This window comes from Nonomuraea ceibae, assembly GCF_019396325.1.
GTDB classification, from domain to species: Bacteria; Actinomycetota; Actinomycetes; order Streptosporangiales; family Streptosporangiaceae; genus Nonomuraea; species Nonomuraea ceibae.
Genome location: NZ_JAHKRO010000019.1, coordinates 1 through 108,161 on the forward strand (window position 1 = coordinate 1; position 108,161 = coordinate 108,161).

106 protein-coding genes and 1 pseudogene are annotated in these 108,161 nt (G+C 73.0%); 40 read left to right on the top strand and 67 right to left on the bottom strand.

Annotation, left to right across the window (positions count from 1 at the left end; translation table 11 throughout):
- From rfaE2 (KME80_RS15250) to KME80_RS15265, 4 genes are all read left to right on the top strand, one after another.
- The coding region (gene rfaE2, locus KME80_RS15250; RefSeq protein ID WP_219505568.1) for a D-glycero-beta-D-manno-heptose 1-phosphate adenylyltransferase at positions 1-733 on the top strand (733 nt) is incomplete at its 5' end.
- Positions 730-1,404 carry an SDR family oxidoreductase gene (locus tag KME80_RS15255; RefSeq protein ID WP_219505570.1) on the top strand — a complete coding sequence of 225 codons (675 nt, stop codon included), beginning with the start codon at positions 730-732 and terminating at the stop codon, positions 1,402-1,404. The genes rfaE2 (KME80_RS15250) and KME80_RS15255, both read left to right, overlap by 4 nt.
- Entirely contained in the window at positions 1,395-2,267 is an 873-nt protein-coding gene (locus tag KME80_RS15260) for a glycosyltransferase family 9 protein (RefSeq protein ID WP_219505572.1), read from the top strand. Before KME80_RS15255 ends, KME80_RS15260 begins: the two co-directional genes overlap by 10 nt.
- Positions 2,264-3,238 (top strand): UDP-glucuronic acid decarboxylase family protein, encoded by a 975-nt coding sequence (locus KME80_RS15265; RefSeq protein ID WP_219505574.1) that lies wholly within the window; start codon positions 2,264-2,266, stop codon positions 3,236-3,238. The genes KME80_RS15260 and KME80_RS15265 overlap by 4 nt, the downstream gene beginning before the upstream one ends.
- A 31-nt stretch (positions 3,239-3,269) precedes the next feature.
- Here KME80_RS15265 and mshC read toward each other — a convergent pair whose 3' ends face one another.
- From mshC to KME80_RS15290, 5 genes are read right to left on the bottom strand one after another with little or no spacing between them, the layout of a single operon-like run.
- Positions 3,270-4,493, bottom strand: a complete 1,224-nt coding sequence (gene mshC, locus KME80_RS15270; protein ID WP_219505576.1) for a cysteine--1-D-myo-inosityl 2-amino-2-deoxy-alpha-D-glucopyranoside ligase — start codon at positions 4,491-4,493, stop codon at positions 3,270-3,272.
- A 10-nt stretch (positions 4,494-4,503) separates the two neighbouring features.
- Positions 4,504-5,154: an NRDE family protein gene (locus KME80_RS15275; RefSeq protein WP_219505578.1), complete on the bottom strand. Its 651-nt coding sequence runs from the start codon at positions 5,152-5,154 to the stop codon at positions 4,504-4,506.
- 23 nt (positions 5,155-5,177) lie between these two features.
- A complete protein-coding gene (locus tag KME80_RS15280) occupies positions 5,178-5,942 on the bottom strand; it encodes an SCO1664 family protein (protein WP_219505580.1) in 765 nt (254 codons plus the stop codon).
- Positions 5,939-6,487 (bottom strand): DUF3090 domain-containing protein, encoded by a 549-nt coding sequence (locus tag KME80_RS15285; RefSeq protein ID WP_219505583.1) that lies wholly within the window; start codon positions 6,485-6,487, stop codon positions 5,939-5,941. Before KME80_RS15285 ends, KME80_RS15280 begins: the two co-directional genes overlap by 4 nt.
- A 9-nt stretch (positions 6,488-6,496) precedes the next feature.
- Complete coding sequence (locus KME80_RS15290; protein WP_219505584.1) at positions 6,497-7,183, bottom strand: MSMEG_4193 family putative phosphomutase; 687 nt, start codon at positions 7,181-7,183, stop codon at positions 6,497-6,499.
- A 64-nt stretch (positions 7,184-7,247) separates the two neighbouring features.
- On the opposite strand from KME80_RS15290, the gene KME80_RS15295 reads away from it, so the two are divergent.
- Positions 7,248-8,195 carry an aldo/keto reductase gene (locus tag KME80_RS15295; protein ID WP_219505586.1) on the top strand — a complete coding sequence of 316 codons (948 nt, stop codon included), beginning with the start codon at positions 7,248-7,250 and terminating at the stop codon, positions 8,193-8,195.
- Between the two features lie 127 nt (positions 8,196-8,322).
- Positions 8,323-9,225 (top strand): hypothetical protein, encoded by a 903-nt coding sequence (locus KME80_RS15300; protein ID WP_219505588.1) that lies wholly within the window; start codon positions 8,323-8,325, stop codon positions 9,223-9,225.
- 78 nt (positions 9,226-9,303) lie between these two features.
- Here the strand turns inward: KME80_RS15300 and fabI are convergent, their stop codons facing one another.
- Positions 9,304-10,068 (bottom strand): enoyl-ACP reductase FabI, encoded by a 765-nt coding sequence (gene fabI, locus KME80_RS15305; RefSeq protein ID WP_219505590.1) that lies wholly within the window; start codon positions 10,066-10,068, stop codon positions 9,304-9,306.
- 1 nt (position 10,069) lies between these two features.
- Complete coding sequence (gene fabG, locus KME80_RS15310; protein ID WP_219505592.1) at positions 10,070-10,765, bottom strand: 3-oxoacyl-ACP reductase FabG; 696 nt, start codon at positions 10,763-10,765, stop codon at positions 10,070-10,072.
- Positions 10,766-10,842: 77 nt separating this feature from the next.
- Between fabG and KME80_RS15315 the strand changes: the two genes are divergently transcribed.
- The gene (locus tag KME80_RS15315; RefSeq protein WP_219505594.1) at positions 10,843-12,336 is read left to right on the top strand and encodes a TldD/PmbA family protein; all 1,494 of its coding nucleotides are present in this window, start codon (positions 10,843-10,845) and stop codon (positions 12,334-12,336) included.
- Positions 12,333-13,703 carry a metallopeptidase TldD-related protein gene (locus KME80_RS15320; RefSeq protein ID WP_308125772.1) on the top strand — a complete coding sequence of 457 codons (1,371 nt, stop codon included), beginning with the start codon at positions 12,333-12,335 and terminating at the stop codon, positions 13,701-13,703. Before KME80_RS15315 ends, KME80_RS15320 begins: the two co-directional genes overlap by 4 nt.
- Here the strand turns inward: KME80_RS15320 and KME80_RS15325 are convergent.
- Positions 13,687-14,757: a carcinine hydrolase/isopenicillin-N N-acyltransferase family protein gene (locus KME80_RS15325; protein WP_219505596.1), complete on the bottom strand. Its 1,071-nt coding sequence runs from the start codon at positions 14,755-14,757 to the stop codon at positions 13,687-13,689. The genes KME80_RS15320 and KME80_RS15325 overlap by 17 nt on opposite strands.
- 148 nt (positions 14,758-14,905) lie before the next feature.
- Positions 14,906-15,118 carry a dodecin gene (locus KME80_RS15330; RefSeq protein WP_049573305.1) on the bottom strand — a complete coding sequence of 71 codons (213 nt, stop codon included), beginning with the start codon at positions 15,116-15,118 and terminating at the stop codon, positions 14,906-14,908.
- Positions 15,119-15,217: 99 nt separating this feature from the next.
- Here KME80_RS15330 and KME80_RS15335 point away from each other — a divergent pair, with 99 nt between their 5' ends.
- Positions 15,218-15,532, top strand: coding sequence for a DUF3099 domain-containing protein (locus KME80_RS15335; RefSeq protein ID WP_219505599.1), 315 nt, complete (start codon positions 15,218-15,220; stop codon positions 15,530-15,532).
- A gap of 317 nt (positions 15,533-15,849) precedes the next feature.
- On the opposite strand, the gene KME80_RS15340 is transcribed toward KME80_RS15335, so the two are convergent.
- The 5 genes and pseudogenes from KME80_RS15340 to KME80_RS15360 all read right to left on the bottom strand — a co-directional run bounded on the left by KME80_RS15340 (position 15,850) and on the right by KME80_RS15360 (position 19,870).
- The gene (locus tag KME80_RS15340) at positions 15,850-16,107 is read right to left on the bottom strand and encodes a DUF6457 domain-containing protein (protein ID WP_219505728.1); all 258 of its coding nucleotides are present in this window, start codon (positions 16,105-16,107) and stop codon (positions 15,850-15,852) included.
- Between the two features lie 531 nt (positions 16,108-16,638).
- Positions 16,639-16,965, bottom strand: a pseudogene (gene mobA / locus KME80_RS15345) (molybdenum cofactor guanylyltransferase); the annotation flags it as partial.
- On the bottom strand, positions 16,962-18,065 hold the full coding sequence (locus tag KME80_RS15350; protein WP_219505601.1) for a P1 family peptidase: 1,104 nt from the start codon (positions 18,063-18,065) through the stop codon (positions 16,962-16,964). The gene KME80_RS15350 and the pseudogene mobA, both read right to left, overlap by 4 nt.
- Complete coding sequence (gene moaA / locus KME80_RS15355) at positions 18,066-19,055, bottom strand: GTP 3',8-cyclase MoaA (protein WP_219505602.1); 990 nt, start codon at positions 19,053-19,055, stop codon at positions 18,066-18,068.
- Positions 19,056-19,114: 59 nt separating this feature from the next.
- Entirely contained in the window at positions 19,115-19,870 is a 756-nt protein-coding gene (locus tag KME80_RS15360; protein ID WP_308125773.1) for a phosphotransferase, read from the bottom strand.
- Between the two features lie 94 nt (positions 19,871-19,964).
- On the opposite strand from KME80_RS15360, the gene KME80_RS15365 reads away from it, so the two are divergent.
- Both KME80_RS15365 and aroQ read left to right on the top strand, forming a co-directional pair.
- On the top strand, positions 19,965-21,119 hold the full coding sequence (locus KME80_RS15365) for an RtcB family protein (RefSeq protein WP_219505604.1): 1,155 nt from the start codon (positions 19,965-19,967) through the stop codon (positions 21,117-21,119).
- Positions 21,120-21,123: 4 nt separating this feature from the next.
- Positions 21,124-21,579: a type II 3-dehydroquinate dehydratase gene (gene aroQ / locus KME80_RS15370; RefSeq protein WP_219505606.1), complete on the top strand. Its 456-nt coding sequence runs from the start codon at positions 21,124-21,126 to the stop codon at positions 21,577-21,579.
- Here the strand turns inward: aroQ and KME80_RS15375 are convergent.
- Genes KME80_RS15375 through KME80_RS15390 form a run of 4 tightly spaced genes read right to left on the bottom strand, consistent with a single transcriptional unit; the run spans position 21,554 to position 25,487 of the window.
- Positions 21,554-22,765, bottom strand: coding sequence for an RNA polymerase sigma factor (locus KME80_RS15375; RefSeq protein WP_219505608.1), 1,212 nt, complete (start codon positions 22,763-22,765; stop codon positions 21,554-21,556). The genes aroQ and KME80_RS15375 overlap by 26 nt on opposite strands.
- Positions 22,762-23,106: a YciI family protein gene (locus tag KME80_RS15380; RefSeq protein ID WP_308125774.1), complete on the bottom strand. Its 345-nt coding sequence runs from the start codon at positions 23,104-23,106 to the stop codon at positions 22,762-22,764. Before KME80_RS15380 ends, KME80_RS15375 begins: the two co-directional genes overlap by 4 nt.
- A 52-nt stretch (positions 23,107-23,158) precedes the next feature.
- Positions 23,159-24,355: an IucA/IucC family C-terminal-domain containing protein gene (locus KME80_RS15385; RefSeq protein WP_219505610.1), complete on the bottom strand. Its 1,197-nt coding sequence runs from the start codon at positions 24,353-24,355 to the stop codon at positions 23,159-23,161.
- Positions 24,342-25,487: an alanine racemase gene (locus KME80_RS15390; RefSeq protein ID WP_308125775.1), complete on the bottom strand. Its 1,146-nt coding sequence runs from the start codon at positions 25,485-25,487 to the stop codon at positions 24,342-24,344. Before KME80_RS15390 ends, KME80_RS15385 begins: the two co-directional genes overlap by 14 nt.
- 168 nt (positions 25,488-25,655) lie before the next feature.
- On the opposite strand from KME80_RS15390, the gene KME80_RS15395 reads away from it, so the two are divergent.
- Genes KME80_RS15395 through KME80_RS15410 form a run of 4 tightly spaced genes read left to right on the top strand, consistent with a single transcriptional unit; the run spans position 25,656 to position 29,539 of the window.
- On the top strand, positions 25,656-26,570 hold the full coding sequence (locus KME80_RS15395) for an ABC transporter ATP-binding protein (protein WP_219505613.1): 915 nt from the start codon (positions 25,656-25,658) through the stop codon (positions 26,568-26,570).
- Positions 26,567-27,349, top strand: coding sequence for an ABC transporter permease (locus KME80_RS15400; protein ID WP_219505615.1), 783 nt, complete (start codon positions 26,567-26,569; stop codon positions 27,347-27,349). Before KME80_RS15395 ends, KME80_RS15400 begins: the two co-directional genes overlap by 4 nt.
- A 55-nt stretch (positions 27,350-27,404) precedes the next feature.
- Positions 27,405-28,097 carry a response regulator transcription factor gene (locus KME80_RS15405; protein WP_219505737.1) on the top strand — a complete coding sequence of 231 codons (693 nt, stop codon included), beginning with the start codon at positions 27,405-27,407 and terminating at the stop codon, positions 28,095-28,097.
- Positions 28,094-29,539, top strand: coding sequence for a sensor histidine kinase (locus tag KME80_RS15410; RefSeq protein ID WP_219505617.1), 1,446 nt, complete (start codon positions 28,094-28,096; stop codon positions 29,537-29,539). The genes KME80_RS15405 and KME80_RS15410 overlap by 4 nt, the downstream gene beginning before the upstream one ends.
- A 129-nt stretch (positions 29,540-29,668) precedes the next feature.
- Here KME80_RS15410 and KME80_RS15415 read toward each other — a convergent pair whose 3' ends face one another.
- The 5 genes from KME80_RS15415 to KME80_RS15435 form a co-directional block, all read right to left on the bottom strand.
- A complete protein-coding gene (locus KME80_RS15415) occupies positions 29,669-31,360 on the bottom strand; it encodes an endo-1,4-beta-xylanase (RefSeq protein ID WP_308125776.1) in 1,692 nt (563 codons plus the stop codon).
- A gap of 283 nt (positions 31,361-31,643) precedes the next feature.
- Entirely contained in the window at positions 31,644-31,847 is a 204-nt protein-coding gene (locus KME80_RS15420; RefSeq protein WP_219505619.1) for a hypothetical protein, read from the bottom strand.
- Entirely contained in the window at positions 31,844-32,443 is a 600-nt protein-coding gene (locus KME80_RS15425; RefSeq protein WP_308125777.1) for a TIGR00645 family protein, read from the bottom strand. The genes KME80_RS15420 and KME80_RS15425 overlap by 4 nt, the downstream gene beginning before the upstream one ends.
- 24 nt (positions 32,444-32,467) lie before the next feature.
- Positions 32,468-32,605, bottom strand: coding sequence for a hypothetical protein (locus KME80_RS15430; RefSeq protein ID WP_219505623.1), 138 nt, complete (start codon positions 32,603-32,605; stop codon positions 32,468-32,470).
- Positions 32,606-32,678: 73 nt separating this feature from the next.
- Entirely contained in the window at positions 32,679-32,888 is a 210-nt protein-coding gene (locus KME80_RS15435; RefSeq protein WP_219505625.1) for a hypothetical protein, read from the bottom strand.
- 172 nt (positions 32,889-33,060) lie between these two features.
- Between KME80_RS15435 and KME80_RS15440 the strand changes: the two genes are divergently transcribed.
- The 9 genes from KME80_RS15440 (at position 33,061) to nrfD (ending at position 44,007) form a co-directional block, all read left to right on the top strand.
- A complete protein-coding gene (locus KME80_RS15440) occupies positions 33,061-34,122 on the top strand; it encodes an ABC transporter ATP-binding protein (protein WP_219505627.1) in 1,062 nt (353 codons plus the stop codon).
- Positions 34,119-35,216 carry an ABC transporter ATP-binding protein gene (locus KME80_RS15445; RefSeq protein WP_219505629.1) on the top strand — a complete coding sequence of 366 codons (1,098 nt, stop codon included), beginning with the start codon at positions 34,119-34,121 and terminating at the stop codon, positions 35,214-35,216. The genes KME80_RS15440 and KME80_RS15445 overlap by 4 nt, the downstream gene beginning before the upstream one ends.
- Positions 35,213-36,100 carry a carbohydrate ABC transporter permease gene (locus KME80_RS15450; RefSeq protein ID WP_219505631.1) on the top strand — a complete coding sequence of 296 codons (888 nt, stop codon included), beginning with the start codon at positions 35,213-35,215 and terminating at the stop codon, positions 36,098-36,100. The genes KME80_RS15445 and KME80_RS15450 overlap by 4 nt, the downstream gene beginning before the upstream one ends.
- Positions 36,097-36,918, top strand: a complete 822-nt coding sequence (locus tag KME80_RS15455) for a carbohydrate ABC transporter permease (protein WP_219505634.1) — start codon at positions 36,097-36,099, stop codon at positions 36,916-36,918. The genes KME80_RS15450 and KME80_RS15455 overlap by 4 nt, the downstream gene beginning before the upstream one ends.
- Positions 36,919-36,921: 3 nt before the next feature.
- The gene (locus KME80_RS15460; protein ID WP_219505636.1) at positions 36,922-37,197 is read left to right on the top strand and encodes a DUF2160 domain-containing protein; all 276 of its coding nucleotides are present in this window, start codon (positions 36,922-36,924) and stop codon (positions 37,195-37,197) included.
- 23 nt (positions 37,198-37,220) lie between these two features.
- Entirely contained in the window at positions 37,221-38,978 is a 1,758-nt protein-coding gene (locus tag KME80_RS15465; RefSeq protein ID WP_219505638.1) for an ABC transporter substrate-binding protein, read from the top strand.
- A 70-nt stretch (positions 38,979-39,048) separates the two neighbouring features.
- The gene (gene fdh / locus KME80_RS15470; protein WP_219505639.1) at positions 39,049-42,243 is read left to right on the top strand and encodes a formate dehydrogenase; all 3,195 of its coding nucleotides are present in this window, start codon (positions 39,049-39,051) and stop codon (positions 42,241-42,243) included.
- 1 nt (position 42,244) lies between these two features.
- Complete coding sequence (locus KME80_RS15475; RefSeq protein WP_219505640.1) at positions 42,245-43,000, top strand: 4Fe-4S dicluster domain-containing protein; 756 nt, start codon at positions 42,245-42,247, stop codon at positions 42,998-43,000.
- Positions 42,997-44,007, top strand: a complete 1,011-nt coding sequence (nrfD, locus tag KME80_RS15480) for an NrfD/PsrC family molybdoenzyme membrane anchor subunit (RefSeq protein ID WP_219505641.1) — start codon at positions 42,997-42,999, stop codon at positions 44,005-44,007. The genes KME80_RS15475 and nrfD overlap by 4 nt, the downstream gene beginning before the upstream one ends.
- A gap of 75 nt (positions 44,008-44,082) precedes the next feature.
- On the opposite strand, the gene KME80_RS15485 is transcribed toward nrfD, so the two are convergent.
- On the bottom strand, positions 44,083-45,633 hold the full coding sequence (locus KME80_RS15485; RefSeq protein WP_504739711.1) for an MDR family MFS transporter: 1,551 nt from the start codon (positions 45,631-45,633) through the stop codon (positions 44,083-44,085).
- A 118-nt stretch (positions 45,634-45,751) separates the two neighbouring features.
- Between KME80_RS15485 and KME80_RS15490 the strand changes: the two genes are divergently transcribed.
- Positions 45,752-46,333 (top strand): TetR family transcriptional regulator, encoded by a 582-nt coding sequence (locus KME80_RS15490; RefSeq protein ID WP_219505642.1) that lies wholly within the window; start codon positions 45,752-45,754, stop codon positions 46,331-46,333.
- A gap of 56 nt (positions 46,334-46,389) precedes the next feature.
- Here KME80_RS15490 and KME80_RS15495 read toward each other — a convergent pair whose 3' ends face one another.
- Positions 46,390-46,731 (bottom strand): YciI family protein, encoded by a 342-nt coding sequence (locus KME80_RS15495; protein WP_219505643.1) that lies wholly within the window; start codon positions 46,729-46,731, stop codon positions 46,390-46,392.
- A gap of 154 nt (positions 46,732-46,885) precedes the next feature.
- Here KME80_RS15495 and rfaE2 (KME80_RS15500) point away from each other — a divergent pair, with 154 nt between their 5' ends.
- Both rfaE2 (KME80_RS15500) and KME80_RS15505 read left to right on the top strand, forming a co-directional pair.
- Positions 46,886-48,316 carry a D-glycero-beta-D-manno-heptose 1-phosphate adenylyltransferase gene (gene rfaE2 / locus KME80_RS15500; RefSeq protein WP_219505644.1) on the top strand — a complete coding sequence of 477 codons (1,431 nt, stop codon included), beginning with the start codon at positions 46,886-46,888 and terminating at the stop codon, positions 48,314-48,316.
- A 34-nt stretch (positions 48,317-48,350) separates the two neighbouring features.
- Positions 48,351-49,385 carry a glycosyltransferase family 9 protein gene (locus KME80_RS15505; protein WP_308125778.1) on the top strand — a complete coding sequence of 345 codons (1,035 nt, stop codon included), beginning with the start codon at positions 48,351-48,353 and terminating at the stop codon, positions 49,383-49,385.
- Positions 49,386-49,465: 80 nt separating this feature from the next.
- Here KME80_RS15505 and KME80_RS15510 read toward each other — a convergent pair whose 3' ends face one another.
- The 3 genes from KME80_RS15510 to xylB all read right to left on the bottom strand — a co-directional run bounded on the left by KME80_RS15510 (position 49,466) and on the right by xylB (position 52,972).
- Positions 49,466-49,669, bottom strand: a complete 204-nt coding sequence (locus KME80_RS15510) for a cold-shock protein (RefSeq protein ID WP_049575752.1) — start codon at positions 49,667-49,669, stop codon at positions 49,466-49,468.
- A 234-nt stretch (positions 49,670-49,903) separates the two neighbouring features.
- Positions 49,904-51,085 (bottom strand): ROK family transcriptional regulator, encoded by a 1,182-nt coding sequence (locus KME80_RS15515; protein WP_246645012.1) that lies wholly within the window; start codon positions 51,083-51,085, stop codon positions 49,904-49,906.
- Between the two features lie 474 nt (positions 51,086-51,559).
- On the bottom strand, positions 51,560-52,972 hold the full coding sequence (gene xylB, locus KME80_RS15520) for a xylulokinase (protein ID WP_219505645.1): 1,413 nt from the start codon (positions 52,970-52,972) through the stop codon (positions 51,560-51,562).
- A gap of 85 nt (positions 52,973-53,057) precedes the next feature.
- Here xylB and xylA point away from each other — a divergent pair, with 85 nt between their 5' ends.
- Positions 53,058-54,233, top strand: a complete 1,176-nt coding sequence (xylA, locus tag KME80_RS15525; protein WP_308125779.1) for a xylose isomerase — start codon at positions 53,058-53,060, stop codon at positions 54,231-54,233.
- 165 nt (positions 54,234-54,398) lie between these two features.
- Entirely contained in the window at positions 54,399-55,259 is an 861-nt protein-coding gene (locus KME80_RS15530; RefSeq protein WP_246645013.1) for a CAP domain-containing protein, read from the top strand.
- A 36-nt stretch (positions 55,260-55,295) separates the two neighbouring features.
- Here the strand turns inward: KME80_RS15530 and KME80_RS15535 are convergent, their stop codons facing one another.
- The 3 genes from KME80_RS15535 to KME80_RS15545 all read right to left on the bottom strand — a co-directional run bounded on the left by KME80_RS15535 (position 55,296) and on the right by KME80_RS15545 (position 58,149).
- Positions 55,296-56,063, bottom strand: a complete 768-nt coding sequence (locus KME80_RS15535; RefSeq protein WP_219505646.1) for a hypothetical protein — start codon at positions 56,061-56,063, stop codon at positions 55,296-55,298.
- A gap of 142 nt (positions 56,064-56,205) precedes the next feature.
- Positions 56,206-57,021, bottom strand: a complete 816-nt coding sequence (locus tag KME80_RS15540) for an SAM-dependent methyltransferase (protein ID WP_219505649.1) — start codon at positions 57,019-57,021, stop codon at positions 56,206-56,208.
- Positions 57,022-57,126: 105 nt separating this feature from the next.
- The gene (locus KME80_RS15545; protein ID WP_219505650.1) at positions 57,127-58,149 is read right to left on the bottom strand and encodes a LacI family DNA-binding transcriptional regulator; all 1,023 of its coding nucleotides are present in this window, start codon (positions 58,147-58,149) and stop codon (positions 57,127-57,129) included.
- An 84-nt stretch (positions 58,150-58,233) separates the two neighbouring features.
- Here KME80_RS15545 and KME80_RS52720 point away from each other — a divergent pair, with 84 nt between their 5' ends.
- Positions 58,234-59,790, top strand: a complete 1,557-nt coding sequence (locus KME80_RS52720; protein ID WP_219505652.1) for an OmpA family protein — start codon at positions 58,234-58,236, stop codon at positions 59,788-59,790.
- Between the two features lie 80 nt (positions 59,791-59,870).
- Here the strand turns inward: KME80_RS52720 and KME80_RS15555 are convergent, their stop codons facing one another.
- The 3 genes from KME80_RS15555 to KME80_RS15565 all read right to left on the bottom strand — a co-directional run bounded on the left by KME80_RS15555 (position 59,871) and on the right by KME80_RS15565 (position 63,550).
- Positions 59,871-60,353 carry a hypothetical protein gene (locus KME80_RS15555; RefSeq protein ID WP_219505654.1) on the bottom strand — a complete coding sequence of 161 codons (483 nt, stop codon included), beginning with the start codon at positions 60,351-60,353 and terminating at the stop codon, positions 59,871-59,873.
- A 154-nt stretch (positions 60,354-60,507) separates the two neighbouring features.
- Positions 60,508-61,629, bottom strand: a complete 1,122-nt coding sequence (locus tag KME80_RS15560) for a hypothetical protein (RefSeq protein ID WP_219505656.1) — start codon at positions 61,627-61,629, stop codon at positions 60,508-60,510.
- A 76-nt stretch (positions 61,630-61,705) separates the two neighbouring features.
- Positions 61,706-63,550, bottom strand: coding sequence for an AMP-dependent synthetase/ligase (locus tag KME80_RS15565; protein ID WP_219505658.1), 1,845 nt, complete (start codon positions 63,548-63,550; stop codon positions 61,706-61,708).
- 137 nt (positions 63,551-63,687) lie between these two features.
- On the opposite strand from KME80_RS15565, the gene KME80_RS15570 reads away from it, so the two are divergent.
- Complete coding sequence (locus KME80_RS15570; RefSeq protein WP_219505660.1) at positions 63,688-65,178, top strand: peptide MFS transporter; 1,491 nt, start codon at positions 63,688-63,690, stop codon at positions 65,176-65,178.
- A gap of 33 nt (positions 65,179-65,211) precedes the next feature.
- Positions 65,212-65,820: a trimeric intracellular cation channel family protein gene (locus KME80_RS15575; protein ID WP_219505662.1), complete on the top strand. Its 609-nt coding sequence runs from the start codon at positions 65,212-65,214 to the stop codon at positions 65,818-65,820.
- A 6-nt stretch (positions 65,821-65,826) separates the two neighbouring features.
- Here the strand turns inward: KME80_RS15575 and yczR are convergent, their stop codons facing one another.
- Positions 65,827-67,257 (bottom strand): MocR-like transcription factor YczR, encoded by a 1,431-nt coding sequence (yczR, locus tag KME80_RS15580; protein ID WP_219505665.1) that lies wholly within the window; start codon positions 67,255-67,257, stop codon positions 65,827-65,829.
- 63 nt (positions 67,258-67,320) lie between these two features.
- Here yczR and yczE point away from each other — a divergent pair, with 63 nt between their 5' ends.
- Together yczE and KME80_RS15590 are read left to right on the top strand one after the other, a co-directional pair.
- Positions 67,321-67,929 (top strand): membrane protein YczE, encoded by a 609-nt coding sequence (gene yczE, locus KME80_RS15585; RefSeq protein ID WP_219505667.1) that lies wholly within the window; start codon positions 67,321-67,323, stop codon positions 67,927-67,929.
- A 61-nt stretch (positions 67,930-67,990) separates the two neighbouring features.
- Positions 67,991-69,796 (top strand): glycoside hydrolase family 15 protein, encoded by a 1,806-nt coding sequence (locus KME80_RS15590; protein WP_219505669.1) that lies wholly within the window; start codon positions 67,991-67,993, stop codon positions 69,794-69,796.
- Here KME80_RS15590 and KME80_RS15595 read toward each other — a convergent pair.
- The 8 genes from KME80_RS15595 to KME80_RS15630 form a co-directional block, all read right to left on the bottom strand.
- Complete coding sequence (locus tag KME80_RS15595) at positions 69,793-70,662, bottom strand: hypothetical protein (RefSeq protein ID WP_219505671.1); 870 nt, start codon at positions 70,660-70,662, stop codon at positions 69,793-69,795. The two genes, KME80_RS15590 and KME80_RS15595, sit on opposite strands and share 4 nt — an antisense overlap.
- Positions 70,663-70,705: 43 nt before the next feature.
- Positions 70,706-71,620 (bottom strand): S66 peptidase family protein, encoded by a 915-nt coding sequence (locus KME80_RS15600; RefSeq protein ID WP_219505673.1) that lies wholly within the window; start codon positions 71,618-71,620, stop codon positions 70,706-70,708.
- A gap of 49 nt (positions 71,621-71,669) precedes the next feature.
- Positions 71,670-73,550: an ABC transporter ATP-binding protein gene (locus KME80_RS15605; protein WP_219505675.1), complete on the bottom strand. Its 1,881-nt coding sequence runs from the start codon at positions 73,548-73,550 to the stop codon at positions 71,670-71,672.
- Between the two features lie 327 nt (positions 73,551-73,877).
- On the bottom strand, positions 73,878-74,714 hold the full coding sequence (locus tag KME80_RS15610; protein WP_219505677.1) for an enoyl-CoA hydratase/isomerase family protein: 837 nt from the start codon (positions 74,712-74,714) through the stop codon (positions 73,878-73,880).
- Positions 74,715-74,832: 118 nt separating this feature from the next.
- Entirely contained in the window at positions 74,833-75,048 is a 216-nt protein-coding gene (locus tag KME80_RS15615) for a helix-turn-helix domain-containing protein (protein WP_020547488.1), read from the bottom strand.
- Between the two features lie 113 nt (positions 75,049-75,161).
- Complete coding sequence (locus KME80_RS15620; protein WP_219505678.1) at positions 75,162-76,760, bottom strand: ABC-F family ATP-binding cassette domain-containing protein; 1,599 nt, start codon at positions 76,758-76,760, stop codon at positions 75,162-75,164.
- Between the two features lie 204 nt (positions 76,761-76,964).
- The gene (locus KME80_RS15625; protein ID WP_219505680.1) at positions 76,965-77,984 is read right to left on the bottom strand and encodes a LacI family DNA-binding transcriptional regulator; all 1,020 of its coding nucleotides are present in this window, start codon (positions 77,982-77,984) and stop codon (positions 76,965-76,967) included.
- An 82-nt stretch (positions 77,985-78,066) separates the two neighbouring features.
- Positions 78,067-78,645, bottom strand: a complete 579-nt coding sequence (locus KME80_RS15630; RefSeq protein ID WP_246645014.1) for a TetR/AcrR family transcriptional regulator — start codon at positions 78,643-78,645, stop codon at positions 78,067-78,069.
- A 67-nt stretch (positions 78,646-78,712) separates the two neighbouring features.
- Between KME80_RS15630 and KME80_RS15635 the strand changes: the two genes are divergently transcribed.
- Positions 78,713-79,528, top strand: a complete 816-nt coding sequence (locus KME80_RS15635) for an NAD(P)H-binding protein (protein ID WP_219505682.1) — start codon at positions 78,713-78,715, stop codon at positions 79,526-79,528.
- Positions 79,529-79,578: 50 nt separating this feature from the next.
- Here KME80_RS15635 and KME80_RS52725 read toward each other — a convergent pair whose 3' ends face one another.
- Together KME80_RS52725 and KME80_RS52730 are read right to left on the bottom strand one after the other, a co-directional pair.
- The gene (locus KME80_RS52725) at positions 79,579-80,232 is read right to left on the bottom strand and encodes an acVLRF1 family peptidyl-tRNA hydrolase (RefSeq protein WP_219505684.1); all 654 of its coding nucleotides are present in this window, start codon (positions 80,230-80,232) and stop codon (positions 79,579-79,581) included.
- The gene (locus KME80_RS52730) at positions 80,229-80,642 is read right to left on the bottom strand and encodes a DUF4260 family protein (protein ID WP_219505687.1); all 414 of its coding nucleotides are present in this window, start codon (positions 80,640-80,642) and stop codon (positions 80,229-80,231) included. Before KME80_RS52730 ends, KME80_RS52725 begins: the two co-directional genes overlap by 4 nt.
- A 121-nt stretch (positions 80,643-80,763) precedes the next feature.
- On the opposite strand from KME80_RS52730, the gene KME80_RS15650 reads away from it, so the two are divergent.
- Both KME80_RS15650 and KME80_RS15655 read left to right on the top strand, forming a co-directional pair.
- Entirely contained in the window at positions 80,764-81,789 is a 1,026-nt protein-coding gene (locus tag KME80_RS15650) for an EAL domain-containing protein (RefSeq protein ID WP_308125780.1), read from the top strand.
- A 52-nt stretch (positions 81,790-81,841) separates the two neighbouring features.
- A complete protein-coding gene (locus KME80_RS15655; protein WP_219505689.1) occupies positions 81,842-83,182 on the top strand; it encodes an aminotransferase class V-fold PLP-dependent enzyme in 1,341 nt (446 codons plus the stop codon).
- Positions 83,183-83,196: 14 nt separating this feature from the next.
- On the opposite strand, the gene KME80_RS15660 is transcribed toward KME80_RS15655, so the two are convergent.
- The 15 genes from KME80_RS15660 to KME80_RS15730 form a co-directional block, all read right to left on the bottom strand.
- Positions 83,197-84,843, bottom strand: a complete 1,647-nt coding sequence (locus KME80_RS15660) for a glycoside hydrolase family 27 protein (protein WP_219505690.1) — start codon at positions 84,841-84,843, stop codon at positions 83,197-83,199.
- A 50-nt stretch (positions 84,844-84,893) separates the two neighbouring features.
- Entirely contained in the window at positions 84,894-86,705 is a 1,812-nt protein-coding gene (locus KME80_RS15665; RefSeq protein ID WP_308125781.1) for a family 43 glycosylhydrolase, read from the bottom strand.
- A gap of 207 nt (positions 86,706-86,912) precedes the next feature.
- Positions 86,913-87,512: a carbonic anhydrase gene (locus KME80_RS15670; RefSeq protein ID WP_219505692.1), complete on the bottom strand. Its 600-nt coding sequence runs from the start codon at positions 87,510-87,512 to the stop codon at positions 86,913-86,915.
- Between the two features lie 54 nt (positions 87,513-87,566).
- Positions 87,567-88,412, bottom strand: a complete 846-nt coding sequence (gene hisG, locus KME80_RS15675) for an ATP phosphoribosyltransferase (RefSeq protein ID WP_219505693.1) — start codon at positions 88,410-88,412, stop codon at positions 87,567-87,569.
- A gap of 59 nt (positions 88,413-88,471) precedes the next feature.
- A complete protein-coding gene (locus tag KME80_RS15680) occupies positions 88,472-88,735 on the bottom strand; it encodes a phosphoribosyl-ATP diphosphatase (RefSeq protein ID WP_219505694.1) in 264 nt (87 codons plus the stop codon).
- 314 nt (positions 88,736-89,049) lie between these two features.
- Positions 89,050-91,038: a DEAD/DEAH box helicase gene (locus tag KME80_RS15685; protein ID WP_219505695.1), complete on the bottom strand. Its 1,989-nt coding sequence runs from the start codon at positions 91,036-91,038 to the stop codon at positions 89,050-89,052.
- 299 nt (positions 91,039-91,337) lie between these two features.
- Positions 91,338-91,700: a metal-sulfur cluster assembly factor gene (locus KME80_RS15690; protein WP_219505697.1), complete on the bottom strand. Its 363-nt coding sequence runs from the start codon at positions 91,698-91,700 to the stop codon at positions 91,338-91,340.
- Positions 91,697-92,137: a Fe-S cluster assembly sulfur transfer protein SufU gene (gene sufU / locus KME80_RS15695; protein WP_219505699.1), complete on the bottom strand. Its 441-nt coding sequence runs from the start codon at positions 92,135-92,137 to the stop codon at positions 91,697-91,699. The genes KME80_RS15690 and sufU overlap by 4 nt, the downstream gene beginning before the upstream one ends.
- A 2-nt stretch (positions 92,138-92,139) precedes the next feature.
- On the bottom strand, positions 92,140-93,396 hold the full coding sequence (locus tag KME80_RS15700) for a cysteine desulfurase (protein ID WP_281427012.1): 1,257 nt from the start codon (positions 93,394-93,396) through the stop codon (positions 92,140-92,142).
- Positions 93,393-94,139 (bottom strand): Fe-S cluster assembly ATPase SufC, encoded by a 747-nt coding sequence (sufC, locus tag KME80_RS15705; RefSeq protein ID WP_219505701.1) that lies wholly within the window; start codon positions 94,137-94,139, stop codon positions 93,393-93,395. Before sufC ends, KME80_RS15700 begins: the two co-directional genes overlap by 4 nt.
- A gap of 4 nt (positions 94,140-94,143) precedes the next feature.
- Positions 94,144-94,464 (bottom strand): non-heme iron oxygenase ferredoxin subunit, encoded by a 321-nt coding sequence (locus tag KME80_RS15710; protein WP_219505703.1) that lies wholly within the window; start codon positions 94,462-94,464, stop codon positions 94,144-94,146.
- Positions 94,461-95,585, bottom strand: a complete 1,125-nt coding sequence (gene sufD / locus KME80_RS15715; RefSeq protein WP_219505705.1) for a Fe-S cluster assembly protein SufD — start codon at positions 95,583-95,585, stop codon at positions 94,461-94,463. The genes KME80_RS15710 and sufD overlap by 4 nt, the downstream gene beginning before the upstream one ends.
- Positions 95,585-96,997, bottom strand: coding sequence for a Fe-S cluster assembly protein SufB (gene sufB, locus KME80_RS15720; RefSeq protein WP_219505706.1), 1,413 nt, complete (start codon positions 96,995-96,997; stop codon positions 95,585-95,587). The genes sufD and sufB overlap by 1 nt, the downstream gene beginning before the upstream one ends.
- Positions 96,994-97,695 carry a helix-turn-helix transcriptional regulator gene (locus KME80_RS15725; RefSeq protein ID WP_219505750.1) on the bottom strand — a complete coding sequence of 234 codons (702 nt, stop codon included), beginning with the start codon at positions 97,693-97,695 and terminating at the stop codon, positions 96,994-96,996. Before KME80_RS15725 ends, sufB begins: the two co-directional genes overlap by 4 nt.
- Positions 97,696-97,790: 95 nt before the next feature.
- The gene (locus KME80_RS15730) at positions 97,791-99,011 is read right to left on the bottom strand and encodes a multidrug effflux MFS transporter (protein ID WP_219505708.1); all 1,221 of its coding nucleotides are present in this window, start codon (positions 99,009-99,011) and stop codon (positions 97,791-97,793) included.
- Between the two features lie 149 nt (positions 99,012-99,160).
- On the opposite strand from KME80_RS15730, the gene KME80_RS15735 reads away from it, so the two are divergent.
- A complete protein-coding gene (locus KME80_RS15735; protein WP_219505709.1) occupies positions 99,161-100,069 on the top strand; it encodes an ABC transporter ATP-binding protein in 909 nt (302 codons plus the stop codon).
- Entirely contained in the window at positions 100,066-100,836 is a 771-nt protein-coding gene (locus KME80_RS15740; protein ID WP_219505711.1) for an ABC transporter permease, read from the top strand. Before KME80_RS15735 ends, KME80_RS15740 begins: the two co-directional genes overlap by 4 nt.
- A 37-nt stretch (positions 100,837-100,873) precedes the next feature.
- Here KME80_RS15740 and KME80_RS15745 read toward each other — a convergent pair whose 3' ends face one another.
- Entirely contained in the window at positions 100,874-102,049 is a 1,176-nt protein-coding gene (locus KME80_RS15745; protein WP_219505712.1) for an MFS transporter, read from the bottom strand.
- A gap of 110 nt (positions 102,050-102,159) precedes the next feature.
- On the opposite strand from KME80_RS15745, the gene KME80_RS15750 reads away from it, so the two are divergent.
- Positions 102,160-103,074 (top strand): EamA family transporter, encoded by a 915-nt coding sequence (locus KME80_RS15750; RefSeq protein ID WP_219505714.1) that lies wholly within the window; start codon positions 102,160-102,162, stop codon positions 103,072-103,074.
- Between the two features lie 38 nt (positions 103,075-103,112).
- Here the strand turns inward: KME80_RS15750 and KME80_RS15755 are convergent, their stop codons facing one another.
- The 6 genes from KME80_RS15755 to KME80_RS15780 form a co-directional block, all read right to left on the bottom strand.
- Positions 103,113-103,784, bottom strand: a complete 672-nt coding sequence (locus tag KME80_RS15755) for a GntR family transcriptional regulator (protein ID WP_219505715.1) — start codon at positions 103,782-103,784, stop codon at positions 103,113-103,115.
- 15 nt (positions 103,785-103,799) lie between these two features.
- Positions 103,800-104,810, bottom strand: coding sequence for an ornithine cyclodeaminase family protein (locus tag KME80_RS15760; protein WP_219505717.1), 1,011 nt, complete (start codon positions 104,808-104,810; stop codon positions 103,800-103,802).
- Entirely contained in the window at positions 104,807-105,784 is a 978-nt protein-coding gene (locus tag KME80_RS15765) for a proline racemase family protein (RefSeq protein ID WP_308125782.1), read from the bottom strand. The genes KME80_RS15760 and KME80_RS15765 overlap by 4 nt, the downstream gene beginning before the upstream one ends.
- Positions 105,781-106,782: a proline racemase family protein gene (locus KME80_RS15770; protein ID WP_219505719.1), complete on the bottom strand. Its 1,002-nt coding sequence runs from the start codon at positions 106,780-106,782 to the stop codon at positions 105,781-105,783. The genes KME80_RS15765 and KME80_RS15770 overlap by 4 nt, the downstream gene beginning before the upstream one ends.
- Positions 106,779-107,672, bottom strand: a complete 894-nt coding sequence (locus tag KME80_RS15775; RefSeq protein WP_219505721.1) for a dihydrodipicolinate synthase family protein — start codon at positions 107,670-107,672, stop codon at positions 106,779-106,781. Before KME80_RS15775 ends, KME80_RS15770 begins: the two co-directional genes overlap by 4 nt.
- On the bottom strand, positions 107,669-108,161 hold a 493-nt coding region (locus KME80_RS15780; protein ID WP_219505724.1), incomplete at its 5' end, for a bacterioferritin-associated ferredoxin. The genes KME80_RS15775 and KME80_RS15780, both read right to left, overlap by 4 nt.

Here is a 108,161-nt window from a genome sequence, read left to right on the forward strand (position 1 = left end):
GCTGCGCGAGCTGGACGCCCGGGCGGTCGCCGTGACGGCCGGGACGCGCGGCGCCTCGCTGGCGCGGCGCGACGGCTCCCTCACCAGGATTCCGGCGCCCGTGCTGGCCACCGGCCAGGACGTGTGCGGCGCCGGTGACCGGCTCGCGAGCGCCGCCGCGCTCGCCCTGCGGGCCGGCGCGGACGTGGAGGAGGCGGTGACGATCGGCGTCGGCGAGGCTTCGCGCTTCGTCGCGCGCGGCGGCGCCGCCGCGGTCCGCGTCCAGGAGCAGGAGCTGGGCGACCGGCCGCGCACCGCGGTCGAGGTGGCCGAGCTCACCCGGGCCTCCGGCGGGCGGCTGATCGCCACCGGGGGCTGCTTCGACCTGCTGCACGCCGGGCACGTGAGCCTGCTGCGGCGGGCCAGGGCGCTGGGCGACGCGCTCGTCGTCTGCGTCAACTCCGACGCGTCGGTGCGCAGGCTCAAGGGCCCCGCCCGGCCGGTCGTGGACGTCCGCGACCGGGTCGAGGTGCTGCGCGCGCTGAGCTGCGTGGACGCGGTGCTGGTGTTCGACGAGGACACCCCCGTGGACGCGATCGAGCTGCTCCGCCCCGACGTGTGGGTGAAGGGCGGCGACTACGAGTGCGGGAACCTGCCCGAATCCGAGGTCCTGGCAGGACTCGGCGCGGAAACGGTCGTGCTGAGCCTGCTGCCGGGACGGTCGACCACGAATCTGATCAGGGAGATCCGATGAACGTATTGATCACGGGAGGCGCGTCCGGGCTCGGCCTGGCCACGGCGGAAGCGGTGGAGAAGGAGGGCTGGCGTCCGCTGGTCGTCGACGTGCGCGACCCCGACCAGCGCTTCGAGCACGTGACCGCAGACCTGGCCGACCGGGGCGAGGCCGAGCGGGCGGTGCGGGAGCTGGCCGAGCGGGCCGGCGGCCTGGACGCCGTCGTCACCGCCGCGGGCATCGACGCGTGCGGGCGGCTGGAGGACGTGCCCGCCGACGACTGGGAGCGGGTGATCCGGGTGAACCTGCTCGGCACGGCCGCGGTCGTCCGAGCGGCGCTGCCGCACCTGAAGGCGTCGCGGGGCCGGGTCGTCACCTGCGCCTCGACGCTGGGGCTGCGGCCGCTCAGCGACGCCTCGGCCTACAGCGCGTCGAAGTTCGGCGTCGTCGGCTTCACCCGGGCGCTGGCGCTGGAGATGCGCGGCGAGATCGGCGTGACGCTGCTGGTGCCGGGCGGCATGCGGACGAGCTTCTTCGACGGCCGCCCCGAACAGTACAAGCCGGGCCCCGAGGCCGGGCTGAACGACCCGGCGGACGTCGCCAGGACGGTGGTGTTCGCGCTGTCGCAACCGGCCGGCTGCGAGATCAGGGAGCTCGTCATCTGCCCCGGCACGGAGACGTCATGGCCCTAGAACTGCTGGTGCTGCGCGGGCTGGGACTGGGCGACCTGCTGACGGCCGTCCCCCCGCTGCGTGCGCTGCGCCAGGCCTTCCCGGAGCACCGGATCACGCTCGCCGCGCCCGCCGTGCTGGGCCCGCTGCTGCCGTTCATCGGGGCGGTGGACGCGCACCTCGACGTGTCGGGGCCGGGGCCGGTGCCGTTCGAGCGGCCCGACATCGCGGTCAACCTGCACGGCAAGGGCCCGCAGAGCATCGAGGCGCTGCGCCGTACCGGCCCGGGCAGGCTGATCAGCTACGGGACGGGCCCCGCCTGGCGCGACGACCTGCACGAGGTGCGGCGCTGGTGCGAGCTGCTGGAATGGCACGGCATCCCCGCCGACCCGGACGACCTGACGCTCGGCGTCTCCGACCGGACCGGCCCGGCGATCGTGCACCCGGGCGCCGCCTACCCGGCGCGCCGGTGGCCGCCGGAGCGGTTCGCCCGGGTGGCGGCGGCGCTGGACGACGTGGTCGTCACCGGCAGCGCCGCCGAGGTCGGCATCGCCCGGCGGGTCGCCGAGCTGGCCGGGCTGCCGCCGGAACGGATGCTGGCCGGCCGCACCGACCTGGCCGACCTGATCGACCTCGTCGGCCGGGCCCGGCTGGTCGTGTGCGGCGACACCGGCGTCGCCCACCTGGCGACCGCGTTCTGCGTGCCGTCGGTGGTGCTGTTCGGGCCGGTGTCGCCCGCGCTGTGGGGGCCGCCGCCCGGCTGGCGGCACGTCGCGCTCTGGGCGGGCCGCGACGGGGACCCGCACGGGGAACGGCCCGACCCGGGGCTGCTGAAGATCGAAGTATCCGAAGTCGTCGACGCCGCAATGGAGGTCACGTCATGAGGGCGCTGGTCACCGGAGGAGCCGGGTTCCTCGGCTCCTACCTGTGCGAGCGGCTGCTGGACGAGGGGGCGGACGTGGTCTGCATGGACAGCTTCCTCACCGGCGGCCCACGCAACGTGGAACACCTGATCGACCGGCCGTCGTTCCGCATCATCGAATGCGACCTGACCGGCTACGTGCACGTGCCCGACCGGCTGGACCTGGTCCTGCACTTCGCCTCGGCCGCCTCTCCGGCCGACTACCTGCGCTACCCGATCGAGACGCTGCGCGTCGGCAGCGTCGGCACCCTGCACGCGCTCGGGCTGGCCCGGGAGAAGGGCGCGCGGTTCGTGCTCGCCTCCACCAGCGAGGTGTACGGCGACCCGCTGGAGCACCCGCAGCGCGAGACGTACTGGGGCAACGTCAACCCGGTCGGCCCGCGCAGCGTCTACGACGAGGCCAAGCGCTTCGCCGAGTCGCTGACCACGGCCTACCGGCACGCCCGAGGCACCGACACGGGCATCGTGCGGATCTTCAACACGTACGGGCCCCGGATGCGGCCGTTCGACGGCCGGGCGATCCCGACGTTCATCCGGCAGGCGCTCATGGGCGAGCCGATCACGATCACCGGTGACGGCTCGCAGACCCGGTCGATCTGCTATGTGGACGACACGGTGTCGGGCATCCTGGCGATGGCGGCCAGCGACTTCGCCGGGCCGGTGAACATCGGCAACCCGGACGAGCTGACCATGCTGGAGCTGGCCACGATGGTCAGGGACCTGAGCGGGTCGTCGTCGCCGATCGAGTTCATCGACCGGCCGGCCGACGACCCCCGGGTGCGCCGGCCGGACACGTCGCTGGCGGCCGAGCGGCTCGGCTGGAAGGCCCAGGTGCCCGCCGAGGAGGGGCTGCGGCGGACCATCGAGTGGTTCTCGGCCGAGCTCGCCGGCTTCACCCCGGCGGCCCCCATGGCCGCCGAGGCGGGCGCCTGACCGGCCGCCCCGCCGCCACGGGGCGCGCCCGTCAGAGAGCGATGCCGAGGAGGGCGTCGGTGAGGTCGCGGACCAGGGCCGGGGCGCCGGGGTCGGTGCCCCGGCCCGCCAGCGCCTCCTCCGCCCAGGCGTCGACGGCGGCGAGCGCGCCGGGGGCGTCCAGGTCGTCGGCGAGCCGCTCGCGCACGGCCGCGAGCACGTCGCCGGCGGGCGGGGCGGCGGCGAGCGCCACGGCCGAGCGCCAGCGCTCCAGCCGCGCCTCGGCCTCGGCGAGCATCGCCGGCACGTATCCCCAGTCGGCCCGGTAGTGGTGGGCGAGCAGCACGAGCCGGATCGCCATCGGGTCGTGGGCGGCCCGCAGCTTGGACACGAACACCAGGTTGCCCTTGGACTTCGACATCTTCTCGCCGTCGAGCCCCACCATGCCGGCGTGGGTGTAGAAGCGGGCGAAGGGCCACTCCCCCGTGGCCGCGTGGCCCTCGGAGGCGCCGCACTCGTGATGCGGGAAGATCAGGTCGGAGCCGCCCCCGGCGACGTCGTAGCCGGCGCCCAGGTGGTCGAGGGCGATGGAGGTGCACTCGACGTGCCAGCCGGGCCGCCCCCGCCCCAGCGGTGAGTCCCAGGCGGGCTCGCCGGGCCGCTCGGCGCGCCACAGCAGCCAGTCGAGCGGGTGGCGCTTGCCGGGCCGCTCGGGGTCGCCGCCGCGCTCGGCGAACAGCGTGAGCATCTCGGCCTCGCCGTAGCCGGACACCTGCCCGAACTTGGGGGCGTCGGCGACGCTGAAGTAGACGTCGCCGTCGAGGTCGTAGGTGACGCCCTTGGCGCCGAGGCCGGCGATGAGATCGGCGACCCGGTCGACGACCTCGGTGACGCCCACGTACTCGCGCGGCGGCAGGATGCGCAGCGCCTCCATGTCGGTGCGGAACAGCTCGATCTCGCGCTCGGCCAGACTCTGCCAGGCGACGCCGGTGCTCTCGGCCCGCTCCAGCAGCGGGTCGTCCACGTCGGTGGCGTTCTGCGTGTAGTGCACCTCGTGTCCGGCGTCGCGCCAGAGGCGGCCGACGAGGTCGAAGGCGAGGTAGGTGTTGGCGTGCCCCAGGTGCGTGGCGTCATAGGGGGTGATGCCGCACACGTACATCCGGGCGGTGGGGCCCGGGTCGGTCTGCCGCACCTGCTTGGCCGCGGTGTCGTAGAGCCGCAGCGGGACGCTCTCACCGGGCAGCTTGGGGATGTTGGGGGCGGACCACGATCTCATGTCTTCGAGCCTATCCGTCCCGATCAGCTGTCATGTCGGTGAAGTCGTACGTCACTCCGCCGGTGTCGAGCGTGAGCAGGGTGACACTGAGCGTGGTGAAGCGGCGGCCGTCGGGCAGCGTGTGGTCGACGATGAGCGCGGCGGGGTCGGCGGAGGGCGGATCGGTGATCAGCTCGTGCCAGTCGGCGGTGCTCGCGAACCGGGGCAGGAACGCGGTGACGCGCTCGCTGGCGGGGTCGAGGCCGCTGTTGACGATCATGCTGGTGCCGTCGGGCAGGACGGTGGTGGTGAGCCGTACGCCGTCCCAGGTGAACAGGCGGGCCCGGCCGGGGTCGGCGAGCACCAGGTGGAAGGGGTCGTAGCGGGTCAGGTCGAGGTCGGGCAGGTCGCCGGCGGCGACGGCGCGCAGCGGCAGGTCGCCGCGGGAGACCTTGACGGCGTCGGGGGCCTCGCGGCCGCGGCCGTTGAGGAGCGCGGCGGCGCGCCGGGCGGACGGGTCGACCGCCAGCCAGGTGCCGCCGGCCTTGAGGTCACGTCCGCCGACCACGCCGGGGTAGTCGGGCCAGTGCTCGCCGGGGCCCTCCCAGGGGCGGTCGGCGAACTCGTCGCGCACCCCCATGAGGGTGAGGGGCAGGCCCGTTCTCACGATCACCGTGCACATGCGGCAAAGCGTAGTAAACGGGATTAGATGGGCGGCCAGGGGATGGCAGGCCAGCCCTCGGAGGGCGAGGGGTGCACGCCGGTGTCGAGGAGCTTTCGCACCCGCTTCCACGTCGCCTCCACCTCCGCGAGCGTCAGCAGCTCGCGCAGCCGGCGGCCGAGCGAGCCGGACTCCAGGTCGCGCTCCAGCTTGGCGAGCACCGCCACCGCCTCGCGGGCCAGCGGCTTGCCGCGCCACTGCCACAGCACGGTGCGCAGTTTGTCCTCCACGGCGAAGCAGACGCCGTGGTCGACGCCGTAGACGTGGCCGGTGGGCATCGGCAGCAGGTGACCGCCCTTGCGGTCGGCGTTGTTGACGATCGCGTCGAACACCGCCATCCGCCGCACCACCGGGTTGCGGCTGCGCACCAGCCGCATCAGGTCGACCTCGCGCTCGGTGTCGATCCAGAGCTGGCACATGCCGGGACCGAACGGCCCGTCGCGGTAGACCGTGGGCGGCACGACGTGCCAGCCGGTCGCCTGGGAGACCTCGAAGGCCGCGACCTCGCGGGCGGCCAGGGTGCCGTCGGGGAAGTCCCACAGCGGCCGCTCGCCGCGCACCGGCTTGTAGACGCAGGCGACACTGCGCGAGCCGAGCGTGACCGAGCAGTAGAGGGTCATGTTGGTGGCTTCGACGAGGCGGCCGGCCACCTCCAGGCGGCCGTCGCGGAGCAGCTTGAGCGTCTCCTCCTCGTTCATGGCCGTGGGAGGGGTGGGCCTGACGGCCGGCTCGCTCTCCGGAGCGGTCATGAAGCCGCCTCACCTCCGCGGTAGCCGTTGAGACGTACGCACACGTGACCCGTGGCGTCGAGCGGCTGCCCGCAGAGCGGGCACGGCGGGCGTCCCGCCGACACGATCTTGAGCGCCCGCTGGGTGAAGGCGCGGGCGGCCCCGGCGCTGATGCGCACCCGCAGCACCGCGGGCTCGGGCGCGTCGAGGTCGTCCTCGTCGACGACCTCCTGGGCCTCGATGACGACCTGGGAGCTCTCCTCGTCCCAGGACAGCGCCATCGTGCCGACCCTGAACTCCTCCGACACCGGGACGTCGAGGGGGCCGTCGTCGGCCAGGTCGGCGGGGGCGATGGCCGGCACCCGGGCGGTGCCGCCGCTGAGCCGCAGGACCTCGTCGAGCATCTCGTCGAGCCTGTCGGCGAGCGCGGCGACCTGCAGCTTCTCCAGCGCCACGGTGGTCAGTCTGCCCTCGGCCCTGGCCTGCAGAAAGAAGGCTCGTGCGCCCGGCCGCCCGAGGGCGCCAGCCACGAACCTCTCCGGTGGGTCGTAGTCGAAGACCGGCATAGCCTGACCTTACGTGGTCCCGGGCCCGCCGCCGACGGCGGCATCGCTCCCGGTGGAGTTTTCTCCCCCGTCTTTCTCCTCCGAATCCTCGGGCAACCGCAATTCCCCCATATCGTTAACTCTGAGAACAAAGGGACGCAAGGGGGCATAGCGAATCACGGTGAGAGCCGCCGGATCAGCAGTTATCCGCTGAAAGTGATCGAGGTGGAGCCCCAGAGCGTCGGCCACGATCGCCTTGATCACGTCTCCGTGGCTGCACGCCAGGTAGACAGCCTTCTCCCCCAGGCGTCTATTCCACTCCCGGACCGCCGCCACGGCCCGCGCCTGCATCGCCGCGAGCGACTCGCCGCCGGGGAACTCGGCGGCGCTCGGGTGGGCCTGGACGACCGGCCAGAGCGGCTCCCGCGCCAGCTCCTTGAGCGCGCGCCCGGTCCAGGCACCGTAGTCGCACTCGATCAGCCGCTCGTCGGTCAGCACCGTCAGGCCGCGGCCCCCGGCCACCGCCTCGGCCGTCTCCACGCAGCGCTCCAGCGGGCTGGAGACGATCGCGTCGAGCCGTACGGAGGCGACGCGCCCGGCCAGCGCGGCGGCCTGCGCCCGGCCCGCGTCACTGAGGTGCACCCCCGGGGTGCGGCCCGCCAGGATCGGCCCCGTCAGGTCGGTGAGCCCGTGGCGGGCCAGAAGCAGCGTCGTCACGACCCAAGTGTCGCAGGCGTCTATCACGGCGTTTCACCCACCCGAGCGGTAACCTGGCGGGATCATGGAGCAGCGCTATGTCGGCCGCAGCGGCCTGTCGGTGTCCCGGATGGGCCTCGGCACGATGACGTGGGGGCGTGACACCGACGCGGACGACGCCGTGGCCCAGCTGCGCACGTTCATGGACGCGGGCGGCACACTGGTCGACACCGCCGACGTCTACACCGGCGGCGACGCCGAGCGGCTGCTGGGCCGGATGCTGCGCGACTCGGTGCCGCGGGCCGAGCTGGTGATCTCGACCAAGGCCGTGGTGACCCCGCTGGGGCGCCGGCCGCGCGACGCCTCCCGGCGTCACCTGATCGCCGCCGTCGACGACTCGCTCGGCCGGCTCGGGCTCGACTACGTGGACCTGTGGCAGCTGCACACCTACGACGCCGAGGTGCCGCTGGAGGAGACGCTGGCCGCGGTCGACGCGATCGTCTCCTCGGGGCGGGCCGTCTACGCGGGCGTGTGCGACTACACCGGCTGGCAGCTCGCCGCGGCGGCCGTGACGCAGCGCGCGACCCCGGGGCGGGTGCCGATCACCGCCGTGCAGGCCGAATACTCGCTGCTGGCCCGCGACCCCGAGCGCGAGCTGCTGCCCGCCGCCCAGCACTGCGGGGTCGGCGTGCTGGCCTGGTCGCCGCTCGGCCGGGGCGTGCTGACGGGCAAGTACCGGACGGGCATCCCGGCCGATTCCCGGGCCGCCACGCCGCATTTCGCGGATTTCGTCCGCCCGTATCTCGACGAACGCAGCCGCCGGGTGGTGGAATCGGTCATGACCGCGGCCGACGGGCTGGGGGTCTCGCCCTTGGCCGTCGCGCTGTCCTGGGTGCGCGACCAGCCCGGGGTGGCCTCGGCGATCGTCGGCGCCCGCACGCTGGCGCAGCTCAGGAGCACCCTCCCGGCCGAGGACGTGGTGCTGCCGATCGAGATCCGAGAGGCCCTGGATGACGTGTCGTCACCCGATTGACGGCGAACGAGAGCTCAACTCGCGTATCACTAGTCGATACCGAATCGCAACATTAACGGGAAAACACCTGCGTCTGATGGCCGATGTCCATAAAGATTTCCTCCGGGAGCGATTCGGGAGGGGACGAATGGGGAGCAGGAGCGCCATCTCGGCCGGGGTGCTGGCGATGGCGCTGGCGGCCGTGCCGGTCGCGGCGCCACCCGCCCAGGCCGCCGACTGCGAGCGCGGCGGCGGACTGCTCTCCGGGGTGACCGACAGCCTGTGCGGCGTCGTCGAGGCGGTCACCGGCACCGTCGACCAGCTCACCGGCGGGCTCACCGATCCGGTGACCGACGGGCTCGACAAGACCACCGACACGGTGCTCGGCACGGTCGGCGAGGCGGTCCCCACCGGCCGGCCGCGCGCCTCCGGCAAACCGTCCGGCAAACCCGCCGCCACGCCCGACCCCCCGGGCCCCGTCGAGCCGCCCGAGCCGCCCGACCCGAAGGTCACCGAGCTGCTGCCGGAGCCGCTCGACGAGGTGTGCCTGCCGGTGGTGGGCTGCGACGAGGACGGCGTGCTCGGCGGCCTCACCACGCCGACGCCGACGACGACCGGCCCTGACGACGGCGAGGACGACCGGCCCGCCGACGAGCGCGGGCGGCGCGAGGACACCACGGCCGTGCCCGCCGAGGTCGTCACCACTCCGCCGGGCGACACGGTCGTGCCGCCGGACAACCAGCCGCACCTGATCGACTCCCGGCAGGAGCCGGTGGGCGACAAGCCGTCGGCCGACCCGGAGGACTTCCGGATCGACCTGCTGTGGCCCAACCCGTTCGCCGAGGAGTTAGGCCTGCCCGCCGACGAGCGGCCCGTCGTACGGCCCTCCACCCGCGCCTCCGACGTGGTCGGCACGGCGCTGACGATCATCCTGCTCGCCACGGCCGTGGCCGCCACCCGCATCGTGCAGCAGCGGCGTCACCGCCGCGAGCAGAGCGAGACCATCCCCTTCGAGCCGGCGCGCGGCAACGGCCTCCACCGGCTCGCCTGACCCGCCTGCCCGCCTGACCCGCCCGCCGGGCGCGCCCGCCCGGCGTCAGGCCGGCTCTGCGGGCCGGATCTCCGGCGGTCAGGCGCCGATCGCGTGGACGCCGCCGTCGACGTGCACGATCTCGCCCGTCGTGGCCGGGAACCAGTCGGACATCAGCGCCACGCACGCGCGGGCCGCCGGCATCGTGTCGGCCAGGTCCCAGCCGAGCGGGGCCTTCTCCGGCCAGCTGTCCTCGAACTCCTTGAAGCCCGGGATCGACTTGGCGGCCATCGTGCGCAGCGGCCCGGCGGCCACCAGGTTGGCCCGGATGCCCTGCTTGCCCAGGTCACGGGCCAGGTAGCGGTTGCACGACTCCAGGCCGGCCTTGGCCACGCCCATCCAGTCGTAGACCGGCCACGCCTTGGTCGCGTCGAAGTCGAGGCCGACGACCGCGCCGCCCTCCTTCATCAGCGGCAGGCAGGCCACGGCCAGCGCCTTGTAGGAGTAGGTCGACACGTGCACGGCGGTGGCGACGTCCTCCCAGGTGGTGTTGAGGAAGTTGCCGCCGAGCGCCGTCTGCGGGGCGAAGCCGATGGAGTGGACGACGCCGTCGAGGCCGTCGACGTGCTCGCCCACCCGGGCCGCCAGCGACTCGAGGTGCTCGGTGTTCTGCACGTCGAGCTCCAGCACCGGCGCCGGGGCGGGCAGCCGCTTGGCGATCCGCTCGACCAGGCTGAGCCGGCCGAACCCGGTGAGCACCACGGTGGCGCCCTCCTGCTGCGCCAGCTTGGCGACCGAGAAGGCGATCGAGGCGTCGGTGAGCACGCCGGTCACCAAGATGCGCTTGCCTTCGAGAAGTCCCATGTCAGTGCCCCATTCCGAGTCCGCCGTCGACGGGGATCACGGCCCCGGTGATGTAGGAGGCGTCGTCGCTCGCCAGGAAGCGCACGACGCGGGCGACCTCGGAGGGGGTCGCCTGCCTGCCGAGCGGGATGTTCTTGACGATCGCGTCGGTGTCGAGCTCGGCCGTCATGTCGGTGGCCACGAAGCCGGGCGAGACGACGTTGACGGTGATGCCGCGCGAGCCGTACTCGCGGGCCATGGAGCGGGCGAAGCCGATCAGCCCGGCCTTGGAGGCGGCGTAGTTGGTCTGGCCAGCCTGGCCGAGCATGGCGATGACGGAGGAGACGAGGATGACGCGGCCGCGCTTGAGCTTCATCATCGGGCGGATGGCCCGCTTGGCGACGCGGAAGGCGCCGGTCAGGTTGGCGTCGACGACGTCGGTGAAGGTCTCCTCCTTCATCATCGCCAGCAGCGTGTCCTTGGTGATGCCGGCGTTGGAGACGAGCACCTCGACGGGGCCGTGCTCGGCCTCGACCTTGTCGAAGGCGGCCTCGACGTCGGCCATGCTGGTGACGTCGCAGCGGACGCCGAACAGCCCTTCAGGCGGCTCCCCCGATCGGTAGGTGACGGCGACGGCGTCGCCGGCCGCGGCCAGTTCGCGGGCGATCGCGAGGCCGATGCCGCGATTGCCTCCTGTGACGAGTACAGAGCGTGCCATGAGAACTGACGCTATCTCCTACCGGCCGGTACCGGCTTGTCCGGGGGATACAAGATCACAGCGTTAGGATCGTGGACATGCGCCAGATCGATGACGATTTCCTCGCGCTGCCGCTCAGACGGCTCGCGGACGCCGCCCTGCAACGCGCACGCGAGCTGGGCGCGGAGCACGCCGACTTCCGGCTCGAACGCATCAGAGCCGAGACCCTGAGCCTCTACGACGCGCGCCTGGAGGGCGCCGCCGACGCCGACGACCTCGGCTACGCCGTGCGCGTGGTCAAGGGCGGCACCTGGGGGTTCGCCGCCGGGATCGACCTGACCCCCGAGGCCGCCGCGCGGGTGGCCGAGCAGGCGGTGCGGGTCGCGGAGGTGAGCGCCCCGATCAACCGTGAGCCGATCGAGCTCGCGCCCGAGCCGGTGCACGGCGAGGTCACCTGGGTGTCGTCCTACGACGTCGACCCGTTCGACGTGCCGTCGGCCGACAAGGTGGCGCTGCTGGCCGACTGGTCGGCGGGCCTGCTCAAGGGCGCCGACCACGTGTCGGCGCGGCTGCTGCAGGTCAAGGAGCAGAAGTTCTACGCCGACACGGCCGGCACCGTGACGACGCAGCAGCGCGTGCGAGTGCATCCCGTGCTCAACGCCATGAAGGCGTCGGAGACCGGCTTCGACGACATGTCCACGATCGCGCCGCCGGTCGGCCGGGGCTACGAATACCTGACCGGCACGGGCTGGGACTGGGCGGCCGAGCTGGCCGCGCTGCCGGAGCTGCTGGCCGAGAAGCTGGCCGCGCCGTCGGTCGAGGCGGGCGACTACGACCTGGTGATCCACCCGTCCAACCTGTGGCTGACCATCCACGAGTCGATCGGCCACGCGACCGAGCTCGACCGGGCGCTCGGCTACGAGGCCGCCTACGCCGGCACCAGCTTCGCCACCTTCGACCAGCTCGGCGAGCTGGTCTACGGTTCGCCGCTGATGAACGTGACCGGCGACCGCACCGTCGAGCACGGCCTGGCCACCATCGGCTACGACGACGAGGGCGTGCAGGGGCAGAGCTTCGACATCGTCAAGGACGGCGTCCTGGTCGGCTACCAGCTCGACCGGCGGATGGCGCTGATGAAGGGCCTGGGCCGCTCCAACGGCTGCGCCTTCGCCGACTCGCCCGGCCACATGCCGATCCAGCGCATGGCCAACGTGTCGCTGGCCGCCGCGCCCGGTGGCCCGTCGACGGAGGAGCTCATCTCCGGCGTGGAGCGCGGCATCTACATCGTCGGCGACAAGAGCTGGTCGATCGACATGCAGCGCTACAATTTCCAGTTCACCGGTCAGCGCGCGTACCGGATCTCCCACGGCGAGCTCGCCGGGCAGGTCCGCGACTTCGCCTACCAGGCCACCACCACCGACTTCTGGCAGTCGATGGAACGCGTCGGCGGCCCGCAGACGTACGTGCTCGGCGGGGCCTTCAACTGCGGCAAGGGCCAGCCGGGGCAGGTGGCGCCGGTCAGCCACGGCTGCCCGTCGGCCCTGTTCAGGAACGTACGGATACTCAACACCGTTCAGGAGGGCGGAAAGTGACTCCCCAGGAGATGGTGGAGCGGGCCCTGGAGCTCTCCACGGCCGACGGCTGCGTGGTGCTGGTGGACGAGGAGTCCACCGCCAACCTGCGCTTCGCCGGCAACACGCTGACGACCAACGGCGTGGCGCGCTCCAGCCGGCTGACCGTGATCTCGATCGCCGGGCGGGGCGTGGGCGTCGTGTCGCGCGCCGCGGTGCGGCCCGAGCAGCTCGCCGCCGTGGTGGCCGCCGCCGACGCGACCGCGCGCGACGCGCAGCCGGCCGAGGACGCGGGCGAGCTCGTCGCGGGCGGCCCGGCGAGCGCGTCGTGGGACGGCCCGGTGACGCCGACCGACATCGAGGTGTTCCGCGGGTTCGCGCCGGCGCTCGGCGAGGCGTTCGCCTCCGCCGAGGCGGGCGGCAGGAGGCTGTACGGGTTCGCCGAGCACACGCTGACCACGACGTTCCTCGGCAGCTCGACCGGGCTGCGGCTGCGCCACGACCAGCCGTCGGGGCGGCTGGAGCTCAACGCCAAGTCCGCCGACCTCAAGCGCTCGGCGTGGGCCGGGGTGGCCACGCGCGACTTCACCGACGTGGACGTGGCCGCCCTCGACGCGGGGCTGGCGCAGCGGCTCGACTGGGCCAAGACGCGCGTCGACCTCCCGGCGGGCCGCTACGAGACGCTGCTGCCCCCGACGGCGGTCGCCGACCTGATGGTCTACCTGTTCTGGTCCGCCGGCGCCAGGGACGCGCTGGACGGCCGCTCGGTGTTCTCCAAGCCGGGCGGCGGCACCCGGGTCGGCGAGCGGATCGCCACGCTGCCCGTGACGCTGTCGAGCGACCCGGCGGCGCCCGGGATCGGCTGCGCGCCGTTCGTGACGGCACGCTCGTCCAGCAGGGAGAGCTCGGTCTTCGACAACGGGCTGCCGTTGTCGGCCACCGACTGGATCGCCGACGGCCGGCTGGAGGCGCTGCTGCAGACGCGCTACTCGGCCGGGCTGAGCGGCCTGCCGGTGACGCCCTCCGTCGACAACCTGATCATGAAGGGGCCGGAGGGCGGCCGCTCCCTGGAGGAGATGATCGCCTCCACCGAGCGCGGCCTGCTGCTGACCTGCCTGTGGTACATCCGCCAGGTCGACCCGCAGACGCTGCTGCTGACCGGGCTCACCCGCGACGGCGTCTACCTGGTCGAGCACGGCGAGGTCGTGGGCGAGGTGAACAACTTCCGGTTCAACGAGAGCCCGGTCGACCTGCTGGGCCGCCTCACGGAGGTGGGCGCGCCGGAGCAGACGCTGCCGCGCGAGTGGGGCGACTACTTCACGCGGGCGGTCATGCCGCCGGTGCGGGTGCCCGACTTCAACATGTCGACGGTCAGCCAGGCGAGCTGATCGCCAGCTCGTGCACGCGGCCCCAGCGCTGCCCGGTGACCAGCCGGGCGGTGCCGGCCGTCAGGTCGTACACGACCGACCAGCGCGTGTGCGGCTGCGCCACCCGGCGCAGCAGGGCCAGGGGGTCGGCGCCGGCCCCCTGGCTGAGCGCGCGGTAGCGGGGATCGGCCAGGCGGGAGGCGCGGCTCGTGCCGGTCATGGTGATGTTGGTCAGCACGCGGTCCTCGATGACGTTGAGCCTGCCGTCGCCGTACTCGACGACCGCCGAGCGGCCCGAGCGGTCGCCGATCAGGTAGTGCACCTGCGGGCCGCCGGAGAAGTCGACGTCGTAGCGGCGCATGAGGGCGACCGCCTCGTCCACGGTGGCGGCCCGGTCCAGGAGCAGCCGCATGACGCGGGCGCTGCCGACCGTCGTGCGTCCCGGCGCGCGGGCGGGCAGCAGCGCGTCGGGCACCTGGGCGAGGCCGACGGCCAGGCCCTTCTCGTTCATGCCGTCGAACGGCGCCAGCACCGCGTGCGCCAGCCGCCGCCGGTCGGCCGGGTCACCGAGGTCCGGGGCGCCGCCGTGGCCGAGCACGTACGAGACGTCCGAGATCGACAGTGAGGCGTAGCCTCCCGGCGGGCGGGCGTGCACCACCATCGCCGGGTGCGGGTCCCAGTCGAAGTTGCGGCCGAACACCGGGCCGGCCTCGCCGGGCTGCAGGAACAGCGAGCAGGCCCACGCGTCGTCGCGGCGGGCGAGCTCCTGCTCGGTGAGGGGCGCCTCGGCGTCGTAGCCGCCGTGGAAGGTCATCTCGTACAGCGGCAGGTCGTCCAGCCGGCGCAGGCTCGCCGCCGTACGGGCCGCCTCGGCGGCGCTCTGGCGCAGGACAGGGGCCGGGGCAGGCTCCTGTGACCGCGGCGGGGTCTGCCCGGCGACCTCCCGCGGCGTGGCGGTCGTCCCGCAGGCGGCGAGGGCGCAGGCGAGCACGACGGCGAGCACAGCGCTGAGCACAGCGCCGGGCACAGCGGCCAGGGCAGGCGGGGCGGGCGGGAGCGCGGGGCGGCGGCGCATGACCGCAGTGTGAACGGCCCGCGCCGCCCCTGTCACGTCCCGCACGGAACCGTGACAGAGACGGCGTTTCCCGCGTGTCCCCGGAGTTCCCGGGCGTGTCCGGGTGTTCACCGGCGTGTCCAGGTGTTCCCGGGCTGTCAGGGCGTGCTCAGGCGTCTTCCAGCCTGAAGCCGACCTTCATCCCGACCTGGAAGTGCGCCACCTCTCCCCCCTCGATGTGGCCGCGCACCTCCGTCACTTCGAACCAGTCGAGGTGGCGCAGGGTCTGCGAGGCGCGCCGGATGCCGTTGCGGATGGCCTCGTCGACGCTCTCCCCCGAAGTGCCGACGATCTCGGTCACCCGGTACGTTCGGTCCGTCATGTCCACATCCTCCTTACTAGAAGGCCATGATCGCATGACCTGTGCTCCCAGGGGGGTGCGCCTTCGCGAGCGCCCCGTCCGAGGTCTACGGTGGGAAACATGAGGGGTTGGCGCAGGAAAGAGGCGGTTCACCAGGTGACGGACGCCCGTCCGTCGCTCACCGCCGACGTCCATCGGCGCGAGATCAGCTACCTGGTCAAGATGGGCATCCGGACGATCTGCCTGATCCTGGCGGTCGTGGTGCCGGTGCCGTGGCCCTACCGGCTGCTGTTCATCGCCGGGGCCGTCTTTTTGCCATACATAGCGGTAATCGGGGCCAATGAGAGGGGGAGGGATGCCCCACCTCCCACCTTTCACACACCCGAAGCTAACCAAAGCGAGATACCGCTGCACCGACGCGAGATCGGGTCGTGACTAAGTCTTGACGCATCCCATGGGTTGTAGGTGTACGCTTTAGGCAAGCGCTCCGGTCCCCCGTCGGAGTGCTGGTGCCGGCGTTCCGGGCCCCCGTCGGAACGCCGATGAAGCGACGCCGGGTGGTTTGCCCCCGTAACCACCCGGCGTCGCCCTTTTTCCAGGTAAAGCGTCGCATTAGATGATCTGTTCGACGCGCGCCCCCCCTATTGGATAGGGCTGCTTTCCCGAAATCGTTTACACCCCGCCCTGGCCGTATTTCACAGGAAATCTTCAGGTTCGGGCGGGGCGCTTGACAGCGGTAGTTCGTTCCAGTGTCAGCTGTCCGTCAGCGTCTCGGCCGTCGCCTCGCCCCAATTGCGGGCCAGCGTCGTCAGCCGCGCCACGGCCTCCTCCGGCGCCGTGCCGGCCCCCTCGGCCAGCCCCAGCAGGTACGCCGTCAGCGGCGCCGCCGGCCTCGCGACCCCGTGCGCCACCTCCTTGGTCAGCTCCAGGATCTGGTCCCGGTCCACCCGCGCCGGGTCGATGCCCAGCTCCTTGCAGGCCAGCGCGGTCCATTCGGCCAGTACGTTCATCCGTGCCTCCTCGAGGTCGTCCACAGTGTCGCAGTCGAACCATGCCCGGCGCGGCAACGCCACCCGGGCCCGTGCCAGCGGCGCCAGCAGCCCGCGCAGCGACCGCCCCTCATAGCGGTCCAGCGCCTCCCGCAGCCCCGCCACGTCCCACACGCCCAGCAGCCACTGCTCCCGCCCCTCCCCATCCACGGCCACCACCCCACCGCCCGGCCCAACCCCGGAACCGCCCCCAGCCGGTACGGGCGGACCGGCGTTGCCTGACTCCGCCCGTACCAAGGAACCGCCCCCCACCCGGGGAGGCCCGGACGCCCCTGACGGCCCGGACACCGCCCCAGACGGACCCGCCCCCGCCCCGGGCGGACCGGAGGCACCTGGTGGGGCGTGAGGCTTCGGCCCTTCGGAGTGAGCGTCCGCCGTCCCGGGAGGGCCGGACGGGCGGGCCTGGCTGGTGGAAGCGTCCGTCTCCGCCGGGTGTGCGGGCCGGTCTGGCGCGGTCGCGAGGTGGGGTTCAGGGGTGGGCGGCAGGGAGTGGGCTGCGGTGAGGAGGGTGGTGACGTGGCGGGCGTTCAGGAAGGGGAGGTCGGCGGCGAGGAGGATGACCCAGGGGGCCGTGACGTGGGCGAGGCCGGCGCGCAGGGCGGGGATCGGGCCCGCGCCCGGCGGGTCCTCGCGGGTGAACAGGACGCCGGGCAGGTCACGGGGCGGGCCGACGACGATGACGCGCCCGGCGGCGGGGACGGCCGCGACGACGTTCTCCACCAGCGAGCGGCGGCCGACGTCCAGGCCGGGTTTGTCGAGGCCGCCGAGGCGGCGGGCCTGGCCGCCGGCGAGGATCACCGCGTCGTGCCCGGGCCTCATGGCGCCGCGCCCGGGAGGGGGACGGCGTGGGCGGTGCGGCCGTGCACGCCGGTGGTCGTCGTGGCGGTGAACAGGGAGTTGAGCACGGCCTCCTCGACGGCGTCGAGCGTCGCCTCGAACAGCGGGCTCAGCGAGGCGTCCGGCACGGGGGCGCCGCCGGGGCGGACGCTGAAGGCGATGCCGTAGTCGCCGCTGCCGTGGGTGTAGGCCGCGCCGACCCGGGCCAGGGCGAAGACGGCGCGCCGTGCCACCCGGGTGAGCTGCCGCGCGTCCAGCGGCGCGTCGGTGGCGACCACCACCATGCACGACCCGGCCTCCCCGTCGTCACCGGCCGCCACGGGGGCGGGAGGGCCCGGGAAAGGCGCTTGAGCGGCGCCCGGTGCCGGGGAGCCGGTCGACGGCCGGTCCGTCTCCAGGGGGCCGGCGGGCGACGGCAGGGGCCGGCCCGGGGGTGACGTGATCGCCGGGGATCGGCCCGGCTGCCCAGGGGTGGCCGGGGGGAGGCGGAGGGTGCCGGCGAAGTTGGCCTGGACGAGGGCGCCCACCGTGTAAGGGCCGGCGAGGCGGGAGGAGGTGCCGATGCCAGCCTTGTGGCCGAGCGCCACGGTGCCGGTGCCCGCGCCGACGCAGCCTTCTGGGACGGCACCGCCGGTCGCGGTGTCGACGGCCTCCAGCACGTGCGCCTCGGTGATGGGCCGGGCGCGGATGTCCGACAGGTGGCCGTCGTTGCACTCCCCCACGACCGGGTTGAAGGTGCGTACGCCGGCGCAGTCGGGCCGGGCGAGCATCCAGGTGACGAGCGCGTCGGCGGCGCGGAAGGCGGACAGCGTGGAGGTCAGGACGACGGGTGATTCCAGCAGGCCGAGCTCGGCGAGCTGGGTGGCGCCGACGAGCTTGCCGTGGCCGTTGCCGGTGAACACGCCGGCGGGCAGCGGGCTGACCGGGGTGGCGCCGGGGACGACGGCGGTGACGCCGGTGCGGATGCCGGGGTCGCGGACGACGGTGCGGTGGCCGACGCGGACGCCGGGCACGTCGGTGATGGCGTTGTGCGCGCCGGGCCGGCCGGCTAGCGGGAGGCCGAGGTCGCGCGCTCTGGGCACCTAGCCGCCGATCGCCGACATGGGCCGGGCGGGCTGGAGGAAGGACGGGTCGTCGATGCCGTGGCCGGGGCGTTTGCGGGCGACGGCGGCGAGCCAGCGCTGGGCGAGGTCGTCGTCGGTGGCTCCGGCGCGCATGGCGGACTTGAGGTCGGACTCCTCGGTGGCGAACAGGCAGTTGCGGATCTGCCCGTCGGCGGTGAGCCGGACGCGGTCGCAGGCGCCGCAGAACGGCCGGGTGACGGAGCCGATGACGCCGACGCGGCCGGGGCCGCCGTCGACGAGGAAGCGTTCGGCGGGGGCGCTGCCGCGGTCCTCGCTCTCGTCGGGGGTGAGGGTGAACGCGGCCGACAGCAGGTCGAGGATCTCGTCGGCGGTGACCATGGTGTCGCGGCTCCAGCCGTGCTGGGCGTCGAGCGGCATCTGCTCGATGAAGCGCAGCTCGTAGCCCTGTTGCAGGCAGTAGCGCAGCAGCGGGACGGCCTCGTGCTGGTTGACGTCGCGCATGAGCACGGCGTTGACCTTGACGGGGCGCAGACCGGCGTCGTGGGCGGCGGCCATGCCGGCGATCACGTCGGTGAACCGGTCGCGGTGGGCGAGTTTCTTGAACGTGTCGCGGTCGAGGGTGTCGAGCGAGACATTGACGCGGCCGAGGCCGGCGGCGGCGAGGGGGGCGGCCAGGCGGGCCAGGCCGATGCCGTTGGTGGTGAGCGACACCTGGGGGCGCGGGGTGAGCGCGGTGGTGCGGGCGACGATGTCGGGCAGTTCGCGGCGCAGCAGCGGCTCGCCGCCGGTGTAGCGGACCTCGCGGATGCCGAGGCGTTCGACGCCGATGGTGACGAGCCGGACGATCTCGTCGGCCGTGAGGAGCTGGGAGTTGGGCAGCCAGTCGAGACCCTCGGGCGGCATGCAGTAGGAGCAGCGCAGATTGCACTTGTCCGTGAGCGACACCCGCAGATCCGTCGCCACCCGTCCGAACGAGTCTCGCAACATGGGGCGTCACCTCCTGTCGTTCGCCAGAGGCCCAGCCTACGTCGGCGTCATGCGCTGTCTCAAAACGCATACCGCTGTACGTGCCGGGCGTCGGCGAGGTACAGCTCGGGGTGGCCGTCGGCGAGGTGGGCGGCGAAGGCGGCGTCGCCGGCGGCGGCCCGTTCGCGGATGTGGCGGGCGAGCCCGTGCAGGACGCGGACGAGGGTGCCGGGCAGCGCCCGCCGGTCGGACTCGGGCAGGCCGTAGGCGTCGCAGAACAGCCGCAGCCGCCGGATCTGCTCGGCGACGGGCAGCGGCTCCTCGCCGTGGCCGCCGAGGGTGATGGGGACGAAGCGGTAGGCGGCGTGGGCGACGTCCCACAGACGGGGCGCGGGGTGCGCGGTGTCGAAGTCGATGAACGCGACGGGCACGCCGTCGCGGAAGACGCAGTTGTACGGGGCGACGTCGCCGTGGCAGACGACCTCGGCGGGCTCCTTGGGCGCGAACTGCCAGCGGGCGCCGGCGGGCGGGACATAGCCGATGGTGGCGTCGTGGTAGTCGCGCAGCAGCGCGGCCACGGCGGTCAGCGTGGCGTCGCTCCAGGTGGAGGGGGGCGCCGGGTAGTGGGCGACGGCGCCGGGCACGTAGTCGAGGATCTCGCGCCCGCGCTCGTCGAGGCCGTGGGCGCGGGGCGCGCCGGTGAAGCCGCGGGCGGCCAGGTGGGTGAGCAGGCCGTGCACGGCGGGGGTCCACGGCGCGGCGGGGCGGCGGACGGTGTCGCCGGCCCGGACGACCTCGTTGACCCCGCCTCCGGCCAGCGGTTCTTCGGCGATCACGGCGGGGATCGTAACAAGCTGGCGGGTAAAATGAGTGGGTTTTCACCTGCGCCCCCGGCAGACTGGATCAAGAACGAACCGAGGAGATCCACTCATGCCGCACCAGCCCGCACCGAACCTGCTGTCCTGGGCCAGCGAGATCGACGAGGGAACGATCACGCAGGCCGCTCGCGCCGCCCGCCTGCCGTTCGTCTCCGGGCACGTCGCTCTCATGCCCGACGCGCACGTCGGCATCGGCGCGACGGTCGGCTCGGTCATCCCCACCGAGGGCGCGATCATCCCGGCCGCCGTCGGGGTCGACATCGGCTGCGGCATGGTCGCGACCGAGACCACGCTCACGGCCGCGGACCTGCCGGCCACGCTCGACGCGCTGATGCCGCTGGTGGAGCGCCGCATCCCGGCGGGCGTCGGCAAGGGCCACGAGGACCCGTCGGTCGACCGGGCGCTGAGCGAGCTCGGCCGTCCGCGCACGGAGCTGACGGGCAAGCAGGAGGCGACGGTGTCGCGCCAGTTCGGCACGCTCGGCTCGGGCAACCACTTCGTCGAGGTGTGCCTGGACGAGCGCGACCGGGTGTGGACGGTGCTGCACTCGGGTTCGCGCGGCATCGGCAACCAGCTCGCGACCAAGCACATCGCCGGGGCCAAGAACCTGATGCGCCGCCAGGCGATCGGGCTGGAGGACCCGGACCTGGCGTACCTGGTGCAGGGCTCGCCGGAGTTCGACGCCTACATCGAGGACATGCTGTGGGCGCAGCGCTACGCGATGGCCTCGCGGGCCCGGATGGACCGGGTCCTGGTCGACGCCCTGTTCCGCGTCGTGGGCACGGGGCGCAGGGTGCGGACCATCAACTGCCACCACAACTTCACCCAGCTGGAGGAGCACCACGGCAAGAGGCTGTGGATCACCAGGAAGGGCGCGATCAAGGCCGACACCGGTGACGAGGGCGTCATCCCGGGCTCGATGGGGACGCGCTCGTACATCGTGAGCGGGCGCGGCAACGCGGAGTCGTACCACTCGTGCGCGCACGGGGCGGGGCGGCGGATGTCGCGCACCAGGGCCAAGCGGGAGCTGTCGGCCTCGTCGCTGAAGGCGGCGATGCGGGGCCGCACCTGGAACGAGGACCGCGCGGCGGCGCTGGTGGACGAGCACCCGGAGGCGTACAAGCCGATCGACCAGGTGATGGAGGACCAGAAGGACCTGGTGACGGTGCGGCACACGCTGCGGCAGGTGTTCAACTACAAGGGCTGACACAATGGCGGGCGTGACGACCGTGTACGTGTTCAACGGCCCCAATCTCAACCTGCTCGGCACCCGCAGGCCGGAGGTCTACGGGACGGCCACGCTGGCCGACGTGGAGGCGCTGTGCCGCGAGGAGTGCGCGGCGGCCGGCGTGGAGCTCGACTTCCGGCAGTCCAACCACGAGGGCGACCTCGTCGACTGGATCCAGGAGGCGGGCGCGGCGGTGAAGGCGGGCCGGGCGGTGGGCGCGGTGGTCAACGCGGGCGCCTACACGCACACGTCGGTGGCGCTGCACGACGCGATCGAGGGGGCGGAGCTGCCGGTGGTGGAGGTGCACATCTCCAACGTGCACCGGCGTGAGCCGTTCCGGCACCGCTCGTACCTGTCGCCGGTGGCGGCGGGGATCGTGGTGGGGTTCGGGGTGCGCGGCTACGCGCTGGCGATCAGGGGGCTGTGCCCGACCAGCTGATGCGCTCCTCCAGCAGGGCCTGCTGGGCGGGGTTGGCGGTCAGGCGCAGGGCGCGCTCGTCGGCCTCGCGGGCCTCGCCTGGCCGGCCGAGGTCGCGCAGCAGCTCGGCATGGGTGGCGTGATAGAGCGGATAGCGGTCGAGCGCGGCCCGCAGGTCCTTCAGCTCGCCGAGCGCGGCCTCGGGGCCGTCGGCGTGACGCACGGCGACGGCGCGGTGCAGCCGGGTGACGGGTGAGGGCGCGAGCCGCAGCAGCATGTCGTAGAGGACGACGATCTGCCGCCAGTCGGTGTCGTCCCAGCGGGCGGCCTCCGCGTGGCAGGCCGCGATGGCGGCCTGGAGCTGGTACGGGCCGGGCGCGCGGTGGCGGCGGGCGGTGCGGGTCAGCAGGGCGGTGGCCGCGGCGATGGCGTCGTGGTCCCAGCGGGACCGGTCCTGGTCGCGCAGCAGCACGAGGCCGCCGGAGTCGTCGAAGCGGGCGGCGTCGCGGGCCCGGTGCAGGCGGATGAGCGCGAGCAGCCCGGCGGCCTCGGGTTCGGCGGGCATCAGCCCGGTCAGCAGGGAGGCGAGCCATTCGGCGTCGTCGACCAGGTCGCGCGAGTGGGCGCGCTCGGCGGTGCTGGACAGGTAGCCCTCGTTGAACAGCAGGTAGATGACGGCCAGCACCTCGCGCACGCGGGCGGGCAGCTCGCCGGCGGCGGGCACCCGGTACGGGATCCCGGCCTCGGCGATCTTCTTCTTGGCGCGGGTGATGCGCTGGGCGACGGTCGTCTCGGGGGCGAGGAAGGCGGCGGCGATCTGGCCGGTGGTGAGCCCGCACACCACGCGCAGGGTGAGCGCGATCTGCGCGGCCCTGGGCAGCGCCGGGTGGCAGCAGGTGAACATGAGCCGCAGCCGCCCGTCGGGCTCGGCCGGGGCGGGGTCGCGCAGCAGTTCCAGCTTGGCCCGGTAGACGGACTCGCGGCGCAGGACGTCGAGGCCGCGGCGGCGGGCCACCGTGTGGAGCCAGGCGTCGGGGCGGTCCGGGATGCCCTCGTCCGGCCAGCGGCGCAGCGCGGCCTCGACCGCGTCCTGGACCAGGTCCTCGGCGGCGGAGAAGTCGCCGAGGAGCGACACCAGCGAGGCGGCGAGCCGGCCCGCGTGCTCGCGCACCACGCGGGCCAGCTCGTCGGCGGGCGCGCCTGTCACCGTTCGACGGGCCTGATCTCGACCGTCGGGCAGGCGGGCCAGGTGCGGACCATGGCCAGGGCCTCGTCGAGGTCGGCCACGTCGATCTCGGCGAAGCCGCTGACGACCTCCTTGCCCTCCATGAACGGCCCGTCGGTGATGACGGGCTCGCCGCCGCCCTCCAGGCGGACGGTGGTGGCGGTGTGCGGCGGCGCGAGCTTGCTGCCGCCGGTGATCCGGCCGGCGTGGTCGGCGAACCACTGCTCGACCTTCCGTACGGCCTCGGCGCGCTCGTCGCCGGTCATGGCCTCCAGGTCCTTGGTGAACTGCTCGGTGTCCATGAACATCAGCACGTATTTCACGACATTCCCCTTCCCGTGGGTCTCACCTGTAAGACGAACGGGAGAGCGCCCGTCACGACACCGGCCGCCAGGCGGGCGGCTCGCCGGTGTCGGTCAGGTCCCAGGCGCCGTTCGCGCGCAGGCGGTCCTCGTAGTAGTGGACGGTGGCGGGCATGGGCACGCCGGCGGCGAAGGCGTCGCGGGCGGCCCGCCTGAGCCGTTCCGGCGGCACGCCGAGCGCGGCCTCGGCGACGGCGGCGAGGCGTTCGAGCGCGTGGTGGCCGAGGAAGCTGTCGTAGGCGAGGCTGAAGACGCTCTCGCGCGGCTGCCGGACGTCGCGGGAGATCACGTTGACGGGCGGCAGCTCGCGGGTGAGGCCGAGGTCGTGGCGGGTGCGGGGGTCGACGTAGACGCCGCAGTCGCGGTAGAGGACGGCCGTGCGCCCGCCGCCGTCGAAGGCGAACAGCGTGTTCTGGCCGTGCGGCTCCAGGACGCATCCCGTACGGGTCAGCGCCCGGCACCACAGCTCGACCATCGGGGTGACGACGCGGCGGGCCAGCCAGTCGCCGGGGTCCTCGCCGCTGCGGGCCACGAGCTGCTCCATCAGCGTCGGGTCGCCGGGCCGCCGCACGTCGTGGCCGTACAGCGCGAACAGCGGCACGGTGAACGGCAGGCCGCCGGAGCGGGGGCGGGCCTCGCGCAGCAGGAAGCCCCACGCCTCGCGCGGGTCGTCGCCGAGCACGCCGCCCGCCACCTCGGGCAGCACGGGCAGCCCGGCGGCCAGCAGCTCCTCGGCGGCCCAGAGCTGCACGGTGATGATCGGGCGGCGCAGCCGCCGGGTGAACCGCGACAGCCTGCGCGGGTAGTGCAGCTTGACGAAGTGCGGCTCGACGGGCTCGGCGCCGATCCGCTCGACGAACACGGTGCGGGCGTTGGCCGAGGGCACCACGGTCAGGTCGGGGCCGCGTTCGACCAGCGCGTCGCGGCCGGGCAGGGCGGGGTGGGCGAGCGTCTCGGGGTGGACGGGCAGCAGGAAGCCGTCGCCGCGCCGGTAGAGCTTGGTGAGCGTGGACTCGACGGCGTTCGTCAGGAACGTCCCGGTGACGCGGAAGGTCGGCACGGGGAAGCGGGGGCGGCCGAGCTGCGGGTGGTAGGGCTCGGAGATCTCCAGGTCGGCGGAGAAGCTGCTGTAGGCGCGGGTGCCCCCGCCCAGGTAGCGCTCGGCGTGCTGCCAGGTGTGGAGGGGGTCTGCCGCGTCATCGAGGATCATCGCGTCCGTCCAGGTAGTGCAGGCCGGGGTGGGGGTGCATGAGGAAGTCGTGGTGGGACAGGTTCCACGCGTAGGCGCCGGCCAGGCCGAAGGCGATCAGGTCGCCGGGGCGCAGGCCGGTGACGGGGGCGTCGCGGTGCAGCACGTCCTTGGGGGTGCACAGCTGGCCGACGAGGGTGGCGCGGCCGGTCAGGGCGGGGCCCGCGCTCTCGCGGTGGATCACGGTGAAGGGCTGGTCGTGGCCGCGGGCGACGGGGGTGCGCAGGTGGTGGGTGCCGCCGCGCAGGACGGCGTAGTCGCGGCCGTGGTTGCGCTTGACGTCGAGGACGTCGGTGACGTACCAGCCGTCGTAGGCGGTCAGCGCGCGGCCGGGCTCGATCCGCAGCCGCGCCCCGCCGAGGCGGGACAGCGCGCCGGCGTAGGCGGCCCAGCCGAACCGCTCGTCCGGGGCGGCGTAGTCGACGCCCATGCCGCCGCCCAGGTCGAGCTCGGGGGCGGTGAGGTGCGGCAGGTGCGCGCCGATCCAGCCGAGCGCCCAGCGGGCGACCTCGGCGGCGAGCCGGGCCAGGCCGGCCGCGTCCTCTCGGGCCCAGGTGAGGTGGGTGTGCAGGCCGTGCACGCGGATCCGCGGCGCGTCCGCGAGCAGCGGCAGGCAGGCGGCCAGCCCGGCGGGGTCCATGCCGAACGGGGTGGCGGCGCCCTCGCCGGGCAGGCCGGGGTTGGCGCGCAGCAGCACGTCGGCTCCGCGCGGGCCGGCCAGCTCGATCAGGCGGGCCAGCTCGCGGGGGCTCTCGACGTGCAGCCGCTCGACGCCCGCCTCCAGGGCGAGGGCCAGCTCGGCCGGGGTCTTGCCGGGGCCGCTGAAGGCGATCCGGGCGTCCGGCGCGACCTCGCGCACGTGCGCCAGCTCGCCGCCGGAGGCGACCTCGAAGCCGTCCACGTACGGGCGCAGCGTCCGCAGGATCTCGGCGGCCGGGTTGGCCTTGACGGCGTAGAAGACCTCGGCCGTGCCGCCCATCGCGGCGCGCACGTCGGCGGCGTGCGCGGCCAGGCCGGGCAGGTCGTACACGTAGGCGGGCAGGCCGCCGGCGCCCGCCAGCCGCAGCGCCGCGGCGCGCACCCGCTGCCTCACGGGCCGTCGCCCCGTTCGCGTCTCCTCATCGGCTCATTGTTCCGCATGGGCGGGTCCTTCGGGTTTCCTGAGAGTGAACGGCACGGCGGCGGGCCGGCCGGGCGGGTTCCCAGAGTTCTCCCAGAAGGTCACAGAAGGCGGTCGGCCGGACCCGCCAGGATCTCGGCCATGACGACGATCGACGTAAGAGGGCTGACCAAGCGGTACGGGCCGGACACGGTGGTGGACGACCTGTCGTTCACCGTCTCCCCCGGGCAGGTGACCGGCTTCCTCGGCCCGAACGGCGCGGGCAAGTCCACCACGATGAAAATGATCATGGGGTTGGCGGCTCCCACGAGCGGGTCCGCCACCGTCGGCGGACGCCGCTACCGGGACCTGCCCGTGCCCCTGACCGAGGTGGGCGCGCTGCTCGACGCCGGGGCGGTGCACGGCGGCCGGACGGCGTACGACCACCTGCTGGCGCTCGCGGTGAGCAACGGCCTGCCCCGGCGCCGCGCCGACGAGGTGCTCGCCAGGACCGGGCTGGAGTTCGTGGCCGGCAAGCGGGCCGGCGGGTTCTCGCTCGGGATGCGGCAGCGGCTCGGCATCGCGGCGGCGCTGCTCGGCGACCCGGCTGTGCTGATCTTCGACGAGCCGGTGAACGGGCTCGACCCCGAGGGCATCCGCTGGATCCGCGGCTTCATGCGCTCCCTCGCCCGTGAGGGCCGGGCCGTGCTGGTCTCCAGCCATCTCATGAGCGAGATGGCGCTGACCGCCGACCACCTGGTGGTCATCGGCCGGGGCCGGCTCATCGCCGACACCGGGATGGGCGAGTTCGTGCGCGGCGCCGGCGAGGGCGCCGTGCTCGTCCGCGCGTCCGGGGCGGACTCCTTCGCGCGCCGGCTGACCGCCGCCGGGGCCGCCGTGCGCGGCGGGCCGGAGTCGTCCCTCGTCGTCTCCGGCATGACGAGCGCGGAGATCGGCAAGCTCGCCGCCTACCACGGCGTCGAGCTGAGCGAGCTCACCCCGCAGCGGCCCTCGCTGGAGGACGCCTTCATGGAGCTGACCAGGGACAGCGTCGAGTACCAGGGGGCCCGGGCATGAGCTCCGTGCGCTTCACCCGCCTCCTGCACGCCGAATGGATCAAGCTGCGCGGCCTGCGTTCCACCTGGTACACGCTGGCCTGCCTGTTCGTGGTCGGGCTCGGCATCACGGGCCTGTCGATGAGCACGGCCGGGGCCGACCACGCGGCCCTGACCGAGGCGGAACGGCAGGCGTGGGACCCGACGAACCTCAGCCTGACGTCGTACATCGTCGCCCAGCTGATCATCGGCGTGGTGGGCATCCTGGTCGTCACCTCCGAGTACGCGACCGGGCTGATGGCGACGACGCTGACCGCCGCGCCCCGCAGGCACCGGCTGCTGGCGGCCAAGGTGGTGGTGGCGACCGCGATCGCCGTGGTGGCGGGGCAGGCGCTGATGCTCGCCTCCTTCCTCCTCGGCCAGGCCCTCCTCGCCGGTCAGGGCGTGCCGTACGCGCGGCTCGGCGACCCGGGGGTGTTCTCCGCGGTGGCGGGCGGCGGGGTCTACCTGGCGGCGATCGCGCTGCTGTCGGCCGGGCTCGGCACGATCATGCGGGCCACGGCGGGGGCGCTCGCCACACTGGTGGGGATCGTCTTCCTGGTGCCCGCCCTCGCGGGCCTGTTCCCGTCGTGGCTGCAGGGCCTCGTCGCCGTCTGGCCGACCAGGGGCGCCGCCTCGGTGCTCACGACGGTCCCCGACCCGGCCCACCCGCACCCGTGGCTGAACCTGGGCGGGATGTGCCTCGGGGTGGCCGCCGTGCTGGCCGCCGCGTTCGTGCTGTTCCGGCGCCGCGACGTGTGATGGGCGGGCACCGGGCTTCCGTATCCTGGCCGGCGTGGACGGATCAGGCCGGGCGATGACGCCCGAGGAGGACGCCGAGCGGCTGCTGGTGGTGGACGACGAGGCCACCGTCCGCGAGCTGCTCGCGGCGACGCTGCGCTTCGCCGGGTTCCGGGTGACCTCGGTGGCGACCGGGACCGAGGCGGTCGCCGCGGCCGGCGCCGAACCGCCCGACCTGGTGCTGCTCGACGTGATGCTGCCGGACATGGACGGCTTCGAGGTGGTCCGGCGGCTGCGTGAGCGGCGGCCGGTGCCCGTCCTGTTCCTCACCGCCCGCGACCGCCAGGCGGACAAGGTCACCGGGCTCTCCCTCGGCGCCGACGACTACGTGACCAAGCCGTTCGACCTGGAGGAGCTGATCGCCAGGATCCGCGCGATCCTCCGCCGCACCTCCGGCCACCACGCCGGGGTGCTGAAGGTGGGCGCGCTCACGCTTGACGCCGACGGGCACCAGGTGACGCGGGAGGGGCGGCCGGTCCGGGTCTCCCCCACCGAGTTCCGGCTGCTGCGCTACCTGATGGAGAACGCCGGGCGCGTGGTGTCCAAGGCGCAGATCCTCGACCGGGTGTGGCGCTACGACTTCGGCGGCGACGCCAGCATCGTCGACACCTACATCTCCTACCTGCGGCGCAAGGTCGACGCCGGGGAGCCCAAGCTCATCCACACCGTGCACGGCGTGGGCTACGTGATGCGCGAGCCCCGGCGGTGAGGCGGCTGTCGCTGCGGGCCAGGCTGCTGCTGTTCACCGCGGGGCTGCTGCTGGCCGGGCTGAGCCTGGCCGGCGCGGTCGTCGCCGACCAGCTGGAGCGCTACCAGCTCGGCCGGCTCGACGGCCAGCTGCGCTCGCTCACCGCGCTCGTCTCCAGCGTGCCGGCCCCCGGGCCGCCCGACCTCGCGGACGCCGCCGCCCGCCCCGGCCTCCTCGCGCAGGGACTCGACGTGTTCGGCAGCCCGTACCTGGTCTATCTGGACGCGGGCGGCGCGGTGGCGGCGAGCGTGCACTCGCCCAGGATGGCCGCCGCGACGCTGCCGCGCCTGGAGGACCTGCGCGCGGTGCCCGCGGACGCGTCGGCCGCCGACCTGCCCGCCGCCGACGGCTCGGGCCGGTGGCGGGCCGTCGCCCGGCCGGCCACCGGGCGGGGCGGGACGGTGATCGCGGCGGCGCCGCTGGCCGAGGCCGACGCGACCATCGCCCGGGTCCGGGCCAGCAGCGTGATCAGCGGCGCGGTGCTGCTCGTCCTGCTGACGGGGGCCGGCTGGTTCGCCCTCGGCCGGGGGCTGCGGCCGCTGCGCCGGATCGAGCACACCGCGGCCGCGATCGCCGGCGGCGACCTCAGCCGGCGGGTGCCCGTGCTGGCGCCGCCCGGCACCGAGATCGGGCACCTGGCGGCGTCGCTCAACACCATGCTCGGCCAGCTCGAACGCGCCTTCGCCGACCGGGCCGCGTCCGAGGCGCGGATGCGCGCGTTCGTCTCGGACGTCAGCCACGAGCTGCGCACGCCGCTGTTCGTCATCAAGGGCTCGGCCGAGCTGCACCGGATGGGCGCGCTGGCCTCCCCCGCCGACGTCGACGAGGCGATGCGGCGCATCGACCGCGAGGCCACCCGGCTCACCGCGCTCACCGAGGACCTGCTGCTGCTCGCCCAGCTCGACGAGGGCGCCGACGAGCAGCTCGACCTGGCCCCGATGGACCTGCGCACGCTCGCCAACGACGCCCGGCACGACCTGCGCGCCCTCGACCCGGCGCGTCCCGTCGAGGTCACCGGGCCCGACGGCGGGCCGCCCGGCCCGGCGCCGGTCCACGCCGACGAGGCGCGGCTGCGTCAGGTGGTCGCCAACCTGGTGGGCAACGCCGCCGCCCACACCCCGCCGGGCACCCCCGTGCGGATCGGCGTCGGCACGGCGGACGGCCGGGCGGTGCTCGACGTGGCGGACGAGGGGCCGGGGATGACGGCCGAGCAGGCGGGCCGCGTCTTCGACCGCTTCTACCGGACCGACCGCTCCCGCGACCGCTCGGTCGGCGCCGGCGCGGGGCTCGGGCTGGCCATCGCCCGCTCCCTCGCCCGCGCGCACGGTGGCGACGTCGAGCTGCGGACCGCCCTCGGCGAAGGCGCCCGCTTCCGCCTGACCCTCCCCCTCCTGAACCCCTGACGCCCCCGTGCAGACCGTAAGGGGCGGGCGCGCCCCCGCGTGGGGGGCGCGCCCGTGGGAAGCCGCGCGGGCCGTACGGCTCCCGGTGCCGCTCCTCCCTCGGCCCGCGCGGAGATCAGGGGTACGCGGTCACGGCGAGGCGCAGGTGTAGCCCGAGGGCGTCTGCGTGTTGCCGCTGGGGCGGTTGACCTGGAAGCCGAAGCTGGTGGCGGCGTTGGGGGCCAGGGTGCCGTTGTAGGAGACGCTCTTGGCCGTCACCGTCTGCCCGCTGGTGGTCAGGGTGGCGTTCCAGGAGCCCGCGAGGGTGTGGCCGGCGGGCAGGGTGAAGGTGACGGTCCACCCGTTGAGCGTGGCCGAGCCGGTGTTGGTGACGGTGACGGGCTGCACGACGTAGCCGTTGTTCCACTGGGTCTGGATGGTGCCCGTCGCGGTGCAGGGGCCGCCGGGGCCGCCGCCCGCGCTGGTCTCGAAGGTCACCGTCGCCGAGGGGGTGGACAGGTTGCCGGCGCCGTCGCGGGCGCGCACGTACACCTGGTACTCGGTGTCGGCCGTCAGGCCGGTGAGGGTGGTGGAGTTGGTGGCCGACTGGCCGAGCAGCGTGTCGGTGGCGCCCTGCTCGCGGTAGACGTTGTAGCCGGCCAGGCCGCTGCCGCCGGAGTCGGTGGAGGCCGCCCAGGACAGGCTCGCCGAGCTGCTCGTGACGCCGGAGGCCGCCGGGGTGCCCGGGGTGGTCGGCGGGGTGGTGTCGTTGCCGGTGCCGCCGGCGAGCGCGTCGTGCACGGCGGTGTAGGCCGGCTTGGTCTGGTAGTTCTCGTTGTAGATGAGCGCGGCGCCCTCGCCGGGGAACGTGTCGGGCACCCAGGAGTGCCTGTCGGTGATGCCCCAGATGGTGACGCCGGCGCAGGCGGTCACGGCGAGGCAGGCGTTGACGACGTTGCGGTAGTAGGTGGCCTGGGTGGCGTCCTTGGAGGCGTCGCGCGGCATCTGCATGCGCACGTCGAGCTCGGTGATGCGCACCTGGACGCCGAGGTCGGCGAAGCGCTGCAGGTTCTGCTGCAGGTCGTTGGGGAAGCCGTACTGGATGGCCAGGTGGCTCTGGAAGCCGACGCAGTCGACGGGCACGTTCTGCTGGCGCAGCGACCGGACCAGGTTGTACATGGCGGTGCTCTTGGCGTTGATGCCTTCGACGTTGTAGTCGTTGATGCACAGCCGGGCGTCGGGGTCGGCGGCGCGGGCGTAGCGGAAGGCGTCGGCGATGTAGCTCTGGCCGAGCGTGTTGTACCAGAACGAGGTGCGCAGGCTGCCGTTCTCCTCGAAGACCTCGTTGACCACGTCCCAGGAGACCAGGGCGGGGTTGTCGGCGTAGCGGCCGGCGACCGTGTCGATGTGGTTGCGCATGGCCTCGCGCATGGCGGTGGCGGGCAGGTTCTGCACCCAGGTGGGGGTCTGGCTGTGCCAGACGAGCGTGTGGCCGTGGACCTGCTGGTCGTTCTGCTGGGCGAAGTTCATGATGGCGTCGGCGCCGGAGAAGTTGAACTGGCCCTGGCTGGGCTCGGTGGCGTCCCACTTCATCGCGTTCTCGGCGGTGATCTGGTTGAACTCGCCGGCCGCGAGGGTGCGGTACTGGGTCTCGTTCGACAGCGGCCCGGTGGCGAGGGCGGCGCCGATGAACTTGCCGCGTGCGGCGGCGTGCTGGCGCAGCGGCGCCGAGGCGTCGGCGGGGGCGGCCGGCGCCAGGAACACGGTGAGCAGGGCGAGGGCCGCCGCCGCCGTGAGGGTTCTGATCCGGGCTCCGGATCTGTTGAGCGTTGTCGAGAGCACGAGCACCTACCTCCGCGAAGTTCCGATCCCGAAAGTTTCATCAGCCCGGGACCCTTGCGGGGAAGGTATTGACATGCGAGAGCGTGGTCAATGCCGGGAACGGCGTCCCGTCATCGGCGCAGGTGGTGAGCAGAAATTATCGGACGCTATATGAAACTTTCACGGGCGGAGGGCGCCGCGTGCCCGCCCCGCAGGGGGAGCTGGGGGCGGGCACGGGGTCCCGGTAGGTGGGTGGCCTGCCGGGAGCATGGCGGTCAGGCGCCGGTCCTGCGCCTCGTGCCGGTCATGCGTCGTCGTCGGAGACGCGCGAGGCGTCCGTGCACGTGCTGGATCCGGAGCTGAGCACGGGGAACAGCGCGCCGCAGGTGCTGACCGGCGCCGACACCGGCTCGACGATCTCGTCGTTGAAGATGATGATGTCGCCGATGAGCGGTGGAGCCGGCTTGGCCGCCGCCGGGGACACCTGCGCGAGCAAGCCGACGATCACGCCGCCGATACCCGTTGCTGCGGCGAGGCGGAAGCCGGGTCGCCCGGCCGGTGCCGGCTCGGCCGGCTGTTCAGCATGATGCGGTCGATGAGGGCCAGCGCGACAGCCGAGACGATGAAGGTCAGATGAATCAACGTTTTCCATAGCAGTTCCCTGTCGGTGACGGCCGGGCGGGCCGCGTTGATGAATATCTGCAGCAGGTGGATGGAGGAGATGCCGATGATGGCCATGGCGAGCTTGACCTTGAGCACGTTGGCGTTCACGTGGGAGAGCCATTGGGGCTGGTCGGGATGCCCCTCGATGCGCAGGCGCGACACGAACGTCTCGTAGCCGCCCACTATCACCATGATCAGCAGGTTGGAGATCATCACCACGTCCACCAGGCCGAGGACGATGAGCATGACGGTGGTCTCCGGAGGGTGGCCACCGAACCCGAGCTCCACGAGGTGGATCAGCTCGGCCATGAACCGCCACACGTACACGACCTGCGCGGCGATGAGGCCCAGGTAGAGGGGTGCCTGGATCCAGCGGCTGAGGAACATGACGTAGCCGAGGCGCTTGAGCGGGCTGCGCCGCTCCCGGGGGGCGCCGGCCACGTGCAGAGGCAGGGGCGGGTGCATCTAGGACGTGAGGAGGTTGACGTGCTGGATGACGGTCTCCAGGCCGATCAGCGGCTCGCCGCCGGCGTCCGCCGCCAGGGGCGGCAGGACGATCGCGGCCGCCGTGAGGACGGCGACGTACAGGGTCCGCAGGTACAACGCTGCTCCTTGGGGTTGCTGGGCGGAACGGAAACCTGCGGCCGGGACGGGGGCCGCCCCGGCCTGCCGAGAGTCAGGGCGCGGTCAGGCAGTTGACGGCGGGCACCTCGGCCGGGAGTCCCGGGGCCGAGGGGTCGACAAGGGTGGTGACCTCGCCGGCGCTGGCAGTGAGGCACTCGAGGGCCCCGACCGGGTCGACGATGGCGTGGGCGGGCGCGGTGGCGGCGAGCAGGCCGCCGGCCACGAGGGCGGCGACGCCGGTCAGGCGAAGCGTGCGGTGCATGAGACCTCCTGGGTCCGGTAGGGGAACACCCCTGAACTGCTACCCACAGTAGTTTTTCAGTAACTCTCAGTACAGGAATTGACCGCGATTCTCATGTGCGCCGCCGCGAAAAAGACCCTTTGCACGCCTTTGTGGATCATGTTAACTGGAGGAGAAAAGGTGGCGATCTATCATGCTGCTCATCGACGGCGTCCGCGTACGGCAGCGCGGCGAGGTCTGGCTCGACGACATCAACCTGGAGTTACCGAGGGGGATGACCACCCTCCTGGGGCCGATGACGGCAGGCAAGACGACGCTCATGCGGGTCGTCGCCGGGCTGCATCCACCGGACGCGGGGCGGGTGCTCGTCGGCGGGCGTGACGTCACCTCGGTCTCGGTGCGCCGCAGGTCGGTCGCCTTCGTCTACCAGCGTTTCATCAACTACCCGACGCTGACGGTGTACGAGAACATCGCCTCCCCGCTGCGCCTGGACCGGGCCTTCCCCCGCGAGTCGGTGGACCGGCGGGTGCGCGAGGTGGCCGAGCTGATGGGCATCGGCGAGCTGCTGGACCGGCGGCCCGGCGAGCTGTCCGGCGGCCAGCAGCAGCGCACCGCGATCGCCAGGGCGCTGGCCCGCCCGGTGGACGTGCTGCTGCTCGACGAGCCGCTGGCCAACCTGGACTTCAAGCTGCGCGAGCAGTTGCGCGCCGACCTCAGGGGCATGTTCGCGGACTCCCCCGGCGTGGTGCTGTACGCGACGGCCGACCCGAACGAGGCGCTGTCGTTCGGCGCCCCGGCCGTGGTGCTGGGCGAGGGCCGGGTGCTGCACACCGGCGACGTGGCCGCCCTGTACGCCGGGCCGCCGTCGCTGGCGGTCGCGGCGGCGCTCAGCGACCCGCCGCTCAACGTGCTGCCGGGCGTGGCGCGCGAGGGCGGCATCGACTGCCTCGGCGCGACCTTCCCCGCCCCCGCCGGGCTGCCGCCGGGTCGTGAGGTGGCGCTGGCCGTGCGCCCGCACCAGGTGGCCGTCGAGCGCCCGGGCGGCGGCGCGGTGGGCTTCCCCGGGGAGGTCCGGCTGGCGGAGGTGACGGGCGGGTCGACGTTCCTGCACCTGCTGCTGGACGGCGGCCCGCACGTGGTGGCCCACCTGCCGGGCACGCGGGCCTACGAGCCGGGCGGCCGGGCGACCGCGTACGTGGACCCGGAGGACGTGTTCGTGTTCGAGTCGCGGCATGGCGGAGGACAATCTGCATGACTGACATCCGGCTGGAGGGCGTGGGACACAGCTACGACGGCGGCCGGACGTGGGCGCTGCGGCCGACGACGTGGACGTGGCGCGGGTCTCGGGCGTACGCGCTGCTCGGGCCGAGCGGGTGCGGCAAGACGACACTGCTGAACATCGTCTCGGGCCTGCTCTCCCCCACCACCGGCCGGATCTGGTTCGGCGACCGGGACGTGACCGGGGTGCCGACGGCGGGGCGCAACATCGCGCAGGTCTTCCAGTTCCCGGTGCTGTACGAGGAGATGTCGGTCTACGACAACCTGGCCTTCCCGCTGCGCAACCGGGGCCTGGGCCGGGCGGAGACGGACCGGCGGGTGCGGGAGGTGTCGCGGCTGCTGGGCCTGGACGAGCATCTGCGGCGCCGGTCGAGGCGGCTGGACCCGGGCCGGCAGCAGATCGTCGCGCTGGGCCGCGGGCTGGTGCGGCCGGACGTGGCGGCGGTGCTGCTGGACGAGCCGCTGACCGTGGTCGACCCGGCGGTGAAGTGGGCGCTGCGCAGCAAGCTGAAGGAGATCCACCGCGACACCGGGCACACGCTGATCTACGTCACGCACGACCAGACGGAGGCGCTGACGTTCGCCGACGAGGTGGTCGTGCTCAACGAGGGGCGCATCGTGCAGGCGGGCGAGCCGGGCGAGCTGTTCCTGTCGCCGGCGCACGAGTTCGTCGGCCACTTCATCGGCTCGCCCGGCATGAACGTGCTGCCGGGCGAGCTGGCCGGCGGCGTGGTGCGGGTCGGCGGCACGGCGCTGGGGCGGGCCTCCGGCGACCTGCCGCCGGGGCCGGTGCGGGTCGGGGTGCGGCCGGAGTTCGTCCGCCTGGGCGCCGGGCACGGCGGGCTGAACGGGCTGACGGGCCGGGTGACGGGGGTGGACCGGATGGGCGCCTACGACCTGGTGCACGCGGCGGTGGACGGGCACCCGCTCGTCGTCCGTGCGGAGGCCGGGGCGGCGGTCACGGTGGGCGAGGCGGAGCCGCTGAGCTTCGCCGAGGGGCGCGCGTTCCTGTTCAGGGACGCCGTCAGGTGCGGGGTGGTCGAGCCGCTGGACGGGAGGCCCGGAGCGTGAGCGAGAAGCGCCCGCCGGAGGTGAAGCGGCGCGACAACCGGGCCTGGTGGCTGGTGCTGCCGGTCGTGCTGTCGGTGGCGTTCACCGCGGTGATCCCGCTGATGACGGTCGTGAACTACTCGGTGCAGGACGTGTTCAGCCCGAACGACCGGATCTTCGTCGGGCTGGAGTGGTTCCGCGACGTGACCCGCGACCCGGAGGTGCGCGCGGCGTTCGGCCGCACGCTGCTGTTCTCGGCGCAGGTGCTGCTCGTCGAGATCCCGCTGGGGGTGGCGATCGCGGCGACGATGCCGCGCCACGGGCGGGTCGCGGTGCCGGCGGCGCTGGTCGTGGTGGCGCTGCCGCTGCTCATCCCGTGGAACGTGGTCGGCACCATCTGGCAGATCTTCGCCCGTCCCGACATCGGCCTGGGCGGCTGGGCGGTCAACCGGGTGCCGGGCGTGAACTTCAACTACACGCTCGACGCCACCGACGCGTGGATCACGGTGCTCGTCATGGACGTGTGGCACTGGACGCCGCTGGTGGCGCTGCTGGCGTACGCGGGGCTGCGGTCGATCCCGGACCCGTACTTCCAGGCGGCGCAGATCGACGGGGCGTCGGCGTGGGCGACGTTCCGGCACGTCCAGCTCCCGAGGCTGCGCGGGGTGCTGACGATCGCGATCCTGCTGCGGTTCATGGACAGCTTCATGATCTACACCGAGCCGTTCGTGGTGACGGGCGGCGGGCCGGGCAACGCCACGTCGTTCCTCAGCATCCTGCTGTCGAAGATCGCCGTCGGGCAGTTCGACCTGGGGCCGGCGGGCGCGTTCTCGCTGCTGTACTTCCTGGTGGTGCAGATCGCCTGCTACGTGTTCTTCACCGTGCTGACGAGGAGCGGCCGATGAGCGGGCGGGACGGGCGGCGGCTGCCGTGGGCGCGGACGGTGTTCTGGCTGTACGGGGCGACGCTGCTGCTGCCGGTGCTGTGGATGTTCGGCATGTCGATCCGCCCGAACCAGGACATCCTCGGAAGCTTCTCGCTGATTCCGCAGCGGGTGACGTTCGACAACTACGTCACGTTCTTCACGAACCCGGTGTGGTATTCGAGCTACCTGAACTCGATCGTCTACACGTCGATGAACGCGGTGATGTCGCTGGTCGTGGCGTTGCCGGCGGCGTACGCGTTCTCCCGGTTCCGCTTCGCCGGCGACCGGCACCTGTTCTTCTGGCTGCTGACGAACCGGATGGCACCCCCGGCGGTGTTCCTGCTGCCGTTCTTCCAGATCTACCAGTCGGTCGGCCTGTTCGACACGCATCTGGGCGTGGCGATCGCGCACATGCTGTTCAACGTGCCGCTGGCGGTGTGGATCCTGGAGGGGTTCATGTCGGGCATCCCCCGCGAGATCGACGAGACGGCGGCGATCGACGGCTACTCGCTCCCCCGGTTCTTCGTGCGGATCTTCCTGCCGATGATCCGGTCGGCGATCGGCGTGACGCTGTTCTTCTGCTTCATGTTCAGCTGGGTGGAGCTGCTCATCGCCAGGACGATCACCTCGGTGAACGCCAAGCCGATCGCCGCCACGATGACGCGCACGGTGAGCGCGGCGGGCGTCGACTGGGGGCTGCTGGCGGCGGCCGGGGTGCTGACGATCGTGCCGGGCGCGATCGTCATCTGGTTCGTGCGCAACTACATCGCCCGCGGGTTCAGCCTGGGGAGGGTGTGAGCGGTGCTGGAGTGGATGGTGTGGACGGCGCCCACGGCGCTGGTGTTCGCCGGGCTGGCGCTGCTGCTGGCCGGGATGGCCGTCTGGGCGCGGATCTCGCCGCCGGTGGCGCGGCGCGGCTTCCTGCGCATCGAGACCGATCGGGGTGACCGGCTGTACATCGGCCTCGTCAGCGCCGCCGTGGTGCTCGCCGGGTGGATCGCGGTCAGCGATCTGTCCATGTGGCTCGCGCTGGCGCTCGCGGTCGTGGTGGTGCTGGTCATCGGCAGATGGGGCTGACCCGAGGAGGCGCAATGGCGTTCATGGCACGAGGTCCGGCCGTACCCGTCCTGCTGCTCGCCCTGGTGGCGGCGGGATGCTCGCAGGGGCAGGGAGGCGGTGGCGGCGAGTTCCGGGAGGCGGACGCGAAGGCGGCGGCGCAGCGGTGGGTGTCCACCGAGTTCACGCCGAGCACGCTGACGCGCGACCAGCAGCTGGCCGAGATGGACTGGTTCATGAAGGCGGCCCAGCCGTACCGGGGCATGGAGATCAACGTCGTGTCCGAGACGATCACCACGCACCAGTACGAGTCGCAGCGCCTGGCCAAGGCGTTCGGCGAGATCACCGGCATCCGGGTCAAGCACGACCTGATCCAGGAGGGCGACGTGATCGAGAAGCTGCAGACGCAGATCCAGGGCGACCAGAACATCTACGACGCCTACGTCAACGACTCCGACCTGATCGGCACGCACGCGCGCGGCGACTACGTCTTCCCGCTGTCGGACTACATGGCCGGCGAGGGCAAGGCCGTCACCTCGCCGACGCTCGACCTCGGCGACTTCATCGGCATCAGCTTCACGACCGGGCCGGACAAGAAGCTCTACCAGCTTCCCGACCAGCAGTTCGCCAACCTCTACTGGTTCCGCTACGACTGGTTCACCGACCCGGCGATCAAGAAGCAGTTCCGCGACGCCTACGGCTACGAGCTGGGCGTCCCGGTCAACTGGGCGGCCTACGAGGACATCGCGGAGTTCTTCACCTCGAAGGTCAACGGCGACGGCACGATCGACGGCGTCAAGGTGTACGGCCACATGGACTACGGGCGCAAGGACCCGTCGCTCGGCTGGCGGTTCACCGACTCGTGGCTGTCGATGGCGGGCAACGGCGACCCGGGCCTGCCGAACGGGCTGCCGGTCGACGACTGGGGCATCCGGGTGGAGAACTGCCGCCCGGTGGGCTCGTCGGTCACCCGGGGCGGCGACACCAACGGCCCGGCGGCCGTCTACGCGCTGACCAAGTACGTCGACTGGCTGAAGCGGTTCGCGCCGAGATCGGCGGCCGGGATGAACTTCAGCGAGGCCGGCCCGGTGCCCGCGCAGGGCAACGTCGCCCAGCAGATCTTCTGGTACACCTCGTTCACCGCCGACATGACCAAGCAGGGGCTGCCGGTCGTCAACGCCGACGGCACGCCGAAGTGGCGCATCGCGCCGAGCCCGCACGGCGCGTACTGGAAGGAGGGCAACAAGCTCGGCTACCAGGACGCGGGCTCGTGGACGCTGCTGCGCAACACCCCGGCGGAGCGCCGCGCGGCGGCCTGGCTGTACGCGCAGTTCGTCACGTCCAAGACGGTGTCGCTGAAGAAGTCCATCGTCGGGCTGACCTTCATCCGCGACTCCGACCTGCGCAGCGACCACTTCGAGCGGAACGCGGACAAGTACGGCGGCCTGATCGAGTTCTACCGGGGCCCGGCGCGTGAGCAGTGGACGCCGACCGGGACGAACGTGCCGGACTACCCGAGGCTGGCGCAGCTGTGGTGGCAGAACGTGGCCACCGCCGTCACCGGGGAGACGACGCCGCAGCAGTCGATGGACAACCTGGCCAGGCAGCAGGACGACATCCTGTCGCGGCTGGAGCGGCGCGGCTACGGCGGCGCGTGCGCGCCCAAGCTGAACCCCGAGCGTGACGCGCAGCACTGGCTGGACCAGCCGGGCGCGCCCGCGCCGAAGCTCGCCGACGAGCGCGGCAAGCCCGAGACGCTCGACTACGACCAGCTCGTCGCCCAGTGGAAGAAGATCGACTGACGGCGGCCCCGGTTTCCGGCCGGAGACCTCAGGGCAGGACTCCGGCCAGGGGATTTCGGGGGAAACACGGATGAACGGCTGGCCGCTGCTGCGGCAACTCATGGGCGGGGACCCCACCGGGCGGGGGCGGGCGGTCAGGTCCGCGCGCACCGACCGGCTGGAGGCGCGGACGGCGACGGCGGACCGGGTGGTCAAGTCCGTCTGCCCCTACTGCGCCGTCGGGTGCGCGCAGAACGTCTACGTCCGCGACGGGAAGGTCGTGCAGATCGAGGGCGACCCGGACTCGCCGGTCAGCCGCGGCCGCCTGTGCCCGAAGGGCGCGGCCAGCCTGCAGCTCACCACCGGCTCCGGCCGCCTGGACAAGGTCCTTTACCGGCCTCCTCACGCCGCCGGCTGGCAGGAGCTCGACCTGGACACGGCGATGGACATGGTCGCCGACCGGATCATCGCCACCCGCCGCGCGACGTGGGAGTGGGAGCGCGACGGCGCGCGCACCGCCCGCACGATGGGCATCGCCTCGCTCGGCGGCGCCACGCTGGACAACGAGGAGAACTACCTCATCAAGAAGCTGCTCACGGCGCTGGGCGTGGTGCAGATCGAGAACCAGGCGCGGGTGTGCCACAGCTCGACCGTCGTCGGCCTCGGCACCTCGTTCGGGCGCGGCGGGGCGACCACGTTCATGCAGGACCTGCAGCACGCCGACTGCATCGTCATCGAGGGCTCGAACTTCGCCGAGGCGCACCCGGTGGGCTTCCAGTGGGTGATGGAGGCCAAGGCGCGCGGCGCGACGGTGATCCACGTCGATCCGCGGTTCACCCGCACGAGCGCGCTGGCCGACCTGCACGTGCCGCTGCGGGCGGGCAGCGACGTGGCGTTCCTGGGCGGGCTGATCAACCACGTGCTGACCGGGGAGCGTTACTTCCGCGAGTACGTGGTCGCGTACACCAACGCCGCCACCCTGGTCGGCGAGGACTACCGCGACACCGAGGACCTCGACGGGCTGTTCTCCGGCTTCGACCCGCAGGAGCGCTGCTACGACCACCGGAGCTGGCAGTACGAGGGGATGCCGGTGATCTCGGCGGCGGGCGAGCGCGAGCAGCCGCAGGCGGGGCAGAGCGAGATGCACGGGGCGGGCGGCTCCAGCATGCGCGGCACGCCGACGCGGGACGAGACGTTGCGGCACCCGCGCTGCGTGATGCAGATCCTGCGCCGCCACTTCGCCCGTTACACGCCGGAGATGGTGGAACGGGTGTGCGGGGTGCCGCCCGAGCTGTTCGCGCGGGTCTGCCGCCACCTGACGGAGAACTCCGGGCCGGACCGGACGTCGGCGTTCGTGTACGCGGTCGGGTGGACGCAGCACAGCGACGGCTCGCAGTTCATCCGGGCGGCGAGCATCCTGCAACTGCTGCTGGGCAACATCGGCCGGCCGGGCGGCGGCATCCAGGCGCTGCGCGGGCACGCCAGCATCCAGGGCTCCAGCGACATCCCGACGCTGTTCAACCTGCTGCCCGGCTACATCCCGATGCCGCACGCGCACCGCCACCAGCGGCTGGAGGACTTCCTGCGCGCCGACGCGCCGGTCAAGGGCTACTGGGCGCACATGCCCGCCTACCTGGTGAGCCTGCTCAAGGCGTGGTGGGGGCCGTCGGCGCGGCCCGACAACGACTTCCGCTTCGGCTACCTGCCCCGGCTGACCGGCAGCCACAGCCACTACGACACGGTGATGGCTCAGCTCGACGGCACCTGCAAGGGCTACCTGCTGCTGGGCGAGAACCCGGCGGTCGGCTCGGCCAACGCCCGCATGCAGCGCCTGGGCATGGCCGAGCTCGACTGGCTGGTGGTGCGCGACTTCAACCTGATCGAGAGCGCCACCTGGTGGAAGGACGGGCCGGAGATCGAGACCGGCGAGCTGTCCACCGCCGAGATCGGCACCGAGGTGTTCTTCTTCCCGGCCGCCGCGCACACCGAGAAGGACGGCAGCTTCACCAACACCAACCGGCTGCTGCAGTGGCACCACAAGGCCGTCGAGCCGGCCGGCGACCGGCGCAGCGACCTGTGGTTCATGTACCACCTGGGGCGGATCATCCGGGAGAAGCTGGCCGGGTCCGCCGACCCGATGGACGCGCCCGTGCTCGACCTGACCTGGGACTACCCGGTGAGCGGGCCGACGGCCGAGCCGGACGCGGAGGCGGTGCTGGCTGAGATCAACGGCACCGACGCCGAGGGCCGGCCGCTGTCCGGCTACGACCAGCTCAGGAGCGACGGCTCGACGGCGTGCGGGTGCTGGATCTACTGCGGCGTCCGCGCCGGCGGCGTCAACCAGGCGGCCCGCCGCAAGCCCGGCGCCGAGCAGGACTGGATCGCCGCCGAGTGGGCGTGGGCGTGGCCGGCCAACCGGCGGCTGCTGTACAACCGGGCCTCGGCGCGGCCCGACGGCAGCCCGTGGAGCGAGCGCAAGAAGCTCGTGTGGTGGGACGGGTCGGCCTGGTCGGGCTACGACGTGCCCGACTTCGAGCGGGGCAAGGCGCCGGACTACCGGCCGCCCGAGGACGCGGCCGGGGTCGAGGCGCTGTCGGGCGTCGACCCGTTCATCATGCAGGGTGACGGCAAGGGCTGGCTGTTCGCGCCCGCCGGGGTGCTCGACGGGCCGCTGCCCACGCACTACGAGCCGCAGGACTCGCCGGTGGCCAACGCCCTGTACGGGCGGCAGCGCAGCCCGGCGCGCAAGCTCTACCCGCACGTGCACAACCGCTACCACCCCAGCGGCGGCGAGGCGGGCGCGTCCGTCTACCCGTACGTGGTCACCACCTACCGGCTCACCGAGCACTTCACCGCGGGCGGGATGAGCCGCAGCACGCCCTACCTGGCCGAGCTGCAGCCGGAGATGTTCTGCGAGGTGTCGCCCGAGCTGGCCGCCGAGCGCGGACTCACGCACGGCGGCTGGGCGACGATCGTCACCGCGCGCAACGCCATCGAGGCCCGGGTGCTGGTCACCCAGCGGATGACGCCGCTGCACGCCGACGGGCAGGTCATCCACCAGATCGGGCTGCCGTTCCACTTCGGGCCCAACGGGCGGGCGCGCGGCGACGCCGCCAACGAGCTGTCGGCCATCTCGCTCGACCCGAGCTCGCACATCCAGGAGGTCAAGGCGCTGTCGGCGGACATCCGGCCCGGCCGGCGCCCGCGCGGCCCGGCGCTGCCCGAGCTCGTCCAGCACTACCGGCTGCGCGCCGGGATCACCGAGCGCACCGGAACGGAGGCGTGACATGGGCCGCGTCGGCTTCTTCACCGACACCAGCGTGTGCATCGGCTGCAAGGCGTGCGAAGTGGCGTGCAAGGAGTGGAACGCCGTCCCGGACGACGTCCTCGGCTTCACCGGCATGTCGTACGACAACACCAAGGGGCTGGGCGCGAGCACGTGGCGGCACGTGGCGTTCGTCGAGCAGCCGCACCCCGACTTCCGCTGGCTGATGGCCTCCGACGTGTGCAAGCACTGCACCGAGGCGGCCTGCCTGGACGTGTGCCCGACCGGGTCGCTGTTCCGCACCGAGTTCGGCACCGTCGTGGTGCAGGAGGACGTGTGCAACGGGTGCGGCTACTGCGTCCCGGCGTGCCCGTACGGGGTGATCGGCAAGCGGGAGGGCGACGGGCTGGCTCACAAGTGCACGATGTGCTACGACCGGCTGGGGGCCGGGATGGAGCCGGCGTGCGCGAAGACGTGCCCGACGGACTCGATCCAGTTCGGCGACCTCGACGAGCTGCGCGAGCGGGCGTCGCGGCGGCTGGAGCGGCTGCACGAGGCCGGGGTGGGCTCGGCCCGGCTGTACGGCCACTCCCCCGCCGACGGGGTGGGCGGCACCGCGGCGTTCTTCCTGCTGCTGGACGAGCCGGAGGTGTACGGGCTGCCGCCGGACCCGGTGGTGACGACGCGGGACCTGCCGTCGATGTGGCGGCACGCGGCCGTGGCAGCGGCCGGGCTGCTGGCGGGGCTGGTGGCGCTGTCGTGGAGGGGGCGGTCATGACCGGGCTGACGGACGTGCGGCTGGACGGGGACCCGGCGCTGCCGCCGGGCCGCGACGCCGTGCCGGAGTCGCTGGGCCGGCCCCGGGAGCGGCGCATGGTGCCCCGGGCGGACTTCGGCTCCTACTACGGGCTGCCGGTGCTCAACGAGCCCACCTGGCAGGCGCACGACATCGCCGGTTACCTGTTCCTCGGCGGGCTGGCGGGGGCCTCGTCCACGCTGGCCGCCGCCGCGCACCTGACGGGCCGCCCCCGCCTGGCGCGGGCCTGCAAGACGGCGGCGCTGTGCGGGGTGACGGGCTCCCTGTACGCGCTCATCCACGACCTGGGGCGGCCGGGGCGCTTCCTCAACATGCTGCGCGTGTTCAAGGTGACCTCCCCGATGAGCGTCGGCACCTGGATCCTGACCGCCTACGGCCCGCAGGCGGGGCTGGCCGCGGCGGCGGCGCTGGTGCCCGGGCCCTGGCCGGGGGCCGCGAGATGGGCCACGGTGGGGGCCGGGCTGCTGGGGCCGGCGCTGGCGACCTACACGGCGGTGCTGATCTCCGACACCGCGGTGCCCGCGTGGCACGGCGGCTACCGGGAGATGCCGTTCCTGTTCGCCGGGTCGGCGGCGGCGTCGGCGGCGGGGATCGGCCTGCTGGCCGCGCCGCTCGCCGAGGCGGCCCCGGCGCGGCGGGCGGCCGTGGCGGGCGTCGCCGTCGAGCTGGCCGCCGCCGCGCGGATGAAGCACCGGCTCGGCACGGTCGCCGAGCCGCTGCGGCGGGGCCGGGCCGGGCGGCTGCTGCGCCTCGGGCAGGCGCTGTCGGTCACCGGGGCGCTGGTCGGACTGACCGCCGGCCGCCGCAGCCGCCGGGCCGCCGTCGTGGCCGGGGCCGCGCTGCTGGCCGGTTCGGTGTGCACCCGGTTCGGCGTGTTCGAGGCGGGGACGGCCTCGGCCCGCGACCCCCGCTACACCGTCGAGCCGCAACGCGCCCGGCTCACCGAGGAGGAGGACGACACCCAGTGAAGAAATACGTCCCGTTCGCGATGATCGTACTGATCACCTGCGCCGCCTCGTGGCTGGCGGCGCGCGCCCCGGAGGTCAGGCGGGAGCCTTCTCGCCCTCGGCGGGCTGGAGGTCGACGCTGTCGCGCAGCGTGATCCTCGGCAGGAACAGCGTGGCCACGACGCCGACGGCGGCGATGCCCGCCGAGATGAGGAAGATGTGCCCGGTCGCGTCGCCGTAGGCGGTGCGGATGACGGTCGCGAACGGCTCGGGCAGCGCCTCCAGGTTGAGCGAGCCGGCCGACTCGGCGGCGGCCCGGCCGGTGACGCCCGCCCTGGCCAGGCCCCGGGTGATGTCGGTGGCGACCTGCTGGGCCAGGACCGCGCCGAGCACCGAGACGCCGATGGTGCCGCCGAGCGAGCGGAAGAACGTGATCGCGCCGCTGGCCGCGCCCAGCTCGCGCAGCGGGACGGTGTTCTGGATGGCCAGGACGAGGTTCTGCATCGACATGCCGACGCCCGCGCCGACCAGCACCATCGCGCCGCCGATCAGCCAGAGCGAGGTGTCGTGGTCCATCGTGGACAGCACGAGGAACCCGGCGGTGAGCACGATCGACCCGGTGACGATGTACGGCTTGACGCGCCCGGTCTTCGACACCAGGTTGCCGCTCACGGCGGAGGAGACCAGCACGCCGAGCATCATCGGGATGGTGAGCAGCCCCGACTCGGTGGGCGTGTAGCCGCGGCCGATCTGGAAGTACTGGCCGAGGAAGACCGCCCCGCCGAACATCGCCATGCCGACCGCGAGGCTGGCCAGGATCGCCAGGGCGGGGGTGCGGCGGCGCACCACGTGCAGCGGCACGACGGGCTGGCTCACCCGTGACTCCACCCAGGTGGCGAGGGCCAGGACGGCGAGGCCGCCGCCGGCCATGACCGCGGTCTGCCAGGAGAGCCAGTCGAAGGAGTTGCCGACGAAGGTGATCCAGATGAGCAGGACGCTGACGCCGGCGGCGATGAGCGTCGCGCCCACGTAGTCGATCTTGACGTTCCGCGCCCGGACCGAGCTGACGTGCAGGGTCTTGTGCAGCAGGGCGAGCGCGGCGATGGTGAACGGCACCGCGACGAAGAAGCACCAGCGCCAGCCGAGCCACGAGGTGTCGGCGATGAGGCCGCCGAGCAGCGGGCCGGCGACGGTGGCCACGGCCATGACGCCGCCCAGGTAGCCGTTGTAGCGGCCGCGCTCCTTGGGGCTGATCATGGCCCCGATCACCACCTGGACCAGCACCTGCAGGGCGCCCATGCCGAGGCCCTGCACCGCGCGGAAGGCGATGAGCTGCCCGGTGTTCTGGGCGAACCCGCAGGCCAGCGAGCTCACCATGAAGATCACGATGGAGATCTGGATCAGCAGCTTCTTGTCGAACAGGTCGGCCAGCTTGCCCCAGATCGGCGTGGACGCCGTGGCGGCCAGCAAGGAGGCGGTGACCACCCAGGTGTACTGCGACTGGCTGCCGTTCAGCGCGCCGATGATCTGCGGCAGCGCGACGGACACGATCGTGCCGCTGATCATCGCGACGAACAGGACCAGCAGGAGCCCGCTGAGGGCTTCGAGAATCTGCCGGTGGGTCATCTGCCCGGGTGGTGCGTCCATGGTGGCGCTCACGCGCTTTCCCCCAAATCCTCATCAAACGTGCAGGGGACACCCTACATTCGCATTGGGCAAGTTTGCGCACTGGGCAGTTATTCCCAGCCGGTAAGATGTCCGCATCATGGACAGCACGCTGGGCCTGCGGGAGCGCAAGAAGGCGGAGACGCGGCAGGCCGTGCACGAGGCGGCGCTGCGGCTCACGATCGAGCACGGCTTCGACGCCGTCACCGTCGAGGCCATCGCCGACGCGGCCAACATCTCCCGCCGCACGTTCTCCAACTACTTCGCCGGCAAGGAGGACGCCATCCTCTACGGCGACGAGCGGCGCATCCGGGCGCTGGTCGAGCGGGTGCGCGCCGAGCCCGCCGACCGGCCCGCCTGGCTCGCGCTGCGCGGCGCCGTCCAGCGGCTCTACGAGGAGATCGGCGTCCCGGAGCGCGAGCAGGCGGTGCGCACCCGGCTGGCCATGAAGCACCCGTCGCTGCTGGCCCGGCAGCTCGCCAACCACGCGGCCTTCGACCGGGAGCTGGCCCAGGCCCTCGCGCTGCGCCGCGGCGGCGGCGTGAGCCCCCGGGTGATGGCCGCCGCCTTCCTCGCCGCGCTCCGGCTCGCCACGCACACGTGGATCGAGGAGGAGCAGGCCCGCCCGCTGCACGAGGTCATCGACGAGACGCTGGAGCAGATGGCGCGCCCCTTCACCTGACCCGCCCCTTCAACCGACCCGCCCCTGCACCAGGCTCGTCCCGTCGTCCGGGCGGGTCAGCTCTCGTCGGGCACCGTGACGCCGAGCAGCGGCCGCACCTCGACGCCGCCGCGCACGACGGGCACCAGCTCGGCGATCGACAGCGCGTGGTCGTGGTCGCGCGCCTCGACGACCAGGACCCCGGCCAGCGCCTCCTCCGCCTCGGCGAACGGCCCGTCGGTCACCCGGCCGCCGCGCATCGCCGTGGCGGTCTCGGGCTGCTCCAGGGTCAGCCCGGCGACGAGCCGGCCGCCGAGCCCGGTGACCTGCCCGGGCAGGGCCCGGTGCGCCTCCTGGACGTCGTGCGGCAGGTCGGCGGGGGCGACGGCCTCGTACACGAGCACCGCGTAGCGGGCCATCACCCCACCTCCCCGCGGATCTCGAAATGCCGTGTCATGGTGTGTCTTCTCCCCCGTACGGCGAACAGGGTGCGCCGGAACGGGCAGCGTCACGGCAAAGCTTCGTTGGGCACCGTCTCTGTTTGGGCAGCGCTTCTCCAGGTAGACGCAGCGTATGAACAGCGACATCGAGGCCGTGGTCGTCGGCGACGTGATGCTCGACTCCTGGCTGCGCGGCCCGGTGCGGCGGATCGCCCAGGAGGCGCCGGTGCCGGTGGTCAGCGTGGAGGCCACCGACGAGGCGCCGGGCGGCGCCGGCAACGCGGCGGCGAACCTGGTGGCGCTCGGAGCACGGGTGCGCCTGGTGGGCGCGGTCGGGGACGACGCCTGCTCGGGCACGCTCGCCCGGGCGCTCGAACTGCTGGGCGTGGACGCCCGGCTGGTGACCGTGCCGGGCCGCCGTACCCCGCACAAGCAGCGGCTGATGGTCGGCGAGCAGCTCATCGCCCGCTACGACGAGGAGGACCGCGAGCCGCTCGGCGGCGAGGCCGAGGAGCGCGTGCTGGCCGAGCTGGAACGGGCGCTGCGCGGCGCCGACGTGGTGGTGGCCTGCGACTACGGCGGCGGCGTCTGCACGCCGGCGGTGCGGCGGGCCCTGACCGGGCTGCCGGTGCTGGTCGTGGACGCGCACGTGATCACGCCGTGGCGGGAGTGCGGCGCGACCGCGATGCTGCCCAACTACGGCGAGGTGCTGCAACTGCTCGGCGAGGACGGCGACACCGCCGACCGGGTGCGCTTCCTCACCGACCGGTCCGAGCGGCTGCTGGCGGCGTCGGGGGCGCGGATGGTGGTGACGACGCTCGACGGCGAGGGCACGCTGCTGCACCGGCCGGGGCGGCCGCCGTACCGGACGTACGCCGATCCCGCGCCGGACCACATGACGACGGGGGCGGGCGACACGTTCACCGCGGCGTTCGCGCTGTGGCTGGCGGGCGGCGCGGAGCCGGAGCAGGCGGCGCGGGCCGCGCAGGCGGCGGCCGGGGTGGTGGTGCGCAGGCCGGGCACCGCCACCTGCACCCGCCACGAGCTGCTGAAGGCGCTGCGCGGCGAGGACGAGCTGCTGCGCCCGGCCGACCGGCAGGCCGAGCGGCTCGCCGAGCGGCTGGACGAGCACCGGCGGCGCGGGGATCGGATCGTGTTCACCAACGGCTGCTTCGACGTGCTGCACCGCGGCCACGTCACCTACTTGGAACGGGCCGCGCAGCTCGGCGACGTGCTCGTGGTGGCCGTCAACAGCGACGCCAGCACGGCGCGGCTGAAGGGGCCGGGCCGGCCGATCAACTCGTGCGAGGACCGCATGTCGGTGCTGGCCGCGCTCGGCTACGTCGACTACGTGACCTCCTTCGAGGAGGACACGCCCGAGCGGCTGCTGCGGATGATCCGGCCCGACCTGTACGTCAAGGGCGGCGACTACACGGCCGCCATGCTGCCGGAGGCGCCACTGGTGCGGGCGATGGGCGGCGAGGTCATGGTGCTGGACTACGTCTCCGACCGGTCCACGACCGCGATCATCGAACGGGTGCGCTCGCTGCCGGAGCAGCCATGACCCCATTCGCGCGCCACCACGTCATGGAGCCGCCGTGAGGATCGCGGTGCTGCGGGCGAACGCGGTCGGGGACTTCCTGCTGGCGCTGCCCGCGCTGGAGGCGCTGAGCAGCCGCTACCCGGGGGCGGAGATCACGCTGCTCGGGCTGGACTGGCACGCGGCGTTTCTGCGCGGCAGGCCGGGGCCGGTGGCCGAGGTGGTGGCGCTGCCGCCGGTGACCGGCGTGTCGACGATGGAGGCCGGGCACCGGGCGCCGCCCGAGCTGTTCGCCCGGCTGCGGGAGCGGCGGTTCGACCTGGCGGTGCAGATCCACGGCGGCGGGCGGCACTCCAACCCGTTCGTGCGGGAGCTGGGCGCGGGCCTGACGGTGGGGCTGCGCGCGCCGGACGCCGAGCCGCTGGACCGGTGGGTGCACTACGGCGGCCACCAGCACGAGACGCTGCGCTTCCTGGAGGTGGCGGCGCTGGTCGGCGCCACCGCCGACCGGCTCGAACCGAGGGTGGAGGTCACCCCGGCCGACGCCGCCGAGGTGGCGGCCGTGCTCGGCGAGCCGCCGCCCGGCCTGGTCGCGATCCATCCCGGCGCGAACGACCCGCGCCGCCGCTGGCCGGTCGAGAGCTTCGCGGCCGTCGCCGACGCGCTCGGCCGGCCGGTCGTGGTCACCGGCAGCCGGGCCGAGCGGGACCTGGTCGCAGGGGTGGTGTCGGCGATGCGGCGGCCCGCCCTGCCGCTCGCGGGCGTGCTCGGCCTGGGCGGGCTGGCCGCCCTCTACCGGGCGTGCGACCTGGTGGTGGCCAACGACACCGGGCCGCGGCACCTGGCGGCGGCCGTGGGCACGGCGACCGTCGGCGTCTACTGGTGCGGCAACCTGATCAACGCGGGGCCGATCAGCCGGGACCGGCACCGGCCGCTGGTGTCGTGGACGCCGGCCTGCCCGGTGTGCGGGACCGACGGGCTCGACCCGGCCGTGCCGCGCTGCCCGCACGACCCGTCGTGGGTGGCCGGCATCCCGGTGGAGTCGGTGCTGGAGCAGGCCCACGACCTCCTGCGATCCGATCACCGGCCCTGATGATCGTGCTCCCGGCAGGGAAGGCGGAAGGCCCGCACCCTCGGGGGGTGCGGGCCTTCCGGTGAAGCCGTGTGAAGGGGTCAGGCCGGAACGATGTTCTCGGCCTGGGGGCCCTTCTGGCCCGCGGTGATGTCGAAGCTGACCTTCTGGCCTTCGCGCAGCTCGCGGTAGCCGTTGCCCGCGATGTTGGAGTAGTGGGCGAAGACGTCAGCGCCTCCACCGTCCTGCTCGATGAAGCCGAAGCCCTTTTCAGCGTTGAACCACTTCACGGTGCCAGTCGCCATGTCAATCTCCTTCGATTGGCGAAGAGTGCGGGGAAGCGCGGTTCGCGGATCCCGTGTCGCCGTAGTGACACCTGAGGAAGATGACCGCCGAAAACACAAATGCGCCCGAGGGTCACATCCCGCCAGGCGCACACGAAATCCATGGGTACCAGAACTGCAACGCCTAATACGCTAGCACGCTCCGCGCTCCCTGACGACGATCTCGCGAAGATCGACATCTGTCGTGTCGCCGCGTCATGACCAGAGTGCGGCGGGATCGTCAAGAATGCCCCGGACCGTCGCCAGCGCCGCCCCCAGCAGCGGGCCGCGACGGCCCAGCTCGGACACCGTCAGCGCCTCCGGGTCCCACGGCCGCACGGTCACCCGCGCCGCCAGCTCGCGCCGCATCGCCGGCAGCAGCCACTCCCCCAGCTCCGCGTACGCGCCGCCGAGGACCACGGCCGCCGGGTCGAGCAGGTTCACCGCCCCGGCCAGCGCCGTCCCCAGCGCCGTCCCCGCCCCGTCGAGCGCCCGGACCACCGGCGTCTCCCCCGCCCGCGCCAGCCCGGCCAGCGCCGCCACCACGTCCGCACCCTCCAGGGCCGCGCCCGCCGGGGCCGCGCCGATCGCCGCCGGGAGCGGGAGTCCCGCGGCACGCAGCACCGCCGCCTTGCCCGCGTACTGCTCCAGGCAGCCCCGGGCGCCGCACGAGCATGGGAACCCGTCCGGATGCACCGGCATGTGCCCGAGCTCGCCCGCCAGCCCCCGGGCGCCGCTGAACAGCCGCCCGCCGACCACGAGCGCCGCGCCGATGCCGCTCTCCGCCGACACGTGCACGAAGTCGTCCGCCACCGGATGCGCCCACAGCTCGGCCAGCGCGCCCAGGTTGGCCTCGTTCTCCACGCGCAGCGGCAGCTCCCCCGGCCACAGCCCGGCGACGGGAACGTCGTGCCAGCCCAGGTTCGGCGCCCTGGCCACGGTGCCGGGCACGTCCCCTACGAGGCCGGGCACCGCCACCACCGCCGCGACCGGCCGCAGCCCCAGCTCGGCGGCCCGCCGGGTGGCGTCGTCGGCCAGCTCCGACAGCGCCGCCATCACCCCGGCCGGGCCCAGCGCCGCGTTGGGGCTCTCGGCCCGCGACCACACCCGCACCTCACCGCGCAGGTCGGTGACGCAGGCGCCCAGATGCTCGACGCCCACCTCCAGCCCCAGCCCGGCCGGGCCGTCCTTGCTCACCGCCAGCGCCGTCCCCGGCCGCCCCACCCGGCCGCTCGCCGCCGGCCCCAGCTCGGTCAGCAGCCCTCCGGCGAGCAGCTCGTCCACCAGGCTGGAGACCGCGGTCCTGGTCAGCCCGGTCCGCCCCGCCACCGCCGCCCGCGACACCGGCCCGTGCGCGGCCACGGTCCCCATGACGAGCGCCAGGTTGTGCTGCCGCATCCCCTGCTGCGACGCCGGCCGCCCCCCGTCCTGCCGACGCGCCTGCTCCCAACGCCTCACACCCACACCCCCGCACCAGCAACCCGCCCGCCACTACCCCGAAGAGCCCCACCCTCCGCAGGGACGACTCCCCGCACGCGGCCCCCGCCCCCACAAGCAGCCCCCCAGCCGCAAGCGGCAGCACCCCTGGCCAACCGGGCACGCGTACGGGCACCGCCGCCGCTCCCACAGACGGGCCCGCCCCCCGCAGGAGCAACGTCCCGTACGGCGTCGGCGGCAGCAGCGCCGCGCCCGCTCCCCTGGGCGGAACTCTTGCCCTCCTCGCGGGCGCACCCGCTCTCCGGAGGGGTGGTGGCGCGCGCAAGGGGCGCGCCGTCGGGGCCGGGTCCCTGGTGGGGGGTCTCGGCCTCGAAGGAGGTCGTCAGGGGAGGGGCGGTGCTTCCGGTGGGTGGGGGCATGGGGATCTTCCGGGGGTCAGGGGGTGGTCAGGAGACGGTCGGCACGGGGCAGCGTACCGGCGATCCTGTCCATCGCCTCGGTGTCCCTGGGGAGCGGGTCGAGGAGGGTGCCGCGGGCGGTCCCCCAGCGGCGGGCGACCTCGTCGGGGGCCTCGCCCGTGAGGAGGGCGGCCGCCTGGGCGGCGGCGCCGAGGGCGACGAGCTCGCCGGCGGCGGGGATGAGGACGGGCCGGCCCGAGAGGCGGCGGATGGTGTCGCGCCAGGCGGCGCCGCGCGCGCCGCCGCCGATGAGGACGAGCGGCACGTCCGGGTCGGGCTGTTCGCCGCCGGCGCGCAGGACGTCGTCGAGGGCGGCGAGGAGCGAGTGCGCGGCTCCGTCGTAGGCGGCCTGGAGCACCTGGCCGGCGGTGGTGTCGTGGCGCAGCCCGTACAGGAGCCCGGCGGCGTGCGGCAGGTTCGGGGTGCGTTCGCCGTCGAGGTAGGGCAGGACGACGGCGGTGCCGCCGGGCTCGACGGCGTCGCGGTCGCGGCCGAGCAGGGAGGCGATCTTGTCGACGGCCTGGGTGCAGTTGAGCGTGCAGGCGAGCGGGAGCCAGTTGCCGAGGGCGTCGGCGAACCCGGCGACGACGCCGGTGGGGTCGGCGGGCCGCCTCCGGGTGACGGCGTAGACGGTGCCGGAGGTGCCGAGGCTGAGCACGGGGGTGCCGGGGAGCAGGCCGAGGCCGAGCGCGGCGGCCATGTTGTCGCCGGTGCCCGCGGCGACGGGGGTGCCTTCGGCGAGCGGCCCGCCGGGGAGCGCCGGGCCGGCGAGGCCGGTGGTGACGCGGGGCAGTCTGGCCGGGTCGAGCCCGGCGGCGTCCAGCAGGCCGGTGTCGTAGCCGGTGGGGGTCCACCAGCCGGTGCCGGAGGCGTCGCCGCGGTCGGTGACGGCCTGGCCGGTGAGGCGTTCGGTGAGGTAGTCGTGGGGCAGCCGGACGGCGGCGGCGCGGGCGGCATGGGCGGGCTCGTTCTCGGTCAGCCAGAGCCATTTGGTCAGGGTGAAGGCTGCGGTGGGGACGCTGCCGACGCGTTCGGCGAGCCGGTCGGCGCCGTGCTCGGCGACCAGGGCGGCGGCCTGGCCGGCGGAGCGGACGTCGTTCCAGAGCAGGGCGGGGCGTACGGGCTCGCCGGCGTCGTCCAGGGTGACGAGGCCGTGCTGCTGGCCGCCGACGGAGGCGGCGGCGGCGCGGGCGGCGTGGCCGGTGGCCTCGACGGCGTCGCAGAGGGCCTGCCACCACTGCCGGGGGTCGCTCTCGCGGCCGGCGCCGGAGGTGACGGTGTGGGGGGCGCGGCCCTCGCCGACGACGGCGCCGGTGTCCACGTCCACGGCGACGGCCTTGGCCGACTGGGTAGAGCTGTCGATGCCGATGACGACGCGCTGTGCCGACATGCTGCCTCCTGCGTTCCGGGGGCGGTCTTCCCTCCGCCGCCTTGGCATATTAATTTGTTTTCTGCCCTTACGAATAGGAGTCCCAGTGACTGACAGCCTCACGCCTCGCCCGGAGCACAAGTTCTCCTTCGGTCTGTGGACCGTCGGCTGGCCGGGCCGCGACCCGTTCGGCGACGCGACCCGCCCGGCGCTCGACCCGGTGGAGACCGTCAACCGGCTCGCCGAGCTCGGCGCGTACGGGGTGACGTTCCACGACGACGACCTCATCCCGTTCGGTTCCGGCGACGCCGAGCGCGACCGCCACGTCAAGCGGTTCCGCCAGGCGCTGGACGAGACGGGCCTCGTGGTGCCCATGGCCACGACGAACCTGTTCACGCACCCGGTGTTCAAGGACGGCGGGTTCACGGCCAACGACCGTGACGTGCGCCGCTACGCACTGCGCAAGACCATCCGCAACATCGACCTGGCCGTCGAGCTGGGCGCCAAGGTCTACGTGGCGTGGGGCGGCCGCGAGGGAGCCGAGTCGGGCGGCGCCAAGGACGTGCGGGTGGCGCTCGACCGCATGAAGGAGGCCTTCGACCTGCTCGGCGAGTACGTGCTGAGCCAGGGCTACGACCTGCGCTTCGCCGTCGAGCCCAAGCCGAACGAGCCGCGCGGCGACATCCTGCTGCCGACCGTCGGGCACGCGCTGGCGTTCATCGGCGAGCTGGCCCATCCGGAGCTGGTCGGGGTCAACCCGGAGACCGGCCACGAGCAGATGGCCGGGCTCAACTTCACCCACGGCATCGCCCAGGCGCTGTGGCACGGCAAGCTGTTCCACATCGACCTGAACGGGCAGACGGGCGTCAAGTACGACCAGGACCTGCGCTTCGGCGCGGGCAACCTGCGGGACGCGTTCTGGCTGGTGGACCTGCTGGAGAGCGGCGGGTACGAGGGGCCGCGGCACTTCGACTTCAAGCCGCCGCGGACCGAGGACGTCGACGGCGTGTGGGCGTCGGCGGCCGGCAACATGCGCAACTACCTCATGCTCAAGGAGCGCGCGGCGGCCTTCCGCGCCGACCCGGAGGTGCAGGAGGCGCTGCGCGCGTCCCGGCTGGACGACCTGGCCAGGCCCACTCTGGCGGACGGGGAGACGCTGCAGGACCTGCTCGCGGACCGCGGCGCGTTCGAGGACTTCGACGCGGACGCGGCGGGGGCGCGCGGGATGGCGTTCGAGCGGCTCGACCAGCTCGCCATGGAGCACCTGCTGGGCGCCCGCTGAGACTTGGGGGCGGCCGCCTCCGGGTGGCCGCCCCTCGCGCTGCGCGGACGTCCCAGGGGTCCCGTTGGTTTACCCAGATATCCGAATTTTCCTGACAAGCTGGTTCTGGCCCCGACAGAATGCGATTTCCATCCAGCGTCTACCGGAAACTGGAGGGAACACCGCATGCGCCGATCCCTTGGGATGATCGCCTGCCTCGCCACCGCCGCCACGCTCGTGACGCCCGCCGCCCACGCGGCGAGCACGGCCTCCACCGCTCAGGCGGCCTGCCGGCTGTCCGTGACGGGACCGCAGGTCGGCGACGACGGCAGGATCCGGGCGTCCGCCACCAGGAGCGGCTGCGAGCGCCCGGCGCTGATCCGCGTGCGCGTCAAGCGCGCCCAGCCCGGCAAGGACCCGGTGGTCAGGAGCGGCGCCCGGCGGGCCACCGGCGCCCGCCTCACGCTCACGCTCCCGTGCGCCCCCGGCGTCTACTACGCGCTCGCCACCGACTACCGCGGCCACACGGCCAGGTCCCGCCCGGTCCGGCTCACCTGCTCCCCCGCCCCGGCCCCGGCCCCGGCCCCGACCCCGTCCGCCACCGCGACGCCCGCCCCCGCCCCGACCGCCTCGCCCGCTCCCCCGGCGGGCACGGTCGGCACGGCCGAGGAGAACGAGGTCGTCCGCCTGACCAACGCCGAACGCGCCAAGGGCGGCTGCGCCCCGCTCAAGCACGACCCGCAGCTGCGCAAGGCCGCCTTCGGCCACTCCTCCGACATGGCCGCCCGCGGCTACTTCAGCCACACCTCCCAGGACGGCCGCTCGTTCATGGACCGCATCCGGGCGGCCGGGTTCACCGGCGGCACCGGCTGGGCCGAGAACATCGCCATGGGCCAGCGCACCCCGGCCGCGGTGGTCAGCGGCTGGATGAACAGCTCCGGCCACCGGGCGAACATCATGAACTGCAAGTACACGCTCATCGGCGTGGGCGCGGCCAAGAACGCCAAGGGCCAGACCTACTGGACCCAGAACTTCGCCGCCCGCTGATCCGTACGGCCCCCGGCGCGCCCCGGGGGCCGTACGTCACTCCTGAAGGGGCTGCGGCTCCGGGTTCAGCACCACCACGCGCGGCGCCACTCCCGTGATGGCCACGTGCAGGGTCAGCGTGACCAGGTTGTAGGCGACGTGCACGGCGATGGCGGCGGGGAGCCCGTACTCGAACATCACCAGGAACAGGAACATGCCCATGTACCAGGACCAGATCCACCCGATCAGCCCCTGGTAGAGGTGGCCGTTGCGGAAGCGGCCGTTGCTGGCGAGGATCGCCGCGGCCACGGCCCAGGCGCCGAGCGTGAGCTGCTCGTGCAGCATGCCGAAGGTGGCGAGGTCGGCGAGCGGGATGAGCACCTCGGTGAACAGCCACCGCACCGGGTGCAGGTCGGCGAAGCCCAGCAGGACGAAGTCGGCGAAGGTGGCGCCGGCGATGGCCGCGTAGAAGAGCACCCACCGGAACGCGATCTCCTCCAGCGCGCTCTGGAACAGCATCCGGGCCGGCCCGAGCCGGATGACCTGGGCGTCCTCGACGCCGTAGGCGGCGATCTGCCGCTGGGCGTGGCGCTGGCGGGGCGCGGCGATGGCGGTGATCAGCAGCCCGGCCGCCAGGACCGGCCAGACGAGCGTGACCGCGCCGGTGAACGCGGGCCAGAGCGGCCGGTCGAGGGCCCAGAACGTGTCGAGCTCGAACGGGATGACGTCGGGTGCGAGCCATTCGAGCGCCAGCACCAGCAGGGCGGAGAGCCCCAAGCCGAAGGGGAGGATGCAGCAGGACAGGGCGAAGCCTAACAATGGCATGCCGGAGGCCCTTCTGAAGGGTTCAGCCTCTCTCCATCATGCCGAGAAACGGGGCGGAATCGGCTGCCGCCGGGGCCGGATCGGGCGGCGGCAACAGAGCCGTGGCGCGGGGGCTAGGCAGGCGCTCCCGGGACGGCCCTCCCTAGGCGGGGACCCGCCCGACGGCGCCGTCGATGCGCAGCTTGGGCATGCCGTCCATCAGCGGGATGTCGTCGTCGCCGGCGAGCCGCCAGTCCTGGACGGGCACGAGCCCGGGCCCGATCAGGTCGAAGCCGTCGAGCAGCGCCAGCACCTCGTCGCGGGAGCGGAACGTGGGGTGGGCCGGGGTGTTGGCGGTGGCCCGGTAGAGCTCGCCGCGCGCCTCGGGGTCGCTCTCCAGCATCGCGTGGGAGAGGACCAGGTGGCTGCCGGGCGCCATCCGCTTGCGGAAGGCGGCGATGATCCCGGCGGGGTCCTCCTCGTGCTTGACGAAGTGGAAGATGCCGACGAGCAGCACCCCGACGGGCTGGTCGAAGTCGATGAGGCCGGTGACGTGCGGGTCGGTCAGGATGTCGGCGGGCCGGCGCAGGTCGGCCTGGATGCTCTCCACGCCGGGCGAGTCGGCCAGCAGCACCTGGGCGTGCAGCCGCACCACCGGGTCGTAGTCGACGTAGATCACCCGGCAGGCGGGGTGCACCTCGCGGGCGACCTCGTGCACGCTGGGCGAGGTGGGGATGCCGGCGCCGACGTCGATGAACTGCCGCACGCCCTGCTCGGCCAGATGCCGTACGGCGCGCACGAGGAAGATCCGGTTGGCCCGGGCGACGAGGCGGGAGTCGGGCGCGACGGCGAGCAGCCGTTCGGCGACGGCGCGGTCGACCGCGACGTGGTCCTTGCCGCCGAGCAGGTAGTCGTAGACCCGGGCGGAACTCGGGACGCCGGGGTCGACGCCGGGCGGAACCCGCTCAAGCTCGGTCACGGAGGGGTCTCCTTCACCTCAAGCAAGCCTCAAGCAGCTTGATCGACATGCTACTCGGTCGAGCAGGGCGGATGCGTGCCTATCGGGCGGACAGCGGGGGCCGGCTCAGCGGGGCGGCGCGGTGGACTCCCTGGCCACCAGCCGCACGGCGATCCGGGTGTCGCGGCCGGTGAGCCCGGGGCGCCGGATGCGCTGCACGAGGTGCCAGACGGCCTGCGCGCCCAGCAGCTCCTTGTCGCTGGCGATCGTGGTGAGGGGAGGGGAGGCGTGCGCGGCCATGGCGATGTCGTCGTAGCCGATCACGCTGACGTCGCCGGGCACGCACAGGCCGCGCTCGCGCAGCGCGGCGAGCGCGCCGAAGGCCGACTCGTCGTTGGCGCAGAAGACGGCGGTCGGCGGCACGGGCAGGGCGAGCAGCGCCGCCATCTGCTCGTGGCCGGTCTCGGAGGTGAACTCGCCGCGCCGGACGTAGCCGGGCGGCGGGCGCAGCCCGCGCTCGGCCAAAGCCCGCCGGTAGCCGGACAGCCTGCGGGCGGCGGGCAGCACGCGCTCGTCGGCGGTGATGACGGCGGGCGGCGGGTCGGTGTGGCCGAGGTCGAGCAGGTGGCGGGTGGCCAGGTAGCCGCCGGTCTCGTCGTCGTGGCCGACCTGGTCGACGGCCAGTCCGTCGGGCAGGTCGCCGGCGGCGGACTCCAGCAGCACGCAGGTGACGCCCGCGTCGAGGATGCGAAGCAGCTGGTCGCGGGGGGCCGAGCTCAGCACGAGCAGCCCGCCGACCTGCTCACGGGCCACGCACAGCGGCAGCAGGTCGCCGCGCCGCTGCACCACCTCGTACGTCATCGACAGGCCCAGCTCGGCGCACGCCTGCTGGGCGCCGAACAGGACCGGGGCGTAGTAGGGGTTCGCCGGGGCGAACAGGTCGTTCACCCAGGAGACGAACCCGATCATCCCGCCCGGCGCGGCGGTGGCCTTGCGGGCGCGGGGCCGGTAGCCGAGCTCCTCGGCCGCCTGCCGCACGGCGGCGCCGGTGGCCGGGGACACCCAAGACTTGCCGGCGAACACCGCCGAGGCCGTGCCGATGGCCACACCCGCCCGCTCGGCGACCTCCTTGAGCGTGACCCGGCTCATCGACTCCCCCGCGTTGAAATCTTCAGCCGAGCCTACTGAACTTTCAACACGACAGGAACGGACGAATACGACATCATGCGTCCGGTGAAGCTTAGAAAGCCTGTCACGCTCGTCCTCCTGCTCGCCTCCTCGGCCTGCGGGCTGACGAACGGGGCAGAAGCACCCCAATCTGCCAGCCGGTCCAGCGCGCCGGCGTCCTCGGCGCCCGCCTCTGCGCCCGCCACCGCATCCGCCACCGCGCCCGCGACGGCCGCGCTCGCGGAGTCGCGCAGCACGCTCACGCCCGACCTCAAGGTGGAGGTCACCGGCCTGAACCGGATCGGCGGCGCGCACCTGGCCGTCCAGGTCCGGCTGACCAACACCGGCGAGTCCGACAGCATCTCGTGGACCGGCCAGCTCGGCGACCAGACGAGACCGCTGGGCCAGATCCGCTGGGCCTCCGGGATCGGCGTGCTCGACACGGCCGCGCGCTCGTGGATCCTGCCCTACCAGCCGACCGGCTCGCCGTGCCTGTGCAGCGACCAGGACCGCGACAAGCTGCCGTACTCGCTCGACCCGGGACAGTCGGTCGACCTGTACGCGATGCTGCCCGCGCCCGCGGGCTCCCCCACCACCGCCACCGTGGTCACCCCGGTGGGCCCGCCGATGCCGGACGTGCCGATCAGCGACGATCCGCCCGTCACCCCGCCCGGCGTCACCCTCCCCGACCCGGGCGCCGAGCAGGTCACCACGCTGGCCCGCCGCATCGTGACGCCGTCGGAGTCCACCGACCTGTCGGAGGAGACCGCCGACGACGGCAAGGACCTGAGCATCAGCCTCTCCTCCGACGTGCTGTTCGCGGTCAACCGGGCCACGCTCACGCCCAAGGCCAGGGCGGTGCTCGCGCGCGCCGCGAAGCTCGTCGACGCTTCCCCCGGCGACACCGTCAAGGTCGAGGGGCACGCCGACTCCTCCGGCACCGACGCGATCAACGACCCGCTCTCGGCGCGCCGCGCCCAGGCGGTCCGCAAGGCGTTGTCGGCGCTGGTCACCCGGGACGGCGTCACCTACCAGGCCCGGGGGTTCGGGTCGCGGCAGCCGCTCTACGACAACGGCACCGACGAGGGCAGGCGGCGCAACCGCCGGGTCACGGTGACGTTCGCCAAGCCGGAGCCCGCCCCGGCCGCCACCCAGCCGAGTGCGCAGCCGAGCGGCCGGCCGGCTGAGGGCCTGACCGGCTCGACCACGGCCGACGGGCAGCCGTTCAAGCTGGAGGTGACCGGCCTGCGGCGGCTGCCGGACGGGCTCGGCCTGCTCACCTACCGGGTGAAGAACGAGGGCGGCGCCGAAGCCTGGTACAACGAGCTGCACCGCGCCAAGGACTGGATGTCGTTCAAGTATCAGGCGGCCACCGCCGTCACGCTCACCGACGAGCGGGGCAAGCGCCGCTACCTGCCGGGGCGGCTCCAGGTGCCGGCCGAGAACGGCGGCGTCGACGCCTACTGCGCGTGCACCGACGTGTCCGGGGTGCGCCTGTCCAGCGAGAAGTTCGGGCCGGGGCAGGAGCGGGAGTTCTGGGGCCTGTTCGAGCTGCCGGCGGCGGCCGGGGAGCTCACCGTGGAGATCGCCGACTTCGGACCGCTGCGGGTGCCGCTCCCCTGACAGTTCCGCTCTGGGAATGCCGTGACGACGGCGAACGCCCGGTCCCTCGCGTGTGAGGGGCCGGGCGTCCGCGTGATCGGCTAGCGGTGGTGGTGGCGGCCGTAGACCTTGACCCAGTCGGTGTCGGACGACGGCTCCAGGTGGCGCGAGCCCTCGAAGACCGCCCGCCAGGTCCCGGACGAGCGGGCCTCGACCCGGGTGTGGAAGTAGCCGTCGCGGCCGGTCTTCAGCGTGTCGACGTACTCCCAGCGGCCGCTGTAGGACGGCTTGAAGAGGATGACGATCCGCTTCCAGCCGAGCCGGTGCCAGCTGCCTTCCTTGCAGCGGTTGTCGTGCAGGACCACGACGAGGCCGCTGGCGAAGTCCTCGTCGCAGTGCACGGACAGCTTGCCCTCGACGGTCAGCGGCTTGCCGCGCCAGGCGGGCTCGGGGTTGACGTCGAGGTCGAGCCGGGTCTGGCCACTGTCGTAGCCGGGGTCGGCCATCGCGGGCGCGGCCGCTCCCGCGAGCACGGTGGCGCCCATGGCGGCCGCCGCCACTCCGGCGGCGAGTCGTCGCATCATGAAACTGACTTCCTTCCCCGTATGGAACGCGCGCCGGGACGGCACACGTCACCGTCCAATGACGCGTAAGGGTAAAGAAAGGTTGCGAAACGGACGATCACAATTTCGCAACACCAATTCCGGTGATGTCGTTTATGGAGTTGTATTAGGGCTTTTATCCTGCGATTTCGTGGATTTTGGACTGGTCAGGCGCGTAGTGGCCGGTGCCCGCGTACCGCACCCGCCAGAAGCCGCCCGTCCGGTCGCGCACCGTGTGCGTGAACGAGCCCTTGGCGTCCGTGGTGACGTACCCGGCGTGCGCCCACTCGCCGGACGGGCTCTGCCGCCACAGGAGCTCCACCCGCTGCCCGCCGAACGGCGAGAGCCCGGTCAGGCCGCGCGCGTCGGCCCTCTTCAGCGAGCCGTGCAGCCGCACCCCCTCGGCGTGGCGGGACCGCTCCACCGCGACGTCCGACAGCCGCGTCTCCCGCCTGAGCTGGAACGTCTCGTACGCGGTCACGCTCGCGCCCTGCGCGCCCTTGGCCGTCGCGGTGATCGTCCAGGTGCCGGCCGGGTAGAAGCGGGTCAGCTCCTTGTCCGGCAGGAAGCGCCAGGTCTGCCAGCCGCCGCTCATCCGCATCGGGCTCGGCGCCAGCCGCCACACCAGCCGCACCGGCACCCCGGGCCGCCCCTCTGCGCCCTCTTCGCGCACCACCTGCGGCCGGAACGCGCCCGCCGCCGTCCGCACGGTCTCGGCGGCCGAGCGCACCGCCTCGGCCCCCGACCGGACGGCGTCCGCCCCGGGCCCCCCGGCCTCCCCGCCGGGCCGCCCGGCCTCCGTCGCCGGCCGGCCGGCGCCCTCGCCGGGCCGCGCCGCATCCGCGCCGTCCGCCCCCCGGTCCGCCGCGCCGTTAGCCACGCCGTTAGATGTGCCGTCCGCTGTGCCGGGCCGGGCCGGGTTCTCCTGTACGGCCTGCGCCGGTGGCAGGGCGTCGGCGCCGCCTTCGGTGACGTTCTCGTCCGGGGCGAGGACGCGGGGCCGGCCGGGCGGCGACGGGCGCTCCGCGCCGGCGGGCGGCGAGCCGGGCTCGACCGTGACGGTCACCCCGTCGCGCCCCCGCACCCCCTTGGCGACCACGTCGATCACCAGGCGGACGGAGTCGCCGGCCCCGACCACCGGAGCGGCCGGCCGTACGGTGATCTCCCGGATGGCGAGCTCGGTCGCGGCGGAGGACGCCGGTGCGGGCACCGTGAGCGCACCCGCCGCGAGCGAGACGAGAAGAAGGCTTCTGGTCATGATCAAGACGGTACGAACCGCCCGGTCATGACCTGGACCACGACACACGCCCCCGATGGCAACCGATGGCAAAAGGTCAGGAGTCGTACAGCCCGGCGATGAGGTCGGCGTACTTGGCGTGGACCACCCGCCGCTTGAGCTTGAGGCTGGGCGTCAGCTCCTCGGTCTCGGCGGTCCACTCGGCGCCGAGCAGCGCCCACCGCTTGACCTGCTGGACCCGGGCGAGCTTGGCGTTGGCGGCCTCGACGGCCGTCTCGACCTCCTTGAGCACGTCGGGGTGGGCGGCCAGGTCGGCGAGCGTGGCGAACGCGATGCCGCGCGCCTGCGCCCAGCCGGGCGCGACCTCGCCGTCGAGGGTGAGCACGGCCACCGGGTGCGGCCGGTTGTCGCCGTAGGCGAGGGCCTGGCCGATGAGGGGGTGCTCCTTGAGGTGGTTCTCGATCTCGGCCGGGGAGATGTTCTCGCCCCCGGCGGTGATGATCAGCTCCTTCTTGCGGTCGACGACCCGGTAGAAGCCGTCGGCGTCGACGGTGCCGATGTCGCCGGTGTGCAGCCAGCCGTCGGCGTCGATGAGCTCGGCGGTGGCCTCCGGGCGGCCGAGGTAGCCGGTGGTGTTGAGCGGGCTGCGGGTGAGGAGCTCGCCGTCGCCGGCGATGCGCACCTCGACGCCGGGCTCGGCGCGGCCGACGGTGCCGAGGCGGTAGCAGGCAGGGCCGTTGCCGGTGAACGCCCCCGTCGTCTCGGTCATCCCGTACACGTCGATGACCTTGAGCCCGAGCCCGGCGTAGAAGCGCTGGACCTCGCCGGCGAGCGGGGCGGCGCCGGTGGCGGTCCACTGGGCGCGGTCGAAGCCGATCATGCCGCGGATGACCGACAGGAGCGAGGCGTCGGCCTTCTCGTACGCGGCCTCGATCTCGGGGGTGAGGGTGGCGCCGTACTGCCCGGCCTCGACGTAGGCGACGCCGGCCGCCATGGCCTGCCGTACGGCCTCCTGCTGCTCCTCGGGCTGGGTGGCCAGGACGGCCAGGAGGCGGGCCATCATCTTCTCCCACACGCGGGGCACGCCGAAGAACAGCATCGGCCTGACCTGGCCGAGCGTGGCGCCGAGGTTGGCGAGGTCGGTGCAGAAGTGCACGTGGGAGACCTTGACCAGCGGCAGGTAGAGGCTGAGGACGCGCTCGGCGATGTGCGCGTAGGTGAGGTAGGAGATCTGGGTGCCGAGCAGCGGCAGCGAGGCCATCCGGTCGGTGGACTCGACCTCGTAGAAGATGTTGGTGTGGCTGAGCGGCACGCCCTTGGGCATGCCGGTGGTGCCCGAGGTGTAGAGGACGGTGGCGACGTCGGCGGGGGTGACGGCCCGCCAGCGGGCCTCGACGGTGGCGGGGTCCTCGGCCAGGCGGGCGCGGCCCAGGTCGAGGAAGTCCCGCCAGGACATGAACCGGTCGCCGTCGGGCGCCCCCTCCAGCATGATGATCGTGCGGAGGCCGGGCAGCCGGTCCAGGACGGGCTCCCAGCGGGCGAGCTCGGCGGGGCCGCCGAGCACCGCGTAGCGGGCGCCGACGTCGCCGGCGACGAAGGCGATCTGGTCGGGCGCGAACGTGGAGTAGACGGTGCAGCCGACGCCGCCCGCGTGCACGGCGCCCAGGTCGGCCAGCACGTGCTCGCTGCGGTTGACCATCATCAGCGCGACCGAGTCACCGGGCTCCAGCCCGAGCGCGGCGAAGGCGGCGGCGATCTCCAGCACGCGGCCGCGCGCCTCGGCGTAGGTGAGCGTGGCCCAGCCGCCGGCCGGGCCCTCGACGGGATCGGAGTAGGCGGGGGCGTCGGGGTGGCTTTCGGCGACCTGTCGGAGCTGCTCGCACACGGTGCGGCCGGCGATGAGCCGCTCGATCTCCGCCCGGACTTCGAGGACTTCTGCCATGGCGCGGGCCTCCAGTCAGCGACCACTTACACATTTGGCATGCATCGCACCACACCGCGCGGGTAGCGGCAAGGGTCTGGCACATCTGTGACGTAGAGTAATCTTTCACACGCTTTGAGTGACCATCGGGGGCACGGATGAGTAACGGCGGCAGGACGTTCTTCGGTCACCCGTGGGCCCTGGCGACGTTGTTCGGCACCGAGATGTGGGAGCGGTTCAGCTGGTACGGACTGCGTGCCATCCTGGCGACGTTCATGGTGGCCTCCCCCGCCAACCAGGGGCTCGGCATGACCGAGGAGACCGCCCAGGCGGTCGTCGGCGTCTACGGCGCGCTGATCTACCTGGTGGCGCTGCCCGGCGGCTGGATCGCCGACCGGATCCTCGGGCCGCGCCGGTCGGTGTTCTGGGGCGGGTTCGTCATCATGTGCGGCCACATCAGCATGGCCATCCCGGTCCAGGGGCCGATCTTCGTGTGGCTCGGCCTGCTGCTGATCATCGCGGGCACCGGCCTGCTCAAGCCGAACATCTCCGTCATGGTGGGCAAGCTCTACCCCGACGACGCCGACGCGCGCCGCGACGCCGGGTTCTCACTGTTCTACCTGGGCATCAACCTGGGCGCGTTCTTCGCCCCGATCGTGGTGGGCTGGCTGGCCGCCGGCGACCGGTGGCACCTGGGCTTCAGCGCGGCGGCGGTCGGCATGGCGCTGGGCCTGGCGCAGTACGCCTGGGGCGGCCGCCGCAGCCTGCGCGGCGTCGGCGAGCGGCCGGGCATGCCGCTGTCGCCCGCCGAGCTGCGCCGCTTCGGCCTGATGACCTGCGCGGCGGTGGCGGTCGCGGCCGTGGCGCTGGGCGCGTGGGCGGCGACCGGCACGTTCACGCTCAGCCGGTTCACGCTCGTGGTGACGGTCGTGATCCTGGCCGTGCCCGTCGTCTACTTCGGCTACATCATGCTCGGCAGCCACGACCTGACCGAGGACGAGCGGTCCAGGATGAAGGCGTACATCTGGCTGTTCATCGCCGCCGCCATCTTCTGGATGATCTACGACCTGGCGCCGAGCAAGCTGCTGTTCTTCGCGCAGAACAACACCGACCTGTCGCTGTTCGGGGTGCCGATCCAGGCGGCGACCACTCAGTCGTTCAACCCGCTGTTCATCATGATCTTCGTGCCGGTGTTCGCGGCGCTCTGGGTCAAGCTGGGCAACCGGGTCAGCACGCCGCAGAAGTTCGCCTTCGCGCTGGTCATGGTGGGGCTCAGCTTCGTCATCATGGCGCTGGCGGCGTCGCTGGCGCAGAGCGGCCGGGTGTCGGTCTGGTGGCTGGTGCTGGTCTACCTGGTGCAGGTGTTCGGCGAGCTGTCGCTCAGCCCGGTCGGCCTCTCGGTCACCACCAAGCTGGCGCCGCAGGCGTTCAAGGGGCAGATGCTCGGCGTGTGGTTCATCGCGGTGTCGGTGGGCGACGCCGTCGGCGGGCAGACCGGGCGGCTCGGCAACGTGATGTCCGAGCCCGCCTACTACCTGCTGCTGGCGGCGCTGGCGATCGTCGCCGGGCTGGCGCTGTTCATGTTCACCCGCAAGCTGCGCGCGCTGATGGCCGAGCACCACGTGCCCGCCATGCCCCCCATCCGCTAGCCGTCGCGCGGACATCCTGTAGACATTGCCAACGTGTCAGAACTTCTCGATCTCGCCGGCATCTTCGTCTTCGCGCTGTCGGGCGCCCTCATGGGCGTGCGCAAGCGGCTCGACGTGGTCGGCATGGCGGTGCTCGCCGAGATGACCGCGCTGGGCGGCGGCATCGTGCGCGACCTGGTGCTCAACGTGCGGCCCGCCGCGTTCCAGAGCCTCGGCTACGTGCTGGTGCCGGTCGTGGCCACGGCCGTGGTCTACTTCTGGCACCCGCACGTGGCCCGCGTCATGCCCGCGATCCTCGTGCTCGACGCCGCCGGCCTCGGCCTGTTCTGCGCCGTCGGCACGGCCAAGGCCCTGGAGTACGGGCTGAGCCCGCTGCACGCCGCCCTGCTGGGCGTCGTCACGGCGGTGGGCGGCGGCATGCTGCGCGACGTCCTGGCCGGCGAGATCCCCACCCTCCTGTACGACCGGCAGCTGTACGCGCTGCCCGCCCTGCTGGGCTCGGCGGCGATGGCGATCCTGTCGGAGCTCGGCCTGCACGGCTGGCCGGCCACGCTGGGCGCGGCCGTCCTCGCCTTCGTGCTGCGGATCGCCGCCATGCGCCTCAACTGGCGCGCGCCCCTCGCCAGGGGGATCACCGAATGACGCCGCTCACACCATCGGGCTGAGGGAGTCGGGGACCCGGGCGGGGCCGATCGGGCCGTGCCTGTGGGCGGCGGCGACGCGGGTGACCGCCTCCCGCAGGAGCGCGGGCGGCAGCGTGTAGGGCAGCCGCAGGTAACCCTCCAGCGTGCCCTCCAGACCGAACCAGGGGCCGGGCGCGATCCGTACGCCATGACCGGCGGCCGCCTCGGCGAGGGAGACGGCGGAGCCGGAGCCGAGCCGGATCCACAGCGTGCCGCCGCCGCGCGGCACCGCGAACTCCCACTCGGGCAGGTGCGTGCGCAGCGCGGTGACCAGGGCGTCGCGGGAGGCGCGCAGGGCGCGGCGGCGTTCGGCCCTGGTCTCCTCCAGCCGGTCGAACAGCCGCGCGACGACGAGCTGTTCGAGCACCGGGCTGGCGATGTCGGCGGCGGCGCGGTGCAGCGCCATGCGCCGGGCCAGCGCGGCGGTGGTGCGGATCCAGCCGATGCGCAGCCCGCCCCACCACAGCTTGGACGCCGACCCGATGCTGATCACCCGGCCGTCGGTGTCGAAGGCCGCCATGGGGGCGGTGCGGGGCACGTCGTCCAGGGCCAGCTCGGCCCACGTCTCGTCGACGAGCAGCGTGGTGCCGCAGCGCCGGGCGGCGCCGGTGAGCGCGGCGCGGGTGGCGTCGTCCATGAGCGCGCCGGTGGGGTTCTGGAAGTCGGGCATCAGGTAGGCGAGGCGGGCGGCCGGCTGGCGCATGGCGGCGGCGACGAGGTCGGGCTGCCAGCCCTCGTGGGTGACGCCGACGGGGACGATCCGGGCGCCGCGCAGGCGGACGGCGTCGATGGCGTGCGGGTAGGTGGGCGACTCGACCACGACGGGGTCGCCCGGCCCGGTCAGCACGCCGAGGACGAGCTGGATGGCGTTCTGCGAGCCGGTGGTGATGAGGATCTGCTCCGGCCGGGTGGCCAGGCCGCGCCCGGTGTAGTAGGCGGCGATCCGCTCGCGCAGCACGGGCAGGCCGAGCGCGTGGTAGCCGTTGCCCATGCCGTAGCGGGGCAGGTCGTCGACGGCGGCGGCCATCACCTCGCGCAGCGCGGAGGGCGCGGGCGGGGCGGCGGCGTGCATCTGGATGAGGCCGCCGTCGTCGACGGCCAGCCACGGGTTGTCGGACGACACGGCGGGGTCGGGCAGCGCGGTCCAGCTTCCCGAGCCCTGCCGGCTCTCCAGGTAGCCGCGCTCGCGCAGCAGGTCGTAGGCGGCGGTCACGGTGGTGCGGCTGACCTGGAGCGTGCCGGCCAGGTGCCGTTCGGCGGGCATGCGCACGCGGACCGGGATGCGGCCGTCCATCACGAGGGCGCGCACGGCGTCGGCGAGCGCCCGGTAGTAGGGCCGGGCGTCCGGTGGGACGTCGGCGAGCCGGGCCACCTGCTGAGCCGACAGATGCTTCATAAGGCCACTTTTCCTGATTGGCCCTGTAAGGGCAAACCGGGAGCGTGCCACTCTGGGTCCATCATGAGCGAAGCGACTGTCACCCCGATCGGCTCCCTGCCCCTGCCCCTGCGCCTGCTGCGGCTCTACGGCGGCCTGGCCCTGTACGGCACCGGCATCGGCCTCCAGGTCGAGTCCGGCCTCGGCAACGGCCCGTGGGACGTCTTCCACCAGGGCGTGGCCCGCTGGACCGGCCTCAGCATCGGGACCGTCATCATCATCGTCGGCGCGGTCGTGATGCTCGCCTGGATCCCGCTGCGGCAGCGGCCGGGCCTCGGCACGATCAGCAACGTGATCTTCGTGGGGCTCTTCGCCGACGCCGCCATCCTGCTGCTCCCCTCCTCGGGCAACCCGGTGCTCGGCTGGCTCTACGTGGCGCTCGGCGTCTCGTCGATCGCGCTGGCCACCGTGCTCTACATCAGCGCCGGGATGGGCGCGGGCCCGCGCGACGGCGTCATGACCGGCCTGGTCCGGCTCGGCCTGTCGGTCCGGCTGAGCCGCTTCCTCATCGAGATCACCGTGCTGGCGGCGGGCTGGCTGCTGGGCGGCACGGTCGGGCTCGGCACCCTGCTGTTCGCCCTCGCCGTGGGCCCGCTGACCCAGGTCTTCACCCGGTGGTTCCCGCTGCGGTGACCGCGCCCCGGGGCCGGTCATGACGCGACATGACCGGCCCCGGCGCGTGTAGCGTCGAGACATGCGGATCGAGGACTACGCGCTCATCGGTGACATGCAGTCGGCCGCCCTGGTCGGCAGGGACGGCTCCATCGACTGGCTCTGCCTGCCCAGGTTCGACTCCCCCGCCTGCTTCGCGGCCCTGCTCGGCAGCGACCGCAACGGCCACTGGTGGCTGGGGCCGACCGGGCGCAGGCCGGCCGACCGGCGCCGCTACCGGCCCGAGACGCTCATCCTGGAGAGCGAGTGGGACACCCCCACCGGCACCGTCCGGGTGATCGACTTCATGCCGGCGCGTGACGTCAACCCCGACGTGGTGCGCATCGTGGAGGGCGTGTCCGGCACCGTGGAGATGTCCACGCAGCTGCGGGTGCGCTTCGACTACGGGCGGATCGTGCCGTGGATGCGCCGCACCGACGGCCACCTCCAGGCGGTCGGCGGCCCCGACTCGGTCTGGCTCCACTCCCCGGTGCCGCTCAAGGGCGGCGACTACGCCCACGTGGCCACGTTCGAGGTCAAGGAGGGCGACCGGCTGCCGTTCGTGTTCACCTGGCACCCCTCGCACGAGCCGATGCCGCCGCAGATCCACTGCGAGAACCAGCTCGCCGAGACCGAGGCCATGTGGGCCGAGTGGGTGTCGCGGTGCACCTACGACGGCCCCTGGCGGGAGGCCGTGGTCCGCTCCCTGATCACGCTGAAGGCCCTCACCTACGCCCCCACCGGCGGCATCGTGGCCGCCCCCACCACCTCGCTGCCCGAGGACCTGGGCGGCGTGCGCAACTGGGACTACCGCTTCTGCTGGCTGCGCGACGCGACGCTGACGCTCGACGCCCTGATCGGCTCCGGCTACCTGGAGGAGGCCGGCGCCTGGCGGTCGTGGCTGCTGCGCGCGATCGCCGGCCGCCCCCAGGACCTCCAGATCATGTACGGGGTCGCGGGCGAGCGCCGGCTGCCGGAGCTGGAGCTCGACTGGCTGGAGGGCTACGAGCGCTCCCGGCCGGTCCGCATCGGCAACCAGGCGGTCAACCAGCTCCAGCTCGACGTCTACGGCGAGGTGATGAGCTGCCTCTACCTCTCGCGCGCCTCCGGCCTGGCCCCCGACGACCGGGGCTGGGCCGTCCAGCGCGAGCTGCTCAACTACGTCGAGGAGCACTGGGACGAGCCGGACGAGGGGCTGTGGGAGGTCCGCGGCCCGCGCCGCCACTTCGTGCATTCCAAGATGATGTGCTGGGCGGCCCTCGACCGGGCCGTCAAGTACGTCGAGAACTTCGGCCGCACCGGCCCCGTCGACCGGTGGCGGGCGCTGCGCGACAAGGTGCACGCGGAGATCTGCGACAAGGGCTACGACCCCGGCCGCAACACCTTCACCCAGTCCTACGGCTCGCACGAGCTGGACGCCTCGCTGCTGCTCATGCCGATCATCGGCTTCCTGCCGCCGGACGACCCGCGCATGATCGGCACCGTGGCCGCCATCGAGAAGGAGCTGATGTCCGACGGGTTCGTGCTGCGCTACCCCGTGGCCGAGGACAACGACGTCGACGGGCTGCCGGGCGGCGAGGGCGCGTTCCTGGCGTGCAGCTTCTGGCTGGTGGAGGTGATGGCCATGCAGGGCCGCCGCGACGAGGCGTGCGCGCTGTTCGACCGGCTGCTGGCGCTGCGCAACGACCTCGGCCTGCTCGCCGAGGAGTACGACCCGCGCTACGACCGGCTGGTGGGCAACTTCCCGCAGGCGTTCTCGCACGTCCCTCTCATCCACGCGGCCCGCGCCCTCAGCGGCGACCCGCGCGTGGAGCCCCGGGCGCTGAACGAGATGCCGCGCGAGCCCTAGACGGCCAGCCGGGCCAGCACCCGCGCGAACTCCGGCGGCGGGGCCACGACCAGCCTGGTCTGCCCCTGCTGCCGCACGATGTCGGCCCGGATGAGGGTCAGCCGCCCCTCGTGCCACCAGTGCACCTGCGGGCTGAGCCCGCCGGTGCGGGCGGCGTGCAGCCGCAGCCGCTCGATCGCCCGCACCACGCCGATCCCGTCCACCGGGTGCACGAGCAGCGTGTACGGGTCGGGCAGCACGACCAGGGCGCCGTCGGCGGGCACCGGCAGATAGTCCTCCAGCCAGCGCAGATGGGTCGCGGCGGCCGGGATGCGGCCGGTCAGCCGGGTCACCGGGGTGCCCGACAGCTCTATGGTCTCCACCGACAGCTTGTCGTCCAGCCTGACGTTGGAGACGGCCAGCTCCAGCGCCTGCCCGGAGGGCAGCGGCCAGCAGCCGGCCTCCTCGGGGCGCACCGGCCGGGAGCCGACCGTGAGCAGCTCCACCGCGTCGCCGTTGAGGTGGCGGCCCACCACCCGGGTCAGGTCGGCGACCTCGTCCACCGCCTCGACGCGGGTCCGCAGCAGCGGCTTGACCTGGTCGAGGTCGCACACGTCGAGCAGCTCGTCGGCCGCGGCCACGGCGCCGGCCAGGTGCTCGGAGACCAGCGTCGGCCAGTCCTCGCGGGCCCGGCGGCCGGCCTCGCGGCGCAGGCCGGTGAGCCTGACCAGGATCTCCCGCCCGCCGCCGAGCGTCAGTGACGCGCCGTCGGCGGCGAAGCGGCAGCTGTAGCCGAGCGAATCGGCCACGAGGGCGAGCAGGGAGTCGAGGTCGACGTCCTCGACCGCCCGGCGCGAGGGCTCCCGGTCACGTTTGAAAAAGTTCACGCGCCGCATCCCCCCAATGTCCGGTTCGTCCCCTATGTGAGTCCTACCTTGCCGGTTCGTCGTTCCCGATCGGGCCAGCCAGCGAGCACGATTCGGTATCGATAACCCCAAGCGCCCCAAGCCACACACTCATCTGGGGAGACCCATGCCCCACGGGCAGTCCTGCCACGATCGGCACCCCCAGCGGGAGCAGCCGGTCGCGCAGCACCGGGTAGGGGTCACCGCAGTCGACCCAGGAGCCGAGCGCGATCCCCCGCACGCCCTCGAACGCCCCCGACTGCAGGAGCTGGGTGAGCATCCGGTCGATCCGGTAGGGCTCCTCGGTGATGTCCTCCAGCAGCGCGATCCGGCCCGCGAACGACGGCTGGTGGCGGGTGCCGCACAGGGAGGCCAGCAGCGACAGGTTACCGCCCGTCAGCACGCCCTCGGCGCGGCCCGGCGCGAGCGCCAGCTCCCCCTTCACCGCGGAAGCCGTACCGGTCAGCGCCGCCCGCAGGTGCTCCCACGTCGCCGCCTCCGGCCCGTCCTCGCCGCCCAGCAGCAGGCCGCCCGGCATCGGGCCGTGCAGTGTCGGCACCCCCAGCTCGACCCCGAACGACTGGTGCAGCGCGGTGATGTCGCTGGAGCCGACCAGCACCTTCGGACCGGCGGCCCGCATGGCGTCCCAGTCGAGCAGCCCGAGCAGCCGGGCCGCGCCGTAGCCGCCCCGGGAGCAGAACACCACCGACACCGCCGGGTCGCACCAGGCCGCCTGCAGATCGGCGGCACGGTCGGCGTCGGAGCCCGCCAGATAGGGCAGCTCCTGGCGGTCCAGCGCGTGGGCGCCCACGACCACCTTCAGGCCGAGCCCCTCCAGGCGCTCGACGCCCCGCCGGAGCTGGGCGGCGTCGGCCGGGCCCGACGGGGAGACGATCGCGACGGTGTCGCCTGACTGCAAAGCTGGGAATGGCACGTTCACCCGCCAAACGGTGTCACACTTTACCTTCCGGATGCGACTCGCGACCGGCTCACGGGCTGGCCGACGAGGCGAACTGGGTGCGGTAGAGCTCCGCGTAGAGGCCGCCGCGCTCCAGCAGCTCCTCGTGCCGGCCCCGCTCGGCGATGCGGCCGTCGTGCACGACCAGGATCTCGTCCGCCTCCCGGATCGTCGACAGCCGGTGCGCGATCACCAGCGACGTGCGGCCCGCCAGCGCCGTCTTGAGCGCCTGCTGGACGGCCGCCTCCGACTCCGAGTCCAGGTGCGCGGTGGCCTCGTCGAGCACCACCACGCGCGGCGCCTTGAGCAGCAGCCGCGCCAGCGCCAGCCGCTGCTTCTCCCCGCCGGACAGCCGGTAGCCGCGCTCGCCCACCACCGTGTCGAGCCCGTCGGGCAGCGACTCCACCAGGTCGCCGATCTGCGCCGCCCGCAGCGCCGCCCACAGCTCCTCCTCGTCCGCCTCGGGACGGGCGTAGCGCAGGTTGGCGCCGATCGTGTCGTGGAACAGGTGCGAGTCCTGCATGACGACGCCGATCGTGTCACGCAGCGAGGCGAACGTGGCGTCACGCACGTCCATCCCGTTGATCCGCACCGCGCCCTCGTTGACGTCGTAGAGCCGCGACACCAGCGAGGTGATCGTCGTCTTGCCCGCCCCCGAGTGGCCGACCAGCGCCACCAGCCTCCCCGGCCTGGCAGTGAACGACACGCCGTCGAGCACCTGCTGGGAGGGGCCGGTGTCCTGCCGGGCCACCGACTCCAGCGAGGCCAGCGACACCTCCGCAGCGGCCGGGTAGCGGAAGCGCACGTCGTCGAACTCGACCGTCACCGGCCCCTCCGGCAGCGGGCGGGCGTCCGGCCGCTCGGCCACCATCGGCTTCAGGTCCAGGATCTCGAAGACGCGGTCGAAGCTGACCAGCGCCGTCATCACGTCCACGTGCACGTTCGACAGCGAGGTCAGCGGCCCGTACAGGCGCATCAGCAGCGCCGCCAGCGCCACCAGCGTGCCCAGCTCGAACACCCCGCCCACGGCCAGCACGCCGCCGATGCCGTAGACCAGCGCGGTCGCCAGCGCCGCCACCAGGCCGAGCGCGACCCGGAACACGGTGCCGTACATGCCGACCGTCACCCCGACGTCACGCACCCGTGCGGCCCGGCCGCCGAACATGCGCGCGTCGTCCTCCGGCCTGCCGTAGAGCTTGGCCACCGTCGCGCCCGCCACGTTGAACCGCTCGGTCGTCACCGAGCTCATCTCGGCGTCGAGCTGCATCTGCTCACGGGTCAGCGCCGACATGCGGCGGCCCACCCACTTGGCCGGCACGATGAAGATCGGCAGCAGCACCAGCGCGACCAGCGTCACCTGCCACGACAGCACCAGCATCGCGCCCAGCACCAGGACCAGGCTGACGACGTTGGACACCACCGACGACAGCGTGCTCGTCAGCGCCCGCTGCGCGCCGATCACGTCCGTGTTGAGCCGCGACACCAGCGCGCCGGTCTGCGCGCGCATGAAGAACGCCACCGGCATCCGCTGCACATGGTCGAACACCTCGGTGCGCAGGTCGTAGATCAGCCCCTCGCCCACGCGCGCCGAGAACCACCGCTGCACCAGCGTCAGCCCCGCGTCCACCAGCGCCAGCGCGGCGATCGCCACCGCCAGCCCCACCACCACGCCGGGCCGCTTCGGCAGGATGCCGTCATCGATGATCGCCTTCATCAGCAGCGGATTGGCGATCACGATCACCGCCCCCGCCACGACCAGCGCCAGGAACGCGGTGATCTGCTTGGTGTACGGCCGCGCGTAGCCCGCGATGCGCCGCACCGTGCCCGGCGCGAGCCGCTGCTTGGTCACGTCGCCGTCGCGTCGCAGCGACGCCCACACCTGAGGCCCGAAGCCTCCGCCCATCATGGCCATCAGGCAGCCCTCCTCCCCCAGCAGAGCGCCCCCGGACGGCCCCCCGATTCCCACATCCGCTCACCGCGAAACCGCCCACCCCGAAGCCCCCCGCACCCCAGGAGAACCCCCCACCTTGGGCACCCCCGCGGACCACACCGCCGCAGCCCCAGCAGGGGCGAGCCACCCAGCGGCGTGGCACCCAGTGGGGGTGGCGCCCCACCCTAAGAACGACGGGGCGGGGGCGTCATCCCAGGTGGGGGGCCGGCGGCGGCGCCCCGGGGGCGTACAGGGTGTCCCCCTGGCGTCAGGCGGGTGTGACGGCCGGGCGCGCAGGGGGCCGGCGGGTCAGGCGGAGGTGTCGCCGAAGAGGGCACGCAGGCGGAGGGCCTGTTCGGCGCCTTCGGCGGCGGCCTGCTCCTCCAGGGTGCGCGAGCGCGCGCCCTGGAGGAGTCGCTTGGTCGCGGCGGCCGCGTCACGGTTGGTGGACAGCAGTTGCGCGATCTTGTCTTGTACGGCCCCGGCCAGGTCGCCCCCTGCGACCACCAGCTCGGCCAGGCCGATGCGCGAGGCTTCTTCGGCTTCCACGGTCCTGGCGGTCAGGCAGATGTCGATCGCCTTGGCCAGGCCGACCAGCTCGACCAGCGGCTTGGTGCCGGTCAGATCGGGCACCAGCCCCAGTGCGGGTTCTTTCATGCAGAACTTGACATCGTCGGCCACGATCCGCAGGTCACAGGCGAGCGCGAGCTGGAATCCCGCGCCGATCGCGTGGCCCTGCACGGCCGCGATGGAAACGATCTCGGGGCGGCGTAGCCACAGGAATCCCTGCTGGGCCTCCTTCAGCCGCTGCTCGAACGAGGTGCTGTCGAGCCGCGCCGCCGAACTGAACGAGCCCTGTCCGGGCACCCCCTCAGGTGTGAACATGCGCAGGTCGATCCCTGCCGAGAAGGACGGTCCCTCACCTTTCACCACGACCACGCGCACCTGCTCCGGCAGGCTGTCGCCGATGCGAGCCAGACCCGACCACATCGCGGACGTCTGGGCGTTCCGCTTGTCCGGCCGGTCCAGCGTGATCGTCGCTATCTCACCGTCCACCTCGAAGCGCAGGCCGGCCTCCGCCAGTGTGGCGGCAGAGACGTCCTCCGCATTCCCCCCGCGCTGTCGTTGCGCCTTCGCTTCCGCCATCGCCTGCTCCCTCGTCGGCTTACCGTCGCGCCCGAGCTTACAGAATATGATTCTGGCTCGGGCGCGACGGCGGCTGACTAGGAACGGGCGGCTGCGGACGCACGTTCCGAGGCGGCCGTCAGCGCTTGGACTTGCCTCGGGTCGCCCCGCCGCGCCCGCGCAGAGTCACGCCGGACTCGCTCAGGATGCGGTGGATGAACCCGTAGGACCGGCCGGTAGAAGCGGCCAGGGCGCGGATGCTCTCACCCGCGGCATAGCGCTTCTTGAGATCGCCGGCCAGTTTTTCACGATCGGCCCCGGTGACCCGGGTGCCCTTCTTCAGTGTCTCGGCCACGAGTACCTCCTGTAGTGCCGGACTTCCGCAGCGTTACTCCGCCATGATCAGTCATTTCAGCGGGATCGGCTACCTACTCCACGGGAAAAGATCCGTACCCACCCAAATTAAGATCAGGCAAGTGCCACAAGATCGGAAAATTCCTCGCTCCACGCGTCTTCAGTTCCGTCTGGCAGCAAGATCACCCTATCCGGTGAAAGGGCATCAACGGCACCCTCGTCATGGGTAACCAGGACGATCGCTCCTGAATACGACCTCAGAGCCTCCAGAACCTGCTCGCGGCTGACCGGGTCGAGGTTGTTCGTGGGCTCGTCGAGCAGCAGGACGTTGGCGCTCGACAGCACCAGGATGGCCAGCGCCAGCCGGGTCTTCTCGCCACCGGAGAGCACCGAGGCCGGCTTGTCGACGTCGTCGCCGGTGAACAGGAACGAGCCGAGAACCTTGCGCAACTCGGTGTCGGTGAACGTGCCGCCCGCCGAGCGCATGTTCTCCAGGAGGGTGCGGGAGCCGTCGAGCGTCTCGTGCTCCTGGGCGTAATAGCCGATCTTGAGGCCGTGGCCGGGCTTGATCGCGCCGGTGTCGGGCTCCTCGATCCCGCCGAGCAGGCGCAGCAGCGTGGTCTTGCCCGCGCCGTTGAGCCCGAGGATGACGACCCGGTGACCTCGGTCGATGGCCACGTCGACGTCCGTGAAGACCTCCAGGGACCCGTACGACTTCGACAGGCCCTCGGCCATGAGCGGGGTGCGCCCGCACGGCTGCGGCTCGGGGAAGCGGAGCTTGGCGACCTTGTCGCCCTTGCGCTCCTCCTCGGTGCCGGCCAGCAGCCGGTGGGCGCGGCGCATCATGTCCTGGGCGGCCTTGGCCTTGGTCGCCTTGGCGCGCATCTTGTCGGCCTGCGCGAGCAGCGCGCCGGCCTGCTTCTCGGCGTTGGCCCGCTCGCGCTTGCGGCGCTTCTCGTCGGTCTCGCGCTGGGCCAGGTAGGCCTTCCAGCCGACGTTGTAGTGGTCGATGACGCACCGGTTGGCGTCCAGGTGCAGGACCTTGTTGACCGTGGCTTCAAGAAGCTGGACGTCGTGGCTGATGATCACCAAGCCGCCCTGATGGGATCGCAAAAAATCACGAAGCCACCCGATTGAGTCCGCATCTAGGTGGTTTGTCGGCTCATCGAGTAGGAGAGTTTCCGCTCCGCTGAAAAGAATTCGCGCCAATTCCACACGCCTGCGCTGACCGCCGGAAAGCGTTTCCAGCGGCTGCCCCAGCACGCGGTCGGGCAGGCCGAGGCTGGAGGCGATGGAGGCGGCCTCCGACTCGGCCGCGTAGCCGCCCAGCACGTGCATCTGGTCCTCCAGCCGACCGTACTGCCGCACCGCCTTCTCCCGGGTGCGGTCGTCGGCGGAGGACATGCCGAGCTCGGCCTGGCGCAGCTTGCGGATCACCTCGTCCAGCCCGCGGGCGGACAGGATGCGGTCGCGGGCCAGCACCTGGAGGTCGCCGGTGCGCGGGTCCTGCGGCAGGTAGCCGACGCTGCCGCTGGTGGTGACGCCGCCCGCGGCGGGCAGCGCCTCACCGGCCAGCACCTTGGTGAGGGTGGTCTTGCCGGCGCCGTTGCGGCCGACCAGACCGATCTTGTCGCCGGGGTTGACCCGGAAGGACGCGCTCTCGATGAGCAGCCGCGAACCGGCGCGCAGTTCGATGTCACTAGCAATGATCATGGTTGGCTCAGCACTCCCGAGCTAGGGAAACGAGGGATTTCAGAAGGCGTGCGACGCCGGTCAATCGGGAGTGTGCATACAGATCAGTGTAGGGCCCTGACCAAGAGTTATGACGGGCTCGGATGATCACCGCCGCCCAGGACGGCGAGCTACCTCGCACGTCACCACGAGACGACTGTTGAATCGACTCAAACCGCCGGGACCTCACCCACCCCTGCGCGGCTCGCTGGACGCCCGCACGACCAGGTCGGGCTGGAAGATGACCTGCCGGTGGCGGTGCCGCTCAGACTCGGTGACCTCCTCCAGCAGCAGCTCGATCGCGGTGCGGCCGAGCAGCTCGCGCGGCTGGCGCACCGACGACAGCGGCACGGCCGCCGCCGCCGCGAACTCGATGTCGTCGTAGCCGACGATGGCCATGTCGGCGGGCACCCGCAGCCCGCGGGCCGCCATGGCCTGGAGGAACCCCAGCGCCACCACGTCGTTGGCGCAGAAGGCCGCCGTGGGGCGCTCGCCGGGCGGCATCGCGGCCAGCCGCTCGCCCGCCCGCCTGCCGGTGTCGAAGCTCAGCGTGGGCATCGCGCACGCGACCAGCTCGACGCCGTCGCCGGCGGCCTCGACGGCGCTCATGACGCCCGCGTGGCGGTCGGCGACCTGTTTGATCGACGGCGGCCCGCCGATGAACGCGATGCGCCGGTGCCCACGCTCGATCAGGTGCTCCCCGGCGATCCGGCCGCCGAGCCGGTCGTCGACCGCCACCGAGCACTGGGCGCCGGAGGCGGCGCTGTCGACCAGCACCACCGGCGTGCCCCGGGCGGCCAGCTCGGTGAGGCGGGGGCTGGCGGCGTCGACGGGGGTGATGAGGATGCCGAGCACGCGCTGCTGTTCGAGCTGGTCGAGATGGCGGCGCTCGCGGACCGGGTCGGCGCCGCTGTTGCACAGCACGACCATCGTGTCGTGCTCGTCGGCCGGGCCCTCGGCGCCCTGCGCGACGTCGGCGAAGAACGGGTTGGACACGTCCAGCACGACCAGCCCGACCGTGCGGCTGCGGCCGACGCGCAGGTGGCGGGCCACCTCGTTGCGGACGAAGCCCAGCTCGCGGATCGCCTGGAAGACCCGCTCCCGCGTGGCGGGCGAGACGATCTCGGGCCGGTTGAGCACGTTGCTCACGGTGCCGACCGAGACCCGCGCCAGCTCCGCGACCTCCTTGATGCTCCTGGTCCCCATTGATCCTCACGAGGCCGTGCCGCTGTGACGCGCCCCAGCATAGCGGCAGTCAAGATTGTTTTGAATCGTCTCAAAGACCGGCTCAGGCCGTCATCCCGTCGAGCATCAGGCCCAGGAACCAGTCCGGGCGGGCCGCCACGTGCGGCGGCAGCGCCTCCGGATGGCAGGCGAACAGGTTGAGCGCGGCCACCACGTCGGCGGCGCCGACGTCGCCGCGCATGACGCCGTCGGCCTGGGCCCGGCGCACCAGCGCGTCGAGCCGCTCCAGCCAGCGGGCGCGGGCGCGGATGAACCCGTCCTGATCCTCGTACGTCCCGTCCGGCAGCTCGGCGAGCGCGGCGGCGAGCGCGCCGCGCCCCGGGTCGGCCGCCCACAGCGCGAACGCGCGCACCCCCTGCCAGGCGTCGGGCGCCTCGGCGGCGGCCCGGTCGAGCGCCTCGGCGAGCGAGCCGACGTAGTGTTCGGCCACGGCGGCCACGAGCGCCTCCCGGTCGGGGAAGCGCCGGTAGAGCGTGCCGACGCCGACGCCCGCGCGGCGGGCGATGAGCTCCATCGGGGCTCCGGTGCCGCGCTCGGCCATCACGGAGGCCGCCGCCTCGACGATCTTGGCCAGGTTGCGCCTGGCGTCCGCGCGCACGACGCCCAGCGTACCGGGAGACAAGTGGACGATGCGATTCCGGTTACGGTACGGTCCAAGCGGAATCCAATCGTCCACTTAGGAGGTTGCCGTGATCGTGGTCACCGGCGCGACCGGTTCCATCGGCAGGGCCCTGACCGGGCTGCTGCCCCGCGAGGAGGTCGTGGCCGTCGTCCGCCGCCCGGCCGGGCTCGCGTGCGCGGAGGCCGTGGCCGACTTCGAGCGCCCCGAGACGATCGGCGGGCTGCTGTCCCCCGGCGACCGGCTGTTCCTCAACAGCTCCCTCTGGCCCGGCGTCGCCGACGCCCAGCGCGCCGTCGTCGACCTGGCCGCCGAGGCGGGCGTGGCCCAGATCGTGTCCGTCTCCGTCCGGGGCGCCCGGCCCGGCGGGCCGCTCGGCGCCGACCCGCACGGGCGCATCGACGACCACCTGCGGGCGTGCGGCGTCCCGTACGCGATCCTGCGGCCGAGCGGGTTCATGCAGAACCTGCCGGGCGAGGTGCGCGACGGCCGCTTCCACGGCTCGTACGGGGAGGCCCGGGTCAACTACATCGACACCCGCGACGTCGCGGCCGTCGCCGCCGCGCTGCTGACCGCCCCGGTGGGGCCCTCGGCGGTCCACGAGCTGACCGGGCCGGAGTCGTACACGCACGCGGAGATCGCCGCCGTGATCAGCGCCGCCGCCGGGAAGCCGGTCACCTACGTGGACCTGCCGGTGCCCGAGATGACCGCCCACCTGGTCGCGCGGGGCCTGCCGGAGCCGGCCGCGGGCGCGCTGGCCGCCATGATGCGGGACATGGGGCGTACGGACTGGTGGTCGCTGAGCACGGCCGTCCGCGACCTCACCGGCCGCCCGCCCCGTACGCTGGCCGCCTTCGCCGCCGAGCACGCGGCCGCCTTCGCCTGACACCCGGCGGACCGGTCGGACCCGGCGGACCGGGCGGGCCGGGCGGGAGGTCAGGCCGGGTCGGTGATCAGGATGCGGACGGCGCGGAACTGGCCCGGGGTGTCGCGGAGGACGGCCAGCCTGGGGTCCGGCACGTCCAGGAACGGCTCCGACTCCAGCGCGAACAGCGGCGCGAGCCTGCGGTCGGCGCGCAGCGCGTCGACCGCCTTGCGGTCACCGCCGAACACCACCGCCTCCAGCTCGCCGAGGTGCGGCGTCAGCACGCGCAGCGCCGTCTCGGCCGCCGCCTCGAACGCCTTGCCCGCCTGGTTCTCGCGGCGTCGGGCGAACCGCTGCTGCGACCAGCCGCCCGCCGCCGTGCGGCCCTGGACCAGCCGTGAGCCGACCTTGGAGGCGACCAGCTCGCCCCCGTGGAACACCCCGGCCGCGTAGCCGCCGAGCCGCACCAGCACCACGCCCACCCGGCGGTCCTCCCGCGCGTGCCCGGCCAGCCGGGTGACGTGCGGCGGCCCCGGGCGCATCGGCGGGAACGGCACGTGCAGCTCGGCCACCGCCCCGTCGGCCGCCGTGAGCCGGACCACCCGCTCGTCGCCGGTCGCCTCGAACGGCCCGTGGCGTCCGGCGAACCCGTCGATCCACGGGTGCACCCGCTCCGGCGGCACGCTCACCCAGCGGCCGCCGCCCTTCGCCGGCCGGGCCCTCACGCGGGCACGTCGCCGTCCGCCGCCGCCCTGCTGTGGCCCGGATCGCGGCCCGAATCGTGGCCCAGGCCGCGGCCGAAGGTCCGGTCGACGGCGATGCGGGTCAGCCAGCCGAGCCCGGCGGTGAACAGCGGCGGCCACACGACAGGCCCGAACGCGTAGCCGACCAGCACCGCCAGCGGGATCCACACGCGGTGCACGGCCTGGTGGACGAGGCCGGGCGGGCGGGCCCCGGCGAGCCCCGCCAGGCTCGGCAGCGCGAAGAACGCCAGCGCCGCGGCCGTCGTCGGCAGGCCGTACTTGACGCTCTCGAACACGGCGAACGCCGCCAGGAACAGGGCCGGCGCCCCCCAGGCGGTCCGCCGCGGCAGATCGCGGCTCGCCGGCACGTCGCGCGCGTGTTCGGGTGTCACGGGACCAGCGTAGACCCGAACGGCATTCCCCTTCGAGCGGGTGGGAAATACCGCGAGAAATGTCGGTGAACTTCGCCGCACCGCCCTTCCCCGCGTGCTCGGGTGACACCATCATCTCAACGTGTCCTCCCTGCTCACCGGCCCTGTCGTGGACCTCGACACCGGATCGGTCATCGCCTACCCCGCGCTTCTGGACGCCTCGGGCCAGCTGCGGGCCGCGCCGCTTCCGATGGTGCTGGAGCTGCCCATGCGGGTGGTGCTGTCGGGCGCCGGGGCGCTCGTCCCGCTGCACGAGGCGCTGCGCCGCGCCCGGAGGCATCCGCGCGAGGCGATCCTGCTGCTGTCGGGGCCGTGCGCGGTGACCGACCGGCCGGTGCTGAAGGTGGCGCTGGACGGGCTGCGCAACCTCGGCTACCTGCTCGGCTTCGGCGGCGCCGGGGCGGAGAGCGTGCCGCTCGACCTCATCGCCGACACGGCCCCGTACCTGGTGGCGATGGCCCCCGACCTGATCGCGCGGGCGCCGCGCGACCACCGGGCGGCGGCGGTGGCGCAGGGGCTGACGGCGCTGGCGCGCGGCGTCGGCGCGCACGTGCTGGCCCCCGGCGTGGAGGACCCGGCGCAGCTGGAGGCGGCACGCGGGTGGGGGGTGCGGCTGGCGCACGGGCCGCTGCTCGCGCCCGGCCCGGACGGCCGGGTGCGGGTGCCGCTGCCGCCCGCCGACGACTCCCCCGCGGCCGTCATGCTCGGGCCGCGCGTGCAGGAGCTGCTGCTGCCCGCGGTGACGCTGCCGGTGGCGGCGACCGCGGAGGAGGCGGTGGAGGCGTTCGGGCACGAGCCGACGATCACCAGCGTCATCCTGGTTGACGAGTACCAGCGGCCGAAGGGCAGCCTGGACCGCAGCCGGTTCCTGCTGTCGATCGCCTCCCGCTACGGGCACGCCCTGCACGGCTCGAAGCCCGCGCAGCGGCTGGCCGACCCGCCGCGCACGGTGCCGAAGACCACCCCGGCGGTGGCGGCCATGCAGGCGGCCGGCCGCGACGCGCTGCGCGTCTACGACGACCTGGTGGTGACCGACGAGCTGAGCCGCTGCCTGGGCATCGTCCGCGTGTCGGACCTGATCCGCGAGGTGGCGGCGATGCGCGCGTAACGACTCGGTCCCGGAGCTGGGCACGGCCGCGGGGCCGGGATAGGAAGAGGGCGTGACTCCTCGGCTGAACAGACGGGCCCTGCTCGGCGCGGGAGTGCTGGCGAGCGTGGCCGCCTGCACGTCCTCCCCTGCTGCCTCCCCTGCCGCTCCGACTCCCTCCGCTGGGGCCTCCGCCGGGGGGTCCGCCGGGGGTTCCGCGCCGCCTTTCGATCCTCAGGACTGGGAGTCCGTACGCGCCCAGTTCGCTCTCGACCCCAAGTACGCGCAGTTCGCGGCGTTCATCCTGGCACCCGCCCCGGCGATGGTCCGCGAAGCCGTCCAGAAGCACCGCGACGCCCTGGACCGAAACCCGCACTACCTGCCGGACGGCGGCGACCCCGACGAGGCGATCCGCGCGGCCGCCGCCCGCCACCTGGGCGCCGAGCCGTCCGGCATCGCGCTGACCGACAGCACCACGATGGGCCTCGGCCTGCTCTACTCCGGCCTGCGGCTGCGCGAGGGCCAGGACGTGCTCACCACCGAGCACGACTTCCTGGCCACCCACGAGGGCCTGCGCCTGCTCGCCCGCCGCACGGGGGCCGAGGTGCGCCGGGTCAGGCTGTACGACGACCCGGCGCGGGCGTCGGCCGGCCGGATCGTCACCGCGATCAGGGAGGGCCTGCGCGACCGCACCCGGATCGTCGCGATCACCTGGGTGCATTCGAGCACCGGCGTCCGCCTGCCCGTCAGGGAGATCGCCGACATGCTCGCCGACGTCAACCGGTCACGCGACGAACACGACCGGGCGCTGCTGTGCGTCGACGGCGTGCACGGCTTCGGCGCGATGGCCGACGGCGTGGCCGAGCTGGGCTGCGACTTCCTGGTCAGCGGCACGCACAAGTGGCTGTTCGGGCCGCGCGGCACCGGCATCGTGTGGGGTCACGCCTGGGACGCGCTCGACCCCGTCATCCCGGCCTTCAGCCAGGGCGCGTTCGAGGCGTGGCGCACCGGCGAGCCGCCCGCGCGCACCGACGCCCGCCTGGCGACCCCGGGCGGCTACAAGGCGTTCGAGCACCGGTGGGCGATGCCGGCGGCGTTCGGGTTCCAGGAGGTCATCGGCCTGGACCGGATCCAGCGGCGCACCCAGGAGCTGGCCACCCGGCTCAAGGCCGGCCTGGCCGGTCTGCCGCACGTCACGCTCGCCACCCCCGCCGACCCCGCGCTCTCGGCCGGCCTGGTGTGCGTCTCGGTCGACGGCATGCAGCCCGGGGAGGCGATGCAGCGGCTGCGCGCCGGCATGATCGACACGAGCCTCACCCCGTACGACCCGCCGCTGTTGCGGTTCGGCACCAGCATCGTCACCACCCCCGAGCAGGTCGACCAGGCCGTCGAGGCGGTGAAGAAGCTCGGCTAGCGCCGCCCCGGGCCTCACAGGCGGGTCCATCGCTGGTTGGGCGCCCCGCTACAGGACCAGATCTGGAGCCTGGCGCCGTTGGCCGTGGCGTTGCCGGACACGTCCAGGCACTTGCCCGCGCCGACGGCGGTGATGCTGCCGTCGGCGTTGAAGCGCCATTTCTGGTTGCTCTGACCGTTGCAGTCCCAGATGATGACGCCGGTGCCGTCGGCGGTGGCGGCCCTGTCGACGTCCAGGCACTTGCCGCCGTAGACGCGCAGTTCGCCGGCGGCGGTGGCGGTCCACTGCTGGTTGCTCTGGTGGTGGCAGTCCCAGATCACCACCTGGGTGCCGCTGACCTGGGACGCGCCGGACACGTCCAGGCACCTGCCGGAGCCGGCGCCCTGGATCCGGGTGGCGGGCGGCGCGGGGGTGCCGCCGCTGACCCGGAACACGGCGGTGCCGTGGGGCGGGACGCTCGCCGAGATGGTCCCGGTGGTCGTGGTGACGGCGTTCGTCCAGGCGTCGCGGAGCGTGAACGGGCCGCCGGTCAGGCCGACGGCGGAGGCGGTGGTGCTGATCGTGGTGGTGGCGGCGCCCTGGTTGAACAGCGCGACCGCGACGTCGCCGTTGCTGAGCCGCTTGGCGAGCACGCGGCGGGTTCCGTCGTGGCTGACCTGGGTGGCCTGCAGGCCGAGCGGGTCCTGGTTGACGGCGATCAGGTTCTGATTCTTCATGATCGTCGCGGTGGCGGCGTCCATGTTCCGGACGTCGTTCCCGGCGATCAGCGGGGCGGCCATGACGGCCCACAGGGCGAAGTGGCTGCGCATCTCGGTGTCGTTCATGCCGCCCCGGCCGACGACCATCATGTCGGGGTCGTTGAACTGCCCCGGCCGGGCGTTGCCCGCGAGGGGGACGTTGACGTCGACGATGTTCTGGATGCCCATCGGGTAGCCGTTGGTCTGGCCCGTGTTCCAGGCGTTGGTGATGTCCTCGGTCGTACGCCAGATGTTGGCCACGTCGCCCCAGTCGCGGCGCGGGCCGGTCTTCTCGTGAATGCTGTTGGGGTTGATGCTGTAGAGGATCGGCCGGCCGGTGGCGGCCAGGGCGTCCCGCATCTTGGCGAAGGTGCGCACCTGGTCGTCGATGGTGCCGGTGGGCGAGCACCAGTCGTACTTGAGGTAGTCGACGCCCCAGGCGGCGAACTGCCGGGCGTCCTGGACCTCGTGGCCGAGGCTTCCGGTCGCCCCCGGGTAGGAGCCGAAGTACTGGGCGCAGGTCCGGTCCAGGGGCGCCTGGTAGAGGCCGAACTTCAGGTTCCTGGCGTGCAGGTAGTCGCCGAGCGCCTTCATGCCGCTCGGGAACCGGGACGGGTTGGCCCGCAGGTTGCCGGCGGAGTCGCGGGCCGGATCGAACCAGCAGTCGTCGACCACGACGTACTGGTATCCCAGGTCACGCATGCCGGAGCTGACCAGCGCGTCGGCCGTCTGCTTGATCAGCGTCTCGTTGATGTTGCAGCCGAAGGTGTTCCAGGTGTTCCATCCCATCGGCGGGGTGCGGCCCACGCCGTTGTCCAGCGCCCGCGCGGGCGTGGCCGGGCCGACCGCCACGACTGTGGTCGCCAGGGCCAGGATGGCGGCGGCGGCGTGGACCAGGGGGAGGCGCGTTGGGTTCCTGTCCATCGATGTCTCACCTCGGGGGTCGAAGGGGCGGGGTCGGTCCTTCCGCCAGGTCACCGGAAGGAGGCGTCGTCGATGTAGAGGCCGTCGGTCCCCGCGACGGTCTCGACGTAGAAGGAGGCGCCGGTCAGCGTTCCGGTCCAGGAGACGGTCGTGGTGCCGGTGAGCTGGGTCCAGCCGTTCGCGCCGACGGTTCGCGCCGGAGTGAGCTGGTGGTAGTTCGTGGCGCCGTTCGCCGTGACCGCCAGGGTCGCCTTCGCGCTGGGGGTTCCGCTCTGCGACCGCACCCAGACGCTCGTGGTGTAGCTCCTGCCGTTGGCGAGCCGCCCGGTCAGGCTCTGGTGGGGGCCGTTCCAGGCCGCGGTACGGCCGGAGTTGAGCAGGGACCTGCTGCCCGTGCGGGCGACGTCGGCGGCGGAGGTCAGGGTGCCTCCGGAGGTGGTCCAGCCCGTCGTGCCGTCCTCCATGCCGCCGTTCGTCAGCAGCTCGGCGCCGCTGCCGCCGATCGGCGTGAACTGCCACCAGCCGAGGTTGAGCAGGTAGCCGCTGCCGCCGGCGAACCGGAGGTAGAGGTCATGGGTGCCGGTCGCCCCGGACACCGGGCAGGTGACCGAGGCCCAGTTCTGCCACCCGCCGGTGCCGGTGACGGCGCAGGTGCCCACGAGGGCGCCGGTGGCGCTGCCGAGCCGCAGCTCGATCCGGCCCCCGCTGGTGGCCGAGGCGACGCGGGCGGTGAAGGAGGAGGCGCCGTTGCCGAAGGCGACGCCCTTGACCTTGAGGTGGTCGCCGTTCTCGATGAAGCCCACGTTCAGGCCGCCTTCCTCGGAGGGTTCGGTCTCGACCCCGGAGGACCAGGCCATGGTCTCGGCCTCCTGCCGGACGAACGGGTCGAGGGTGCCGATCTGCGGCGGCCCGGCGGTGGTCATGTTGATGACGGGGATGGTGCCGTCGGCGTTGTACGTGAACTTCTCCACGGCCACCGACCTGGTGAAACCGCCTCCGCCGGGGAGGGCGCCGTTGTGGTAGAAGAAGTACGACCCGCCGGCGAAGTCGACGATCCCGGCGTGGTTGGTGAAGCTGCTCCCCTGCCTGGGCATGATCGTTCCCCGGTAGGTCCAGGGGCCGGTGGCGGTGGGCGCCGTCGAGTAGGCGATGAACTCGGAGCAGCATTCGGCAGCGAACACGTTGTAGTACAGGCCGTTGCGCTTGAAGACCCAGGGGGCTTCCTCGTAGAGGGTCGGGCGGGCGGCGTTGCCGGTGCGCGTGCCGTAGCCCGCGGTGGTGAGGGGGATCTGGGTGGGGCTGCCGGAGTAGGAGATCATGTCCGTGTTCAGCCGGACGTACCAGAGGCGGGGGTTGCCCCAGTACAGGTAGGCCTGGCCGTTGTCGTCGATGAGGACGTTGGGGTCGATCTCGCCGTTGTTGACCAGCGGGCGCCCGATGGCATCCCGGAAGGGCCCGGTCGGGCTGTCGGCGACCGCGACGCCGATGGCCATCGAGCCGCTGGCACGGTCGCGGACCGGCACGTACCAGTAGAAGCGGCCGTTGCGGTGGGTGACGTGACCCGCCCAGGCGTTGGCGTCGGCCCAGGCGAAGGTGGCCAGGCTCAGGGGCGAGCCGTGGTCCGTCCAGTTGGCCATGTCCGAGGAGGAGTAGACACGCCAGTCCCGCATGGTGAAGTACGTGGAGCCGTCCTCGTCGTGTCCGGTGTAGACGTAGACCCGGCCGTCGTGGACGAGTGGCGCGGGGTCGGCCGTGTAGATGGTCTGCACGATCGGGTTGTCGGCTCCGGCCGCCGACGGGAACAGCACGGCCGGAAGCAGCAGGCCGACGGCACACAGAAGCGTGCGCAGGGCGGATCTCACCGGTTGTCCTCCTCCGACTTGCGCTGTTAGCGCTAACATTCGGTACCGCAGAGCGCCCCTCCGAGGGGCCCGATGTGCCGGAGTACATCCGAGGTCCGGCCCCGCGTCAACGACAGGAATCCCCCTCGCCACCGGCCCCCTGCCTCACCTGGCGCTCTCTCCCCCGCCCGGGTGAAAGTTTCACCCGGGCAGCGGCGGCGGCGTGCGTCAGACGACGCGGCTGACCAGGCCCGTGTCGAGGCAGTAGTGGGCGCCCAGGACCGTCGCGCGCCCGCGCAGCAGCGGGTCGTCGCGCAACTCCCGCACCGTGGCGGCGGTGTGGGCGCGCGTCATCGCGGCCACGTCGCCACCCGAGCTCTCGTACGCGCCCGCCAGCGCCGCCACGACGGCGGGCAGCTCCCCCGGCAGCGTGGCGCGCTCGCGCAGGGCCGTCGCCGCCGCCGTCACCGCGCCGCAGCGCTGATGCCCGAGCACCAGCACGAGCGGCGCGCCCAGCGCGTGCGGGCCGTACTGGACGGCGGCCCTGACCAGCGGGTCGAGCGTGTGCGCGGCGGTGCGGACGACGAGCAGGTCGCCGAGCCCGGCGTCGAACACCACCTCGGGCGGCACCCGCGAGTCGACGCACGACAGCACCACCGCGAACGGCGCCTGCGCCCGCGCCACCTGCCGCCGCCGCTCCACGTCCTGCCCGGCCCGGCCGGGAGTCCCGGCCGCCCAGCGGCGGTTGCCGTGCTTGAGCCACGTCCACGCGTCGCGCACGGTGAAAGCGCGGCGGGCGCACCGCTCCGTAACAGGTCGGATACTCACGGACCGGTACGTTCCCGCCCGGAACAGGCGATTACCTGACGGCGCAGGCAGAGGTCACAGGCGGCAGGCGTAGATGTCGGTGACCAGAATGGCCCTTGCGCCGATGTCCCACAGCTGGTCCATCACCTGCTGGTGCCCCCGGCGCCGGACCATGGCGCGCACGGCCACCCAGCCCTCCCGGTGCAGCGGCGAGACCGTCGGCCCCTCCATGCCCGGCGTGAGCGCGATGGCCTCCTCGATCCGCTCGGCGCGGATGTCGTAGTCCATCATCACGAAGTCGCGGGCGTGCACGACCCCCTGCAGCCGGCGCACGAGCTGCTCGACGCCGTTGGTCGCCGGGGCGGTGTGCTGCTTGATGAGCACCGCCTCCGACTTCATGATCGGGTCGCCGAACACCTCCAGGCCGACGTTGCGCAGCGTCGTGCCGGTCTCCACCACGTCGGCCACCGCGTCGGCCACGCCGAGCCTTATGGCGGTCTCGACCGCGCCGTCGAGCTTGATGACGCGCGCGTCGACGCCCTGGTCGGACAGGTATTTCTCCAGCAGGCCCGCGTAGGCGGTGGCCACCCGCAGCCCCTGCAGGTCCTTGACGGACGTCATCGTGCCGGCCCGGGTGGCCAGACGGAAGGTGGAGGCGCCGAAGCCGAGCGGCATGACCTCCTCGACCGACGCGCCGGAGTCGACGAGCATGTCGCGGCCGGTGATGCCGGCGTCGAGCGTGCCCTCCCCGACGTAGACGGCGATGTCGCGCGGGCGCAGGAAGAACAGCTCGCAGCCGCTCTCCTCGTCGACGACGACGAGCTCCTTGCTGTCTCTGCGGGACCGGTAGCCGGCCTCCTTGAGCATGACTTGGGCGGCCTCACTGAGAGTGCCCTTGTTCGGTACGGCCAGGCGAAGCATGTCTGATTCCTCGGTGTCCAGAGTCGTTGCGGAAGACCGGAGGCGGGCGCGGGGGCGCCCTAGAGATGCTTGTAGACCTGGTCCAGGCCGATCCCCTTGGCGATCATGAGCACCTGGACGTGGTAGAGGAGCTGGGAGATCTCCTCGGCTGCCCGGTCGTCAGACTCGTGCTCGGCCGCCATCCAGCTCTCGGCGGCCTCCTCGACGACCTTCTTGCCGATGGCATGGACGCCGGCGTCGATGGCGGCCACGGTGCCGGAGCCGGCGGGCCGGGTCCGGGCCTTCTCGGACAGCTCGGCGAACAGCTCTTCGAAGGTCTTCATGATCTCTCTCGTCGATCGGCTGGCGTGCGGTAACAGCCTAGTCGCCGCGCGACCCCGCTTCGTGCCGCGTCCGCCAGCCGAGACACCCGCGAGTCGCGCGGGTCCCGTGCCTGGCGGCCGTCGGTGGCCGAGGCCGGTGACGGCGTGGCGGCGGCCGTCCGGACCGGGAACGGTCCGTACGTCGTGCAGGCAGGCCACCGGCGGGCGGGTGAGATGCGCCCGCCAGGGTGCGGGAACGCGGACGCCCGCCGTGCCCGGGAGGACCGGGCGCGGCGGGCGTCGGACGAACTCATGGGGCGGTGCCGCCCCGGGAATCAGCGCTCGTAGCGGCGGGCGGAGCCGCCCCGGCGGAAGCCGCCGTTGCCACGGTCGTCGGCGCGGAAGCCGCCCCGCTGGCCGCGGTCGTCGGGACGGGCGCCGCCGGAGCGGTAACCGTCACGGGGACGGTCGTCCGTGCGGACGCCGCGCTCGCGGTCGGCCGAGAACGGGCGGCCACGGTCGGTGGAGTGGCGGCGGTCGTCGGAGCGGAACCCGCCACGCGGCCGGTCACCCTCACGGAACCCGCCACGCCCACGGTCGCCGCCGGAGAAACCGCCACGGTCGCCGTCGTTGCGGAAGCCGCCGCGGTCGCCACCACCGGAGTAGCCACCACGGTCACCGTCGTTGCGGAACCCACCGCGGTCACCGTCGTTGCGGTAACCGCCGCCGGAGTAGCCGCCGCGGTCGCCGTCGTTGCGGTAGCCACCACGGTCACCGCCGCGGTCACCGCCGCCGGAGAAGCCGCCGCGGTCGCCGTCGTTGCGGTAGCCACCACCACGGGGGCGGTCGCCGCCGGAGCGGCGGTCGTCGCCGAACGTGCGGGGCTCGTCGTGACGGCGCGGGTAGCGGTCGTCGGTGCGGCGCTGGCCGCCGAACGAGCCGTCCTCGGTCCGGCGCGGGCCGGCGAAGGGCGGGCGGTCGCCGTCGTGGCGGCGCGGGCGGCGCTCGCCGTCGAACTCACGGCGCGGACGCCGGCCGCGGCGCTCGGAGCCGGCGTGGCCGCCTTCGCGCCGGGGGCGCAGCGGCTTGCGCACGTCGGGCTCCCACACGGGGATGGCCTCGCCGCTGGGCGTGCGGGCCCCGGCGATCTCGGCCAGGCGCGGGTGGCCGGGCGTCGCCTTGAGGCGGAACGGGTGGATGCCCGCCCGCCGGGTCAGCGCGTCGGTGGAGCGGCGCTCGTTCGGGAGCACCAGCGTGACGACGGTGCCCTTCTCGCCGGCGCGGGCGGTGCGGCCGCCGCGGTGCAGGTAGCTCTTGTGGTCCTGCGGCGGGTCGACGTGCAGGACGAGGCTGATGTTGTCGACGTGGATGCCGCGGGCGGCCACGTCGGTGCAGACGAGCACGTTGACCGAGCCCTCGCGGAACTCGGCGAGGATGCGGGTGCGCTGGTTCTGGCGCTTGCCGCCGTGCAGGCCGCCGGCCTTGACGCCGACGCGGGCGAGCTGCTTGCACAGCCGGTCGACGCCGTGCTGGGTGCGGACGAAGATGATCGTACGGCCCTCGCGGTTGGCGATCTCGGCCGTGACGTCGAACTTGTCGTCGCGCGTCACCTGCATGACGTGGTGTTCCATCGTGTCGACCGGGGAGGTCGCGGGGGCGACGGAGTGGGTGATCGGGTCCTTCAGGAAGCGCTGCACGAGCTTGTCGACGTCGCCGTCGAGCGTGGCGGAGAACAGCAGCCGCTGACCGTCGGCCGGGGTCTGCGCGAGCAGCTCGGTGACGACGGGGAAGAAGCCGAGGTCGCACATGTGGTCGGCCTCGTCCAGGACGCTGATCTCGATGTCCTCCAGCGAGCACTCGCCCTGCCGGATGAGGTCGCCGAGACGGCCCGGGGTGGCGATGACGACGTCGACGCCGCGGCGCAGCGCCTCGATCTGCTTGCCCATGGACATGCCGCCGACGACGACCTTCATGCGCAGGCCGAGGCCGCGGCCGAGGGGCTCGATGGCGTCGTGCACCTGGAGCGCGAGCTCACGGGTGGGGACGAGGATCATGGCGCGGGGCCGGCCGGGGGCCGGCTTGACGCCGGCGAGGCGGGCCATCGTGGGCAGGCCGAAGGCCAGCGTCTTGCCGGAGCCGGTCTGGCCGCGGCCGAGGACGTCGGCGCCGGAGAGCACGTCCGGGATCGTCGCGCTCTGGATGGGGAACGGGCTGTCGATTCCCTGCCGGGAGAGGCCGCTGATGAGCGGCTTGGGCAGGCCGAGCAGCTCGAACTCGGACGGGCCCTGCTCAGGGGTCGTCTCGGGCAGGGCAGCGTCAAGCATGGTCACGAACTTCGTGCCTTTCAGTCGAAGTGGCACGTCACTTCTGCGAAAGGACGAGCCAGGACGTACGGCGGCCTTGCCGTACACGGTGCAGTGCGCCCGCCGTGGGGGCGAGCGGAGGGGGAGGCGCACCTGGGCGCCGGCCGCAGGCGGCGCGGGACGCGCGATGAGGCGTCAGGTGTCCCTGGTGCCAACGCGGGGAGGATCAAGACTATTCCCCGTCGGGGCGCCGGACTTTCCGGATCCCCTGGCATGCTGAAGCGGCTGACGCGGAGCGCCAGCCGACCAGCGGTAAAAGATCAGACGTTGAAGCCTAGCATACGAAGCTGCTCACGGCCCTCATCGGTGATCTTGTCCGGGCCCCACGGCGGCAGCCAGACCCAGTTGATCTTCACATCGGAGACCATGCCCTCCAGGGCGGAGTGCGCCTGGTCCTCGATGACGTCGGTCAGCGGGCAGGCCGCGCTGGTCAGCGTCATGTCGATGGTGGCCACCGGCTTGGCGCCGCCGTCGGCCGGGTCGAGGTTGAGGCCGTAGATCAGGCCGAGGTCGACGACGTTGATGCCGAGCTCGGGGTCGACGACGTCCTTGAGCGCCTCCATGACCTCTTCGACGCTCGCCTCGCCGTCGAAGCCGGTCGGGGTCTCGACGGGCTTGCTCATCGTGCAGCACTCCTCACTACAGCGTCCTTGTAGGCCATCCACGACAGCAGCGCGCACTTCACGCGGGCCGGGAACTTGGCCACCCCGGCGAACGCGACCGCGTCGCCGAGCACGTCCTCGTCGGCCTCCACCTGTCCCCTGCCCTGCATGAGCCGGGTGAACTCGTCGACCACCGACAGGGTCTCCTCGACGGTCGAGCCGGCGGTCAGCTCGTGCAGCACCGAGGCGGCGGCCTGGCTGATGGAGCAGCCCTGGCCGTCGTAGGAGACGTCCTCGATGCGGCCCGCGTCGCCCACCTTGACGCGCAGCGTGATCTCGTCGCCGCACGTGGGGTTCACGTGGTGAACCTCGGTGTCGTACGGCTCGCGCAGCCCCCGCCCCTGCGGGTGCTTGTAGTGCTCCAGGATCAGCTCCTGGTACATCGACTCGCCGATCATGGCTATGCGAACACCTTCTGTACGTGGTGGAGGCCGCGCACCAGGGCGTCGACCTCGCCCGTGGTGTTGTACAGGTAGAACGACGCCCTGGTGGTCGCCGGTATTCCGAACCTGAGGTGCAGCGGGCGCGCGCAGTGGTGGCCGACCCGCACGGCGATGCCGAACCGGTCGTCGAGGATCTGGCCCACGTCGTGCGGGTGGATCCCCTCCAGCGTGAACGCCAGCGTGCCGCCCCGCAGGTCGAGCGAGTCGGGCCCGATCAGGCGCAGGCCGGGCACCTCGCGCAGCGCGTCGAGCGCGTAGGCGGTGAGCTCGCGCTCGTGAGCCTCCACGGCCGCCATGCCGATGCCGGTCAGGTAGTCGACGGCCGCGCCGAGCCCGATGGCCTCGACGATCGGCGGGGTGCCGGCCTCGAACTTGTGGGGCGCGGGCGCGTACGTCGAGCGGTCCATCCAGACCGCCTCGATCATCTCGCCGCCGCCGAGGAACGGCGGCATGGCCTCCAGCAGCTCGCCGCGCGCCCACAGCACGCCGATGCCGGACGGGCCGACCATCTTGTGGCCGGTGAAGGCCACGAAGTCGGCGTCCAGCGCCGCCATGTCCACGGGGTGGTGCGGGACGGACTGGGAGGCGTCGAGCAGGACCAGCGCGCCGGCCCGGCGGGCGAGCGCGACCACGTCGGCGACCGGGTTGACGGTGCCGAGCACGTTCGACTGGTGCGCGACCGAGACGATCTTCGTGCGTTCGGTGACGACGCCGTCGGCGAGGTCGAGCCGGCCCTCGTCGGTAACGCCGAACCACTTCAGCGTCGCGCCGGTGCGCTGCGCGAGCATCTGCCACGGCACGATGTTGGAGTGGTGCTCCATCTCGGAGATGACGATCTCGTCACCGGGGCCGAGCGTGAAGCGCGGGTCGGCGCACGCCGGGTTGCCGAAGCTGTAGGCGACGAGGTTGAGCGCCTCGGAGGCGTTCTTGGTGAAGACCACCTCGTCGCGCGACGGGGCGCCGATGAACGCGGCGACCTTGTCGCGCGCGCTCTCGTACGCCTCGGTCGACTCCGAGCCCAGCACGTGCATGGCGCGCCCGACGTTGCTGTAGTGCATCGCCAGGTGCTCGCGCATGGTCTCGACGACCGATGTGGGCTTCTGCGAGGAGTTGCCCGAATCGAGGTAGACGAGCGGACGCCCGCCGGGCAGCTCGCGGGAGAGGACCGGGAAGTCTTTCCTGATCCTCTCCACGTCCAAGCTGGTGGAAGTCATGCAGATGCCTTCGTGTACTGCTCGTAGCCCTCGGCCTCGAGCTTGTCGGCCAGCTCCGGCCCGCCCTCCTCCACGACCCGGCCGGCCGCGAAGACGTGCACGAAGTCGGGCTTCACGTAGCGCAGGATGCGGGTGTAGTGGGTGATGAGCAGCACGCCGGTCTCGCCGGAGGCGCGGAAGCGGTTGATGCCCTCCGACACCACGCGCAGGGCGTCGACGTCGAGGCCGGAGTCGGTCTCGTCGAGCACCGCGATCTTCGGCTTGAGCAGCTCGAGCTGGAGGATCTCGTGGCGCTTCTTCTCGCCGCCGGAGAAGCCCTCGTTCAGGTTGCGCTGGGCGAAGGCCGCGTCGATGGCCAGGGCGTCCATGCCGCTCTTGAGGTCCTTGGCGAACTCGCGCAGCTTGGGCGCCTCGCCGCGGACGGAGGTGACGGCCGAGCGCAGGAAGTTGGACACCGACACGCCGGGGACCTCGACCGGGTACTGCATGGCGAGGAACAGGCCGGCGCGGGCGCGCTCGTCGACCGACAGCTCCAGCAGGTCGACGCCGTCGAGCAGCACCTCACCGCCGGTGATCGTGTACTTCGGGTGACCGGCGATCGCGTAGGCGAGCGTGGACTTGCCCGAGCCGTTGGGGCCCATGATGGCGTGGGTCTCGCCGGCCTTCACGGTCAGGTTGACGCCGCGCAGGATTTCCTTGTCCTCGACGGCGACCTTCAGGTCACGGATCTCAAGGGTGGACATGTGTTTATGACTCCTTCGAGAGCGAGACGAGGACGTCGTCGCCGTCGATCTTGACTGTGTAGACGTTCACGGGCTTGGTCGCGGGCGGGCCGGTGGGCTTGCCGGAGCGGATGTCGAAGCACGAGCCGTGCAGCCAGCACTCCAGGGTGCCGTCGTACACCTCGCCCTCGCTGAGCTTGACCTCGGCGTGCGAGCAGATGTCGTGCAGGGCGAACACCTCGTCGCCCTTGCGCACCAGCGCCACGGGGGTCTCGCCCACCTCGACGCCGATCACCCCCTCGTCGGGGATGTCGCTGACCTTGCACACCTTCTCGTAGCCGCTCATCGTGCGAGCTCCGCCTCCACCGCGTTCATCACGCGCTCGCGCAGCTCCTCGACCTGGATCTTCTCGATGAGCTGGCCGAGGAAGCCGCGGATGACCAGGCGGCGGGCCTCGTCGAACGGGATGCCGCGGGCCTGGAGGTAGAAGATGTGCTCGTCGTCGAGGCGGCCCGACGTCGAGGCGTGCCCCGCGCCGGCGACCTCGCCGGTGAGGATCTCCAGGTTGGGCACCGAGTCGGCGCGGGCGCCGTCGGTGAGGATGAGGTTGCGGTTGAGCTCGTAGGTGTCGGTGCCCTCGGCCGCCACCCTGATGATCACGTCGCCGATCCAGACGGCGTGCGCGTCCTCGCCCTGGAGCGCGCCGCGGTAGTCGACGTTGCTCTTGCAGTTGGGCTGCGAGTGGTCGACGAGCAGGCGGTGCTCCAGGTGCTGGCCCGCGTCGACGAAGTAGACGCCGGACAGGTCGGCGTCGCCGCCGGGCCCGGTGTAGGAGACGCTGGGCGACAGCCGCACCAGGTCGCCGCCCAGGGTCACCACGAAGCTCCGGAACGTGGCGTCCTTGGCGAGCTGGGCGTGGTGGTGGGAGACGTGCACGGCGTCGTCGGCCCAGTCCTGGAGGCTGACGACCTTGAGCGTGGCGCCGTCGCCGACGACGAACTCGACGTTGTCGGCGTAGACGGCGCTGCCCTCGTGCTGGACGACCACGGTCGCCTGCGCCATCGGCTCGACGACGACCACGATGTGGCCGTACGCCGCGCCCTCGCCGCCGTTGCCCTTGATCTCGACGGTGATCGCGTCGCCGGGCACGGCCTCCTTCGGCACGGTCACGACCAGCGCCTTCTCGAAGCCGTTGTAGGCCTGGGCGCTGACCCGGTCGGCCGGCACGTAAGCCTTGCCGATGCGCTCGTCGTCGCGGCCGACCCACTCGGCCCGCACGCCCTCGGGCGTGTAGACCTGGGTGACCACCTGGCCGCTGGCCGCGGCCTGGCCGTTGTGCAGCCCCTTCAGGCGCGACAGCGGCGTGAAGCGCCACGCCTCCTCGCGGCCCGTGGGGACCTCGAAGTCGGCCAGGTCGTACGACGCCTTCTCGTGCAGGGTCGACAGGGGCTTCTCGTTCAGGCCCATCAGCCGACGGCTCCTTCCATCTGCAGCTCGATCAGCCGGTTCAGCTCGAGCGCGTATTCCATGGGCAGCTCACGCGCGATCGGCTCCACGAAGCCGCGCACGATCATCGCCATCGCCTCGTCCTCTTCGAGCCCGCGGCTCATGAGGTAGAACAGCTGGTCCTCGCTGACCTTGGAGACCGTGGCCTCGTGGCCCATCGAGACGTCGTCCTCGCGGACGTCGACGTACGGGTAGGTGTCGGAGCGGCTGATCTGGTCGACGAGCAGGGCGTCGCACTTGACGGTGCTGGCGCTGCCGTGGGCGCCCTCCTCGATCTGCACGAGACCGCGGTAGGAGGTGCGGCCGCCGCCGCGCGCCACCGACTTGGAGATGACGCTGGAGCTCGTGTTGGGCGCCAGGTGCACCATCTTGGAGCCGGCGTCCTGGTGCTGGCCCTCGCCGGCGAACGCGACGCTCAGCGTCTCGCCCTTGGCGTGCTGGCCCATCAGGTAGACGGCCGGGTACTTCATGGTGACCTTGGAGCCGATGTTGCCGTCGATCCACTCCATGGTCGCGCCCTCGTAGGCGACGGCGCGCTTGGTGACCAGGTTGTAGACGTTGTTCGACCAGTTCTGGATGGTCGTGTAACGGCAGCGGGCGTTCTTCTTCACGATGATCTCGACGACCGCGGAGTGCAGCGAGTCGGAGGAGTAGATCGGCGCGGTGCAGCCCTCGACGTAGTGCACGTAGCTGTTCTCGTCGACGATGATGAGCGTCCGCTCGAACTGGCCCATGTTCTCGGTGTTGATCCGGAAGTAGGCCTGGAGCGGGATCTCGACCTCGACGTTCGGCGGCACGTAGATGAACGAGCCACCGGACCACACGCTGGTGTTGAGAGCGGCGAACTTGTTGTCGCCCACCGGGATCACCGAGCCGAAGTACTCCTTGAAGAGCTCCTCGTGCTCGCGCAGGCCCGTGTCGGTGTCGACGAAGATGACGCCTTTCTCCTCAAGGTCCTCACGGATCTTGTGGTAGACGACCTCGGACTCGTACTGGGCCGCGACGCCGGCGATGAGGCGCTGCTTCTCCGCCTCGGGGATGCCGAGCTTGTCGTAGGTGTTCTTGATGTCCTCGGGCAGCTCGTCCCAGGAAGCGGCCTGCTTCTCGGTGGAGCGCACGAAGTACTTGATGTTGTCGAAGTCGATGCCGGTGAGGTCGGAGCCCCAGGTCGGCAGCGGCTTCTTGCCGAACAGGCGGAGCCCCTTCAGGCGAAGGTCGAGCATCCACTCCGGCTCGTTCTTGAGCGCGGAGATGTCTCGGACGACCTCCTCGGACAGGCCGCGCTTGGCCGCGGCCCCGGCGGCGTCGGGGTCGGCCCAGCCGAACTTGTAATTCCCGAGGCCTTCCAGCTCCGGGCGGTCGGTGACAGTCACCTTCCGGTCTCCTTGTTCTTATCGATGGCTCTATGTGCGGGCCCCAGCGTCTGGGGGCTGACGTGCGTGGTGCAGACCCCGTCGCCGTGCGCGATCGTGGCCAGGCGCTGCACCGGGGTGCCGAGCAGTTGCGCGAACGCCTCCGTCTCGGCCTCGCACAGCTGCGGGAACTCCGCGGCCGCGTGCGCCACCGGGCAGTGGTGCTGGCAGAGCTGGTCGCCGCCGGACTTGGCCTTGCTGGCCGAGGCCGCGTAACCCTCCGCCGACAGCGCCTGCGCCAGGACCTGGACCCGCTGGTCGGCCGGCACCGCCCGCATGACCGGCTCCATCCGCCGCAGCAGGCCGGAAACCTGTGAGCGGGCGAAGTCGGACACGGCTTCTTCTCCCATGCGCTCTGCCAGGAAACGCAGCGCGCTCCCGGCCAGATCGTCATAGGCGTGCTCGAAGGCACTGCGCCCCGCGTCGGTGATGGCGAACAGCTTGGCCGGCCGCCCGCGCCCGCGCTGACCGCGCTGGCGCCCGGTGCGAGGCTCGATCATCCCGTCGGTCAGCAGCGCGTCGAGGTGACGGCGGACGGCCGCGGGCGTGAGCCCGAGCCGCTCGCCCAGCGCCGCCGCGGCGATGGGACCGTGTTCCAGGATCAGCCGGGCCACGCGCGCACGGGTGCTGCGCTCGCTGCCTGGCTCGATCGTGGGCACGTTTTTCACAACATCAGTGTGCCGTAATTCCTTCCCGCATCTCAAATGAATCCGGAGGACCCGGCAATGCAATTTCTCACGCAGGGTAGGCTTACCTAATTTCGCTGGCGTCCCAGGATGCCGAAGCTGAGCGCCGAAGCGGCCATCAGGGCGAGCATCAGCGCGGCCATCGGCACGGCGGTGTCCTGGCCGGCCAGGCCCACCAGCGGGGCCGCGACCGCCCCCAGCGCGAACTGCAGGACGCCCAGCAGCGCCGAGGCCGACCCGGCGACCTGCGGGGGCTGCCCGGCCAGCGCCAGCGCGCCGGTGCCCGGCAGGACGAGCCCCTGGCCGCACATGATGACGAACAGCCCCGCCACGATACCCGCCAGCCCCAGCCCGGTGACCGCGGCGGCCAGCAGCAGCCCGCCTCCCGCCAGGCTCACGAACAGGCCGGCGAACACCAGCCGCGCCGGCCGGACCCGGCCCGACAGCCTGCCGCCGACCTGGGCCATCACGGTCAGGCCGAGCGCGTTGAGCCCGAAGATGAGCGAATACTGCTGGGGCGTGGCCGCGTACACCTCCTGCAGCACGAACGGCGAGCCGGAGATGTAGGCGAACATGGCGGCGAAGGCCAGCCCGGCCGTGAGCGCGCAGCCCATGAACGCGCGGTCGCGCAGCAGGGCCCAGAACGTGGCCAGCGTGTGCTTGAGCCCGCCGCCCTCCCGCTGCTCGGCGGGCAGCGTCTCGCGCACGCCCGGCAGGACGGCCAGCAGCAGCACCAGCCCGGCCAGGCTGAGCGCGACGAACACGCCGCGCCAGGAGGTGAAGGCCAGCAGCTGCGCGCCCGCCACCGGGGCCAGGATCGGCGCCAGGCCGCTGACCAGCATGAGGGTGGCGAAGATGCGGGCGATGGCGGGCCCGTCGTACAGGTCGCGGACCACGGCCCGGACGATGACCAGCGCGGCCCCGCCGAGCATCCCCTGCAGCAGCCGCAGCACGATCAGCACGGGCACCGACGGCGCGAAGGCGCACAGCAGCGACGTCAGCGCGAACCCGGCCACGCCGACGATCAGCGGCAGCCGCCGCCCGCGCACGTCGCTCACGGGCCCGGCGATCACCTGGCCGGCCGACACGCCGATGAGACAGGCGGTGAGCGTGAGCTGGACCTGGGCGGCGGGGCTGAGCATCTCGCCGCTGATGGCGGGCAGCGCGGGCAGGTACATGTCGATGGACAGCGGCCCGATCGCCGACAGCGCGCCCAGGATGAGGAGCAGGAGCCCCCGTCGCTCCTTGACGACGGCCGGTTGCGACTGCGTGGCCTCTGCCACGGACATGCGTACCCCTTTCCCCGCAGGCGGTGTGGCCCACGAGGGCCGAGGGGTCAAACCATCATCTGGTCCCCCGAATTCCCAATTATGGGATAAATTTCGGCCAGCTTGCCCTGCGGGCCGGACCGGCCCCGGCAGTCCCTAAACTCGTGCGCATGGAATCCCCAGCCGTCGAGATCGCGGACCTGGTCAAGCGCTATGGCGGCACCACCGCGGTCGACGGCCTCAGCATGCTGGCCGCGCGCGGCGCGGTCACCGCCGTCCTCGGTCCCAACGGCGCCGGCAAGACCTCGACGGTGGAGATCTGCGAGGGGTTCCGCAAAGCCGACGCCGGCACGGTGCGGGTGCTCGGCAGCGCCCCCGACGCCGCCGCGCTGCGCCCCCGGGTGGGCGTCATGCTGCAGTCCGGCGGGGTCCCGCCTGCGATGCGCTGCGCCGAGTGGCTGCGGCTGGTCGCCCGCTTCTACGCCCGTCCCCTCGACCCGGGCGCGCTGCTGGAGCGCCTCGGCCTCTCCGATCACGTACGGACCCCGTACCGGAGGCTGTCGGGCGGCCAGCAGCAGCGGCTGTCGCTGGCCGCGGCCGTCATCGGCAGGCCCGAGCTGGTCTTCCTGGACGAGCCGACGGCCGGGCTCGACCCGCAGGCCAGGCACGCGTGCTGGGAGCTGGTCGGCGAGCTGCGCGCCGCCGGGGTGTCGGTGGTGCTGACCACCCACCACATGGACGAGGCCGAGCGGCTGGCCGACAAGGTCGTCATCATCGACCGCGGCCGGGTGGTGGCCGAGGGCAGTCCCGCCACGCTGACCGGCGCCGAGCGGCAGCTCCGGTTCCGCGCCCGGCCGGGGCTGGGGCTGGAGGAGCTGCTCAACGCGCTGCCGGCCGGGAGCGCGGCCAAGGAGTCGCCGGCCGGCCACTACATCATCGAGGGCCAGGTGGACCCGGAGCTGCTGGCCACCGTGACGGCCTGGTGCGCGGCGGAGGGCGTCACGGCCGACGACCTGCGCATCGAGCGCCGCACGCTGGAAGACGTGTTCCTGGAGCTGACGGGCAGGGAGCTGCGATGAGCGCCACGCTGGACTTCACCCCCGCGCCGGGGGCGGCGCCGTTCCCGCGCATGGTGCTGGCGCAGGCCGGGGCCGAGATCCGGGCCATGCTGCGCAACGGCGAGCAGCTGCTGCTCACGATGATCATCCCGGTGCTGCTGCTGGTCGGCTTCTCGGTGGCGCCGCTCATCGACGTGGGCGGCGGCGACCGGGTGGCGTTCCTCGCGCCGGGCGTGCTGGCGCTGGCGGTGATGTCGACGGCGTTCACCGGGCAGGCGATCGCCACCGGGTTCGAGCGGCGCTACGGGGTGCTCAGGCGGCTGGGCGCCACGCCGCTGTCGCGGGGCGGGCTCATGCTGGCCAAGACGGCCGCGGTGATCGCGGTGGAGGCCATCCAGGTCGTGGTGATCGTCGTGGTGGCGCTGGCGCTGGGCTGGCAGCCGCACGGGTCGCCGTTCGCCGCCGCGCTGCTGGTGCTGCTGGGCACCGCCGCGTTCAGCGGGCTCGGGCTGCTCATGGCCGGCCTGCTGCGGGCCGAGGCGACGCTGGCCGCCGCCAACCTGGTCTACCTGCTGCTGCTGGCGGCGGGCGGGGTGGTGTTCCCGCTGGCGAAGTTCCCCGCGTCGGTGCGGCCGGTGCTGGAGCTGCTGCCGATCTCGGCGCTGACCGGCGGGCTGCGCGCGGTCCTGTCGGGCGGCGCGGCGCTGCCGCTGGGCGCGCTCGCCGTGCTGGCCGTCTGGGCGCTGGCCTCCCTGGGCCTGGCCGCCCGCACCTTCCGCTGGGAATGACGCGCGCCGGGACTGGCCCGCGTGACGACGCCCTGGCCTAACCGGGCGTCGCGTCTGGGACGAGGGCGCCGTAGCGGCGTCTGGCGAGGGCGGCCACGACGGTGAGGGGCAGCGCCGCCGCCGCGGCGAGCCCGAACAGCAGCCCGTAGCGGCCGTCCCCGGCCAGCGGCCCGGCCGCCCACGAGGAGGCGGCGCTGCCGACGAACAGCGCCGAGGCGAAGAACGCCACGGCGGTGCCCCTGGCGTGCGGCACCACGGAGGTGACCCACGTCTGCAGCGACGAGTGCATGAACGACCAGCCGCCGCCGAGCAGCAGCGCGGTGACCGTGACGGCGGCCACGCTCACCCCGGCGGCGACGACGGCGTACCCGGCGCACATCTGCGCGCCGCCCGCCGCGATGAGCCACCACGCGGGCCACCCACGCGACAGCCGCATGACCAGCCGGCTGAACAGCCACACGCCGAGCCCGTAGGCGGCGGCGCAGAGCCCGGCCACGGTGGTGGAGACGCCGTCGTGCTGCAGGGCGGTGGCCAGGAACGCCATCGTGCCGATGAGCACGGCCCCCTCCACGAACGCCAGCGCGAACACCAGCAGCGCCCACGGGCTGCGCAGGACCGCGCCGACGTGCCCGCCGCGCCCGGGACCGGCGGCGCTCCTGGGCAGCTCCGGCAGGGCGCGCAGCGCGACGGCGCAGGCCAGCGCGCACGCGGCCGGGACGGTGAACACCAGCCGCCAGCCCGCCAGGTCGCCGAGCAGCCCGCCGAAGCCGGTGGCCAGCGCGGTGCCCAGCGCCATCACGCCCATCAGGTCCGACAGGGCGCGCTGGCGGCCGGACGGCTGGACGGTGTCGCCGACGTAGGCGAGCGAGGCGGGCACGATCGCGCCGAAGCAGGCGCCCGCGGCGACCCGGGACAGGACGAGCGCGCCGAGCACCGGCATGAACGCGGAGACCAGGCCCGTCACGGCCGCGCCGAGCAGCGCGATCCGCATGACGCGCACCCGCCCGAACCGGTCGGACAGCACGCCCCACAGCGGCTGCACCAGCCCGTAGGCGAGGTAGTAGCCGCTGGCCACGGCGACGGCGGCGGCCAGCGGGACGCCGAGGTCGACGGCGATGAGCACGAGCATGGGCGTCACGGCGAAGCGGTCGAAGCAGCTGACGAACGAGGCCGCGGCGAGGGAGGACGGGGGCCTGTCGGGAGTGGCGGACATGGGTCCCCTTTACCGATTCATGGGGTTATCGGGCAGTCATATCACCTCGGCTGCGGCGACGCCGGAGGCGGTGGGTAGGCTGCGAGGGCCTTTTCGCTGTGAGGAGATCCGTGACCGCCTTCGCCTACGACGACCCGCTCGACCGCGGCGGCCGCCTGCCCCGGGCCGGCAGCCTGCTGCGCGGCGCCGCCGATTCCATTCCGCCGTCCGGGCTGGTGCTGCTGGGGATCTTCTCCGTGCAGCTCGGGGCGGGGTTCGCCAAGGAGCTGTTCGCGGCGCTCCCGCCGAGCGCGGTGGTGTTCCTGCGGATCGCTGCCGGGGCGCTGATCATGGGGGCGGTGGCCCGGCCCCGGCTGCGCGGGCTGGCGTGGCGCGACTGGGCTGTGGGCCTGGCGTTCGGCGTGACGCTCGCGGTGATGAACCTGACGTTCTACGAGGCGCTGGCGCGGCTGCCCATGGGCGTCGCGGTGGCGATCGAGTTCCTGGGGCCGCTGGGCGTCGCCGTGGCGGCCTCGCGGCGGCGGCTCGACCTGCTGTGGGTCGGCCTGGCCGCGGCCGGGGTGGTGCTGCTGGCGCCGTGGGGGCAGTCGGCCGGGGTGAGCTGGGCCGGCATCGGCTTCGCGCTGGTGGCGGGCGCCTGCTGGGCGGCCTACATCCTGCTGTCGGCGGCGGCCGGCGGCCGTTTCCCCGGCACCACCGGGCTGTCGTTCGCGATGATCGTGTCGGCCGTGGTGATCGCGCCGGTGGGCGTCACGACGGGCGGCGCCGACCTGCTCCAGCCGGAGCTGGTGCTCATCGGGCTGGGCGTGGGGCTGCTGTCGTCGGTGATCCCCTACTCGCTGGAGCTCAAGGCGCTGCGCCGGATGCCCAAGCACGTGTTCGGCATCCTGATGAGCGTCGAGCCCGCGGCTGCGGCGCTGATCGGCGTGCTGCTGCTGGGCGAGATCCTGAACGTGCAGCAGTGGGCGGCGGTGCTGTGCATCGTGGCGGCCAGCTTCGGCTCGACGCGGGCGGGCCGGGGCTAGGGCGGGCCGGGGCTGGGATTGCCGGGGCCAGGGCGGGCTCAGGCGTTGCTGGCCCAGATGCCGCGCACGTGCTGGATGTGCTCCGACATGATCAGACGGACGGCCTCCACGTCGCCGCCCTTGAGCGCATCGAGCAGCTCAACGTGCTCGCGGGCGGAGTCGGCCAGCGTGCCGCGCTGGGAGAGCTGCGACAGGCCGTACAGGCGGGCCCGGGTGCGCAGGTCCCTGACGACCTCGACCAGGTGCGCGTTGCCCGACAGCGCGAGCAGCTCCAGGTGGAAGCGCAGGTCGGCGTCGACGTAGGCGAGCAGGTCGCCCTGCTCGGCGGCGGCGACGATCTCCTCGGCGACCGGGCGCAGCCGCTCGAAGTCGGCGGCGCGCCCGGTGTCGGCCAGCCGCGCCACGGTCGGCACCTCGATGAGCCTGCGGATCTCGGTCAGCTCGTCCAGGTCGCGCTCGGACAGCTCGGTGACGCGGAAGCCCTTGTTGCGCACCGCCTCGACCAGGCCCTCCTTGGCCAGGTCGAGCATGGCCTCGCGGACGGGCGTGGCCGACACGCCGAACTGCGCGGCCAGCACCGGCGCCGAGTAGACCACGCCGGGGCGCATCTCCCCCGTGATCAGCGCGGCCCGCAGCGCGTGCGCCACCTGCTCGCGCAGGCTCTGCCGCTCGCCCACCATCGGCAGGTCGAGCCGGTCCTCGGCAGCCATCCGCCCATCCCTTCCCTAGGTCCTCCGGGACCGGGTCCGCTGAAACCACGCCTCGTACGCGGCGGCCGCGACGACCAGGTCCTGCCACGCCATGCCGGTGCCCTTGAACACGCGGGGCCCGTCGCCCGGGACGACCCGGCCCGCGACCAGCTCAGCGAGGTTTCCGGCGAGATGATGAGTGGTGATCGTACCGTGGCGGATGGGGATGACCACATCCCCCGCTTCGGCCAGCGCCGCGGATCTCGCCTCGACGACCACGCACGACCGGGCGATCAGCTCGCCGTCGAGCTCCCGGGCATCCTGCTCGTGCGACCCGATGGCGACCACCGTGGCCCGATCGCGCACCAGCGCGCCGTCGAACAGCGGCTGCCTGGCGGTGGTGCAGCAGACGACGAGGTCCGCCCGCGCCACGGCCGCGCCGACCCTCTCACCGGCCCTCTCACCGGCCCGCTCACCGGCCTGATCACCGGCCTGGTCACCCGGGCCGGTCAGCGCCTCGGCCTCCAGGCCCAGCTCGCGGCAGCGGGCGGCGAACGCCCCGGCCCGGCCGGGGTCGCGGCCCACGACCGTGACCCGCCGGACGGGCCTGACCTCGGCGAGCGCCTCGACGTGGCCCCACGCCTGCGGGCCCGTGCCGAACACGAGCAGGTCGCCGGCGTCCGGCTCGGCCAGGTGGCGGACGGCCAGCGCGGAGACGGCGGGCGTGCGCAGCGAGGTGAGCGCGATCCCGTCCATCGTGGCGAGCGGCGCCAGCGTGCGGCCGTCGAACAGCAGGTACGTGCCCTGGATGCGGGGCAGCCCGAGCGCGGCGTTGCCGGGCGCCACGGTGGCGGCCTTGACCCCGGCGTACCGCCCGGCCGCCGCGGGCATCAGCAGGAGCTGACCGGCGGGCAGATCGACGACGGGCCGCTGCGGCGTCGCCTCCGGGTCCAGCCCGCCGAGCAGCGCCTCCTCCAGGAGCCGCACGGCGCTGGCCACGGGCACCAGCCGCCGCACGGTGTCGGCGTCGAGATGGGGAAGGGTCATCGCAGCGTGAACCCCGTGCCGATGGGGTCGTCCTGGTCGAGCTCGAAGGTGTGCCTGCCGGTGCGGTAGGCCATGCCCTCGATCTCGGGCACCACCCCGGCGGGCGTCTCGGCGGCCACCCGGGCGCGGAACACGCTGCCGACGACGCTCTCGTGCACGAGCGTGCCGCGGTGGCCGTCCTCGTGCAGCAGGGCGAGCCGGGCGGCGGTGCCGGACCCGCACGGCGAGCGGTCCACCTCGCCGTCGGCGAACACGGTGACGTTGCGCTGGCGGCCGGGGCCGAGGTCGTCGTAGAAGATCACGCCGTAGACGCCGGACAGCCGGTCGTCGCCGGGGTGCCGGGTGGCCGGGTGCCCCTCCAGTCCGGCCTTGATCCGGCGGCCCCAGGCGATGAGCTCGCCCACGTGGCGCGGCTCGACGGACAGGCCGACGGCCTTGGCGGGCACCGAGGCGTAGATGGCGCCGCCGTAGGACAGGTCGGTCTCGATCCCGGCGGCCGGGACGCCGCGCGCGATCACGTACGAGGGGACGCTGACGAAGGTGACGGCGGTGACGCGGCCGGCCTCGCGGCGGACGCGGGCGGTGACGCGGCCGGAGGGCACGTCCACGACGACGTCGGTCTCGCCGTCGGGGTCGCTCTCGACCAGGCCCTCGCGGACGGCGTGCACGCCGAGCGCGATGGTGCCGTGGCCGCAGGCGGTGGAGTAGCCGTCCTTGTGCCAGAACAGGACGCCGAGGTGGGCGCCGGGGTCGTCGGGCGGGACGAGGAAGCAGCCGTACATGTCGGCGTGGCCGCGCGGCTCGTGGCAGAGCAGCCGCCGCACGTGGTCGGCGGCGGCGGGGGCGTTGGCGCGGCGTTCGAGCACGGTGGCGCCGGGGATGGCGGGGACGCCGCCGGTGACGATCCGGAACGGCTCGCCGCCGGTGTGGTAGTCGACGGTGCTGATCAGGGACGTGCTCGCAGGCGAGGTCACAGCTCGAACCCTTCGGGGAACGGGTCGCGCGGGTCGAGGAAGTACTGGGCGGTGCCGGTCACCCAGGCGCGGCCGGTGATCGACGGGAAGACGGCGGGCCTGCCGCCGACGACGCCGTCCTCCAGCAGGCGGCCGATGAACCGGGTGCCGATGAACGACTCGTTGACGAAGTCGCGGCCCAGCGGCAGCTCGCCCCGGGCGTGCAGCTGGGCCATGCGGGCGCTGGTGCCGGTGCCGCACGGCGAGCGGTCGAACCAGCCGGGGTGGATGGCCATCGCGTGCCGCGAGTGGTGGGCGTCGGAGCCGGGCGCGGCGAAGTAGACGTGGTGGCAGCCGCGGATGCGCTCGTCCTCGGGGTGCACGGGCTCGTCGGCGGCGTTGACGGCCGCCATCGTGGCCAGCCCGGCGGCGAGGATGTCGTTCTTGGCCTTGCGGTCGAACGGCAGCCCGTACGCGTCGAGGTCGACGATGGCGTAGAAGTTGCCGCCGTAGGCGAGGTCGTAGCGGATCTCCCCGTAGCCGGGCACGGTGACGGTGGCGTCGAGCCGGTCGGCGTAGGAGGGGACGTTCCTGAGCGTCACGGACGTCGCCATGCCGTCGCGGACGGCCACGTCCACGACGACGAGCCCGGCGGGCACCTCCAGGCGGACGGTGGTGACGGGCTCGACGACCTCGACCATGCCGGTCTCCACCAGCACGGTCGCCACGCCGATCGTGCCGTGGCCGCACATCGGCAGCAGCCCGGACACCTCGATGAACAGCACGCCCCAGTCGGCGTCTGGCCGGGTGGGCGGCTGCAGGATGGCGCCGCTCATGGCGGCGTGGCCACGCGGCTCGTTCATCAGCAGCTTGCGGATGTGGTCGAGGTGGTCGCGGAAGTAGACCCGCCGCTCGGCCATGCTCGCGCCGGGGATGACGCCGACGCCGCCGGTGACGACCCTGGTGGGCATGCCCTCGGTGTGCGAGTCCACGGCGTGGAACACGCGTTTGGTCCTCATCGCAGTCCTTCCGCGAGTGCCTTCTCGGTGGCGGCGCGCACGGCGGCGGCCTGCTCGTCCGTCAGCGGCCGCCGGGGCGGGCGGCAGGGGCCTCCCGGACGGCCCGCCAGGTCCATCGACAGCTTGATGGCCTGGACGAACTCCGTCTTGGAGTCCCAGCGCAGCAGCGAGTGGAGCTTACGGTAGAGCGGCAGGGCCGTGCCGAGGTCTCCGGCGACGGCCGCCCTGTAGAGGGCGGCGCCGGCGGCGGGCAGCGCGTTCGGGTAGCCCGCGATCCAGCCGGTCGCGCCGGCCAGGGCCAGCTCCAGCAGCACGTCGTCGGAGCCGATCAGCACGTCCAGGCCGGGGGCCAGCTCGGCGATCTCGTAGGCGCGGCGCGGGTCGCCGGTGAACTCCTTGACGGCCACGATCAGGCCCTCGTCGAACAGCCGGGCCAGCAGCGCGGGCGTCAGGTCGACCTTGGTGTCGTAGGGGTTGTTGTAGGCCACCACGGGCACCCCGGCGGCGGCGACCTCGCGGTAGTGCTCGGCGACCGCGGCCTCGTCGGCGCGGTAGGCGTTCGGGGGCAGCAGCAGCACCGACCCGCAGCCCTCCTCGGCGGCCTGCTCGGCCCAGCGCCGCGACTCGCCCGAGCCATACGCGCCGACGCCCGCCATCACGTTGCGCCCGCCCACGGCCTCGACGGCGGTGCGCACGACGCGGGCCCGCTCGTCGGCGGTGAGCGTCTGGTACTCGCCGAGCGACCCGTTGGGCACGACGCCGTCGCAGCCCTGGTCCACCAGCCAGCGGCAGTGCTCGGCGTAGGCGTCGAAGTCGACGGTCAGGTCCGCGCGCAGGGGGAGCGCGGTGGCGACCATGATGCCGTGCCAGGCCTTGCTGCGATCGGTCATGGATGTCCTCCCGTGGGGGGTTCGGCGGCTTCGGCGAGTGCTGCGAGGGTGATCGGCTGGGCGACGGGGCGGCGCGGCGGCGCGGGCCGCTCGCCGGTGAGGCAGGCGACGGGGTAGCCGCAGATGCGGCCCTGGCACCAGCCCATGCCGGGCCTGGCCAGCAGCTTGACCGAGCGCGCGTCGGTGGCGCCCAGGCCCTGCGCCTCGCGCAGGCGGGCCAGCGGCACCTCCTCGCACCGGCACACGAGCGTGTCGTCGCGCAGCCAGCCCTGCCAGCCGTCCTTCACGGGGTAGGCCGCCAGCAGCGCGCGGGCGAAGGCGCGCAGGCTGTCGCGCCGCCGGACGAGCTTGACGGGCAGTGCCCTGCCGGCGGCGGCGAGCCCGGCGAGGCGGCCTTCGAGCTCGGCCAGCCGCCAGCCGCCGACGCCGGTGGGCTCCCCGGCGGCCCACACGCCGGGGACGCCGGTGGCCTGGCGGGCGTCGACGGGG

Coding starts and splice junctions, on each gene's coding strand:
- KME80_RS15255 (WP_219505570.1), top strand. CDS start 730: ATGAACGTATTGATCACGGGAGGCGCGTCCGGGCTCGGCCTGGCCACG.
- KME80_RS15260 (WP_219505572.1), top strand. CDS start 1,395: ATGGCCCTAGAACTGCTGGTGCTGCGCGGGCTGGGACTGGGCGACCTG.
- KME80_RS15265 (WP_219505574.1), top strand. CDS start 2,264: ATGAGGGCGCTGGTCACCGGAGGAGCCGGGTTCCTCGGCTCCTACCTG.
- mshC (WP_219505576.1), bottom strand. CDS start 4,493: ATGAGATCGTGGTCCGCCCCCAACATCCCCAAGCTGCCCGGTGAGAGC.
- KME80_RS15275 (WP_219505578.1), bottom strand. CDS start 5,154: ATGTGCACGGTGATCGTGAGAACGGGCCTGCCCCTCACCCTCATGGGG.
- KME80_RS15280 (WP_219505580.1), bottom strand. CDS start 5,942: ATGACCGCTCCGGAGAGCGAGCCGGCCGTCAGGCCCACCCCTCCCACG.
- KME80_RS15285 (WP_219505583.1), bottom strand. CDS start 6,487: ATGCCGGTCTTCGACTACGACCCACCGGAGAGGTTCGTGGCTGGCGCC.
- KME80_RS15295 (WP_219505586.1), top strand. CDS start 7,248: ATGGAGCAGCGCTATGTCGGCCGCAGCGGCCTGTCGGTGTCCCGGATG.
- KME80_RS15300 (WP_219505588.1), top strand. CDS start 8,323: ATGGGGAGCAGGAGCGCCATCTCGGCCGGGGTGCTGGCGATGGCGCTG.
- fabI (WP_219505590.1), bottom strand. CDS start 10,068: ATGGGACTTCTCGAAGGCAAGCGCATCTTGGTGACCGGCGTGCTCACC.
- fabG (WP_219505592.1), bottom strand. CDS start 10,765: ATGGCACGCTCTGTACTCGTCACAGGAGGCAATCGCGGCATCGGCCTC.
- KME80_RS15315 (WP_219505594.1), top strand. CDS start 10,843: ATGCGCCAGATCGATGACGATTTCCTCGCGCTGCCGCTCAGACGGCTC.
- KME80_RS15325 (WP_219505596.1), bottom strand. CDS start 14,757: ATGCGCCGCCGCCCCGCGCTCCCGCCCGCCCCGCCTGCCCTGGCCGCT.
- KME80_RS15330 (WP_049573305.1), bottom strand. CDS start 15,118: ATGACGGACCGAACGTACCGGGTGACCGAGATCGTCGGCACTTCGGGG.
- KME80_RS15335 (WP_219505599.1), top strand. CDS start 15,218: ATGAGGGGTTGGCGCAGGAAAGAGGCGGTTCACCAGGTGACGGACGCC.
- KME80_RS15340 (WP_219505728.1), bottom strand. CDS start 16,107: ATGAACGTACTGGCCGAATGGACCGCGCTGGCCTGCAAGGAGCTGGGC.
- moaA (WP_219505602.1), bottom strand. CDS start 19,055: ATGTTGCGAGACTCGTTCGGACGGGTGGCGACGGATCTGCGGGTGTCG.
- KME80_RS15365 (WP_219505604.1), top strand. CDS start 19,965: ATGCCGCACCAGCCCGCACCGAACCTGCTGTCCTGGGCCAGCGAGATC.
- aroQ (WP_219505606.1), top strand. CDS start 21,124: ATGGCGGGCGTGACGACCGTGTACGTGTTCAACGGCCCCAATCTCAAC.
- KME80_RS15385 (WP_219505610.1), bottom strand. CDS start 24,355: ATGATCCTCGATGACGCGGCAGACCCCCTCCACACCTGGCAGCACGCC.
- KME80_RS15395 (WP_219505613.1), top strand. CDS start 25,656: ATGACGACGATCGACGTAAGAGGGCTGACCAAGCGGTACGGGCCGGAC.
- KME80_RS15400 (WP_219505615.1), top strand. CDS start 26,567: ATGAGCTCCGTGCGCTTCACCCGCCTCCTGCACGCCGAATGGATCAAG.
- KME80_RS15405 (WP_219505737.1), top strand. CDS start 27,405: ATGACGCCCGAGGAGGACGCCGAGCGGCTGCTGGTGGTGGACGACGAG.
- KME80_RS15435 (WP_219505625.1), bottom strand. CDS start 32,888: ATGCACCGCACGCTTCGCCTGACCGGCGTCGCCGCCCTCGTGGCCGGC.
- KME80_RS15440 (WP_219505627.1), top strand. CDS start 33,061: ATGCTGCTCATCGACGGCGTCCGCGTACGGCAGCGCGGCGAGGTCTGG.
- KME80_RS15445 (WP_219505629.1), top strand. CDS start 34,119: ATGACTGACATCCGGCTGGAGGGCGTGGGACACAGCTACGACGGCGGC.
- KME80_RS15455 (WP_219505634.1), top strand. CDS start 36,097: ATGAGCGGGCGGGACGGGCGGCGGCTGCCGTGGGCGCGGACGGTGTTC.
- KME80_RS15465 (WP_219505638.1), top strand. CDS start 37,221: ATGGCACGAGGTCCGGCCGTACCCGTCCTGCTGCTCGCCCTGGTGGCG.
- fdh (WP_219505639.1), top strand. CDS start 39,049: ATGAACGGCTGGCCGCTGCTGCGGCAACTCATGGGCGGGGACCCCACC.
- KME80_RS15475 (WP_219505640.1), top strand. CDS start 42,245: ATGGGCCGCGTCGGCTTCTTCACCGACACCAGCGTGTGCATCGGCTGC.
- nrfD (WP_219505641.1), top strand. CDS start 42,997: ATGACCGGGCTGACGGACGTGCGGCTGGACGGGGACCCGGCGCTGCCG.
- KME80_RS15485 (WP_504739711.1), bottom strand. CDS start 45,633: ATGGACGCACCACCCGGGCAGATGACCCACCGGCAGATTCTCGAAGCC.
- KME80_RS15490 (WP_219505642.1), top strand. CDS start 45,752: ATGGACAGCACGCTGGGCCTGCGGGAGCGCAAGAAGGCGGAGACGCGG.
- KME80_RS15495 (WP_219505643.1), bottom strand. CDS start 46,731: ATGGCCCGCTACGCGGTGCTCGTGTACGAGGCCGTCGCCCCCGCCGAC.
- rfaE2 (WP_219505644.1), top strand. CDS start 46,886: ATGAACAGCGACATCGAGGCCGTGGTCGTCGGCGACGTGATGCTCGAC.
- KME80_RS15510 (WP_049575752.1), bottom strand. CDS start 49,669: ATGGCGACTGGCACCGTGAAGTGGTTCAACGCTGAAAAGGGCTTCGGC.
- KME80_RS15515 (WP_246645012.1), bottom strand. CDS start 51,085: ATGCGGCAGCACAACCTGGCGCTCGTCATGGGGACCGTGGCCGCGCAC.
- xylB (WP_219505645.1), bottom strand. CDS start 52,972: ATGTCGGCACAGCGCGTCGTCATCGGCATCGACAGCTCTACCCAGTCG.
- KME80_RS15530 (WP_246645013.1), top strand. CDS start 54,399: ATGCGCCGATCCCTTGGGATGATCGCCTGCCTCGCCACCGCCGCCACG.
- KME80_RS15535 (WP_219505646.1), bottom strand. CDS start 56,063: ATGCCATTGTTAGGCTTCGCCCTGTCCTGCTGCATCCTCCCCTTCGGC.
- KME80_RS15545 (WP_219505650.1), bottom strand. CDS start 58,149: ATGAGCCGGGTCACGCTCAAGGAGGTCGCCGAGCGGGCGGGTGTGGCC.
- KME80_RS15555 (WP_219505654.1), bottom strand. CDS start 60,353: ATGATGCGACGACTCGCCGCCGGAGTGGCGGCGGCCGCCATGGGCGCC.
- KME80_RS15560 (WP_219505656.1), bottom strand. CDS start 61,629: ATGACCAGAAGCCTTCTTCTCGTCTCGCTCGCGGCGGGTGCGCTCACG.
- KME80_RS15565 (WP_219505658.1), bottom strand. CDS start 63,550: ATGGCAGAAGTCCTCGAAGTCCGGGCGGAGATCGAGCGGCTCATCGCC.
- KME80_RS15570 (WP_219505660.1), top strand. CDS start 63,688: ATGAGTAACGGCGGCAGGACGTTCTTCGGTCACCCGTGGGCCCTGGCG.
- yczR (WP_219505665.1), bottom strand. CDS start 67,257: ATGAAGCATCTGTCGGCTCAGCAGGTGGCCCGGCTCGCCGACGTCCCA.
- yczE (WP_219505667.1), top strand. CDS start 67,321: ATGAGCGAAGCGACTGTCACCCCGATCGGCTCCCTGCCCCTGCCCCTG.
- KME80_RS15590 (WP_219505669.1), top strand. CDS start 67,991: ATGCGGATCGAGGACTACGCGCTCATCGGTGACATGCAGTCGGCCGCC.
- KME80_RS15605 (WP_219505675.1), bottom strand. CDS start 73,550: ATGGCCATGATGGGCGGAGGCTTCGGGCCTCAGGTGTGGGCGTCGCTG.
- KME80_RS15610 (WP_219505677.1), bottom strand. CDS start 74,714: ATGGCGGAAGCGAAGGCGCAACGACAGCGCGGGGGGAATGCGGAGGAC.
- KME80_RS15620 (WP_219505678.1), bottom strand. CDS start 76,760: ATGATCATTGCTAGTGACATCGAACTGCGCGCCGGTTCGCGGCTGCTC.
- KME80_RS15625 (WP_219505680.1), bottom strand. CDS start 77,984: ATGGGGACCAGGAGCATCAAGGAGGTCGCGGAGCTGGCGCGGGTCTCG.
- KME80_RS15660 (WP_219505690.1), bottom strand. CDS start 84,843: ATGGACAGGAACCCAACGCGCCTCCCCCTGGTCCACGCCGCCGCCGCC.
- hisG (WP_219505693.1), bottom strand. CDS start 88,412: ATGCTTCGCCTGGCCGTACCGAACAAGGGCACTCTCAGTGAGGCCGCC.
- KME80_RS15680 (WP_219505694.1), bottom strand. CDS start 88,735: ATGAAGACCTTCGAAGAGCTGTTCGCCGAGCTGTCCGAGAAGGCCCGG.
- KME80_RS15685 (WP_219505695.1), bottom strand. CDS start 91,038: ATGCTTGACGCTGCCCTGCCCGAGACGACCCCTGAGCAGGGCCCGTCC.
- KME80_RS15690 (WP_219505697.1), bottom strand. CDS start 91,700: ATGAGCAAGCCCGTCGAGACCCCGACCGGCTTCGACGGCGAGGCGAGC.
- sufU (WP_219505699.1), bottom strand. CDS start 92,137: ATGATCGGCGAGTCGATGTACCAGGAGCTGATCCTGGAGCACTACAAG.
- KME80_RS15700 (WP_281427012.1), bottom strand. CDS start 93,396: ATGACTTCCACCAGCTTGGACGTGGAGAGGATCAGGAAAGACTTCCCG.
- sufC (WP_219505701.1), bottom strand. CDS start 94,139: ATGTCCACCCTTGAGATCCGTGACCTGAAGGTCGCCGTCGAGGACAAG.
- KME80_RS15710 (WP_219505703.1), bottom strand. CDS start 94,464: ATGAGCGGCTACGAGAAGGTGTGCAAGGTCAGCGACATCCCCGACGAG.
- sufD (WP_219505705.1), bottom strand. CDS start 95,585: ATGGGCCTGAACGAGAAGCCCCTGTCGACCCTGCACGAGAAGGCGTCG.
- KME80_RS15730 (WP_219505708.1), bottom strand. CDS start 99,011: ATGTCCGTGGCAGAGGCCACGCAGTCGCAACCGGCCGTCGTCAAGGAG.
- KME80_RS15735 (WP_219505709.1), top strand. CDS start 99,161: ATGGAATCCCCAGCCGTCGAGATCGCGGACCTGGTCAAGCGCTATGGC.
- KME80_RS15740 (WP_219505711.1), top strand. CDS start 100,066: ATGAGCGCCACGCTGGACTTCACCCCCGCGCCGGGGGCGGCGCCGTTC.
- KME80_RS15745 (WP_219505712.1), bottom strand. CDS start 102,049: ATGTCCGCCACTCCCGACAGGCCCCCGTCCTCCCTCGCCGCGGCCTCG.
- KME80_RS15755 (WP_219505715.1), bottom strand. CDS start 103,784: ATGGCTGCCGAGGACCGGCTCGACCTGCCGATGGTGGGCGAGCGGCAG.
- KME80_RS15760 (WP_219505717.1), bottom strand. CDS start 104,810: ATGACCCTTCCCCATCTCGACGCCGACACCGTGCGGCGGCTGGTGCCC.
- KME80_RS15770 (WP_219505719.1), bottom strand. CDS start 106,782: ATGAGGACCAAACGCGTGTTCCACGCCGTGGACTCGCACACCGAGGGC.
- KME80_RS15775 (WP_219505721.1), bottom strand. CDS start 107,672: ATGACCGATCGCAGCAAGGCCTGGCACGGCATCATGGTCGCCACCGCG.